The sequence below is a fragment of the Nonomuraea sp. NPDC049646 genome, assembly GCF_044465525.1.
GTDB lineage: Bacteria > Actinomycetota > Actinomycetes > Streptosporangiales > Streptosporangiaceae > Nonomuraea.
Genome location: NZ_JBITLU010000017.1, coordinates 108,818 through 209,238 on the forward strand (window position 1 = coordinate 108,818; position 100,421 = coordinate 209,238).

A 100,421-nucleotide genomic window follows, 5' to 3' on the forward strand; every position below is an offset into this window, starting at 1 on the left:
GCCAGGTCTGGGAGCTGACGTGATCGACCTGCCCCGCGTCGGCCTCGGCGGCGCCCCGCTCGGCAACCTCTACCAGGCGGTCTCCGGCGAGCAGGCGCGGGCCACGGTCGACGCGGCCTGGGACAGCGGCGTGCGGCTCTTCGACACCGCGCCCCACTACGGGCTGGGGCTGTCCGAACGCCGCCTGGGCGCCGCGCTCGCGGAGCGGTCGGGCTACGTCCTGTCCACGAAGGTGGGCCGGCTGGTGGTGCCCTCGCGGGTGCGCGACGACGACGAGATGTTCGACGTCCCGGTCGGGCTCGGCCGCGCCTGGGACTTCTCGGCCGACGGCGTGCGCGACTCCCTGGAGGACTCCCTGGCCCGGCTCGGCCTGCCGGAGATCGACATCGCGCTCATCCACGACCCCGACGATCACCTGGAGCAGGCGCTGGCCGAGGCGTACCCGGCCCTGGCCGAGCTGCGGGAGCAGGGCGTGGTCAAGGCGATCGGCGTCGGGATGAACCAGTGGCAGGCGCCGCTGCGCTTCGTCCGGGAGACCGGCGTCGACGTCGTCATGCTCGCCGGGCGCTACACGCTGCTCGACCAGTCGGGGCTGCCGCTGCTGGACGAATGCGCCGAGCGCGGCGTCCGGGTGCTGGCCGCCGGGGTCTTCAACAGCGGCCTCCTGGCCACGCCGGCCCCGTCGGGCACCTTCGACTACGCGCCCGCGCCGGCGCCGCTGCTGGACCGGGCCGCCCGGATCGCCGGCGTCTGCGAGCGCCACGGCGTCTCGCTGCCGCAGGCGGCCATGGCCTTCCCGCTGCGCCATCCGGCGGTCGCCTCGATCGTGCTGGGCGCCCGCGCGCCCGAGGAGGTCCTGGCCAACGCCGCCCTGTGGTCCCGCCCGGTCCCCGAGGAGCTGTGGCTGGAACTGGCCGGCGAGGGCCTGCTCGGGTGACCGCGGCCGGGCCCCCGCCCGGCCGCCGTCGTCGTCGTTCAGTGCACCTGTACGTACGCGCCGAAGGCCAGCGCCACGTCCCACACCCGGGAGAAGACGATCACCCGGCCGCCGTCCAGCCCGCCGCAGGAGACCGGTTTGCTGATGGCCGACGTGATGCCCTGGGCCGCGACGTCGTCGTACCAGTTGGTGTAGGAGTAGACCGGGCCGCCGCTGTCGCCATGGGCCACGGCGCAGCCGCCGACCACGCTCTTGGCCCTGACCATGTGCTTGACGTACTGCCCGTTCGAGTACGTGCCGCTCCACCCGGTCTCGGTCACCTTGATCAGGCAGTATTCGCCCAGCGACGCGCCCGAGTTGCACACGAAGTTGCCGACGTGCGCCTTCCACAGCGCGACCACCCGGTTGCTGGTGGCGGCCGCCGGACCGCCGTCGAAGACGTCGGCCGTGGCGTCGGCCAGGACGATCGCGGCGTCCCGCTTGGGCAGCCGCCACTGCAGGTCGCCCATGCGGTTCGCCGGGCTGCCCGAGCCGCCGCCGTCGTAGAAGGCGTCCCAGAACTCGCCGCAGTGGGCGGCGGTCAGGAAGCCGGGATTGCCGTTCTTGTCGTAGACGGCGAACCCCGAGGTGCAGCCGGAGCCGGTCCTGGCGTTCCAGGTCCGGCCGCCCGCGTAGTAGCTGGGGACGTCGTCCTGCCTGCTGTAGGCCGGGTCGAAGCGCTCGCCGCGCTCGAGCGTGACCGGCGCGGTGGCGCCGGCGGGCCGCTGGAGCTGGTCGGGGACGGTGTCCTCGTCCGGGACCGAGAGCCGCACGCCGCTTCCGTCGGCCTGCGGGGCGGCGCCCGTCACCTGTCCGGACTCGCTCCACTTGTCGGCCTCGGCGAGGAGGTCGGCGTAGGAGAAGGCGGACGGGAGCACCGAAACCGGGGCGGTCAGCCGTCCCTCGTCGATCACGGCCCGCACGGGCTCGGGCACCTGGCCCTTCCAGTACAGGCGCACCTCGTGGTTCTCGGGCGCGACGATCACGCCGCCGTACCCGTCGGAGGTCTCGGCCACGGCCGTGACGCGGTCGGCGACGGCGTTCAGCCGGGTCTGCTCGGCGAAGAGCGCGTCCCAGCTCGCGAAGCCGCCGGGGACCTGGCCGCGCGGGCCGGTCGAGTCCCTGGCCGGCGGCTTGCCCCCGGCGTCGGCGGCCTGCCGGGTGAGGCCGGGGCCGGAGTCGGTGACGGCCGAGGCGGCTCCGGCGCCCACGAAGGGCACGACGGCGCACGCCAGGATCAGCACCGTACGGCGTAAGCGGATGTTCTGCATGGATCCCCCCATGTCTGGATGAGGGGCCATCACAGCAGCGATCCGGCACGCCTACCGCGTCCAAGTACCGCTCCGCGCTGTGCTGTGCGGGCTTGCGGCCCTCAGGAGGGGATGAACAGCCAGGACGTGGACGTGCCGGACTCGTAGCGGGAGTCCAGGCGTTTGGCCAGCACGCCGGGCAGGCCCTGCTCGCGCGCCGCCTGCCGGACCGCGCCGGGCTCGCCGGGCCAGGAGGGCGCGGTCTGCCAGCGGGGACCGGCCAGCCCGAGCGACTCCAGGGCGGCCCGCCGGTCGGCGAACGGCTCGTCCACCAGGGAGCGGCCCTCGTCGTACAGCAGGTCCTGGACGACCAGGATCTCGGTGCCGGCCAGCGTGACCACCTCGCCGTCCAGCACCGCCGTCCGGCTGCCGAACGACTCGGCCAGCGGGCGCAGCCAGGGATGCTCGCGGGCGGCCGTCGTGCGCCCGCCGTCGACGGGGACCAGGAGCCGGCGTCCGCCCCAGGCGAACTCGAAGGCGTAGGCGGCGGCGTCCCTGGGCGGCCGGGCGCGCTCGGTGGGCAGCATGGGCTCCACGTCGGGGAACGGGTCGCGGACGGGGGCGTCCATGCGGTGGATCATCCAGTTCTTGCCCCGCGTCCGGAACAGCACGAACCGCCCGGAGGCCCGCCGGCCGTGCAGGACGAACTTGACCTCGCGCTCGGACCACTTCTCGGTCTCGTACGTGCCGGTGTCCCAGACGGTCATGGTGCCGCCGCCGTACTCGCCCTTGGGGATCTCGCCGTGGAAGGTGAGGTACTCCATCGGATGGTCCTCGGTGTGCACCGCCAGGTGGTTGGTGCCGGGGTCGGCGGGCAGGCCCTTGGGGACCGCCCAGGAGGCCAGCACGCCGTCGCGTTCCAGCCGCAGGTCCCAGTGCAGGGAGCGGGCGTGGTGCTCCTGGATGACGAACGCGGCGCCGCCACCGTCCTCGGGAGGGGTGGCGGGCACGGGCTCGGGGGTCCGGCTGGGGTCGCGTTTGCTGCGGTATCGCTCCAGTTTGTCGGCCACGACACGGTTACTACCCGGGGAACGGGCGCCGATCAGTCGAGGGCCTTGCGCAGCCACGCCTCCACGCCCGCCACGTGCACGGTGGCCCACGACCGCGCCACGTCCGGCTGGCGGGCGGCGATGGCCTCGTAGATCGCGGTGTGCTGCTCGCGGGTCTTCTCCATCGCGCCCTCCTGGGTGAGGCCGCGCCACACCCGGGCCCGAGTGGTCGGACCTGACAGGCTCTCGATGAACGAGCAGAGCACGCTGTTGCCCGACCCGCGCGCGATGCGCTGGTGGAACTCCAGGTCGTTGGCGACCAGTTCCTCGACCGTCGGCTGCGCGGGCAGCGAGTCGAGGATGAGCCGCAGCTCCTCGATGTCCTCGTCGCGCATCAGCTCGGTGGCCATGGCCGTCGCGGCCGGCTCAAGGATGCGCCGCACCTCGAAGAACTGGATCACCGTGTCGTCGCGGTGCAGGTCGAGCACGAACGACATGGTGTCGAGCAGCAGGTGCGGCTCCAGGCTGGTGACGTACGTGCCGTCGCCCTGGCGCACGTCGAGCACGTTGATCAGGGCGAGCGCGCGCACGGCCTCGCGCAGCGAGTTGCGCGACAGGCCGAGCCGCTCGGCGAGGTCGGCCTCCTTCGGCAGACGATCTCCGGGAGTCAGCTCCCCGGAGAGGATCATCTGCTTGATCTTGTCGATGGCCGCGTCGGTGACCGCCACACTCTTCTCCCTAGACATCGGATGTCTAGGAGTCTAGAGCCTGGAAGCGCACGGGATCGACGTCCGGGACGCGGCGGATCAGGCCCCGGGTCTCCAGGGTGCGCAGATGGGACGCGGCCTCGCCGGCCGCCATGCCGCGCAGCACGGGGGCCAGGTCGTCCCAGGGCCGGTTCCAGGTCATCATCGAGGCGACCTCCCAGATGGTCAGCGGTCGCGACCGCTCGGCCATGAGGGTGCGCAACCGGATCAGCTTCTCCTCGTGATGGTGGCGGATCTCGGCGGCGCGCGCGGCAACATCGGGAAATATCCACTCGTGTGCCGGCAGGGCGTCCAGGGGGCCCAGCTCGCCGACCCGGTCGAGCGAGTCCAGGAAGTCGCCCAGCGGGTCGATGTCGTCGCGGTCGTAGGGATAGATCCCGATGTGCGGGGTGATGTCGGGAAGAACGTGGTCGCCGGTGAACAGCCGGTCGGCGTCCTCCAGGTGCAGGCAGATGTGGCCCGGCGTGTGGCCGGGGGTGTGCACGGCGCGCAGCTTGCGGCCGGGCAGCTCCACCAGGTCGCCGTCGCGCAGCTCGCGGTCGGGCAGCGCGGGCGGCGTCGGCCGGGCGCCCATCGCCTCGCGCGCCTCGCCGGGGCCGGCGCCGGCCCGCCTGAGCATGTCGGACTGGAAGCTCGCGTGCTCCTCCGCGGCGAACCGGTGCATGAGCCGGACCAGCGCGGCGTCCTCCTCGTGCATGGCGATCCAGGCCCCGGACGCCTCCTTGACCTGCCCGGCCAGCCCGGCGTGGTCGGGGTGGAAGTGGGTGACGACCACGCCGCTCACGGTCGTGACGTCGAGCCCGAGCGCGGCCAGGCCGCCGCTGAGCGCCTGCCAGGCGTCGGGATGGTTCCATCCGGCGTCCACCAGCACCGGCCCGCGCGGCGACTCGACGGCGTAGACGAGCGTGTAACCGAGCGGGTTGCCCGGGATGGGCACCGGCACGCTCCACACCCCGCCGCCGAGCTCCTGCGGCCGCTGTTCCGCGTACGGCCTGCGCCTGGTCTTCCCCACCGGTTCCCCCGATCGAGCACGTGCGTGTGAATGGTGGATCAGGCCAGGCGTTCGAGGATCGTCGCCGTGGCCAGGGCGCCGCCCGCGCACATGGTGACCAGCGCGGTGGTGGTGTCGGAGCGTTCGAGCTCGTGCAGGGCGGTGGTGATGAGCCGGGCGCCGGTGGCCCCGACGGGATGGCCGAGCGCGATGGCCCCGCCGTTGACGTTGACCCGGTCGAGATCGGGCTCGTGCACCGCGGCCCACGAGAGCACCACGGACGCGAACGCCTCGTTCACCTCGAACCTGTCGATGTCGCCCATGGTCATCCCGGCCGCCGTCAGCACCTTCGCGGTCGCCTCCACGGGACCGTCGAGATGATAGTAGGGCTCGGCCCCGACGAGCGCCTGCGCCAGGATGCGGGCCCGCGGTCGCAGCCCCTGCCGGCGGGCCTCCTGCTCGCTCGTCACCAGCACGGCGGCCGCGCCGTCGGAGATCTGCGAGGACGTGCCGGCGGTGTGCAGGGCGCCCTCGGCGACCGGTTTGAGCCCGGCCAGGCTCTCGACCGTGGTCTCGCGCAACCCCTGGTCCCTGCGGACGGATCCGACGGGCACGATCTCCCGCTCGAACCGCCCGTCGGCCCACGCCTTGGCCGCCAGGCGCTGCGACCGCGCGCCGAACCAGTCGAGCCGCTCCCTGGTCAGCCCGCGCCGCCGGGCGATGCGTTCGGCCGCGGTGAACTGGTCGGGCAGGTCGATGCTCCAGTCGTCGGGACGCGGCCGCGCGGGGCGCACGTTGCTGCCGAGCGGCGCCCGGCTCATCATCTCGACCCCGCATCCGACGCCGGCCTCGATGACGCCTGCCCTGATCATCGCCGCCGCCAGGTGCACGGCCTGCTGCGAGGAGCCGCACTGGGCGTCGAGCGTGGTGACGCCGGTCTGGTAGGGGAGCCCGGCGTAGAGCCACGAGTGGCGGCCGACGTGGCCGCCCTGCTCGCCGGCCTGCGTGACGCACCCGGCGAACGTCTGGCCGATCGTGGCCGGATCGACGCCGGCGCGCTGGATCAGGCCGTTCAGCGCCGCGGCCAGCACCTGCTGCGGCTTGAGCTCCGACAGCCATCCCGCCCGCTTGCCGATGGGCGTGCGAACGGCCTCGACGATCACAGGTGTGCCCACAGTCGCCTCCAGAACGTTGCTCTGGCCGCGACTGTAACGCGTTCTACTTTCTGGTGGAAGCCTCGCTTCCGGCGGGGAACTCGGCCCGCAGCCCGAAAGTGTCGAAAAGCCGCAGGTCAAAGAACATGGCGACGTGGTTGATGCCTTCTTCGCGCATCGCCAGCACCATGATCGCGAAGCGGCGGTAGACGTCGTGCTCGCGGAAGTAGACGGCGAACGCGGGCTGGCCGTTGGCGGCCACGGGGAGCAGCCTGAGGTCGTGCGGCCGGCTGGCGGGGCACTGCGTGGAGACGAGCTCGCCGATCGCGTCGGGGCCTTCGTACCAGCCCACGTAGGGGGGCATCTCCCAGATCGCGTCTTTGGTGAACAGCGAGACCAGCTCGTCGACGTCGTAGTTCTCGAAGGCGGCGACGTAGCGGTCGAGCAGGTGGCGCTGCTCGGCGGACAGCGGCTCGACCTGGTCGTCGAGGCTCGGCGAGACCTCGCTGAGCTGCGCGCGGGCCCGCTGCAGGATGCTGTTGACGGCCGCCGTGGACAGGCCCACCGCCTCGGCGACCTCGGCCGCCCGCCACCTGAGCACGTCGCGCAGGATCAGCACGGCGCGCTGCCGGGGCGGCAGGTGCTGGAGCGCGGCGACGAGCGCGAGCCGGATGCTCTCGCGCGAGGTCACGATCGAGGCCGGGTCGCCGGCCGCCTCGACCCCGGCCAGCGTGTCGGGCACCGGCTCCAGCCAGGGCACCTCGCCGTCCTGGACCAGCGGCTCGGACGCCTCGGTGCTCGGCGCGCCGAGACCGGTCGGCAGCGGCCGCCGGCCGCGGCTGTCGAGCGCGGTCAGGCAGGCGGTGGTGGCGATGCGGTAGAGCCACGTGCGCAGCGACGACCGCCCCTCGAACCCGTCGTAGCCGCGCCAGGCCCGCAGATAGGTCTCCTGCACGAGATCCTCGGCGTCGTGCACCGACCCCAGCATGCGATAGCAGTGTGCGAACAGCTCGCGCCGCATCGGATCGGCCAGCCGGAGGAAGTCTTCGCTCGTCGGCTTGTCGCTCATGCCCCCTGTATAGCTTCCGCCACCGACAAAAAGCCGATTAGAGCATGACGGAGATGTCCGGAAGGGGCTAGATGTCGGCCAGGAGGCGGTTCGCGGCGGTCTCGATGCGCCGCTGGATCTGGTCGTACGTGCGCCGCCCGCGCAACATCTCCAGCAGCTCCTGCACCCACACGCTGGCCAGCGAGCCCGCGAGGTCGAGCTGCTCCTCGCCGGCCTGGTCGATCGTCAGCCCGTCGGCCGACACCCGCAGCAGCAGCCCCGTCATGCGGTCGCCGAACGGTGTCTGGACCTCGGCCATGATCAACGACCGGATCAGCGCGTCGGCCAGCTCCGGCTCGCGCATCAGCCCGCGCGTGGCCCGCATGAGCACGTCGACGGCCCGGCTGGCCGGCGTGGACGCCCCGGGCGGGCGGCGCTCGATGCTGCTCTCCAGCAGGTCGATCTCCTCGCCCACGACCGCCACCACCAGGTCCATCTTGGACGGGAAGTAGCGGTAGAGCGTGCCCAGCGCCACGCCCGCGCGCTCGGCGACCGTGCGCATCTGCATCGCCTCGACGCCGCCGCGCGAGGCCAGCGCGGCGGCGGCCTGGACGATGCGCTTGCGGCGTTGGTGCTGGCTGCGGGTGCGGACGCTGCGACCGCCCGCCGCGGCGCGGCCCTCGGCGGCCCCCTCGGTGTCGCTGGGGGGCGCGGAGAATGACCCGGGCGAGGTACGCATAAGAACACGTTATCTGATTTCTCGGCAACGCGGCTTGTTACTCGCGAGTCACAAACAGGCCGTATCGGCCCATGTCTACGGCGTTACAGGACTATGCCGGAACATGGCGAAGAAGGCCGGTACTGGACAGATATTAGAATCTGTTCTAGTTTGCCATTCGGCTTACCTAGCGCTTGCTGGAGGCTCGATGATCGCGCAGACGCTGGCGGCCCTGCTCCTCGACCGGGCGCAGGACGACCGACCTGGGCTGATGTTCGAGGGCGCGGTGTGGTCGTGGCGCGAGCACGTCGCCCGCTGCCGGGCGGCGGGGGCCTGGCTGAGCGGGCGCGGCACGGGCCTGCACGTGGGCGTGCTGGCGGAGAACGTCCCGGAGCTGCTTCTCGTGCTCGGCGGGGCGGCGCTCGACGGGCACGTGCTGGTCGCGCTGAACCCGACGCGCCCGGCTGAGGAGCTGGTGCGCGACGCCCGCGCCACCGACGTGGACCTCCTGCTCTGGGACGCCCCCTTCGCGGGCCCGGCCGCGTCGGTCGCCGAGGCGCTGGGCGTGGAGAGCATGCCGCTGTCCCTGGTGCCGTCCCTGGGGGCGGGCGGCGGGCGGGTGGGCGAGGCCGCGCCCGGGGACCTGGTGATGCTGATCTTCACGTCGGGGACCTCCGGCCGGCCCAGGGCCGTCCGGATCACGCAGCGCAAGCTGGCGCTGCCGGGGCTGAGCCTGGCCGCGCTGCTCACGCCCGAGGACGTCGTCTACTGCTCGATGCCGCTGTTCCACTCCGGCGCCCTGATGGCCGCCTACGCCCCGGCCGTGGCCTCGGGCGCGGCGCTGGCCGTGCGCAGGCGGTTCTCGGCCTCCGGCCTGCTGCCGGACGTGCGGCGGCACGGCTGCACCTACCTGCACTACGTCGGCAAGGCGCTCTCCTACGTCCTGGCCACCCCCGAACGCCCGGACGACGCCGACAACCCCCTCAGGATCGCCTTCGGCAACGAGGGCAGCGCGGTGGCGACCAGGCGGTTCGGCGAGCGGTTCGGCTGCCGGGTGATCGACGCCTTCGGCTCCACCGAGACGGCCATCTCCTTCAGCCCCGACCCCGGCGCCCCGCCCGGCAGCCTGGGCAGGCTGGGCGCGGGCGTGCAGATCCTCGACCCCGCCACCGGACGCCCGTGCCCGCCGGCCCGCATCGAGGGCGGCCGCCTGCTCAACCCGGACGAGGCCGTCGGCGAGCTGGTCAACACCGCCGGCCCCGGCCTGTTCGAGGGCTACTACAACGACCCGGACGCGGACGCCGAACGCCTCAGGAACGGCGCCTTCTGGTCCGGCGACCTGGCCTACGCCGACCCCGCCGGGCACGTCTTCTTCGCCGGACGCGGCACCGAACGCCTGCGCGTGGACGGCGAGAACCTGGCCGTCGCCCCCGTGGAGGCCGCCCTGCGGGAGTTCGGCGGCGTGGTGGAGGCGGCCGTCTATCCGGTGCCGGACGCGGCGGCCGGCGACCAGGTGATGGCGGCGCTGGTCCTGGACGGCCCCTTCGACGCCGACGCGTTCGCCGCGTTCGTGGCGGGACGCACCGATCTGGGCCCCAAATCCTTACCCCGCTATATCCGGATTTGTAGTGAACTTCCGCATACCCCCTCCCACAAGGTCATCAAGCGGATCCTGGCCAAGGAGGCGTGGCGGACCGGCGACCCCGTCTGGTGGCGCTCCCCGTCCGGATTGCGCCCCCTGACCGGCGTGGACGTCAAGGCGATCGAGGACGAGTTCGTCGAGCACGGCAGGCACCACCTCTTGGAGAGCTGATGGATTTCAACCTGGACGAGACCCAGCAGGACCTGAAGAAGCTGACCGCCGAAGTGCTGGCCAAGCAAGGAGAGGGCGGCCCGGCGGCCGAGCGGGGGGAGGGCGGCCCGGCGGGCGAGCGGGGTGACAGCGACTCGGCGGCCGAGGACGCGCTGTGGCGGGCCGGGCTCCTGGGCGTGTGCGCGTCCGAGGAGGCGGGCGGCGCCGGGCTCGGCCCCGTCGAGATGGCCGTGGTGCTGCGCGAGGTGGGTGCGCGGGCGGCGGCCGTACCGGCGTTGCCCGTCCTGGTGAGCACGCTGGCCCTGGCCCGGCACGGCAGCCCTGACCAGCGCGGGCGGGTCACGCGCGGCACCCTGGCCCGGCGCGAGCCCGGCCGGGCCCCGTCAGATCCGCCCGCCACGGCCGCCCGCCGCGAGGGCGACGGCTGGTCGCTGACCGGGCGCAAGGTCGCGGTGCCCTACCCGGCGGACGACGTCCTGGTCACCGCGGGCGAGGGGCTGTTCCTGGTGGCGTCGCCGCCCGCGAGCCCCGAGTTCACCTCGACCGGCGAGCCGGCCGCCACGATCCGGCTGGACGGCACGCCCGCCGAGGCGGTGGCCGGGCCCGAGGCGGCCGCCGACGCCGGACGCCTGTTCACGGTGGCCGTCGCCGCGCAGGCGAGCGGCGTCCTGGCCGGGGCGCTCGACCTGACCACTGCCTACATCAGGACGAGACGGCAGTTCGGCCGGGCGCTGGCCGAGTTCCAGGCCGTCACCATGCAGATCGCCGACGTCTACATCGCCGGACGGGCCCTCGACGTGGCCATGTGGTCGGCGGCCTGGCGGCTGGCCGAGGGCCTGCCCGCCGACGAGGACGTGGCGCTGGCCGCGTTCCACGTCTGCGAGGCCGTCAAGGCGCTCTACACCTGCCAGCACCTGCACGGCGGCCTCGGGCTTGACGTCACCTACCCGCTGCACCGGCACTTCGCGCAGGCCAAGCACCTGTCCCACCTGCTCGGCGGCGCCGACGCCCAGCTCGACCTGATCGGAGCCCTCGTCTGATGCTGATCGACCTGACCCGGGAGCAGCGCGCGCTCCGCGACGAGCTGCGCGAGTACTTCCGCGGCTGCCTGACCGCCGAGGACCGCGCGAAGATCGCCGACGACCCGTTCGGCGAGGCGTACATGGAGCACTGCCGCCGGCTCGGCCGCGACGGCAAGCTGGGGCTGGGCTGGCCCAAGGAGTACGGCGGGGGCGGGTACGGCCCCCTGGAGCAGCAGATCTTCGCCAACGAGATCGCCCGCGCCGGGGTGCCGTACCCGATCATCACCGTGCAGACGGTAGGGCCGACCCTGATGCAGTACGGCACCCAGGAGCAGAAGGACCGGTTCCTGCCGCGCATCCTGGCCGGCGAGTGCCACTTCGCGATCGGCTACAGCGAGCCCGAGGCCGGCACCGACCTGGCCTCCCTGCGCACCACGGCGGTGCTGGACGGCGACCACTACGTCGTCAACGGCCAGAAGATCTTCACCAGCGGCGCGCACTACGCCCAGTACATCTGGCTGGCCGCCCGGACGAACCCCGAGGCCAAGAAGCACAAGGGCATCACGATGATGATCGCCGCCACCGACGACCCCGGCTTCTCCTGGACGCCGATCGTCACCATGGACGGCCGCCACCACACGAACTCCACCTACTACTCCGACGTGCGCGTCCCGGTGGACATGGTGGTGGGCGAGGTGGACAAGGGCTGGGACCTGATCGTCAACCAGCTCAACCACGAACGCGTCACCCTCGGCCCGGCCGGAAACCTCGGCCAGACCTACGACCGCTTCCTCGCCTGGGCCAGGCACGCCGGGCTGACCGACAATCCGGACGTACGCCGCGCCCTCGCCCGGGTGTGGGCCGCCTTCCGTACGAACGAGCTGCTCAACTGGCAGGTGGCGGCGAACATGGACCTCGGCTGGCTGGGCGCGCCCGACGCCTCGGCCACCAAGATCTACGGCTCCGAGCGCATGCAGGAGATCGGCCGGCTGGTGTGCGACGTCGTGTCCCGCTACGGCGACCCCTCCGACCCGGAGACGGCCGAGCTGGCCGAGCGCATGGACCACGGCGTCAAGGGCGCGGTGGTGCTGACGTTCGGCGGCGGGGTCAACGAGGTGCAGCGCGAGCTGATCGCGATGCTCGGCCTGAGCCTGCCGAGGCCGCCGCGATGACCGACACGACCGGCACGACCGACACGACCGACACGACCGACACGACCGCCGCGACTACCGACACGGCGACCGGCACGACCGGCGCGATGACCGACGCGGAGCTGCACGAGCTGGCCGGCAAGCAGATGGCGATGGGGGAGCTGCGCGGCGCCCCCGCCGCCGACCCGGTGAACGCGCCCATGATCCGCCACTGGCTGGCGGCCATGGGCGACGCCAACCCGCGCTACCTGGAGGAGGGCGTGGCGCCGCCCGCGATGGCCCAGGTGTGGACCATGCAGGGGCCGGGCGCGCAGGCCAAGGACCGCTCGCCGGTGGACGACCTGCTGGCCGCGCTCGACGCCGCGGGCTTCACCGGGGTCGTGGCGACCAACTGCGAGCAGACCTACCACCGGTACGCCAGGATCGGCGAGCTGCTGACCCCCGCCACCCGCTTCACGTCGCTGGCCGGGCCGAAGCGCACCGCCCTGGGCGAGGGCTACTTCGCCACCTGGAACGTCACCTGGTACGGCGACGACGACCGTCCGGTCGCCGAGATGCTGTTCCGGGTGCTGAAGTTCCGGCCGAAGGCGCCTGCCCCGCGCGGGCGGGAGCCGTACCCGCTGCGGCCGGCGGTCAACGCGGACACCGCGTTCTTCTGGGAGGGGGCGCGGCACGGCGAGCTGCGCGTCCAGAGCTGCGCGGACTGCGGGGAGCTGCGCCATCCGCCCGGCCCGATGTGCCCGAACTGCCGCTCGGGGAACCGGTCGCACGTCGTCGCGAGCGGCCGCGGCACCCTCTACAGCTACGTCGTCCACCACCATCCGCCGGTGCCGGGGCGGGAGGTCCCGTTCGTGGTGGGCGTGGTGGAACTGCCGGAAGGAGTACGGATCGTGGGCAACGTCGTGGACTGCCCGGTCGAGAAGGTGGAGGTCGGGATGGCCCTGCGGGTGACGTACCGGTCGATGGACGACGAGCTCGTCCTGCCGATGTGGACGCCGGAGGAGCCGTGACCCCCGCCGCCGGAACGGCCCTGCCCGAGCTGGAGGTGGACCTGACCCCCACGACGGTGATCGCCACCGCCCTGGCCACCAGGGACTTCACCCCCGTGCACCACGACACCGCCAAGGCCCGCGCCCAGGGCTCGAAGGACATCTTCCTCAACATCCTCACCACCATGGGCCTGGTGGAACGCTACGTCACCGACTGGACGGGCCCGGAGGCGGTCATCACCAGCATCAACGTCAAACTGGGCGTCCCGGCGTACGCGGGGGACCGGCTGAGCTTCAGCGGCGTGATCGTCGAGCGCGACGGCGACCGGTACACCGCGCAGGTGCGCGGCAGGGTGAGCCTGGGCGACCACGCCACCGGCACCGTCACCTTCGTCCTGCCCGGGAGCGCGTGATGCCGGGCGGGCGGGCCGCGATCGCGGGCATCGGGGCCACCGAGTTCAGCAAGGACTCCGGCCGGTCGGAGCTGCGGCTGGCGGCCGAGGCCGTGCTCGCCGCCCTCGACGACGCCGGGGTGCCGCCGTCCGACGTGGACGGCATGGTCACCTACACCCAGGACGCCAACCAGGAGATCGCCGTCGCCCGGGAGACCGGCGTCGGCGACCTCACCTTCTTCTCCCGCGTCGAGTACGGCGGCGGCGCGGCCTGCGGCACGGTCGCGCACGCGGCGATGGCCGTGGCCACCGGCATGGCCAGGACGGTGGTCTGCTACCGGGCCTTCAACGAGCGCTCGGGCCGCCGCTTCGGCCAGCCGAACGCCCGGCTGACCGGGGAGCCCACCTCCCAGGGCCTGGAGATGAGCTGGCACGTGCCGTACGGGCTGATGACCCCGGCCGCGTGGGTCGCCATGTTCGCGCGGCGGTACATGCACGAGTTCGGGGCGACGTCGGAGGACTTCGGGCGGGTGGCGGTGGCCATGCGCCGGCACGCCGCCACCAACCCGGCCGCCTGGTTCCACGGGCGGCCGATCACGCTGGAGGAGCACCAGGCGTCCCGGTGGATCGTGGAGCCGCTGCACCTGCTCGACTGCTGCCAGGAGAGCGACGGCGCGGTGGCGCTGGTCGTGACGTCCGCCGAACGCGCCCACGACCTGCGCAGGTCGCCCGCGGTGATCACGGCGGCGGCGCAGGGGGCGGGCGCGGGCCAGATGATGATGACGAGCTACTACCGGAACGACATGAGCGGCCTTCCGGAGATGTCCGTCGTCGGCCGGCAACTGTGGAAGATGTCCGGGCTGTCCCCGGCGGACATCCAGACGGCCATCCTGTACGACCACTTCACCCCGTTCGTCCTCGCCCAGCTTGAGGAGCTGGGCTTCTGCGGACGCGGCGAGGCCCCCGACTACCTGCGGGACGGCGGCATCGAGCTGGACGGCCGCCTGCCCGTCAACCCGCACGGCGGCCAGCTCGGCGAGGCGTACATCCACGGCATGAACGGCATCGCCGAGGCCGTCCGGCAGATCAGGGGGACGGCCGCCAACCAGGTGGCCGGGGCGCGGAACGTCCTGGTCACGGCGGGGACCGGCGTGCCGACCAGCGGCTTGATCCTCTCAGCATCGTGACGAACAGTTAAATATCGGGACTCAGGGTAATCATCCCTGTATGAGTGGAATCTGGGGGATCCTGGCACAGCCGGAACTGAAGATCGACTGGACCAGGATGCCCACCTACAACACGATCATGGCGGTCGCCGCCGGCGTCGGGTTGCTGCTCGTGGTCTCCTTCGGCCGCCGGCTGCTCAGGGGCGACCCGCTGGAGCACGTGGACGGCTGGGCGCTGGCGTTCGGCGCGGTCGGGACGATCCTGGCGGTCACCGGGCTGCACATGACGCTCACCTGGCCGCTGGCCGGGCAGGGCTTCCCGTTCGACAACATCATCTTCGGGGAGCCCTCGCTGGCGTTCGGCGTGCTGCTGCTGGCCGCCGCTCTCTACCTGTGGAAACGCTGGGGCGTGATCACCGTGGCGCCCGACCGGCGCAAGCTGGTGGCGCGCACGGCCGGGCCGATCTCGCTGTTCGTCTTCGGCATGGGGCTGGCCTGCTTCGGCATCGCGGCGGCGGGCTGGACGTACACGCTGTTCGCCGCGCCGCCGCAGGAGCCGATCTCGGGGGCCTTCGCCGACCTGCCGCTGCTGGAGGCCACCTTCATCTCCGGCCTGTACGTGCTGGTCGGGGTGGGCGCGGTGCTGTTCCCGTTCGCGCTGCGGGCCAGGGGCGGCCCGGTCACGACCGTGACCGGGGTGTGCTGGGGGATCGCCGGGGCGGCGTTCCTGCTGTTCGGCGCGCTGAACTACTTCACCCACATCGGGCTGATCGTCAACACCATGTAGGCGCTCACGGGCCCATGAACATCGGCACGGAGAAGAACACGATCATCGCGATGGCCACGCAGACCAGGAACCCGATCAACTCCCAGGCCCAGTCGTAGTGCCGCTGCCTGCGTCGCTTGAGCGCCTTCTTCCTGGCCGCGGCCTTCTTCTTGCCCGCCGGCTGCTTGCGGGCGCCGGGCTTGGCGCCGCCCCTCCCCGGCGAGCGGGCCGGTTCGGCGCCGGCCTTGCGCCGGGACGGGCCCTGGAGGTCGCGCGCGGGGTCCGGGTAGCGCGCACGGTCGGCTTCCAGCTCGCGGGCGAGCTCGAAGGCGAAGTCCGCCGCGCGACTGCGCCCGGACGCCGCCGCATCCGCCACGGCCGCATCGGACAGGGCCGGGTCGGACTTCGCCGGGTCAGGGAGGGCCGGGTCGGGCAGGGCCGGGGCGGAGGCGGCCGGGGCGTGGGGTGGCTCGGGAGCGGGCATCCGGTAGACCGGTTCGGCGGCGGCCCTGGACCTCGGGGTGAACAGCGGCGCCGCCTCCTTGGCCGGCTGCTCCGCCGTCAAGGGGCGCAGGGAGGAGCGGGCCGGGTCCTGATGCGCCGGGACGTCCCTGATCGCGGGCATCTCCTGGGTGATGGGCTCGTCGTCCAGCACGTCCGCGGGGATGGGCGCGGCCAGGAAGAAGGGCCGCTCCCCGGGCGGCGGAACGGCGGCGCCCGTGGCCCGCCCCTCGGCCGGAGCGGCGGGCGGCGCGGTGAAGTCACCCGTGCTGAACGGCCGTACGGACGGGGCCGGGGGCTCGGGCAGCGGTTGCGGGGGCTGCGGGGGCCGCGGGGGCTTGGCCAGGAACGGCCGTACGGCCGCCGCCCGCGCGGCCGGGTCCCGCAGCGGCCCCATCGAGTCCAGCGCTCCGAGCGGGTCGCGCAGCTTGGGCATCGGCGCGGTCGTCGCCTCGTGCACGGACGGCCGTCCGGCGGGCGGCGGCGTGAGCAGGTCCGCCGGGAAGATGCCGGTGCTGGTCGCCGGGTCGGCCTCGGCGAGCGGCAGCGGCCACTGCGGCGGCGCGGGCCAGAGCGGCTTGACGAACAGCGGCCCAGGCTCGGCCGGCACCGATCCGGCGAAGTGCATCCGCAGGATCGCGGGCGGCTCCGGCCAGGGCAGACGTCCCAGGACGTCCCGCAGCGGCGCGACCGCGAGCGCGCCGTACACGTCGGCGACGGGCTTCGGCGCCCGGCCGCCGGCCAGCGCGGTCAGGGCCATGTCCAGGACCTCGCGGAAGCGGTGGCCCGCGCCGAAGGCGAGCTCGTCGGCGGTGTCGGGGGCGACGTCGAGCACCCAGGCCAGCTCGGCCCGGCTCAGCCCGCACACCGCGCACAGCACCAGCACCTCGCGCTGTTGCGGGCGAAGCTCGCGCAGCACGCGCTCGACCAGCGCCGAGGCCGGGTCGATGAGCGGGTCAACGACGGGCGGGGCGTAGACGACGTCCCGCCGGTGGATCTGGCGGCGGGCGTAGGCATACAGGGCGGCACGGGGCGGGGCGACGTCGGGCACGCCGGACAACACGGACGCCAGGACGTCGGACGCGGTGCCCGCATCGCCGAGCTGGTCGGCGCAGTACGCGAACAGCCCGGCGGCATGGCGGTCGTAGAGCTCTGCGATCAGTTCTGTGCGGGGGCGCTGACCGGTGAGCGGCTGGGACACGGGGCCGATCCTCTTGCTAAATGTGCGGACGCTGAGGTGAGGGGTACGCGTCTGGAGTTTGTGGAGGTAATCATGCCAACTCACCCAGGCCCGGCGCACCACTTGATCGGAAATTCCGGTAAATCTCCCTGGTCAGTGAAGCGTTTAAGCCGTCCCCCGTGGGGACACGGGGGTGAGGGTCGCCGTAGTCTTGTGGGCCACCGAGATCATGCGGCGGTCGTGGCAGGGGGGCCGCGGCCCTGCCATCGAGCGAGAGGTCACGCGTGATCACATTCGACGCTGTCACCAAACGCTATCCAGACGGCACCACCGCCGTGGACGCCCTCTCCCTTGAGGCGCCCACCGGCGAGATCACCGTGCTGGTGGGCCCTTCGGGCTGCGGGAAGACGACGTCCCTTCGGATGATCAATCGCATGATCGACGCTTCCGAGGGACAGATCCTCCTCGACGGGGTGCCCGTGAGCGGCATCGACCCGCCGACGCTGCGCCGCGGCATCGGGTACGTCATCCAGCAGGCGGGCCTCTTCCCGCACCGGAAGATCGTCGACAACATCGCGACGGTCCCGTACCTGCTGGGCTGGGACAAGAAGAAGGCCCGCGCGCGGGCGATGGAGCTGCTCGAACGCGTCGGCCTCGACCCGGCCTTCGCCGGCCGCTACCCGTTCCAGCTTTCGGGCGGGCAGCAGCAGCGCGTGGGCGTGGCCAGGGCGCTGGCCGCCGATCCGCCCGTGCTGCTCATGGACGAGCCGTTCAGCGCGGTCGACCCGATCGTCCGCACCAGCCTCCAGGACGAGCTGCTCAGGCTCCAGGCGGAGCTGAACAAGACCATCGTGTTCGTCACCCACGACATCGACGAGGCGATCAAGCTCGGCGACCGGGTGGCCGTGCTGCGCGTGGGCGGGCGGCTGGCCCAGCTCGCCGACCCCAAGACGCTGCTGTCGGAGCCGGCCGACGACTTCGTCCGCGAGTTCCTGGGCCACGACCGGGGGATCCGGCGGCTGCAGTTCATCTCCACGAAGGGGCTGCGGCTGCGTACCGACCTGACCGTGCGCGAACGGGCGGTCAGCGACGAGCCGTGGCTGCTGGTCGTGACCCCCGACGACCGGCCCGTGGGCTGGTTCGCCGGGTCGCGCCCCGACGAGCTGGAGCCGTACGGGACGTTCGTGCTCGGCCGCGACTCGATGCGCTCGGCCCTGGACGCGGCGCTGCTGTCGCCCTCCGGCTGCTCGGTCGCCGTGGACGAGGACGGCAGGGTCGTCGGCGTGGCCACCAGGGAGGCCCTGGACGAGGCGCTGGCGGAGGCCGCCGATGCGTGAGGGTCCGCCCAGCATCTGGGAGTGGATCGCGCGCAACTGGGACACCGGCCGCGCCGACAGCATCAGGAACCTGCTGACCGACCACCTGACCATGTCCCTGGTGCCGATCGTGGCCGCGCTGGTGCTGGCGCTGCCGCTCGGGCTGGCCTGCGTGCGCTGGCGCTGGCTCTACCAGCCCACCTCCGGCCTGATGAACGTCGTCTACGCGCTGCCGTCGCTGCCGGTGTTCATGCTGCTGATCTCGGTGACCGGGCTGTCGCAGACCACCGTGATCATCCCGCTGACCTTCTACGGCATGGCCGTGCTCATCCCGGCCGTGGTCGACGGGCTGAACTCGGTGCCCGACCACGTGCGCCAGTCGGCCGTCGCGATGGGGTTCACGCCCATGCGCCGCCTGCTGCAGGTCGAGCTGCCCATCGCCACGCCGGTGGTGCTGGCCGGGCTGCGCGTGGTCGCGGTATCCAGCATCAGCCTGGTCAGCGTGGGCGCGCTGATCGGCCAGGGCGGGCTCGGCGGGCTGTTCACCCGGGCCTACCAGAACCCGTTCATGCCGCCGGTGGTCACCGGCATCGTGCTGATCGTCGCGCTGGCGCTGGTCGCCGACGGCCTGCTGGTCCTGGCCCAGCGCCTGCTCACCCCCTGGGTGCGCGCGCGGAAGGGGACGTCGTGAGCTGGTTGGGCTCGTTCTTCGGCTGGCTGGCCGACTTCTTCGGCACCGGGGCGAACTGGGCCGGCCCCGACGGCATCCCGGCGCGGCTGCTGGAGCACCTGGAGTTCTCGGCCCTGGCGCTGGTGCTGGCGATGCTGATCGCGGTGCCGCTGGGGCTGGCCATCGGCCACACCGGCAGGGGCGAGGTCGTGGTCGTCATCTCGGCGAACCTGGCCAGGGCGCTGCCGACGCTCGGCCTGCTGGTGCTGTTCGTGCTGCTGCTCGGCACGTCCTCGATCTGGCCGGTGATCATCCCGCTGGTGCTGCTGTCGGTGCCGCCGATCCTGGTCAACACCTACGAGGGGATCAGGGGCGTCGATCCCGAGCTGCGCGACGCGGCGTACGGGATGGGGCTGCGCGGCGGGCAGGTGCTCGGCCGGGTGCTGGTCCCGGTGGCGCTGCCGCTGATCCTGCTCGGGCTCAGGCTGTCGGCGATCCAGGTGGTCTCCACCACGACGGTCGCGGCGTACACGGGGCTCGGCGGGCTCGGCCGGTTCGTGATCGACGGTTTCGCGACGAAGGATTATGCGAGCGTTGTGGGGGGTTCAGTACTGATTGTGCTGTTCGCGCTTGTCGTGCAGATCGTGTTCGCCCTCATCCAGAGGGTGACCGTTTCGCCGGGGGTGAGCCAGAGACTGAAGGTTCGATAGTCTCCGGTATTACCTGCCGCTTTAGAAGGGAAATAGACAGATGAGACGCATGATCGGCACCGCGGCGGTGCTCGTGTCGGCGACGCTGGCGCTGGCCGCCTGCGGCGGCGGGAGCGGCGGTGGGGGCAACCCGCTCGACACCACGAGCGCGGCGCCCAGCGGGTCGGCCGCGGCGGCCGGGGGCAAGGCCGTCATCGGCTCCTTCGACTTCGACGAGAGCGTGCTGCTCGCGTCGATCTACGCCCAGGCCCTTGAGGCCAAGGGCGTGCAGGTCGAGGAGAAGCCGCGCATCGGCAGCCGCGAGGCCGTCTACGACCAGGTCAAGAACGGCGGCCTGACCATCGTTCCGGAGTACAACGGCAACCTGCTGGCCTTCATCGACCTGAAGAACACCGCCTCGACGACCGACGAGGTCAACGCGGCGCTGAAGGAGAAGCTGCCGGCCGAGCTCGAAGTGCTCGACTCCTCCCCGGCCGAGGACAAGGACAGCCTCTCGGTCACCAAGGAGACCCAGACCAAGCAGTCGCTGAACTCCATCGAGGACCTGGCCAAGGTCTCCAAGAACATGGTCGTCGGCGGCCCGCCCGAGTTCAAGAAGCGGTGGGAGGCGCGCTTCAAGGAGGTCTACGGGCTTGAGTTCAAGCAGTGGGAGCCGAAGGGCCCGGCCACGGCCGACGCCCTGAAGGACGGCTCGATCCAGGTCGGCAACGTGTTCACCACGGACCCCAAGATGCTGGCCAACAACCTGGTGCCGCTCCAGGACACCAAGAACATCTTCCCCGCCCAGAACGTCACGCCGCTGCTGTTCAAGGCCGGCGCGAACGACACGATCCGCACCACGCTCAACGGCATCTCGGCCAAGCTGAGCACCCAGTCCCTGCTCGACATGATGCAGAAGATCTCCGTCAACAAGGACGAGCCCGCCACGGTGGCCAAGGAATGGCTGACCTCCAACGGCCTCGCCTGACGCCCGCGGCGGGGGCCTCCGGCCGGAGGTCTCCGCTGTGAGCGAGTTCACCGAGGCGATGGCGCAACTGGCCGCGGGCGTCGCGGTGATCACCGTCCGGGACGGGCGTGACGACCTGGGCGTGACCGTGTCGGCGCTGATGTCCGTCTCGGCCGAGCCGCCGCTCGTGCTGATCAGCCTGGCCTCCCGCGGCTACCTGTGCGAGGTGCTGCTCCGGCAGGACCGGTGGGCGGCCTCGCTGCTGTCCTCGGGCCAGGCCGCGATCGCCAGCCGGTTCGCCACCGCCGGCCGTCCCAGCGCCCGCCTCCTGCTGGCGGGCACCCCCCACCACCGGGGGGCGCACACCGAGGCGCTGGTGGTCGAGGGCGGTGTGGCGGCCCTGGAGGCCGAGACGACCCAGGTCGTCCCGGCCGGCGACCACACGCTCTTCGTCGCCCAGGTGCTCGCCGTCCCCTATGTCACCCCCGCGCTCCAGCCGCTGGTACGGCTGCGCGCCCGCTACCGGCCGATGGGATGCTGAATGCGCAGTTTCCTCTTCCTCCTGGGCGGCAACCGCCGTGACGGCAACACCGAGACCCTGGCCAGGCACGCCGCCGCCGCGCTCCCGCCGGAGGTCCGGCAGCGCTGGCTGCACCTCGACGACCACCCGCTGCCGCCCTTCCGGGACATCCGCCACACCGGCGACGGCCTCTACCCCGTGCCCGAGGGCGCGGAGAAGCTGCTCGCCGAGGCCACGCTCGACGCCACCGACCTGGTGATCGTCTCCCCGCTCTACTGGTACAGCGTCTCGGCCACCACCAAGCTCTACCTGGACCACTGGTCGGCCTGGATGCGCGTCCCCGGCTACGACTTCAGGGCGCGCATGGCGGGCAAGACCGTCTGGGCCGTCACCACGATCAGCGAGGAGGACGAGTCGGTGGCCGATCCGCTGATCGGCACGCTGCGCCTGTCGGCCGAGTACTTCGGGTCGTGGGGCGGCGCGCTGGTCGGCTACGCCAACCGCCCCGGCGACATCCTGCGCGACACCGGCGCCCTGGAGCGGGCCGCGGCCTTCTTCGGCCCCGGCGCTCGAAGTGCGGATGCAGGGCCGTCTTCCTGCCGGCCTTGACCAGCGTCTCGACGGCCCGGCCGGTGAGGTCGACGACGCCGTAAGGGCTGAGCCGGACCGGCCGGCCGGACAGCTCGGCCACCACGCGCGCGCCGCTGCCCGGCAGCGCGCCGATCCGAGGCTGCGCGGGCGCGGGGGCCAGGGCCGGCGCGACGGCGAGGGCGACGATCACGTGCGCTCCTTCGATCCCCGTGGATCACGGAGCATGCAAGATCGAATTACCTGATGACGTACCAACCGGGCAGAGAGAGCGGGCCGGTGGCGGGCAGGCCCAGCTCGGCCGACAGGCGGGCCAGCGGCCCCCAGGCGTCGAGCCGCATCCTGGCCAGGGCGGCGGACTTGTCCTCGCTGGACTCCGGGCCCCGCAGGCGCTCCAGCGGGTTGAGCCTGGGGTAGACCCGCACGGGCGCGTCGTCGGCCAGCCGGGCGCGCTCGCGGGCCAGGCCGAGGGCGTGCTCAAGGCCGCCCAGCTCGTCGACCAGGCCGTTGGCGTGGGCGTCCGCGCCGGTCCAGACCCGGCCTCTGGCCAGCTCGTGGACGCGCTCGCGGGTGAGGTCGCGGCTCTGGGCGACCTTCCCCACGAAGTCGTCGTAGATGCGGTCGAGCCAGGCGTTCACCCGGTCCCACTGCTCGGGGGAGAAGCCGCGGGCGGTGGAGAACATGCCGGCGTTCACCCCGTCGGCGACCAGTTCAGTATTTATCCCGATTTTTTGGAGCAAGTCAGTCATGACGGGCTTGCCGCCATAAACGCCGATCGAGCCGGTCAGCGTGCCGGGCTGGGCCACGATCACGTCGGCGCCCATGGACACGAAGTATCCGCCGGACGCGGCCAGGTCGCCCATGGAGACGATCACCGGCTTCACCCGGCGGGTCAGCGTCACCTCCCGCCACACCGTGTCGGAGGCCACGTACGAGCCGCCGGGGCTGTCCACGCGGAAGACCACGGCCTTGACGTGCTCGTCCCGGCGGGCCGCGCGCAGCGCCGCGCTGATCGTGTCGGAGCCCATCGCGCCGCCCCCGCCGAGCGGGCTGCGGCCGCTGCGGCCGCTCCTGATCTGCCCGCTGCCGTGCACGAGCGCGATGCCGTCGGCCATGGGGTGCGGCAGCTTCCGCACCGCCGCGCTCCTGGCGTACCGGGAGACGAACAGCAGGTGGGTCTCGCCGCCCGTGGCCCGCCTGACCTCGTCGTACACCTCGTCGCGGTAGGCGAGGCCGTCCACCAGGCCGGCCTCCTGCGCCTCGGCGGCGGTGAAGGGGCCGCGGCCGATCAGTTCGCGGACCTTGGCCGGGTCGAGCCTGCGGCCCTCGGCGATGCCGTGCACGAGCTGCTCGGCGACCGACTCCACGATGCGGGTCATCGACTCGCGGTGGGGGTCGGTCATGTGGTCCTGGGTGAAGGTGTTGACCGCGGTCTTGTACTCGTGCCGCTGCCCGGCCTCGACCGCCACGCCCAGCTTGGTCAGCGCGCCCTTGAGGAAACGCTGCTCCATCGCCACCCCGGTGAGCCCGACGTCGCCGCTGGGCTGGAGGTAGACCCGCTCGAAGGCGGTGGCCAGGTAGTAGGGCACCGTGCCGCCGCTGAACTCGCCGAACGTCTCGGCGTAGGCCACGGTCAGCTTGCCGGAGGCGCGGAAGCGGGTGACGGCCTCGCGCAGCTCCTGGACCATGGCCAGGCCCATGGGGTTGCCGCCGAGCTTGACCACCAGCGCCTTGACCCTGGAGTCCCGGCCGGCCCGCCGCAGGCCGGACAGCACGTCCGACAGACGGGTCTTGCGCATGGACAACACCGCGGCGACCGGGTCGGACGGCGGTCCTTCCGTGAGGCCCTCGGTGAGATCGAGCTCCAGGACCAGCGGGCCGGTGCGCCGCTGGCGAAGCTTGTCGACGGTTTCGAAGATCGCCCTGCCTGCGTCCATATAGCCACCCTAAGCGACACATTTCGCGTCGGGCCCTGAAGCGGTCCAGGCGGCCGCCCGGGTAGGGGCGTCCGCCTGGAAGCTGGCGCGATGCCGGGTCAGCGGCGGCTGTGCAGGGCGGCGTAAACGTCGATGCGCGGGGTGGTGAGCTGGGTGCCCGCGCTGGCGTACGCGATCGGCTTGCCGGTGCGCTTCAACGCGTCGAGGAGCTGGTCGGAGGTGGCGTGCGCGCGCTTCTGCCGCAGCAGCGCGAACGAGCCGGTGACGTGCGGGGCGGCCATCGACGTGCCGTTCAGCGTGGCGTAGGCGTTGCCGCTGATGGCGGCGGTGATCGAGACGCCGGGCGCGAACAGGTCGAGCAGGGCGCCCCGGTTGGAGAAGGAGGCCACGGCGTCCTGCTTGTCGGTGGCGCCCACGGTCACGACGTTGGAGACGCAGGCGGGCCAGGACACGGCGGCGTCGAAGCCGTTGTTGCCCGCGGCCACGACGGTGGCCACGCCCTTGGCCTGGAGCTGGTCCACCTCGGCCTTGAAGTCGGCGCCGTCGCCCGCGTCGCAGGAGGTGTCGTACTTGCCGCCGCCGAGGCTCAGGTTGACCGCGGCGATGTCGTACTGGTCGGCCAGCACGTTGGCGTACGCCATGCCGGTCAGGACCGAGGAGTCGTAGGCGAGCACGCAGGACGCCGCGGCGCCGCAGTAGGGGGAGTTGTCGAAGCGGCTGAAGACCTGGATCGCGATGATCTTGGCCTTGGGCGCGACGCCGGGGTTAGGGAACTCCTTGGTGGCCTGGCCCGCGGTGATGCCCGCGACGTGGGTGCCGTGGTAGCACAGGCCGTATTCGGGCCGGGGGGCGTTGCGCAGGCACGCCTCGGTCTCGGAGCTGGCCGCGCCATCGCCGATCTGGAACTGGCTGCCGTTGGGGCACAGCGGCGTCGAGCCGTCGGCCGGGTCGGTGGCGGAGAAGCACGCCTGGGCCGCGATGCGGCGGCCGAAGGCCGGGTGGTCGTTGTCGATGCCGGAGTCGATGATCGCGACGGCGGTGCCCTTGCCCGTGAAGCCCTGCCGGTGCGCCCGGTCGGCGCCGATCAGCGGCACGCTCTGCGCCAGCGTGGGCTCGTTGAGCCGGTCCTTGCGGATCGAGACGACGTCCGCCTGCTCGGCGACCTTCTCCAGCTCGGCGCGGGTGCCGCGGTAGACGAAGAAGTCGAGCTTGCCGGCCAGCTCGGCGGGCGGCGTGGCCACGACGTTCCGCCGGTCCTGCCTGACCCCTTCCGCGCCGGCCAGGGCCGACTGCACCTGGGCGGGCTGGCGGACGCGGACGATGACGCGGTGCTCGCCCGTCGAGGTGACGGCCGGGTCGATCTTGGACTCGGGGTCGGCCAGGGCGGGGGTGGCGACCAGCGACGCAGCGGTGGCGGCGAGGGTGATCGCACCGGCCAGCAGAGACATGAGTCTCAACTGATCCTCCGGGGGGTCGGGGGGCGTTTGTGTAAAGAAGTGTAGATATTGGACAAGAGATGTCAGAGGGGTACTTGTGTTCTGTTACCGCTTCTTGTTCTGGTACGCGAAAGGGCCGGATCGTCGCGTCCGGCCCTCTCGCGGGTGCTGGTCTCAGGCTTTGGGAGTGCTCGGAGCCGTGGCGCCGAACACGTCGATGCGGGCCGTGCGCGCCTGGGCGCCGCCGGCGGCGTAGCCGATGCTCCGGCCCGTGGCCTGCAATCGCTGCAGGCTCTGCGCGACCGTGAAGTTCGGATACGCCTGCCGCATCAGCGCGAACGCCCCCGCCACGTGCGGCGCGGCCATCGACGTGCCGCTCTTGTCGGCGTAGGCGTCGTCCGGCACCGACGACCTGATGCCCACGCCCGGCGCGAGCAGGTCGAGCAGCGGGCCCCGGTTGGAGAAGTCGGCCACCGCGTCCCGGTCGTCGGTGGCGCCCACCGCGACGGCGGAGGAGATGCAGGCGGGCGCCGAGACGCCGTCGGCGAAGCCGTTGTTGCCGGCCGCGACCACGGGCGCGACCCCGAGGGAGATCAGCGTGTCGAAGTCCGGCTTGAGGCCCGCCGCGCTCGGGTCGGCGTCGCAGTTCTCCCGGTACGGTCCCCCGCCGCCCAGGCTCAGGTTCGCCGCGGCGACGCGCCGGGCCGCGGCCACCCGCGCGACGTACTCCAGCGCCAGCTTCTGGTCGGAGGTGTAGCTGAGGAAGCAGGGCGCCTGGGTGCCGATGACCGCGCACGTCATCGCGCTGTCGATGCGGCTGAACACCTGGATCGGCAGGATGCCGGCGGCGGGCGCGACGCCGTCGGCGGGTGCGCCGGTCGTCATCCGGCCCGCGGCGATGCCCGCGACGTGCGTGCCGTGCGAGCAGGCGTTGACGCCGTTCACGACGCACTGGGCGGTCTCGGCGTCCGCGGACCCCGGGCCGGTCTGGCTCGGCTGGTTGTTCGGGCAGAGCGAGACCGAGCCGTCACTGGCGTCGGAGGAGGAGAAGCACGCCTCGTCCACGATCCGGCCGGCGAAGAACGGGTGGTCGCGGTCGATGCCCGTGTCCAGGACGGCCACCGTGTAGCCGCTGCCCGTCCAGCCGGCCGCGTGGGCCCGGTCGGCGCCGATGATCCGGGTGCTGGTGTCCAGGACGGCCGGGCGCAGCTCGTCCTTGTAGACCGCCTGGACGCGGTCGTCCTTCCTGAGCTGGGCCAGCGTCTTGCCGTCCAGCTCGGCGACGAAGAAGTGGGACGACTGCGCCCCCTCCAGCACCCGGCTGCCCTCGGAGGCCTGTTCGAGATCCTTGGCCACGGCCTGCACGTTCTGCCCCGGCTTGAGCTGGATGATCGACCGGACCTTGCTCTTGGCCTTGACCTCCGCGACCAGGGCGGGACTGATGACCGGGTCGCCGGTGTCGCGCGCGTCGGCGCTTCCCGGTGGCGCCGCGCAGAGCACGGCGGATGTCGCGGCCAGCGCGGCAGCGCCGGTGAGCAGGGACCATAGCCTCACTGAGTCCTCCGAGGGTCAGACCGTCCGGTGTGAGGTGTCCATCCCCTGGTGTGACAAGTGTGATGTCGGTGACCTGTGTGAAAGCAGTGAAAGCTGAGCGGCTCTTTGCCTTGTGCCGGGGAAAGCGGGAAGGGCCGGTCGGAGGCGGCCGGCCCTTCCCGTGAGAGGCGTTCAGAGCGACTTGAGCACGACCTTCGTCGCCTTCTTCAGGGCCGCCTTCGACGCCGCGCCGCTCAGCCGCACCTTCTCGGCGGCGGTCAGCACGGTGGTGCCGTTCCTGCCGTGCGCCCAGTTGAGCCAGGCCGTCAGCAGCGCGCTGTCCAGCTTGTCGCGGGACGTCTTCGTGCCCTTCAGCACCCGGTACGCCTTGCCCAGCGACGAGGCCTTGGTCAGCTCGGGGAACACCTTGCTGGCCTTGCCGATCAGCTTCAGGTAGCAGTTCAGCGTGCCGTCGGGGATCGCCCCGCTGCTGCGGTGGATCTCCACGGCCCACTTGCCGGCCGTCATCCTGGCGCCGGCCGTGCCGCGCGTGCAGACGGCGGCGGCCGACGGGGCGGGGGTCGGCGTGACGGTCACCGTCACCGTGACCGTGGGCAGCGGGACCGGCGTGACCGAGGACGTCGGGGCCGGCGCGGGCTGCCCGTCGTCCGTGGGGTCGGGGGCGGGCGTCGGGCCGCTGCCGTCCGTCGGGTCGGGCTCGGGGCCGCCGGTGGGGCCGGTCGTCGGCTGCTGCGTGATCGGCGGCTGGGTGCCGGTGCCGGCCAGGGCGGCGCCGACGTCCAGGCGGGGGGTGGTGACCTGGGCGCCGTTGGCCTCGTACTGGTAGGGGCGGCCCGTGGTCTTCAGCGTGTTGATCAGGTCGGCGACGGGCGTCTGCGGCGCGGCGGCCTTCATCAGCGCCAGCGCGCCGGCGACGTGCGGCGTCGCCATCGACGTGCCGCTGTGCGCGGCCATCTGGTTGTCCGGCACCGAGGACTGGATGTCCACGCCCGGGGCGAAGAAGTCGACCAGCGAGCCCCGGTTGGAGAAGTCGGCGATGGCATCGGCGCCGTCGTTCGCGCCGACCGCGACCGCCGAGGAGACGCAGGCGGGGTAGGAGGCGCCCTCGAAGAACTCGTTCCCGGCGGCGACCACGGTCGCGATGCCCTTGGCCAGCAGGGCGTCGATCTTCGGCTTGAAGACCGCGCCCTCCTCGGTGGCGTCGCAGTCGGTCTCCGACAGCGCGCCGCCGAGGCTCAGGTTCACCGCCGCGACGGGCTGGGTGAGCGTGGCCACGTAGTCCATGGCCAGCCGCAGCGACGACTCGAAGGCCAGCAGGCACGACGACTCGCCCATGCAGGTGTCCTCGTCGTTCACCCGGCTGAACACCTGCACCGCGATGATCCCGGCGCCCGGGGCCACGCCGCCGCTGCCGGCCGCGATGCCCGCGACGTGCGTGCCGTGCTCGCACAGGTTCACGCCGCCGGACAGGCACTTGGCGGTGGTGGCGTCGGCCGCGCCCTCGCCGATCTGCTGGGGCTGCCCGTTCGGGCACAGCGACTCCACGCCGCTCTCCACGGCCGAGAAGCACGCCTCGCCCGCGAGCCTGCCCCCGAAGTACGGGTGGTCGCGGTCGATCCCGGTGTCCAGGACGACGATGTTCTGCCCCGCGCCGGTGAAGTTCTTCTCGTGGGCCTTGTCCGCGCCGATCTGGGTGATGTTGGGCCCCACCTCGGCCGGCGCGTACGTCCGGTCGCGGTGGATGGAGGTGACGCGCGGGTCCTCGGCCAGCTTCGCCAGCTCCTCGGCGGTGCCCTCCACCACCATGAACGACTGGCTCTGCGGCTGCAGCAGCACGTCGACGCTCTGGGCCGCCGCCAGGCCGGCCACCGGCTCGTGCTGCGCGGCGTCGGTCAGCTCCACGATGGCACGGGTGGTGTCGCCGTCGAGCGCGAGGCCCTCCTCCAGCTTGCTCTGGGAGGGCGCGGGCGTCGGCGTCGCCGCGGGGTCGTCGGCGAACGCCGGGACGGAGGCCGATGACAGGGCCAGCACGATCGAGCACACGATCAGGGGGCGAAATCGCACGCGTCCTCCGAGGGGGATGATCTCGGAGTTTAGGGCGATTTATCCCGCCAGCACAGAGCCCGGCCCTGTTTCTCACCGAACTTTCAGCGCACGCACCTCAATCGTTCAGCGACCCTGAAGCCCCGGACGACCCTGAAGCCCCGGACGACGAAGCCCCGGACGACGCTGAAGCCCCGGACGACGCTGAAGCATCGGACGACGCCGAAGCCTCGGGCGACTCCGAAGGCGCCTCCTTGGTCAGCCACACCGCGCCGAGCGGCGGCACCCGCAACGTCGTGGAGAACGGCAGCCCGTGCCACGGCTCGGCCTCGGCCTCGACCCCGCCCATGTTGCCCACGCCGCTGCCCCAGTAGTCGTAGGCGTCGGTGTTGACGACCTCCGCCCAGTGGCCGCCGTAGGGCAGGCCGAGCCGGTAGTTCTCGTGCGCCCCGCCGCTGAAGTTGACCACGCAGGCCGCCGCCGACCCGTCAGCCGCGTACCGGACGAACGAGAACGTGTTCCCCGACGCGTCGTCGGCGTCGATCCAGCGGAACCCCTCCGGCCTGGCGTCCTGCTCCCACAGCGCCGGGGTCTCCTTGTAGAGCCTGTTGAGGTCGCGGACGAGCCGCTGCACGCCCTTGTGCCCGTCGAACTCCAGCACCCACCAGTCGAGCCCGCGCTCCTCCGACCACTCCGAGCCCTGGCCGAACTCGCCGCCCATGAACAGCAACTGCTTGCCCGGATGCGCCCACATGAACGCCAGCAACGCCCTGAGCTGGGCGAAGCGCTGCCATTCGTCCCCCGGCATCTTGCCGAGCAGCGAGCCCTTGCCGTGCACCACCTCGTCATGGGACAGCGGCAGCACGTAGTTCTCGGAATAGGCGTAGATGAGGGAGAACGTCATCTGGTGGTGGTGGTACTGGCGGAAGATCGGCTCGCGGCGCAGGTATTCGAGCGTGTCGTGCATCCAGCCCATGTTCCACTTGAACCCGAAGCCGAGCCCGCCCAGGTGCACCGGCCGCGAGACGCCCGGCCAGGCCGTCGACTCCTCGGCGATGGTCGAGATGCCCGGGGCCTCCCGGTAGCAGACGGAGTTCATCTCCTTGAGGAACTCGACCGCGTCGAGGTTCTCCCGGCCGCCGTAGACGTTGGGGGTCCACTCGCCCTCGCGGCGCGAGTAGTCGAGGTAGAGCATCGAGGCGACCGCGTCCACGCGCAGGCCGTCCACGTGGAACTCCTTCAGCCAGTAGAGCGCGTTCGCGACCAGGAAGTTCTTGACCTCCCGGCGGCCGAAGTCGAAGACGTAGGTGCCCCAGTCGGGGTGCTCGCCCCTGGCCGGGTCGGCGTGCTCGTACAGCGGGGTGCCGTCGAAGCGGGCCAGGGCCCACTCGTCCATGGGGAAGTGGGCCGGCACCCAGTCCAGCAGCACGCCGATGCCGCGCTGGTGCATGCGGTCCACGAAGTGCCGGAACTCGTCGGGCGTGCCGAACCTGGCCGTCGGCGCGTAGTAGGACGTCACCTGGTAGCCCCACGAGCCGCCGAACGGGTGCTCGGCCACCGGCAGCAGCTCGACGTGCGTGAACCCCATGTCGGCCGCGTAGTCGGAGAGCTGGTCGGCCAGCTCCAGGTACGACAGCCCCGGCCGCCACGAGCCCAGGTGCACCTCGTAGACGCTCATCGGCCCGAGCTGCGCCGGCCGGTCGCGCCGCGCGGCCATCCAGTCGTCGTCGGCCCAGGTGTAGGACGACTCGTCGATCACGGAGGCGGTCATCGGGGGCACCTCGGTGCGCCGGGCCATGGGGTCGGCCTTGTCGCGCCAGAGCCCGTCGGCCCCGAGGATCTGGAACTTGTACCGCTCACCGGCCTCCAGCCCCGGGACGAACAGCTCCCACACGCCCGACCGGCCGAGCGAGCGCATCGGGTAGGCGGTGCCGTCCCAGTGGTTGAAGTCGCCGACGACCCTGATGCCGCGCGCGTTCGGCGCCCAGACGGCGAACGCGGTGCCCTCCACGTCCTGGTGCTCCATCACCCGGGCGCCCAGGACCTCCCACAGGCGCTCGTGCCGCCCCTCGCCGATGAGGTGCAGGTCCACCTCGCCCAGCGTGGGCCAATGCCGGTACGGGTCCTTGACCTCGTACGGCTCCCCGCCGGCGTACCGGACGCGCAGGGTGTAGTCGGGCACCTTGTCCAGCCCGGCGACCGTGGCCTCGAACACGCCGTGGGCCTGGTGTCTCATGTCGTGGGCCGTGCCGTCGTCGAGCACCACCTGCACCCGCTCGGCCAGCGGGCGCAGCGCGCGGAACACCACGCCGCCCGGGACCGGGTGTGCTCCGAGCACGGAGTGCGGATCGTGGTGCGCCCCGCCAGCGAGGCGGTCGAGCTCTGTCCTCATGGGCATGCTCCCAACCCTGCCTTATGATGACCGTCCATCTCTGGCACTGCCCGCTTTCACGGTGACAATCACCGAATGTGCAAAATCCCGGGATGATCGCAGAAGTATGCGGGATCGTCATGGATGATCCTTGGCCGTGTCGTGGCCGGACACGCCCTATGCGTCGGGCACGAGGTCCTCCAGCGGCATGCCGGCCCCTTCGGCCAGGCCGGCCGCCAGCGCCGCCGCCCCCAGCCCCGCCGTCACGACCGCCGTGATCCGGTCCACGTCGCCCCGCTCGCCCGCCGGCAGCGGCGCGCCGACGGACGCCCTGAGCGCGGCGGCCTTCCCGAGCAGCCGCGCCGCCTCCGCGTACCGGCCGCCGAGCGCCCGCGCCCCCGCCACCCCCTCCAGCCCGAGGGCGGTCGCGCGCGGGTCGCCCACGTTGCGGGCGGCGGCCAGCCCGCGAAGCTGGAACTCCAGCGCGCCCGCCGCGTCCCCGCGCAGCTCGGCCACGAACCCCAGCTCCGCCAGGATCAGCGCCGCGCCCGGCTCGCCGGAGACGTCCAGCACCCAGTCCAGCCAGGACAGCAGCAGCCGTTCGGCCTCGTCGAGCCGTCCCTGACGGCGCGCGCCGAGCGCCAGCCCGATCTCGGCGAACTCCTCGGCCGGACGGTTCGACTGCGACACCGCCAGCCGCCTGGCCCGCTCGTGGTGGTCGTCGGCCGCCGCGTGGTCGCCCCGCAGCATGGCGATCCGGCCCAGGCGCGACAGCGCGTCGGAGACCGAGCTCCACAGGCCCAGCTCCTCGGCCATGCGCAGGCCCTCCGCGCGCAGCTCAGCGGCGCGGTCGTAGTCGCCGATGATCTCGGCGTGGCTGCCCAGGCACTCCGCCGCCCGCAGCTCGCCCCAGCGGTCGCCGGTCCGCCGGAACAGCGCGAGGCCGCGCTCGCCGTCGCGCCGCATGCCCTCCAGGTCGCCGCGCATCCCCGCCCACCTGGCCCGGACGGTCAGGGTGGCGGCCATGCCCCACTCGTCGTCCAGGTCGGCGAACTCCGACAACGCCGTCTCGATCATGCCGGCGCTGACCGACAGATCGTCGTACCCGAACAGGGCGAAGCCGACGAACCACCGCGCCATGGCTCGCTCCCGGGCGTCCTCGACCGCCGTGAACAGCTGCTTCACGTCCGGGCCCGGCGGCCGGCCCACCAGCAGCCGCATGCCGGCCAGCCACGCCCTGGCCCGCGGGGCGCCCGGATCGTCGTCGGCCGCGATCGCCAGGGCCGCCTCCAGCGCCCGCTTGCCCTCGCCCAGCCGGCCGCGCAGCACCCAGTACCAGGCCAGGGCGTTCACCAGCCGCAGCGCCTCGGCGGCCGCGCCGAGCCGCACCGCCGTCTCCAGAGCCGCGCGCAGGTTGCCGCCCTCGGCGTCGAGCCGGGCGAGCGCGCGCCGCTGCCCGTGCCCCCGCAGGTACGGCTCCACCCGCTCGGCCAGGCCCGTGTAGTGGCGCACGTGCCGGAGCCGCACCTCCGCCGGCTCGCCGGCCGCCTCCAGCCGCTCCACGCAGTACGCCGCCACCGACTCCAGCAGCCGGAACCGCGGCTCCCCGTCGCCCCACGCCCGCACCACCAGCGAGCGGTCCACCAGCCTGGCCACCGCCTCCAGGACGTCCACGCCCGGCTCGGCGCAGACCTCCTCGGCCGCCTCCAGCGTGCACCCGTCGGCGTGCACGGCCAGCCGCCGCAGCACGACGCGCTCGTCCTCGCCCAGCAGCTCCCAGCTCCAGTCGATCATCGCGCGCAACGTCTGCTGCCGGGCGGGCGCGCCGCGGCGGCCGGAGGCGAGCACCCGGAACCGGTCGTCCAGCCGTTCGGCGAGCTGGCGCGGGGTGAGCGTGCGCATCCGCGTCGCGGCCAGTTCCAGGGCCAGCGGGATGCCGTCCAGGCGGGCGCAGATCTCGGCGACGTCGGCGTCCGGCTCGATGCCCGCGCGCGCGGCGAACAGCTCCGCCGCCGCCCGCGGCCCCAGCGGCGGCACGCTCCACAGCGCCTCGCCCTCGATGCGCAGCGACTCCTGGCTGGTGGCCAGGACGCGCAGCCCGGGAGCGGCCCGCAGCAGCCGTCCGGCCAGCGCGGCGACCTGCTCGACGACGTGTTCGCAGTTGTCCAGGACGAGCAGCGTCCGCGTGCCCTCCAGGACGTCGGCCAGCCGGGCGGTCAGGTCCTGCGCCGCGCCGCCCACGTCGTCGCGCAGGCCGAGCACCCCCGCGACCGCCTCGGCCACCTCGACCGCCGGCGCCCCGGCGCGCAGCCCCGCCAGCTCCACCAGCCACACCCCGCCGCCGAAGCCGGGCGGCCCGGGGGAGTCGGCCGCGGCGAGCGCGAGGCGGGTCTTGCCGACCCCGCCGGGTCCCGTCAGCGTGACCAGCCGGTTGGCGCGCAGCAGGGCGCGCACCTCCGCCACCGCCTCCTCCCGGCCCACGAGGCCGGTGAGCGGCGCGGGCAGGTTCGTCCGCCGCCGCTCCGGCCCGTCGAGCGCCGGGTCCTGCTCAAGGATCGCCTGGTGCAGCGCGACCAGCTCGGGGCCGGGGTCGAGCCCGAGCTCGCCGGCCAGCCGCGCCCGCAGGTCGGCGTAGCTGGCCAGCGCCTCGCCCTGCCGCCCGGCCCGGTACAGGGCCCGTACGTGCGCGGCCCGCAGCCGCTCGCGGAACGGGTGCTCGGCCACCAGGTCGGCCAGCTCGGCCGCCAGCAGCCCGTGCTCGCCCAGCGCGAGCCGCGCCTCGGCCAGCTCCTCCAGCGCCACCAGCCGCTGCTCGTCGAGCCTGGCCACGGCGGCCCTGGCGAACTCCTCGTCGGCGAACTCCGCGTAGGCCGCCCCCCGCCACAGGTCGAGGGCCTGCCGCAGCAGCCCGGCGCGGGCGCGCGGGTCGGCGCTGCGCTGCGCCTGCCCGACGAGGGCGGCGAACCGCCCGGCGTCCACGTCCTCGGGCTCGATCCGCAGCACGTATCCCGGCGCCCGGTACGCCACCAGCTCCCGGTCGCCCAGCACCCGGCGCAGCTGCGACACCTTCACCCGGAGCGCGGCCAGGGCGTTCGCCGGCGGCCTGCCGCCCCACAGGTCCTCGATCAGCCGGTCGGCGGAGACCGGCCGCCCGGCGTGGATCAGCAGGTCGGCCAGCAACGCCCGGACCTTGACCTCCAGCACCTGGACGGGCTCGCCACCGGCCCCCCACACGGCGAGCGACCCCAGCACCCCGAACCGCACTCCGCCCCCCATAAGCAACTCCGAATCAGACCATAACCCCCTGCGGGCAGGGTGAAGGCATCGCTCAGAACCTAAGGAATCACGAAATGTCACAGGAAATTTCCATCATCGGTCTCGGCCTCATGGGCGCGGCGCTCGCCGGCAGCCTGCTGGACGCCGGACACCGCGTCACCGTCTGGAACCGTTCGGCGGACAAGGCCGAGCCCCTGGTCGCCAGGGGCGCCACCCGCGCCGCGACGGTCGGGGAGGCGGTCGCGGCGAGCCCGCTGGTGATCGTCTGCGTGCTCGACTACCCGGCCGTGTACGAGCTGCTGGCCGACGTCCCGCTGACAGGGCGCGTCGTGGCGAACCTGACCACCGGGCGGCCCGCCGAGGCCCGCCAGGCGGCCGAATGGGTGGCCGCCCGCGGCGGCGACTACGTGGACGGCGGCATCATGGCCGTGCCCCAGATGATCGGCCGGCCCGGCGCGCTCGTGCTCTACAGCGGCTCGCAGGCGGCGTTCGACCGCTTCGAGGATGCGTTCCGCGCGATGGCCGAGCCGCGTTTCGTCGGCTCCGACCCCGGGATGGCCCCGCTCCTCGACCTGGCCATGCTCACCGGCATGTACGGCCAGATCGCCGGCTTCCTGGAGGCGGTCGCGCTCGTCGACTCGGCCGGCTACTCGTTGACCGACTTCACGAGCACCCTCCTGGTCCCGTGGCTCAACGCGATGGCCGCCCTGCAACCTGAGTGGGTCAAGTCCGTCGAGTCGCGCGACTACACGACCTCGGTGTCGAACCTGGAGATCAACAGGTCCGGGCTGGAGAACCTGGTGCGCGCCTTCAGGGAGCAGCAGCTCAAGCCCGACCTCCTGCTGCCGCTGAAGGCGATCATCGACCAGCGCACCGCCCGCGGCCACGGCGCCGAGGGCCTGCCCGGCCTGGTCGAAGAGCTGCGCTGACCCCGGACCGCCCGCTCCCGCCGGTCAGGCGGGACGGGGGTGGAAGGCGGCGAGGGGGATGGAGACCCACGACGGGCGGTTGCGGGCCTCGTAGACCACCTCGTACACCGCCTTGGACAGCTCGAACGCCCGCAGCAGCGCCGCGTCCCCGACCGTGATCATGCCGCCGCCCTCGCGGTAGCCGTCCAGGAAGGCGGCGCGGTTGCGGTCGGCCCAGGCCTCGGCCCTGGGCTGGAGTTCGGCGGCCTGCGGGTGGTCGGCCAGCAGGTGCCTGGCCGCGTAGTCGAACGAGCGCAGCATCCCGGCCACGTCCCGCAGCGGCGACGACAGCGCCCGGCGCTCGGCCAGCGGCTGCCCCGGCTCGCCCTCGAAGTCGAGCACCACCCAGTCGGTGGGCGTGCGCATGACCTGGCCCAGGTGGTAATCCCCGTGAACACGCTGCACGGGCACTTCCCTGGTGAGCAGTTCCACCTGGTGGTAGGCGTCCTCCAGGGCCGCCACGTGCCTGCGCAGCTCGGGCACCTCGGCCATGGCCCGCCCGAGCTGCCGCCGGAAGCCCTCGGCCATGCGCTTGACCTCGGGAATCTCGACCACGTCCGTGGGGAACGCCGCGGCCAGCTCGTGGTGGACGCGGGCGGTGGCGACGCCCAGCCGTACGGACTCGGCGGCGAAGTCGCCGCCCGCCTCGGCGGCGGTGACCCCGGGCAGCGAGGCGTACAGGTCGCGGACGCTGGTCAGCGCGAGGTCCCAGCCGTCGTTGGCGTTGGACAGGTACTCCTGCATGAAGGCGAGCGTGGTGTCCGTGCCGTCCACGTCGGCCTCGATCCACCCGTACGGCTGGGCGATGTTCGGCGCGCTCCGGGCGGCCAGGGCGCTGATGATCTCCAGCTCCGGATTGACGCCCGGGATGAGCCTGCGGAACAGCTTGCAGATGTAGGAGTCGCCGTACACGAGCGAGGTGTTCGACTGCTCGGCCCCCAGCACCAGGCTGCGCTGGGAGGTGTCGATGACGACGCCGGGCGCGTGCCGCATGCGCAGGCCGCTGCGGGTCTCGTCGCCCGCCATGCCCTCCAGCAGCCAGCTCATGGCGTCGGCGTCATGGACGGCGTCGTAGAACCAGGTGTCGCCGAGGCTGCCGACGAGGGCGTGGCTGAGCCGGTCGGGCAGGTCGTGCCGCTCGCCCAGGAAGATCTGGTACCGGTCTCGCGCGCCCTCCTGCCAGACGGCCACGATCAGGTGCCGGAGCCCTGGCCTCAGCACGACGTCCGACTCGATCGACAGATCGTCAATCGGGCGCCCCTTGCCGCCGAACCATCGTTGGCGGCCGATCCATGCGGCAAGGAGCTCCTCTATCACGCCCTACTCCTCCTGGGTGTGTGCCGGTGGGAGTGTGAACCAATAGAACCCATGCCCGGGAAGCGTCAAAAGATACGGTAGTTCGCCAATTGCCGGGAATGGGACCCCTCCCATGGTTTCCACGGGGGAGACGCCGACGAATCTGCGCAGGTCAAGCTCGACCGGCTGCGGGAAGCGCGACAGGTTGTTGACGCACAACATCCGGTCGTCGCCCAGCTCCCGGACGAACGCGAGCACGCTGGGGTTGGAGGAGTTGAGCTCGGCGAACTCGCCGAGCCCGAAGACGGGGTGACGTTTGCGGATCTCGATCATCCGCTTGGTCCAGTGGAGCAGCGAGCCCGCGTTCTTCTGGTGGGCCTCGACGTTGATCGCCTGGTAGCCGTAGATCGGGTCCATGATCACGGGCAGGTAGAGCCGCCCGGGGTCGCAGTCGGAGAACCCGGCGTTGCGGTCGGGGTCCCACTGCATCGGGGTGCGGACGCCGTCGCGGTCGCCGAGCCAGATGTTGTCGCCCATGCCGATCTCGTCGCCGTAGTAGAGCACGGGGGAGCCCGGCAGCGACAGGAGCAGCGCGGTGAACAGCTCGATCTGGTTGCGGTCGTTCTCCAGCAGGGGAGCCAGCCGCCGGCGGATGCCGACATTCGCCCGCATACGCGGATCTTTGGCGTACTCCGTGTACATGTAGTCGCGTTCTTCGTCGGTCACCATTTCGAGCGTCAGCTCATCATGGTTCCGCAGGAAAATCCCCCATTGGCAATGTTCTGGAATTTTCGGCGTTTGTGCCAAAATTTCGGAAATCGGGTAGCGGGACTCCCGGCGGACCGCCATGAAAATGCGGGGCATGAGCGGGAAATGGAAGGCCATGTGGCATTCGTCCCCGCCGCCTACCGGATCGCCGAAATATTCCACGACGTCCGAAGGCCACTGATTCGCCTCGGCGAGCAGCACCCGGTCCGGGAAGAGCCGGTCGACCTCGCGCCTGATGCTCTTGAGGTATTCGTGCGTCCTGGGCAGGTTCTCGCAGTTGGTGCCCTCCTCCTCGAAGAGATAGGGCACCGCGTCCAGGCGGAAGCCGTCGATGCCGAGGTCCAGCCAGAACCGCAGCACCTCCAGCATGGCCTCCTGCACGTCCGGGTTCTCGTAGTTGAGGTCGGGCTGGTGGTGGAAGAAGCGGTGCCAGTAGTACTGGCCGCGCACCGGGTCGTAGGTCCAGTTGGACGTCTCGGTGTCGATGAAGATGATCCGGGCGTCCTGGTACTTCTCATCGGTGTCCGACCAGACGTAGAAGTCGCCGAACGGGCCTTCCGGGTCGTGCCTGGAGGCCTGGAACCAGGGATGGGCGTCGCTGGTGTGGTTCATGACGAGGTCGGCGATCACCCGCATGCCGCGTTTGTGCGCCTCGTCGACCAGCTTCACGAAGTCTCCCAGATCCCCGAACTCGGGCAGGATCTTCATGAAGTCGGCGATGTCGTAGCCGCCGTCACGCAGCGGCGACTCGTACAGGGGCAGCAGCCAGAGGCAGTCGACGCCCAGCCACTGCAGGTAGTCGAGCTTGCTGATCAGACCTCTGATGTCCCCGGTCCCGTCGCCGTTGGAGTCGGCGAATCCCCTGATCAGAACCTCGTAGAAGACGGCGCGCTTGTACCAGTAAGGATCGCGCGGCTTTTCCTCGTCAAAGGTGTTGGGAATGGGTGTGGAGCTCATGGGCTCCCCCAGAGGGGGCTCATGAGGAGGGCGCTTTCACACACGTTGAAGACTCCCCGCTGAATTCTGTTCTACCGTGGCGCGGCTCGTACGGTGAGAATGTGGGCAGGCTGGATGTGAGGGTCGAGACGCACATAGTTGCTCTGCCTCCAGCGGTAGGACTCGCCCGACAGCTCGTCGTCCACGACGAACTCGGCGTTCCAGTCGAGACCGATGGCGGGCAGGTCGAGATCTACCGTCGCCTCGTGGGTGTGGTGAGGATCCAGATTGACAACCGCCAGAACGACGTCGCCCAGCCCGTGCCTTCGTGTGGCCGTGTCATAGGCGCCCGGAAGCCGTTTGGAGAAGCAGACGATGTCCGGATGGTCGACCCTGTGGAACCGTAGGTTACGCAATTCCTGCAGCGCCGGATGCGCTCTTCGGAACAAATTCAGATGGGTGATGAGCGGGGCGAGGGTCCTTCCGTCGCGTTCGGCTGCCGCCCAGTCGCGTGGCTTGTACTGATATTTCTCACTATCTAGGTATTCCTCACTACCTGGGCGCACCGGAACGTTCTCGGCGAGCTCGTACCCGGAGTACACCCCCCAGGTCGGCGACGTGAGAGCGGCCAGCACGGCCCTGATCCGGAACGCCGGGACGCCGCCGTGCTGCAGGTACTCGTGGAGGATGTCCGGGGTGTTGACGAACAGGTTCGGCCGCAGGAACGCGGACGTCTCGTGCGCCAGCTCGGAGAGATAGGTCTCCACGTCGAACTTGGAGTTCTTCCACGTGTAATACGTGTACGACTGGTGGAACCCCGTCTTGGCGAGCGTCTGGAGCATCGCGGGCCGGGTGAACGCCTCGGCCAGGAACACCACGTCCGGGTCGGTCGCGTGGATGTCGGCCAGCAGGCGCTCCCAGAACGCCACCGGCTTGGTGTGCGGGTTGTCCACCCGGAAGATCCGCACGCCGTGGTCCATCCAGTGCCGCAGCACCCGCCGGACCTCGGCGAAGATGCCCTCGGGGTTCCGGTCGAAGTTGATCGGGTAGATGTCCTGGTACTTCTTCGGCGGGTTCTCGGCGTAGGCGATCGTCCCGTCCGCCCGGATGGTGAACCACTCCGGGTGCTCCTTGACCCACGGGTGGTCGGGCGAGCACTGCAGGGCGAAGTCGAGCGCGACCTCCATGCCCAGGGCGCGGGTGCGGCTGACGAACTCGTCGAAGTCCTCAAGGGTGCCCAGGTCGGGATGGACGGCGTCGTGGCCGCCGTCCTCCGAGCCGATGGCCCACGGCGAGCCGGGCTCGTCGGGCTCGGGGCTCAGCGTGTTGTTGCGTCCCTTGCGGAAGGTCTGGCCGATGGGATGGATCGGCGGCAGGTAGACGACGTCGAAGCCCATCTTGGCGATGGCCGGCAGCCGCTTGGCCGCGGTCTCGAAGGTGCCCGACCTGGAGACGCCGGACTCGGTGACGACCGCGCCCTCGGACCTGGGGAAGAACTCGTACCAGGAGCCGTAGAGCGCCCTGCGCCGGTCGACCCTGACCTTGTGCGGCTTGGCCCTGGTCACCAGCTCGCGGAACGGATGCGCCGCCAGCAGCGCGGCCGTCTCGGGGAGCTGGGCGATGGACAGCCGGGCGCGCGGGTCGAGCTCCTCGTCCCGCAGCGTGGCCGCCACCGACAGCAGCGCCGCCCGGTGGCCGCACGCGCTGTCGCCGTTGCCGTTGCCCTTGCTGTTGCCCATGCCGTTCCTGGAGTGCCCGTTGCCGGGGCCGCCCTGGCCGCCGGGCGCGGGGCACTCGGCCGTACGGACGGCCTTGGCGGCCCGCTCGAACAGCCGGGCCCCCTCCTCGCACATGAGGTCGGTGTCGAGCCCACGCGGGATCTTGATCTCGGCGTCGTGCAGCCACGTCGCGATCGGATCGCTCCACGCCTCCACGCGGAACATCCAGTCGCCCTCGGCCGGCAGGCACACGTCCACGCCCCAGCGGTCGGTGCCGGGGGCGAGCTCGCGCATGGGTTTCAGGCGGCCACGCTGTCCGTCGGGCGAGGTGAGCACCACGCCCGCGGCCACGGCGTCATGGCCCTCTCGGAAGACGGTCGCCGAGACCTGGAAGGTCTCGCCGGCGACAGCCTTGGCGGGCCACTGCCCGCAGTCGACGACGGGGGAGATGTCCGTGATGGGAATTCGTCCGATCATCGCATTCGCAGGGTTTGCGACGGCGCGCTCGGCGCCGCCGGAGGCTTTCCGTATGTGCAAGAGTTCGCAACCGCGTGGGACCGCTGGATACGGCCTACCCCGGCAGTAACGATCCTTGCACGTAAATACTGGACAGCAGCGGATAGACCTCCCGAGTGTGTTCCCGGGAGAGCCAACAAAGAGGAAAGTTGCCCCAATCGTCCGGCTTCATGCTTGTTCCGGGCTGGGGTTTGAAGGTGCTTCTTGGGGGTGAAGGACTGAGAGGTCCCTCCTAGCCCGTAGGGTGCAGAAACGTGAGAGCTATCCGCCGGTTTACCGTCCGCACCGTCCTGCCCGCGGAGCTGGCCGCCCTGGGCGAGCTCGTGCACAATCTCCGCTGGTCCTGGCACCCGGAGACGCTCGACCTCTTCGCCGAGGTCGACGCGGCGCTGTGGGAACAGGTCGGTCACGATCCCGTGGCCCTGCTCGGCGCCGTCACGCCGGCCCGGCTCAACGAGCTGGCCGCCGACCGCCGTTTCCTCCGCCGCCTGGCCGACGCAGCAGACGACCTGCGCGAATACATGACATCGCCGCGCTGGTACCAGACGCTGCCCGACGTCGCACGCGCCATCGCCTACTTCTCCCCCGAATACGGCATCGCCGCCGCGATGCCCCAGTACTCAGGCGGTCTCGGCATCCTCGCCGGCGACCACCTCAAGGCGGCCAGCGACCTGGGCGTGCCGATCCTCGCGGTCGGCCTGCTCTATCGCCACGGCTACTTCACCCAGTCGCTGTCGCCCGAGGGCTGGCAGCTTGAGCACTACCCGGCGCTCGACGCCGGCGGCCTGCCGCTGACCCTGCTGAAGGACGGCGACGAGCCCGTCAAGATCCGTCTCGGCCTGCCCGAGGGCCGCGTCCTGCACGCCCAGGTCTGGGTGGCGCAGGTGGGCCGGGTGCCGCTGCTGCTGCTCGACTCCGACGTGGCCGACAACGACACCGCCGCCCGCGACGTCACCGACCGCCTCTACGGCGGCGGCACCGACCACCGGCTCATGCAGGAGCTGCTGCTGGGCGTGGGCGGCGTACGCGCCATCAGGGCCTACTGCCGCATCACCGGCCACGCCGAGCCCGAGGTCTTCCACACCAACGAGGGCCACGCCGGCTTCCTCGGCCTGGAGCGCATCCGCGAGCTGACCGAGTCGCGCATGTCGTTCGACGAGGCCCTGGAGGCCGTCCGCGCGGGGACGGTGTTCACCACGCACACGCCGGTGCCCGCCGGCATCGACCGCTTCCCCTGCGACCTGATCGAACGCCACTTCGGCGGCGACTCCGCCTGGCCGACCGTGCCCGTCGAGCGCATCCTGGCCCTGGGCGCCGAGGCCGAGCCCGGCCGCTTCAACATGGCCGTCATGGGCATGCGCCTGGCCCAGCGCGTCAACGGCGTCTCCGAGCTGCACGGCGCGGTCAGCCGGGAGATGTTCAAGGACCTGTGGCCCGGCTTCGACCTCGACGAGGTGCCGATCGGCTCGATCACCAACGGCGTGCACGCGCCCACGTGGGTCGGGCGCGAGTTCATGGAGCTGGCCGGCCGCGAGCTGCCCTCGCTGATCGAGCGTGCCCGCGGCTGGGAGGGCATCCAGAAGATCTCCGACCGGGAGATCTGGGAGATCCGCGGCAAGCTGCGCAGGCGGCTGGTCGAGGGCGCGCGCGAGCGGCTGCGCAGGTCGTGGCGCGAGCGCGGCGCCTCGGTCGCCGAGCTCGGCTGGATCGACGACGCGCTCGACCCCGACGTGCTGACGATCGGCTTCGCCCGGCGGGTGCCGTCGTACAAGCGGCTCACGCTCATGCTGCGCGACCCCAAGCGGCTGGCCCGGCTGCTGCTCGACCCGGACAAGCCGGTGCAGATCGTGATCGCCGGCAAGGCGCACCCGGCCGACGAGGGCGGCAAGAAGCTGATCCAGCAGATCGTCAAGTTCGCCGACCAGCACAACGTGCGCCACCGCATCGTCTTCCTGCCCGACTACGACATGACGCTCGGCCAGCTCATGGTCCAGGGCTGCGATGTGTGGCTGAACAACCCGTTGCGGCCGCTGGAGGCGTCCGGCACCTCGGGCATGAAGTCGGCGCTGAACGGCGGGCTCAACCTGTCGATCCGCGACGGCTGGTGGGACGAGTGGTACGACGGCACCAACGGCTGGGCCATCCCCACCGCCGACGGCGTCAGCGACCCCGACCGGCGCGACGAGCTGGAGGCCGGCGCCCTGTACGACCTGATCGAGCACGAGGTGTCCGACCGCTTCTACGACCGGCCGTTCGACGAGCTGCCGCGCAGGTGGATGGAGATGGTCAAGCACACCCTGGCCTCGCTCGGGCCCAAGGTGCTGGCCGGACGCATGCTCCGCGACTACGTCGTCGACCTCTACACCCCGGCCGCCAAGTCGGCGCGTGCGCTGTCGGCCGACTCCTACGCCGCGGCCAGGGCGTTCGCGGCCTGGCGGGTGCGCGTCACGCGGGCCTGGCCGGGGGTGCGGGTCGAGCACGTCGAGGCGTCCGGCGTGGGCGACGCCCCGGAGGTGGGCGCCTCGGTCGAGCTGCGGGCCACGATCGCGCTCGGCGACCTGGAGCCGGGAGACGTGCTGGTCGAGGCCGCGTACGGCAAGGTCGGGCCGCACGACGAGCTGGTCCGCCCGCGGTACGCGCGGCTGGCCGTCGAGTCGCTGGAGGACGACGGTCACGCCCACTTCACGGGCCGGGTGCCGCTCGACCGTACGGGGGCCTTCGGATACACCGTCCGGGTTGTCCCGCATCACCCGTTCGCTGCCACTCCGGCGGAGTTGGGGCTGATCGCCGTCCCGGAGGAGCCGGTCGGAATGACGAACGGCACCTTGCGCTGATATATCCGGACGAGGTCGGCCCGGTGGTCGGGCGGTGCATAATCAGGACCGTGGACGACAGCGGGAACGGCCTGCGGGCCGACAATCTGGTGGCCACGGTCCGCGGTGTCCTGCCGTCCCTGACGCCTGCCGCGCAGACCGTCGCCCGGCTCATCCTGGAAGATCCGGCGACGGTCGCGCGCAGCACCATCACGGAGCTGTCGGCCGCCTCCGGCACCAGCGAGGCGACCATCGTGCGCACCGCGCGGCTGCTCGGCTTCGCCGGATATCCCCAGCTCAGGCTGGCTCTGGCGGCGGCGGCCGCGCAGCCCGACCGGCTCGTGCCCGGCGACCTGGCGCCCGACGACCCGCTGTCGGAGGTCATCCAGAAGGTGGCCAGGGCCGAGTCGGAGGCCATCAACGACACCGTCGCCCAGCTCACCAGCGAGCGCCTGGGCCTGGTCGTCGACGCGATCGTGGGGGCCAGGCGCATCGACGCCTACGGCGTGGGCGCCTCGGGATTAGTCGCCGAGGACGTCGCCCAGAAGCTGCTGCGCATCGGCCTGTCCAGCCACGCCTTCCAGGACGCCCACCTGGCCCTGACCAGCGCCGTCCTGCTGAAGGCGGGCGACGTGGCGATCGGCATCAGCACCTCGGGGGAGACCCCCGACGTGATCGAGCCGCTGCGCCGGGCGGGCGAGGCGGGGGCCACCACGGTGGCCGTCACCAACAACCCGCGCTCGACGATCGCGGAGCTGGCCGAGCACGTGCTGATCTCGGCCGGGCGCGAGACGGAGTTCCGTCCCGGCGCCCTGGCCAGCAGGATCAGCCAGCTCCTCGTCGTCGACTGCGTGTTCGTCGGCGTCGCCCAGCGCACGTTCGACTCCTCTCAGGAGGCGCTCGCGAGCACCAGGCGCGCCGTCAAGGAGTTCACCCGGAGAACGACACCTGCACGTCGTCAGCCTTGACGTACATCACGCGGTGGCCGAACTGGATCTCCAGGTACTTCGTCTTGCCCCTGACCACCTTGTGGTCCTCGAGGTTGAACGTGACCGCCCGGTAGTACTCGGTGGCGGCCGGCCCGGCCAGCGTGTACTTCTCGCCCGCCGAGAACGTGTACTGCAGCGGCGTCACCGCCTGGTACGGGATGCCGGCCGGGTACGCCTCCTGCTCCGGGTACGCCCGCCCGAACACCGGCACGGTCGCCCTGCCCGGCTTCGGCGTGACGACGAGCCCCATCGACGGGATCGCGGTCGGGGCGGCGGCCGGGTTGTGGAACCACGCCTTCTGGCCGAGGTACCAGATCGCCGTCCAGTCGCCCTGGCGGTCGGCGACGGCGAAGCGCTGGCCGGTGCTGGCCCTGGCGCTGTGGTCGTACACGCTGTAGAGCGAGCCGCCGGTCGGGTGCTTGCCGATGTCCTTGATCAGCGGGGCGTCGTCGCGCGGCTCGGTGCGCAGCCACACGGTGCCGGCGCTGAGCGGCGGGCAGGCCGCCTCGGGGTTCTTGCGGTCGCAGCCGTAGAAGTAGGGCTTGTTGGTGGCGAAGTCCGGCTTGATCATGACCGAGCCGGCCTGCGGGCCGCCGAACTGGTGCAGCGGCGCGCCCATGAGCTGGAAGTAGTGCGCCCAGTCCCAGAACGGCCCCGGGTCCTCGTGCATGCCGCGGACCGTGCTCGGGATCGTGCCGGGGACGTTGTCGTGGCCCAGGATGTGGGCGCGGTCGAGCGGCACGCCGTGCTTGAGCGCCAGGTAGCGGACGAGCCGGGCCGACGAGCGGTACATCGCCTCGGTGTACCAGGTGCTGCCCTCGGCCAGGAAGCCTTCGTGCTCGATGCCGATGGACTTGGCGTTGATGTACCAGTTGCCGGCCTGCCAGCCGACGTCCTTGGTCTTGATGTGCTGGGCGATGTGCCCGTCACTGGAGCGGACCGAGTAGTGCCAGCTCGCGCCGTAGTTCGGGTCCTGGTTGAGCTTGATCGACGGGAGGAAGTAGCCCTCCATGTCGTGGATGATGATGTAGTCGACCTTCTGGCTGACCGGCCGGTTCGCCAGGTCGTAGTGGCCGTAGTCGTCCGGCGGGAGCTCCTGGTAGGCCGAGGGGATCCACTCGCAGGAGATCGAGGCCGGGCACTCGACGCCGTCGCGCCGCGCGGGCCGCAGGCCGAGCTTCTCCAGCCACTTCTCGATCTTCTCCAGGTCCGGGACCTTGGGCAGGGTGATCTTCTGCCCGTCGTCCGTGGTGCGCTCGGCGCCCTCCTGGATGGTGGCGTAGACCTCGTCGGCGAAGAACTTGGCCGCGTCGGCCTCGTCGGCGCCGGAGTACTTGGCGACGGCTCCGTACCATTCGCCGGGGTTGGCGCTCAGGGGCGCGCCGAGGCTCTTCTGGTAGTCGGCGAGCAGCGCCGCGCCGCCGCGGATGTTGGCCGCGTCGTCGGTGCGCAGCCGCTCGTGGCTCTCGCCGGTGAGCTGCGCGGCGCGTTCCATCGTGCGCAGCGAGGCGGGGATCTCCGCCGGGGCGGGCGTCGCCGTGGGCGCGAGCGGCCTGCTCTCGTCGCCGCGGGCGTCCTCCTCGCCCTCTCCGTGGTGGTTCGAGCCGGTGTACGCGGCCGCGTCGGTCAGGTGCATCGGGCCGAACCCGGCGTCGCTCGACGGCTGGCCCGCGTGGGCGTCCCAGCGCGACTCCAGGTACGAGACGCCGAGCAGCACGCTCTGGGGGACCTTGAACTCGTCGGCCGCCGCGGCGAACGCCTGCTGCCGGTCGGCGGGCTCTTCGGCGTGGGCCGAGGGCACTTGGGTTAAGGGCAACAAGGCGACGACGGCGATCGCCAGCGCTCTGCGCATGAACCGCTCCTTGACTGGGGGGCGTGGTGCGCGTTCAGCGTCTCAACATTTTCCTTCTCTGGCGAGAACTTTGCGAAGATATTTTTCATCCCTTAACGGACTGTCGGACCGGCTCCGGCCGCCCGCCGCCCAGGACTACCAGGTGACGGGCTGGGTAGGCGGCCTGCGAGGAGAGGGGGAGCTGTCATGCCTCGACCCGGAAGTCACTCCTACGACAACGAGCGCCGCCGGCTGCGCAAGCAACTGGACCGGCAGGGGATGAGCGAGCAGGAGCTCAAGAAGCGGGTGGCCAGGAAACTCCAGTCGGACCCGGACAAGAGCCCGCGCAAGGTGGGCGGCGACCGCGCCGAAGGACCCAAGTCCGAACGGCCCCGCCGGGGGGAGCGCTGAGGCCCCGATGACCGCCATCATCGACCGCGTCGGCGTCCAGGACCTGCTCGCGACGCGCGACGCCCAGCTCGCCGAGGTGCTGCCCGAACGCGAGTACGCCTGGGCGCACCTGCCCGGCGCCGTGCATCTGCCGCTCGGCTCGCTCGACCGGCTGGCCGACGACCTGCTCGACCGGTCGCGTCCGGTCGTCGTCTACTGCCACGACTGGGTCTGCGACCTGAGCCCGCGCGCCGCCCACCGGCTGGCCCGGCTGGGCTTCGCCAACGTGCACGACTACGGTCCGGGCAAGATGGACTGGTTGTCGGCTGACCTGCCGTACGAGGGGGAGGCCGTCCTGGTGGGCTCCGGCGCCCGGCGCGACCCGGTCACGGCCGACCTGGAGGACCCGCTGGAGGAGCTCAGCGAGCGCATCGTCGCCGATCCGGCCGGGCTCGCCGTCGTGGTGGACCGGGACGAGGTGGTGCAGGGCGTCATCGGGTCGCGCGAGCTCAAGGGCGCCGACCTGACCGGCACCGCCGAGGCCGCCATGAACACCGGCGTCACCACCGTACGGCCCAGCGAGCAGCTCGACGCCCTGGCCACCCGCATGGAGGGCGCGAACGTCGACCACGTCGTCGTCACCCGCGCCGACGGCACCCTGGTCGGCCTCTACGGGCTCGGCGACCTGCGCGAACCCGGCTGGGAATCCGATCTCGGATAGCGGACGGGATTTGGAGCGGTCACCCGGCGTCTGCTAGCGTCAACAGCATGTCAGTGATCAGCCGATTTTGGCGCTATGTGGCGGCTCCGGGTGGAGCCGAAGGTCACATGCGCTGACTTACTGATCACCCGGAGCCCAAAGGCAGAGACGTCCCGTCTCTGCCTTTCGTCGTTCAGGCGGACGGCTCCGGGGGCCACGGATGTGGGCCGTACCGCCTTCGAACTTCCATCGAAAGCGGAGGACCAGCCCATGACCACGACCAGCGACCTGCGCATCACCTCGTTCGAACCCCTGCCCACGCCCCGCGAGCTCATCGGTGAACAGCCGCTCGGCCCGCAGCGCGAGGCGCTGGTGGCGGCGAGCAGGAACGCCGTGCGCGACGTGCTCGCCGGCGACGACGACCGCCTGCTGCTCATCGTCGGCCCGTGCTCGGTGCACGACCCGGAGGCCGCGCTCGACTACGCCCGCCGCCTGGCCGCCGCCACGCGCGACCTCGGCGACGCCCTGTGCGTGGTCATGCGGGTGTACTTCGAGAAGCCGCGGACCACCATCGGCTGGAAGGGCCTGATCAACGACCCGGACATCGACGGCGGCCACGACGTCCAGCGCGGGCTGCGCCTGGCCAGGACGGTGCTGCTCGACGTGCTCGACACCGGGCTGCCGGTGGGCTGCGAGTTCCTTGAGCCGACCAGCCCGCAGTACATCGCCGACGCCGTCACCTGGGGCGCGATCGGCGCGCGCACGCCCGAGAGCCAGGTGCACCGCCAGCTCACCTCCGGCCTGTCCATGCCGGTCGGCTTCAAGAACGCCACCGACGGCGACGTGCAGGTGGCCATCGACGGTGTGAAGGCCGCCGCGCACCCGCAGGTGTTCTTCGGCATCGACGACGAGGGCCGGGCCGCGGTCGTCTCGACCACCGGCAACCCCGACTGCCACGTCATCCTGCGCGGCGGGCGCACCGGTCCCAACTACGACCCCCAGTCCATCGGCGACGCGCTGGCGCTGCTGGCCAAGGCCGGGCTGCCGGAGCGGCTGATCATCGACGCCAGCCACGGCAACAGCGGCAAGGACCACGTACGGCAGGCGGCCGTGGTGCGCGAGGTGGCCGGACGCCTGGCGGCGGGCGAGAAGGGCGTCGCGGGGCTGATGGTGGAGAGCTTCCTGGTGCCGGGGCGGCAGGAGCCCGGCCCGGCCGAGGGCCTGACGTACGGGCAGAGCATCACCGACGCCTGCGTGGGCTGGGAGGAGACCGAGCGCCTGCTGGCCGAGCTGGCCGACGCCGTGCGCGCCGGCCGCGCCGCCCGCTGACGGCCTCCCGGCGGCCCTGAGGTGATCGGCGGGCCGCCGGAGGCCCGGCAGGGCCGGTCAGGTGCGGCGGTCCAGCCGGAACGTCGGGTGGCCCGGCGTGCCCGGCTGGGCGTCCAGCGACTTGTCGTCCAGGATGGGCGCCGCGTCCTCGGCCACGAAGACGCGCACGTCCCCCTGCTCGATGACCTGGTCCCCGGCGTACGGCGTGCTCGCCAGCGACACCTCCAAGGCGCCCGCCTCGTCCGGCTTGGCGGCGATCCGCAGGCCGGCGTGCGCGGGCACGTCCTCGCCGACCATCAGGTCACGGATCGCGACCACGGCGTTGTCAGTCAAAGTCAGCACGATGCGCTCCTTCTCGCTGGAGACCCCCCGCCTCCCCCGCGACCAGGGCGGCAAACGCGCCGGGCCGGGATGAGCGCCCGCCGTGGGGGTAGCGGAGCGTCATGGCTGACAAGGACGCCGACAAGGACGCCGACAAGAACAAGGGCGTGCTGGACGCCCTGCTCGAACAGTGCGGCCAGACGTTCGCCGCCGAGGCGGGCATCCGGCTCGCCGACCGGCCGCGGCCGCTGTACCAGCTCCTCGTGCTGGCCACGCTGCTCAGCGCGCGCATCTCGTCCGGGGTGGCGGTGGCGGCGGCGCGCGAGCTGTTCGCCGCCGGGTACCGCACGCCGCGGGACATGGCGCGGGCGAGCTGGCAGGACCGCGTGGACGCCCTCGGCCGCGGCCACTACCGGCGCTACGACGAACGCACCTCGACCATGCTCGGCAGGGGCGCCGAGCTGCTGCTCGACCGCTGGAAGGGCGACCTGCGCAGGTTGCGCGACGAGGCCGGGGGCGACCCCGGGCGCATCGGCGAGCTGCTGCGGGAGTTCCCCGGCATCGGCCCGACCGGCGCCGACATCTTCCTGCGCGAGGTCCAGGGCGTGTGGCCGCAGGTCGCGCCGCACCTGGACGGCCGGGTCCTGGACGGCGCGGCCCGGCTCGGGCTGCCGCGCCAGGAACGCGGCCTGGCCCGCCTGGCCGGCTCCGGCGACGAGCTCGCCCGCCTGTCGGCGGCGCTGGTGCGCGTGTCGACCAGTAAGAAGGCCGCAGACGAGGTGAGGTCGGCCGCGGCGGGGTGAGCGGGGAGGGCTCTGTTAGGTTCGGCTCATGGGTGAGTTTGTGAGCGTCGAGGTGGCCGACCAGATCGCCACGATCCGTCTTGACCGTCCGAAGATGAACGCGCTCAACGTTCAGACGCAGCGGGAGCTCGTCGAGGCGGCGCTTCAGGTCGATGCCGACGACCAGGTGCAGGCGGTGATCCTCTACGGCGGCGAGCGGGTCTTCGCCGCCGGCGTGGACGTCAAGGAGATGGCCGACATGTCCTATGCCGACATGTCCACCCACTCCCGCACGCTCCAGGCGTGCTTCACCACGGTCGCCCGCATCGGCAAGCCGGTCATCGCCGCCGTCACCGGCTACGCGCTGGGCGGCGGCTGCGAACTGGCCCTGTGCGCCGACTTCAGGGTGGCGGGCGAGTCGGCCCGGCTCGGCCAGCCGGAGATCCTGCTCGGGCTCATCCCGGGCGCGGGCGGCACGCAGCGTCTGCCCCGGCTCGTCGGCCCGTCCCGCGCCAAGGATCTGATCTTCACCGGCCGGCACGTCCCCGCCGCCGAGGCCCTGGCCATCGGGCTGGTCGACCGGGTGGTGCCGGACGAGCAGGTCTACACGGCGGCCCTGGAGTGGGCGGCCACCTTCGTCGGCGGCCCGGCCGTGGCGCTGCGCGCCGCCAAGCAGGCCGTCGACCAGGGGGCCGAAGTCGACCTCGACTCCGGCCTGGAGATCGAGCGCCTGCACTTCTCCGGCCTGTTCGCCACCGACGACGCCAGGATCGGCATGCGGGCCTTCGCGGAGAAGGCCAAGGCCAAGTTCACCGGACGGTGACCGCCCGGCCGCCATACGAATGCGACCCTTTGGAGTAGGCCGTCCGAGGGGAAGCGGGTTTGCCAGTATGGTGGCGTTTCATGATGCGCGTCCCGGTCCCCGCCCGGCTGCGTAAAGCCGTGCGTACGTGGTTCGACTCCCGTTACATCTCCGTCGCCGACCACCGGCAGGACATCCGGGACGCGCTCTGGGAGGTCCAGACCCTGCGCAGGGAGATGGCCACCCTCCAGGGCGAGGTCGAGCGGCTGCGGAACGCCCGTCCGCCGGCCGGGCCGGTGATCGACAAGGCCAGGGTCGACGACGCGTACCGGCTGGCGCAGGAGACCGCGCAGGCCCTCGACGGCGTGCTCCAGAACGAGGTGCTCGTCTGGCAGGCCATCGACGACCTGCGGGCCCGCGTCCCCGAGGGGGGCCGGCCGTGCGCGTGACCTGGTCCGGCACCGAGCTGACCTTCCGTCTCGACCCCGAGGACGAGATCACCGGCAGGGCGGCCGACGAGCATCCCGTCAAGCTGGCCACCAACTCCTGCTCGATCGGCGGCGTGCCCGCCGATGCCCACCCCGACCTGTTCGCCGTGGCCGCCTGGACGATCGTGGCGCCCTGGACCAGGCGGCGGATCACCTTCGACCGGGCCGTCTCCGCCGAGGTGGCCGCGGCGCTGCACGACGGCTGGGGCATCGAGGCCGGGCCGGTCGGGGCCGAGCCGCGCCGGGCCGGGGACCGGCTCGCCCTCTCCTACAGCGGCGGCGCCGACTCCGTGGCCGCGGCGGCCATCCACCCGTCGGCGCCGTTCGTGCACTTCCGGCGGGTGCCGCATCCGAGGGTGCCCAACCGGTGGCCGCACTACCGCTCCGACGTGCTGGCCAAGCTGGCCGAGCGGACCGGCCGCGAGCTGACCACCGTCACCTCCGACCTGGAGTTCACCCTCGCCGAGCCGCGTCCGGGCTATCCGGAGCACCACGCCGTCGCGGCGGGGGCGCTGCTGCTGGCCGACCGGATGAACCTCGGCGGCCTGGGCTTCGGCTATGAACTGGGTTCACGCTGGCTCGGCGGTGACCGTTACTTGTTGCGGTTCACGCCCGACAACCCCATGTGGGCGCCGCACGGCGCGTGGGGCCGGTTGTTCGCCGCCGCGGGCGTGCACATCGTCCTCCCGGTCGGCGGGGTGAGCGAGGCCGTCACCATGCGGCTGGCCCTGAACTCCGAGCTCAAGGACCAGGTGCGCTGGTGCCTGCGCGGCACCGACGGCCCCTGCCGCACCTGCGGCAAGTGCCTGTACAAGGAGCTCATCCAGGCCGCCGTCGAGCGCCGCCCGCTGGACACGCCCCTCACCGCCGACCGTCCCGTGGCCCGCAAGTGGCTGCGTCCGCCCCCCTTCGGGGGCCAGGAGATGGTCGAGTACGGCCTCGCCCGGATCCCCGGCGTCGAACGGTCGCTGTTCGCCAAGGCACTCGACCACTTCGAGGCCACCGAGGAGTCCACGAGCTGGCTCGACCACTGCTACCCGCCGGCGATCGAGGAGATCCCCGAGCCGTGGCGGGCGGAGGCGGCCGCCTTCCTGACCTCCCAGGTCGGCCTCATGACCGAGGCCGAGGTGCGGCGGGTGGAGACGTGGGGCGCGTGACCGTCCGCGGGACGGATCCGGCGAAGTGCGAGGAGTTGACTGCGTGAAGGTTTACCTGTCGGTGGACATGGAGGGCGTGACGGGGCTGACCGACCCCGAGGAGATGCACGCCGGCAAACGCGGCTACGACCGCGGCTGCGAGCTGATGACCGCCGACGCCAACGCCGCCGTCGAGGGGGCGTTCGCCGCGGGGGCGGGTTCGGTGCTGGTGAACGACGCCCACGGGTCCACCAAGAACCTGCGGATCGACCTCCTGGACCCGAGGGCGACGCTGATCCGGGGGCCGGGCAAGGCCCAGCGCATGGCCCAGGGGCTCGACGGCACGTTCCAGGCCGCGTGCTTCGTGGGCTACCACGCCAGGGCGGGCGTCCAGCACGGCGTGCTCAACCACACGTGGATGGGCAAGGAGATCCAGAACGTCTACCTCAACGGCGAGCTGTGCGGCGAGACCCGGCTGGTCGCGGCGTGCGCGGGCTTCCACGGCGTGCCCGTCGTGCTGGTGACCGGGGACGAGGCCGTCGGCGAGGAGGCGCGCGAGCTGCTCGGCGACGTCGAGACGGTCGCGGTGAAGAAGGGCATCGACAAGTTCTCGGCCGAGTTGCTGCCGCCGAGCGTCGCCCAGGCGCAGATCCGTGAGGCCGCCGCTCGCGGGCTCTCCCGGTTGAGCGACTTCACGCCTTATCGGGTGGAGGCGCCGTACACGCTGGGGGTGGAGTGGAACTCGACCGCCATCGCGGCGGCGGTGGCGCTGGTGCCCGGCGTGAAGACGGCCGGCTCCCGGCACACCGAGTTCACCACCGACGACTTCCGCCAGATCATGGCGCTGCTCGGGATCTTCGCCACCATCGGCGGCCAGGTGGCCTGCGGCAGCGGGCCGTACGGCTGAGATGTCGGTAACTGCTGACCTAGGGAGCGGGTGACGGTGGAAGGCGCGGCGCTGACCCGGCGGGGGCTGCTCGTCGGGATCGGAGCGGTGGGCGGCGCGGGCGCCATGTACGCCGCCATGGGCGCGCTCGGGCTCGCCCCCTCCGAGCAGGACAAGGAGTTCGCCGCGCCGCGCCCCGGCGACTTCTCCCTGCGCGGCAGGGGCGCGGCCAAGGTGGTGATCCTCGGCGCGGGCGTGGCCGGGCTGACGGCCGCGTACGAGCTGGGCAAGGCCGGCTACGACTGCACCCTGCTCGAAGCCAGGGGCAGGGCCGGCGGGCGGAACCTGACGCTGCGCGGCGGCGACCGCCTGACCGAGCTGAACGGCACGGCCCAGGACGTCAAGCTGGGCGAGGGCGTCTACTTCAACGCCGGGCCCGGCCGCATCGCCCCCTGGATGGTCACCCTCGACTACTGCAGGGAGCTGGGCGTCCCGATCGAGACGTTCGTCAACAACAACGCCGCGGCGTACGTCCACACCAACGGCAGGACGGTGCGGGCCCGCACCGCCCGAGCCGACATGTACGGATATGTCGCGGAATTGCTGGCCAAGGCCACAAATATCGGCGCGCTCGACAAGGCGATCACCGCCGACGACCGGCAGCGCCTGCTGGAGTTCCTCCGCCGGTTCGGCGACTTGGGCCCCAAGCTCGACTACGAGGGCTCGCCCCGGCGCGGCTTCACCAAGTACCCGGCGCTCGACGCCGGCACCCCCGTCCCGCCTCCCGGCACCCTGCACGACGTGCTGGCCGCCGCCACCGGCCGGGCCATCACCAACGACTTCGGCTACGACATGGCCACCCCCATGTTCCAGCCGGTCGGCGGAATGGACGCGATCGTCACCAAGCTCACCGAGGCCGTAGGGGCCGACCGGATCAGAACCGGCGCCAAGGTAACCAAGATCACGACCCTGGACGACGGCGTCGAGGTGACGTACGACGGCGGCAGCGTCAAGGCCGACTACTGCATCGCCACCCTCCCCCCGCACCTCCTCGCCAAGATCCCGCACAACCTCGGAGCGCAGATCACCAGCGCACTGAGCACCCCCATCCCGGTCGCCGCCGGCAAGATCGGCCTGGAGTACGGCAGGCGCTGGTGGGAGCTGGAGGACCGCATCTACGGCGGCGTCACCGAGACCGACCTGGACATCACCCACATCTGGTACCCCTCCCACGGCTACCACTCCGAACGCGGCCTGATCGTCGGCTACTACAACACCGAGCAGAACGCCGAGCTGTACGGCTCACTCACCCCCGAGGACAGAAGGCGCAAGGCCCTCACCCAGGGCAGGAAGATCCACGGCGACAAGTACCGCCAGGACCTGCTGTCCAGCGTCTCCATCGCCTGGCACCGCCAGGAGCACATCCAGGGAGGCTGGATGTACTGGCCGTCCTTTGATTCGTCCTTCACTCTTCTGCAACGCCCCGCCGGAAGGGTCTACTTCGCGGGTGACTGGCTCACCCACTTGATCGCCTGGCAGGCAGGCGCCATGGAGTCGGCCCGCAGCGCCGTCACCCTGCTGCACCGGCGGGTGCTGCAGTCCGCGTGACGTCGCACGCCACTTCCGAGACCGGCATAGGGTCGGTCAAGGAAGAGCGATCGAGGAGACGAGGATGACGTTGCACTGGGTGCCCGCGACCGAGCGCGCCGACCTGCTGGCCGATCCGGTGGCGTTCGCCGTGCCGGGCGTCGAGGGCGTCGAGGTGGCGGAGATCGACCCCGAGCTGGCCGACACGGCCGCGTTCTGCGAGCGCTACGGCGTACGGCTCGACGAGTCGGCCAACTGCGTGGTCGTGGCCGCCAAGCGCGGCGGCGAGACCAGTTACGCCGCCTGCATGGTGCTCGCGACGATGCGCGTCGACGTCAACGGCGTGGTGCGCAAACACCTCGACGCCCGCAAGGCGAGCTTCGCGCCGATGGCCGACGCGGTCGAGCTCACCGGCATGGAGTACGGCGGCATCACCCCGCTCGGGCTGCCCGGCGACTGGCCCGTCCTGGTCGACGTGCACGTCGCCGAGCATCCCAGAGTGGTGATCGGCAGCGGCGTGCGCGGGTCGAAGCTCGCCGTGCCGGGCGCCGCGCTGGCCGGGCTGAAGGGCGCCGAGGTCCTGTCCCTGACGACCTGAAGGCCCCGAGGCCGAACTGAAGCCAATTCGAGACCGTTGGATGGGAAACCGATGAGGCCGTATCGGACGTTGTACGAGTGGGAATGTGGCCTCATGGTTCATCTCGTGGGCGGGGATTAAGCCGATATGGTGCTTCATGCCATGAACGATGACCGACTAGGCCCTTACCGGCTGCTCAGGCGGCTCGGTGAAGGCGGGATGGGCGTTGTCCACCTCGCTGTCGACCCCCAGGGGCGACAGGTGGCGGTCAAGGTCCTGCGCGGAGAGGTCGCCGGTGACGAGGTCGCCAGGCGACGGCTTTCGCGTGAGGTCGAGACCATGCGCCGGGTCCGCAGCAAATTCATCGCAGAAGTGGTCGATGCGGATGTAACCGGTCATCGTCCGTACATCGTCACGCGTTACGTGCCCGGCCGTCCTCTCGACGAGATCGTCAAGGACGACGGGCCGCTCGACCTGCCCGCGCTGGTCCGGCTCGCCCACGGGGTGGCCTCCGCGCTGGCCGTGGTCCACTCCGTCGGCGTGATCCACCGCGACCTCAAGCCGGGCAACGTGCTGATCCTCGACGGCGAGCCCGTCCTGATCGACTTCGGCATCGCCCAGGCGGTCGACGCGACCAGGCTGACCCAGACCGGCATGTTCATCGGCACCCCCGGCTACCTCGCGCCCGAGATCATCGAGGGCCAGGAGGCCGGCCCCGAGGTCGACATCCACGCCTGGGCGGGCACGCTGCTCTACGCCGCCACCGGCCAGCCGCCCTTCGGCAAGGGCACGCTGGAGATGATCTTCTACAACATCACCGCCGGGAAGGCCGACATCAGCGGCGTCCCGGCCGAGCTGCAGCCGCTGCTCAAGGCGGGCTTCCAGCGCAACCCGGCCAAGCGGCCCAAGGCCGCCGACCTGGCCGAGCAGACGGCCCGCATGCTGCCGAGGCCGCCGCACGGCGGGCCCGACGAGATCTCCACCGTCCCCCGGCCCGACGCGCCCGACGACTTCCCGACCAGGCGGCCGCCGTTCGTGGGGGAGAAGCCGTCCTACGACGTCTCCACGCCGCCGATGACGCCGCGCCGGCTGATCGACGGCCAGGAGCAGCCGGTCGCGCCGCCCGCCGACCCGCACTTCGTCTCCCTGCTGCCCAACCAGGCGGCCGGGCTGCCCGGTGCCGGGTTGCCCAGTGCCGGGTTGCCCGGTGCCGGGCTGCCCGAGCAGGGCGTGGCGCTGCCGGACCAGGGCGCGGGCGACCCGTGGCCGACCCGCCGGGTCTCGCCGGAGGAGCTGCGCCAGATCCAGCGCGAGGCCGGGCCCAGCCAGCCCTGGCCGCAGCAGCAGCCCCCGCTCCAGCCCCAGCCTCACTCCCAGCCGCAGCCGCAGGTCAACCCGCACGAGGCCGACGTGCCCACCCGGCGGGTGCGCCCGGACTCGGCGGAGTTCGGCCGGCTCAGCTCCGGCCCCCAGCCGGTGGACCACGGCCGGCTCGGGTCCGGCGGCCAGCCGGTCGACCACGGCCGGTTCGGCTCCGGCCAGGAGGCGGCGAACTACGGCCCGGTGCCCGTGCAGCCGCCGCCCTACATCCCGGCGCAGCCGCAGTACCCGCCCCAGGACCAGCAGGCCGCTCACGAGCCGTACAACGCGGGCGGGCGTCCTGGGCAGGCGTTGCAGCGCTCGAAGGCGTACGGGGTGGCGAGCGCCATGCTGCTGATCCTCATGATCGTGGCGGCGGTGACGGCCCCCGTCCTGGTGGCGGTGGTGGCGATCCCGATCGCCGTGCTGCTGCGCGCCGCCGACCTCGCCCAGCCGGCGCTCAGCGGCCGCAGGCCCGCCGGGTCCGCCGCCCTCGACGTGCTCAGGGTCCTCGCCCAGCCGCGGGCGCTGGCCAAGTCCGTGGGCATCACGGTCGCGCTCGTCCTGTACGCCCTGATCCTCGGCCTGCCGGTGACGCTGCTGCTCAGCGTGGTGGTCAGCATGAACTCGGCCAACGCCCTCGCCTGGGGGGCCGCGGTCGCGCTCTGGACGCTCTGCGCGGGACCGGGCGTCGAGGGCCCGGGGCGGCAGATGCGCAGAACGCTCTCATCGCTCGTACCCTCTAGGACAGCGGCCATGGCGATGGCGGGAGTCCTGGCGGCGGGCGCCGCCCTCTCGCTGATCCTCGCCTACGGCACGTTCGGGGACACGCCAAGGGGGAGTGTATGGAGTCCACTGGACGTCACACCCGTGACAGAGCAACTCAGCAGCCTGAAGGGCGGCGGCTGAGCCGAGGAAGGTGGCGATGAGCATCCAAGCGCCGGAACGCCTCGGCCCCTACCGCATCGTCAGGAAGATCGGCGAGGGCGGCATGGGGGTCGTCCACCTGGGTCTCGACGGTGAGGGCCGCGAGGTCGCCATCAAGGTGCTCCACCCGCACGTGGCCGCCGACCTCAAGGCCCGCGACCGGCTCACGCGCGAGGTCGAGACCATGCGCCGGGTGCGCAGCCCGTACGTCGCCGAGGTCATCGACGCCGAGCTGGTGGGGGGCCAGCCCTACGTCGTGACCCGCTTCGCCCCGGGGCGCACGCTGGAGGAGACCGTGCTGACCGAGGGCGCCCTGGAGGCGCGGCAGGTCATCAGGCTGGCCCAGGGCCTGTGCCAGGCGCTGGTCGCCATCCACGCGGCCGACGTGATCCACCGCGACTTCAAGCCGTCCAACGTCATGCTGGTCGACGGCGAGCCGCTGGTCATCGACTTCGGCATCGCCCACCTGGTGAACGCGACCCGGCTGACCCAGACCGGCATGTTCGTCGGCACGCCCGGCTACCTGGCGCCCGAGATCATCCGCGACTCCGACATCACCCAGGCGGCCGACGTGCACGCGCTGGCCTCGACGGTGTTCTTCGCCGCCACGGGCGCGCCGCCGTTCGGCACCGGGACGTTCGAGGCGGTCTGCTTCAACATCATGGAGGGGCGGGCCCAGCTCGACCGGGCGCCCGCGTGGCTGCGCGGCTGGCTGTCGCGCGCGCTGCGGGTCGATCCCGCCGCCCGGCCGGGCGCGCATGAGCTGCTGCGGATGGCCAGGGAGCTCGACCCTTCGGTGACGTCGTTCAACGAGATCGAGGGGCCGACCGGCACCAAGCGCATCGGCAGCGGCACCCGCGCCATGGACACGTTCTCCGACCTGCTGCCGCCGGTCGAGTACCGCAAGGCCGCGCCGCCGCCCCCGCCCCCTCCGCCGCCCGCGCGGCGGGAGGAGCGGCCGCCGCCCTACGTGCCCGCGCCCACCTCGGCGCGCCCGGTGCCGCGCACCGACCAGCGGGTGGCCGGCTACCCGGCGCCGCCGCCGCAGCCGCGCCCCTACACGCCGCCGCCCCAGCCGCGCGGCCACGTGCCGCCGGCGGAGCGCAAGAGGTACCTGTTCGGCGCCCAGGTGACCGGGTTGCTGCTGCTGGTCACGCTGGTGGCGCTGACCGTCATGATGCCCGTCGTCATGGGGGCGGTGGCCGTCGCGCTCGCGGTGGTGCTGCGGGTGGGCGAATACCTGTTCGGCGACATGGTCAAGCGGCGCCAGATCCGCGGCAGCAGCTCGGCCGACCCGCTGCTCGCGCTGGTCGGCACGCCGTGGGCGCTGGTCAAGGCCGCGCTGGTGACGCTGGTGCACGTGCCGCTCGCGCTGCTGTTCGGCGCGTGCGTGTGGGGGGCGCTGCACTGGGCCGGCGGCATGGGCACCAACCAGGCCGCCGCCTACGCGGCCGGCGCGTTCGCCGGGGGCCTGTTCGTGCTCCCGGGCGGCGGCGCGCCGCGCAAGGCCGTGACCCGTACGCTCACCGGCGTGCTGCGCAGCCCCGGCGCCGCGCTGGTCGCGGTCGTCGCGGTGGGCACGGCGGCGCTGTTCGCGGCGATGTTCGCGCTCGGCCAGGACCCGGTCTGGACGCCCTGGCGGGCCCCGCAGAGCGTGATCGACGACCTGGCGAGCGAGGCCAGGCAGAGCACGATCGGGCTGATCACCGGACTGATCGAAAGTCTGCTCGACGGGCTGGGGTTGGGCTTCCTGACTCCGTGGTCGTGAGTGTCCCCCTCGGCCCGACGGGGGAGAGATGAGGTATGAGCGAGCGCCTCGGCCCTTATGAGCTTCTCTCCAGGCTCGGCGCGGGCGGCTTCGGCGAGGTCCATCTGGCGCTCGACGTCCAGGGGCGCACGGTCGCGGTCAAGGTGCTGCATCCGCACGTCGCGGCCGACGCCCTCGCGCTGAGCAGGCTCGACCGCGAGGTGGAGACGATGCGCCGGGTCGGCGGGCCGCACGTCGCCGAGGTGCTCGACGCCTCGCTGGAGGGCCCCAGACCCTACCTGGTGACCCGCTACGTCCAGGGCCGCCCGCTCAGCGCCGTGCCCGTGCCCGTCGCCGAGCTGGGCCCCCTGGCCTCGGGGCTGGCCGACGCGCTGCTGGCCATGCACGAGTCCGGGGTGGTCCACCGCGACCTCAAGCCGGCCAACGTGATGATGAGCGAGGACGGCCCGGTCGTCATCGACTTCGGCATCGCCAGCGCGCTCGACTCGCTGTCGGTCACCGCGTCCGGCGCGGTGGTCGGCACGCCCGGCTACCTGGCTCCGGAGATCTTGGAAGGCGGCGGCGCGGGCGTCGAGGCCGACGTGTTCTCCTTCGGCGCGACGCTCGCCTACGCCGCCACCGGGCGGCAGCCGTACGGGCAGGGGCCGGCCTCGGCGGTGGCCTACCGGGTCGTGCACCACCCGCCCGACCTGGAGGGCGTGCCGGACTGGCTGGCGCCGCTGTTACGCGAGTGCCTGTCCACCGACCCCGCCGCGCGGCCCACGGCCGCGCAGATCTGCGCCCGGCTGGGCGTCGCCCCCGTCCCGCACGTACGGCAGGCCGGCCCCCGTCCCTCGGCCCCGGTGGCGCGTCCGCGGCCGGCCGACGACATGAGCACGAGGGAGTGGCGGCCGGGCGACGGCCGTCGCGGGTCGGTCGAGGAGTCCAGGGCGCGGCACCGGGAGAAGGTGCGCAGGCGGTGGCTGATCGGCTCGGGCCTGTTCGTGTCGCTGCTGGCGGCGGCCGCCCGCGAGCCGCTGCCCGAGGTGGCGCTGTTCCTGCTGGCCGCCTACGTGCTGGCGGTGGTGAGCGACGCCGGGGTGGCGCTGCTCTCGCGCGGGCCCTACCGGCGCAGCCGGATGGTGGCCGACCTGGTGAGCGTGGCGGGCGCGGTGGGGGTGTGCTTCGGGCTCGCCGCGGTGTTCAGCACGTTCACACTGGCCCTGTTCGCGGGTACGGCCCTGGTGGTGGGCATCGTGTTCCTGTTGTCCGCCTGATTTCCCCACGGGGGCGATCGGAACGTACCGAATAAAGTTCGGTATGGTGGGAAGGGTAGGGGCTTCACGCGGGAACCGCTGGTTTGCGCGTAAGCTACCCACGGGTAACATGACCGCGGGAGCCAGGGCACGACTCTGACCCACCCCGTGTCAGGAGCCCGTCGGGAACCTGGCAGTCTGGTCAGCATTGCATTCGGCGCCTATCGCAGCGACGCGGTGGGCGCACGCGAACACGGGAGGTCGGCCACCGGCCATGAACATCGTCGTCTGCGTGAAGCAGGTCCCCGATACGGCGACCGAGCGCAAGCTGCGGTCCGATGACAACACGCTCGATCGTGACGCCGTCGACGGCGTGGTCAACGAGCTTGACGAGTACGCGGTCGAGGAGGCGCTGAAGCTCAAGGAGGCGCACGGTGGCGAGGTCACCGTGCTCACCATGGGCCCGGGCAAGGCCACCGAGACCATCCGCAAGGCCCTGGCGATGGGCGCCGACAAGGCGGTCCACCTGAGCGACGACGCGCTGCACGGCTCCGACGCGCTGTCCACCTCGTACGCGATGGCCCAGGTGCTCAAGAAGATCGGGTTCGACCTGGTCGTCCTGGGCTCGGAGTCGACCGACGCCCGCACCGGCGTGCTGGCCGCGATGCTGGCCGAGCGCCTGGGCACGGCTCAGCTCACGCTGGCCAACAAGGTCGAGATCGAGGGCTCCTCGATCAGCGTCCAGCGCATCACCGACTACGGCTTCGACAAGGTGCAGGCCTCGCTGCCGGCCGTCGTGTCCGTGGTCGAGAAGATCAACGAGCCGCGTTACCCGTCCTTCAAGGGCATCATGGCGGCCAAGAAGAAGCCGGTCGAGACGCTGGCCATCGCCGACGCCGAGATCGACGCCGCCCAGGTCGGCCTGGGCGCCGCCTGGTCGGAGGTGGTCGACTTCGCCGCCGCGCCGCCGCGCGCCGCCGGCACGATCGTCAAGGACGAGGGCGACGGGGGCTCGAAGGCCGCCGACTTCCTCGCCTCCAAGAAGTTCATCTGAGAACGGGGGTTTTACTGATATGTCGGAGATTCTCGTTCTGGTGGAGCAGGTCGACGGCGAGGTCAAGAAGGTCACGCTCGAACTGCTGACCCTGGCCCGCTCGCTCGGCACGCCCGCCGCCGTCTGGGCCGGCCCCGGCCTCGGCGACGCCGCCAAGGCCAGGCTGGCCGAGTACGGCGCCGAGACGATCTACAACGCCGGGTCCGCCGACATCGTCGACCACGTGGTGGCGCCCAAGGCCGAGCTGCTGGCCCAGCTCGTGGCCGAGAAGTCGCCCGCCGCGGTGCTCGTGGCCGCCACGGCCGAGGGCAAGGAGGTCGCCGGTCGCCTGGCCGTCAAGACCGACTCCGGCGTCATCACCGACGCCGTGGGCCTGTCCGAGGGCTTCGTGGCCGACCAGTCGATCTTCGGTGGCGGCGTCAACGTGCACTCCAAGGTGCGCAGGGGCACCCCGATCGTCGCCGTGCGTCCGAACTCGACGGCCCCGCAGGCCGCCGCGGGCGCCGGCGCGGTCGAGGAGGTGTCGGTCGCGCTGAGCGAGGCGGCGAAGGCCGCCCGCATCGTCGAGCGCGTCAAGCAGGAGAAGGGCGCCAGGCCCGAGCTGACCGAGGCCGCGATCGTGGTCTCCGGCGGCCGGGGCGTGGGCTCCGCCGAGAACTTCTCCGTCATCGAGGGCCTGGCCGACACGCTGGGCGCGGCCGTCGGCGCCTCGCGCGCCGCCACGGACGCCGGCTGGTACCCCCACCAGTTCCAGGTGGGCCAGACGGGCAAGACGGTCTCGCCGCAGCTCTACATCGCGGCCGGGATCTCCGGCGCCATCCAGCACCGGGCCGGCATGCAGACCGCGAAGACCATCGTCGCGATCAACAAGGACCCCGAGGCGCCGATCTTCGAGCTCGCCGACTACGGGGTCGTGGGCGACCTGCACCAGGTCGTCCCGCAGCTCACCGAAGAGATCAGCAAGCGCAAGTAGCGTCAGGGATCAGCGGGCGCGCACAGCGCCGATCGGAGGCGGCACCGCACGACGTGCGGCGCCGCCTCCGCCGTCTCAAGCCGACGCGGCGGGCGCGGTCCGGGCGCCGGCCGCCTTCAGCGCGCATCCCGCGAGGACGCCCGCCAGCAGGGCGAAGCCGTGCAGGTCCAGCAGCGCGCACAGGACGACGGCGGCCACCGCGGCGACCGCGGGGAACAGCGGGGCGGGGATCCGGTCGCGGTGCGCCACGAGCTGGAAGCCGGCCCCGGCCAGGACGACCATCAGCACGACGCCGGCCGTGCCGGACGCCGACAAGGCCCAGGCCCCCGAGAGGACCGCGTAGAACGTGCCCAGCGAGCGTTCCAGGGGGGCGGAGGCAGCCACGGCGAGGCCGCCGGCCAGGCCGCAGAGGGCGACCGAGTTGCCCGCGCCGGGGTCGTTCATGAGGTAGCCGGCGGCCTCGCCCGCGACCGCGCCCGCGGCGTACAGCAGGAGCCAGCGCCCGGGGCCGAGCGCGCGCTCGGCGACGTAGCCGAGCACCGCGAGGAACGCCAGGTTGAACAGGGTGCCGAACACGCCGCCGTCCTGGACGACGAGCGCCGTCCCCAGCCGCCACCATTCGCCGCCGGAGATCGCGGCCGGATCGCGCATCCACGCGGCCTCCAGCCCCGGGACGGCGAACTGCAGCAGGCTCGGAACCGCCGTGCCGACGAGGACGACCGCGGTGACATATGGCTTGAACACCGCCTAAGCCTCGCACTTCCTCCATGAATCGGACATGGACGGATGTACGAGGCTTGGCATGACAAATGTCCTACGCGGCGACCTTCACCGGCTCCCGCACGGCGACGGCTCCGAACACCGGCGCCTCCCGCCGGGGCAGGAACCGCGACGCCACGGCGATCAGCACGCCCAGGAGGACCGCGATGCCGAGCGCGCCGCGCAGCGAGGTGGCGTCCGACAGGAAGCCGATCACCACCGGGCCGAGCAGCAGGCCCGCGTAGCCCATGGCGCCCGCCTGGGCGATGGCCGGTCCGGGGGCGTCGGTCGCGGTGCCCGCCAGGGACAGCGTCAGCGGCGCGATCGTCGCCACGCCGAGCCCGACGAAGAACATCGCCAGCACCGCCACCAGGGCCGCCGGAGCCATCAGCACGACCGTGAAGAACCCGGCCGTGGCCACGCCGGACACGCCGAGCATGCCGCGCACCCCGAACCGGGAGCGCAGCCGGTCGCCGGTGAGCCTGGCCAGCAGCATGCCGGCCTCGAACACCGGGTAGCCGAGCGCGGCCAGCGCCTCGGGCGCCCCGAGCTCGTTGCGCATGTACAGGCCGTTCCAGTCGGCGACCACGCCCTCGACCATGAAGGCGAAGAACATGATCGCGCCGAGCAGGTAGACGATCGCCGGCATCTTGTGCCGGGCCGTGCGCGCCGCCTCCGCCACCGGGGCCTCGGGCAGGTACGTACGGCCGATCAGCAGCGCGACCGGCAGCGAGACCAGGGCGACCAGCGCCAGGTTGGCGGTGAACGACAGGCCGGCGGCGATCGACAGGCTGCCCAGGGCGCCCGCCGAGATGGCGCCCACGCACCAGCCGGCGTGCATGCCGTTCATCAGCGGGCGGCCGTACGCCTGCTCGACGGTGGAGCCCTGGGCGTTCATGGCGACGTCCACGGTGCCGAAGGCCATGCCGAAGAACGTGGCGGCCACGACCAGGAGGGGCAGGTTCGGGGCGAAGGCGACGGCCAGCAGGCCGACCGCGGTGAGTGGGGCGCCGATCCGCAGAACCGCCCTGCTGCCCGCGCGGGCCATGATCCGTCGCATGGACTGCATGGTCACGAGGGCCCCGAGGCCCCATGCGAGGAGCACCGCGCCGACCGTGGACTCGGACAGGCCGAGCTTGTCGGTCAGGGCGGGGATGCGCACGGTCATCGTGCCCACCATCAGGCCGCCGAGGACGAAGGTGAGGATCGCCCCGTAGCGGGCCGTCCTCAGGTCGCGGGTCATAAGGCACACCTCTCAGAAACTCGTTATTTCGCCACAAATCAGGCGCTCCCGTTGCGGGAGCGCCCAGAAAAGTCCGGGGGGATGAACACTCGAAGGGACAAAAAACCCAACCAACCCCCACGCCGCCGGCACGGCCCCAAGCGAGACCTGCACCTGGGCCAACCCGGCGGTCAGGTCCGGCTGGGGCGGGGGCAGAGCGGCTCGGCTGTTGACGGGCGGGCGGGTGTGGGCGTCGGCGGCCGACCGGCCTCGGTCCTTGGGTGGGTCGAGGCGGTTCGAGGGCCTTGGGTGGGTCGAGGCGCGGGTGGGCGCCGGGCAGGTTGGTGTCGGGGAGCGGGGGCCGGGCGGCGCTCGTCGGGGTCAGCTCGTGCTGCTGGGTGAGCGGCCCGGGCGCTCGATCGTGGCCCGCGTCATGGCCGGGCGGTCCGCCCTGCCGGGCTGACGGCCAGGCCGGTCGGTTCCCGCTCGGCCCGCGCCCTCCGGCCTACCGTCTGCCTGACGGGGGCCTGCGCGTCCGGCCTGCCCAGCCCGTACGGACCGGTCCGACGGGGACGGCAAGCGCCGCCGAGGCGCTCGGTCTGGACGGGAGGCGGGCGGGACAGGGGTCGTGGGAGCACGGGATCGTCATCGCGACACCACCCCCCATCCGTTCCGGTCCGTCACAGGCAACCGCGGAGACCCGCGGAAAGCTCCGTGATCGAAGCTCCGACACCTGAACCACGAGTGACCCTGGCACATTCCCGGGACCGCAGTGACTCCCGACACACCGGAGCCAGACGGTTCAGCCGGGTTTGAGCAGCGCTCTCAGCCGGGCTTCGAGGGCACGCAGGTCCGCCTCGGAGTTGAGCTGCGGGTCATGGCTGGCCACGTCCCACAACCCTTCGCACGCCAGCCGCACGATCTGCGAGGCCAGCGGGTCGGGCTCGTCGTCCAACGCCTCCCGGTGCCATCGCGACATCGCCTCACGCAGCGGCGCGAGCAGGAAGAGGTTGCCCGACGCGCCCGTCACGACCGCCCATCGTCGCAGCCGCCCCGAGCGCACGGCGATCAGCGTGGCGCCGAGGTAGCGCTCGGTGTACGTGCCGTCCGGCTGTGCGGTCATCAGGTCGTCGAACTCTTCGATCAGCCGTTCGACCATGCCCTTGATCAGGGCCTCTTTGGTGCCGAAGTGGTAAAGAAGGCCGCCCTTGCTCACCCCGGCCCGGTCGGCGACGGCGGAGAGCGTCAGCGCGGCCGACCCCTGATCGCACAGGAGGTCTTCCGCCGCGTCCAACAGCTCGTCCCTTCGCATGCGTCAACTGTACCGTCCGGACGGTACAGTGGCAAACGAGATACCCTGATCTGGTGACACGACCGTCGGCCTATCTTGATCATGCGGCGACCACGCCCATGCTGCCCGAAGCGATCGAGGCCATGACGGAGCAACTCAAACGCGTCGGCAACGCCTCATCGCTGCACGCCGCGGGCCGTCAGGTGCGCAGGGTCGTCGAGGAGTCCCGCGAGAGCATCGCCGACGCCCTGGGGGCCCGGCCGAGCGAGGTCGTGTTCACCTCGGGCGGCACCGAGGCCGACAACCTCGCCATCAAGGGCCTCTACTGGGCGCGCAGGCCCCGGCGGCGCATCCTGCTCAGCTCCGTCGAGCACCACGCCGCGCTCGACCCGGCCGCGTGGCTGGCCGAGAGCCAGGGCGCCGAGGTCGAGCTGCTCGACGTCGACGAACACGGCCGGGTCCATCCCGACACGCTGCGCGCCGCCATCGAGCGCGACCCCGACGACGTCGCCATGATCAGCGTCATGTGGGCCAACAACGAGGTGGGCACGGTCCAGCCGGTCCACGTGCTGGCGGCCGTCGCCCACGACCACGGCGTCCCGTTCCACACCGACGCGGTGCAGGCGATCGGGCAGCTCCCGGTGTCGTTCGCCGACTCCGGCGCCGACGCCCTCACGCTGACCGGCCACAAGGTCGGCGGCCCGATGGGCGTGGGCGCGCTGCTGCTGACCAGGGGGCTGACCCCGGTGTCGGTGCAGCACGGCGGAGGTCAGGAGCGCGACGTGCGCTCCGGCACGCTCGACGCGCCCGCCATCGCGGGCCTGGCCGCCGCCGTGCGGACCGCCGTGAAGGAGCAGGAGGCCCTGGGCCGCCGCCTGACGGCGCTGCGCGACGAGCTCATCCGGCGCGTCCGCCAGGCCGTCCCCGACGTCGTGCTCAACGGCGACCCGACCGGCCGGCTGCCCGGCAACGCCCACTTCTCCTTCCCCGGCTGCGAGGGCGACGCGCTGCTCATGCTGCTCGACGCCAAGGGCGTGGAGTGCTCGACCGGCTCGGCCTGCTCGGCGGGCGTGGCGCAGCCCTCGCACGTGCTGCTCGCGATGGGCGCCGACGCGGCGGCCGCGCGCGGCTCGCTCAGGTTCACCCTGGGCCACACCTCGACCGCCGCCGACGTCGACCGCCTGATCGAGGTGCTGCCCGCGGCCGTCGAGCGGGCCCGCAGGGCCGGGCTCAGCTGAGGAAGGGGGAGACCGCGGCCCAGGCGGGGTCGTGGCCCACGTCGACCCGCGGCTCTCCCTCCGCCCAGCCCGCGACCAGCTCCTCGACGCGGATCGCCGCGTCGGAGGCCGGGTCGGCGTAGACGTGGACGACCCGGTGGCCGGCGGCGCTCAGGTGCGCGGCCAGCAGGGCGTCGTCGCGCAGGTTGAGCAGGACGGCGGCCAGGCGCTCCTCGAAGTCGCGCAACGCCTTCAGCGAATCGCCGGCGGGCAGGCCGTCGTCGTCGCGGTGGGCGTACGGAAGCGTGATCTCGATGTGCTGGTCGAGCAGCGGGTGGTCGACGGGCCGCAGCGGGAAGCGCGCGGTGGCCGCCAGCGCCGCGCCCTCGCCGGTACGCCCTTCGAGCTGCAGCCACTCCTCGCCCTCGTAGCCCGAGGCCAGGTCGGCGACCACGGCGGGCAGGTGGACGGCGGCGACCGCGTCGATCGGCTGGAACGTGGCGGCCGTGATCTCGCCCACCCACCTGGCGACGTCGTCCTCGCCCAGCAGCCGGTCGAGGGCGAGCAGCGTCGCCTCCAGCCGGGCCTCCTCGTCGAGCTCGCTGAAGATCGGATGGTGGGCGGCCACGTCGACGCGCGGCTGGTCGCGCGGCACGCGCAGCCCGAAGACCAGCTTGTCGAGGGCGAACTCGAACCCGCCCACGTCGAGCGTCAGCTCCAGCGCCTGCGGGTTGGCCTGCCGGGACGGATGGAACTCCCACAGCAGGTCGGCCGGCGGCGCGGCCCTGGCCCAGCGGTGGGCCAGCGAGCGCAGCTCGGCGTCGCCGGCCGCGGTCACCACCAGGGCGTGCGCGGCGTTCCTGCCGGGCGCCACCTCCCAGACCAGGCCGGGGTCGATCGCGGCCACCGCGGGGGCGACCAGCTCCTCGACGCCGTCGGCCGTGCCCGCGGCCACCAGCGAGTCGAGCCGTGGCCTGGCCTCCTGCCACCACGCCCAGAACGCGGCCACGCCGTCGCCGGGCCGGCCGGCCTCTTCCTCTTCGTCCTTGCGCCCGAACAGTCGCATGCGCTGAATCCTCCCAGACGGAGCCGATGGCCGCGCACTCCCCGCCGGACAGTACGCTGGAACGGTCATGGGACTGCGTGTGCTTGCCGCCATGTCGGGCGGCGTCGATTCCGCCGTGGCCGCCGCCCGGATCGCCGAGGCCGGTCACGACGTCACTGGTGTGCATCTGGCCCTGTCGGCCAACCCTCAATCCCACCGCACGGGCGCGCGGGGCTGCTGCACGGTCGAGGACTCCCGCGACGCGCGGCGGGCCGCCGACGTGATCGGCATCCCGTTCTACATCTGGGACATGGCCGAGCGGTTCCAGCGCGACGTGGTGGAGGACTTCGTGGCCGAGTACGCCGCGGGCCGCACCCCCAACCCGTGCCTGCGGTGCAACGAGAAGATCAAGTTCGAGGCGGTGCTCGACCGGGCGCTGGCCCTCGGCTTCGACGCCGTCGCCACCGGCCACCACGCCAAGCTGTCCGACGGCGTGCTGTCCAGGAGCGTCGACCAGGGCAAGGACCAGTCGTACGTGCTGGGGGTGCTCACCCGTGAGCAGCTCAGCCACGCGATCTTCCCGCTCGGCGGCTCCACCAAGGCCGAGGTGCGCGAGGAGGCCGCCCGGCGCGGCCTGACCGTCGCCGACAAGCCCGACAGCCACGACATCTGCTTCATCGCCGACGGCGACACCCGCGGCTTCCTGGCCGGCCGGCTCGGCGCCGAGGAGGGCCCGATCGTCGACCAGGAGGGCGCGGTGGTGGGCACCCACCAGGGCGCCCACGGCTTCACCGTCGGCCAGCGCAAGGGCCTGCGCATCGACCGTCCGGCCGCCGACGGCAGGCCGCGCTACGTGTTGTCGATCGAGCCGGTCTCCAACACGGTCACGGTCGGCCCGCGCTCGGCGCTGGAGGTCACCTCGATCTCCTGCGTCCGCCCGGTCTGGAACGGCCCGTCCCGCCTCGACGACCTGACCGTGCAGCTCAGGGCCCACGGCGAGGTCTACGGCTGCCGCTTCGAGGAGGAGGCGGGCGGCGGGCTGCGCATCGACCTCGACCGCCCGGCCACCGGCGTCGCGGCGGGCCAGGCGGCCGTGCTCTACTCCGGCGACACGGTCATCGGCTCGGCCACCATCGTCTCGGCCGCCTAGGGGAGCGTCACCGACTCGCCGACCTTGAGCCGGCGCATGTCGGCGCCCTGCTTCTCCGACTCCAGCTCCAGATAGGTGTCCACCAGCGACAGGCCGATGTCGTTGAGCAGGCCGTCGTGCGTGGAGAACGCGCGGGCCGGGCGCATCGTGCGCAGGTACTCGACCATCTCGCTGAGCTTCATCCAGGGGGCGTTGGTCGGCGCGAGGAGGGTGGGCACCTCGACGCCGGGCAAGGTGAGCGCGTCGCCGGGGTAGAACACCTCGTCGTCGAGCATGAAACCGACATTCTGCACGATGGGCGCATCGGGGTGGTTCTTGCTGTGCCACTCGCCGAACGCCTTCACCCGGAAACCGGCCGCGTCGAAGGCGTCGCCGTGCCGGACCACCTGGACCTTGACCGGCACGTCGGTCAGCTGGGCCGCGACGCCCTCGCACGTCCAGACCTCGATCCCGGCGGGAGCGGCCTTCAGCTTCTCGATGTCGAAGTGGTCGAAGTGCTGATGGGTGATCAGGACCGCGTCGACCCCGTCGAGCACCGGCTCCTGCGAGAAGGTGCCCGGATCGATGACCAGGACCTTGCCGTTCTTCTCAAGGCGTACGCAGGCGTGCGTGAGTTTGGTGAGCTCCATTCGGCAGAGCCTACGCTTGTGCCCATGTCTACGTGGGAAGCCACCGGGGTCGGGTCACATCCGGGTGAGGATCATCTTGAGGCGATCCGTGTCGTGTTCGGCGAGGTGCCCGGCCTGCCGTATCTGCCAGAGCTGCCGGCCCGAGGGGTCGGCGCCGACATGATCGGCAGGACGGCCGGGCTGCTGATCGACCTGCCGGCCGAGGTGCAGCCGTCCGGGTGGCGGCTGGCCGACCGGCCGGGCCGCGACCACCGGCGGGCCGTCGATCATCTGCGCCGCGACCTCGACGGGCTGGAGGAGGTCGCCCACGACTACGCCGGGCCGCTCAAGCTGCAGGTGTGCGGGCCGTGGACGCTGGCCGCGGCCCTTGAGCTGAAGTTCGGCGACAAGATGCTCTCCGACGCGGGCGCCGTGCGCGACCTGGTCGCCTCGCTGGCCCAGGGGGTCGCCGACCACTGCGCCGAGGTGCGGCGGCGGCTGCCGGGGGTCACCGAGATCGTGCTGCAGCTCGACGAGCCGGGGCTGCCGGGCGTGCTGGCGGGCACGGTCCCGACCGCGTCCGGGTTCGGGCGGCTGGCGGCGGCCGAGGAGTGGCGCGTGGAGGAGTCGCTGCGGCTGTTCCCCGACGCGGTGGTCCACTGCTGCGCGCCCGGGGTGCCCTACGCGCTGCTGCGGCGGGCCGGGGCGCGCGCGGTGTCGGTCGACGCGTCGCTGCTGCGCCGCAGGGACGACGAGCGGCTCGGCGAGCTCTTCGAGGCCGGGGCGGGCCTGCTGCTCGGCGTCGTGCCGGGCCGGGACGTCGCGCTGCCCGACACCGGGGTGGTCGCCAGGCCCGCGGTGGAGCTGTGGCGGCGGCTCGGGTTCGCCCCCGACGGGCTGGCCGCCAAGGTCACGCTGACGCCCGCCTGCGGCCTGGCCGGAGCCTCGCCCCGCTACGCGCGGGCTGCCCTGGCGGCGTGCAGGAAGGCCGCCCAGGTGCTCAAGGACGATCCGGCAAGCGGGATGCAAGGCGGCTGAGTAGCGTCCTTGCCATGATTGCTCGCGTTCTGGCCGTCGGTGCCGCCATGCTGATCGCGTCCGCCTCGATCGCCGTCCCCGCCGGGGCCTCGGCCAACCCCGAGATCTGGAGCTGGGGGTCCATCTACTCCGCCGACCGGGCCGGGAAGGCGAAGGGCAAGGTCCTGCTCGACCGGCCGGGGTTCGTGGTCAGCGGCAGGCTGTACGACTTCCCCGGCCGTACTGGGTGCTCGTGGCTGCAACTGCGCTGGGTCAAGGACGGCGGCGGCGACGGGCACAAGACGTACCGCAACTGCTCGGGCACCAAGCCGCTGGAGTTCTCGCTCAAGACCGGCTACATGCTCTCCATCGAGGGCAGGGTCTGCCGGGGCACGGCAAGGAAGATCACCGGTAACTGCTCGGTCTGGGAAGGCGTCTGGGCCCAGGGCGGATGACCGGGGGAGTCGTTCCTGTCGGAGCCCGGCGGTAGCGTTTCCTCAGCGTGTCCGACGTGGAAGGAGACCCAGCGTGAGCGAGCGTGACACCGAGGTCGGGGGCGTGCCCGTGGCCGCGCTCAAGCGGCATGCGGAGCTGAGCGAGCTGGTCGACGACGCGCGCTGGCGCTACTACGTGCTCGACCAGCCCACGGTCAGCGACGCGCAGTTCGACGAGTGGTTTCGCGAGCTGCTGACGCTGGAGCAGGCCCATCCCGAGCTGCAGACGCCCGACTCGCCCACCCAGAAGGTGGGCGCGCCGGTCTCGGGCGACTTCGCCAAGGTCAGCCACCTCAACCGCATGGAGAGCCTCGACAACGCCTTCAACCAGGCCGACATGGCCGCCTGGATGGCCCGCGTCGAGCGGCTGGCCGAGCGCGACCCGGGTCCCTACCTGTGCGAGCTGAAGATCGACGGGCTGGCCATCGCGCTCGTCTACCGCGACGGCAAGCTGGAGCGCGGCGCGACCCGCGGCGACGGCCGGGTCGGCGACGACGTCACGGCCAACGTGCGCACGATCAAGGGGGTGCCCCACCGGCTCAAGGGCGAGGGCGTGCCGAGCCTGGTCGAGGTGCGCGGCGAGGTCTACATCCCGGTCGAGGGCTTCAAGCAGCTCAACGAGCAGCTCGTGGAGCAGGGCAAGCAGCCGTTCGCCAACCCGCGCAACTCGGCGGCGGGCACGCTGCGGCAGAAGGACGCGCGCGTCACCGCCCAGCGCCCGCTGCGCATGCTCGTCCACGGCATCGGCGTCTGGGAGGGCTCGGCCGTGCCGCGCGCCCAGTCGGAGGTCTACGAGCGGCTGCGGGAGTTCGGGCTGCCGGTCAGCGACCTGTTCAAGGTGGTGCCCGGCCTCACCGAGGTCGACGAGTTCATCGAGCACTACCGGGTGCACCGGCACGACCCGGCGTACGAGATCGACGGGGTCGTGGTCAAGGTCGACGACTTCCGCACGCAGCGGGAGCTCGGGTCCACCTCGCGGGCCCCGCGCTGGGCGATCGCCTACAAGTACCCGCCGGAGGAGGTCAACACCAAGCTGCTCGACATCCAGGTGGGGGTGGGCCGCACCGGCCGGGTCACGCCGTACGCGGTGATGGAGCCCATCGTGGTCGCGGGCTCGACCGTCGAGCGGGCCACCCTGCACAACGCGGCCACGGTGATCAAGAAGGGCGTGCTGGTCGGCGACACCGTGGTGCTGCGCAAGGCGGGCGACGTCATCCCCGAGATCGTCGGCCCGGTCACGGCGTTGCGCGACGGCTCCGAGCGGGAGTTCGTCATGCCGACCCACTGCCCGGAGTGCGGCACCGAGCTGGCCTACGAGAAGGAGGGCGACGCCGACCTGCGCTGCCCCAACGCCCGCAGCTGCCCCGCCCAGATCCGCGAGCGCCTCTACTTCGCGGCCGGCCGGCGCGCGCTCGACATCGACGGGCTGGGTTACGTGGCCGCGACCGCGCTCACCCAGCCGGTGCCGCCGCAGGAGCCCGTCCTGCGCACCGAGGCCGACCTGTTCGACCTGACGATCGAGCAGCTCATGCCCATCCGGTCGGTCGTCCGCGACCAGGACACCGGCCTGCCCAAGCTCGATCCCGAGACCGGCGAGCAGAAGGTCGTCTCCCTGTTCTCCAACCTCGACGGCGGGCCCAGCCAGGCCGCCCGCACGCTGGTCGACGAGCTCGCCCGCGCCAAGTCGGCGCCGCTCGCCCAGGTGCTGGTCGCGCTGTCGATCCGGCACGTCGGGCCGCCGACGGCGCGCGACCTCGCCGACTCCATGCGGTCGATCGACGCCATCATGAACGCCTCGGAGGAGGAGCTGGCCTCGGTCAAGGGCATCGGGCCGCGGGTGGCGGCGACGATCCGCGAGTGGTTCGAGGTCGACTGGCACCGGGAGATCGTCGAGCGGTGGCGGCGGGCCGGGGTGCGGATGGACGACGGCCCCGCCCCGGAGAAGACGGAGCCCCAGATCCTGGAGGGGCTGACGTTCGTGGTCACCGGGACGCTGGAGTCCTACACCCGCGACACCGCGTCCGAGGCGCTGACCAGCCGGGGCGGGAAGGTGGCCGGATCGGTGTCGAAGAAGACGTCGTTCCTGGTGGCGGGGGAGAACGCCGGGTCGAAGTATGACAAGGCGGTCAGCCTGAAGGTGCCGATCCTCGACGAGCAGGGGTTCGAGCTGCTGCTGAAGGAGGGCCCGGAGGCCGCGGCGCGCGTGGCGGTCGTCGAGGAGACATAGCCGGGCCCGGTCCGCCCTTGCGGCGGGGCTGGTGTTCGGTGGCCCCGCGGATGCGCACCGGGCGGGCTGGGGATCACAGTCGTGTACGGACTGTCGATGACCGCGCTACCCATAGTGGTTTTTGGGTATATGTCGGAAAGGAGAAGTGACGGAACGTACGCGCTTGGTTTCGCGAAGTGGGGTGAAGGTCGTACCCTCCCATAGTGACCTAATGGGGGTTCTGTTACCGATGACTGACCCAACCGACACCCGTGACACCGGTCCACGCGTCGGCACGCCGCTCTGGGCGTTCCTCGCGGGCATCACCGTGATCGGCTTCACCGCGCTGATCGTGGCCATGCTCAGGCTGGATCCGTCCGCGCTGGCCGAGCTCGCCCGCACCCCGCTGTTCTGGGTGCTGGCGGTGCTGGTGATGCTGGGCGAGCTGCGGCCCGTCATGGTGTCCTCGGCGACCGCGGTCGGCGGCACCTACCCGTCGACCATGTTCACCTTCGCGGTGCTGCTGCACTTCGGGCTGTCCACCGCCGTGCTCATGCAGGCCGTCGCGATCGCCATGAACGGCGTCGTGACGCGCAAGGCGTGGCACCGGGTCATGTTCAACGTCGCCCAGTCCACCCTCGCGCTCACCGCCGCTGCCGTGGTGCTCGGGCTGTTCGGCGTCGTGCCGGGCCCGGCCGTGCCGTGGACGCCCACCGGGGCCGACCTGCCGGCGATAGCGCTGGCCGGGGTCGCCTACTTCGCCACCAGGGCCGCGCTCGTGTCCGGGGCGGTCGCCCTGCACGAGCGGCGCTCGATCGTCCGCGTGCTGCGGGTCACCGCCGGGCCGCAGGGGCTCGTCTACGCGGCGCTGCTGGGCCTCGCACCGCTGGTCGTCGTGGTGATGGACCATTCGCCCGGCCTCGTGCCCCTCTTCGTCGCCCCCCTCGCCGCCGTCTACTTCACCGCCACGCTGTCCATGCGCCGCGACCACCAGGCCCTGCACGACGAGCTGACCGGCCTGCCCAACCGCAAGATGCTCATCGTCAGCACGGAGGAGGCGCTGGCCGAGTCCCGCCAGGACGAGCGGGTCGGGCTGTTCCTCCTCGACCTCGACCGGTTCAAGGAGGTCAACGACACGATGGGCCATCCGGTGGGCGACCGCCTGCTGCAGATGGTGGCCCACCGGCTGACCCACTCCGTGCGTCCGGGGGACGTGGTGGCCAGGCTCGGCGGCGACGAGTTCGCCGTGCTGCTGCCCTCGATCCGGGACGCCAACGCCGCCAGGGAGGTGGCCGCCAGGCTGCGGGCCGCCCTGACCGAGCCCGTACGCCTGGAGGGCATGAGCTTCGACCTCGACGGCTCGGTCGGCATCGCGCTCTTCCCCGACCACGCCCCCGACTTCGAGCTGCTGCTGCAACGCGCCGACGTGGCCATGTACCTGGCCAAGGAAGGGCGTACCGGGGTAGAGCTCTACCAGCCCGACAAAGACCGCAACTCGCCCGAACGGCTCAACCTGCTGGGCGACCTGCGCCGCGCCATCGACAACCGCGAGCTGCAACTGCACTACCAGCCCAAGGTCAGCCTGGCCGGCGGCGCGGTGACCGGGGTGGAGGCCCTGCTGCGCTGGTGCCATCCGGTGCACGGGCCGATCCCGCCGTCGGACTTCGTCCCGCTGGCCGAACAGACGTACCTGATGCGCCAGCTCACCGAGTACGTCATCGAGGCCGCGCTCGAACAGGCCGCCCGCTGGTGGCACACCGGCCTGCAGATGCAGATCTCGGTCAACATCTCCGCCCGCGACCTGCTCGACGCGGCGCTGCCCGAGCAGCTGGAGGTCGGCCTGACCCGGTACGGCCTGCCGCCCGCCGCCATCCAGCTGGAGGTCACCGAGCGCATCCTGACCGGCGACCAGGCCTACACCCAGGAGACCATCAAGGCGCTGGCCACGCTCGGCGTCCCGCTGTCCCTCGACGACTTCGGCACCGGCTACTCCTCGCTGATCAGGCTCCAGCGCCTGGCGGTCTCCGAGGTCAAGATCGACGCCTCGTTCGTCCGCCGCATCGCCGAGTCCGAGGACGACGACCGCATCGTCCGCTCGATCGTCGACCTGGTGCGCTCGCTCGGCCTGCGCTCGGTGGCCGAGGGCGTGGAGTCCGACGACGTCGCGCTGCGGCTGGCCGAGATGGGCTGCGACCTGGGCCAGGGCTGGCTGTTCTGCCAGCCCATGCCGGCCGCCGAGGCCACCGCCTGGCTCATGGGCCGCTGCGAGGTGGCGCCCGCGATCGAGGTCGGCTATCAGAGCGAGGTCACCCAGACGGCCTGAGTCGCTACAGAACTGTACTTCGCCGAAGTACACTTCGACGAAGTACAGTTCGATGTCTGCGGAGGCGCCTTGATCCCGAAGCCTGAACGGATCTTCGCGCGCGACTCCGAATGGGAGGCCCTGTCCGCCTTCGTCGAGCGTGTCGGGCCCCGGCTCGGCGTCGTCAGCGGCAGGCGCCGCCAGGGCAAGACGTTCCTGGTCGAGTCGCTCGCGCGCAAGACGGGCGGCTTCTATTTCGGCGCGACGGAGGGCACCCCGACCGAGTCGCTGAACCTGTTCGCCGCCGCTCTGGCCCGGTACGTGGGCGCTTCGGCACCGTTCCGCTTCACGACCTGGGACGAGGCGATCGGCCAGCTCTTCGCCGTCAGCGCCGAGCGCCGCGCGCTCATGGTGATCGACGAGTTCCCCTACCTCAGCAAGGCGTCGCCGGCCCTGCCCTCGATCATCCAGCAGGCCGTCGACCGGGCCGTCTTCGACGAAGTGCCGGCGTCCCTGCTGTTGTGCGGCTCGGCGATGTCCGTGATGGGCCGGCTCCTGGCGGGCAACGCGCCGTTGAGGGGGCGGGCTTCCATGGAACTCGCGATCCGGCCGTTCGACTACCGCCTCGCCGCGCGGTACTGGGGGATCACTGATCCGCAGTTGGCCGTGAAGGTGCACGCGGTCGCCGGCGGGACCCCCGCGTACCTGCCCCTGGCCAACGACGACAGGCCGGAGAGCCTGGAGGACTTCGACGACTGGGTGCGGCGCACGGTGCTCTCGCCCTCGACCGCGCTCTTCAAGGAGGCCCGCTACCTTCTCGAGGAGGAGGCGGAGGTGCGGGACTCCGCCATGTACAAGTCCGTGCTGGCGGCCGTGGCCACCGGGAACGGCACCCGGGGCGGCATCGCGAGCTACGTGGGGCGCAAGGCGTCCGACATCGGCCATCACCTCAACGTGCTGGAGGACAGCAACCTGCTCCGCAGGGAGGTGGACGTCTTCCGCTCCTCGCGATCGGTCTACCGCGTGTGTGAGCCGCTCATCCACTTCTACGAGGTCGTGATGCGACCCCAGTGGGGGCCGCTGGAGAGCGGCCGGGCCGAGTTCGTGTGGCAGGACGGCCGGGCCGGTTTCCGCGACCAGGTGCTCGGCCCGCACTTCGAGGAGATGTGCCGTCAGTTCCACCTGCTGGAACCCGAGGTGCTGGGAGACCCACCGGGCGAGATCGGCGCGGGGATCGTCGTCGATCCCGTACGGCACGAGCAGATCCAGATCGACGTCGCGGTCTTCGCGCCCGCCATGCGCGGCGAGCGCAAGCGGGTGTTGTCGCTGGGCGAGGTGAAGTGGGGCAAGGTCATGGGGCCCCGGCACGTCGCCCGGCTCAGGAGGGCACGGGACCTGCTCGACGCCAAGGGGTTCGACGTGCGGGACGCCAAACTGGTCTGCTACGGCGGAGCCGGATTCGAGGCATCACCGGCCCAGGAGAGCGACGTGCTGACGATCGGCCTGGACCAGCTCTACGGATGAGTGTGTTTCCAGCGGGTTAAGGGTTCGGGCCTGCGGCGTCAAGCCCCCTAGGATGGCAGTGTCCCAAACTCCATCCACGAAACGGGTTCAACGACTCATGTCCGCCATAACCCGCGACGAGGTCGCGCACCTGGCCCGGTTGTCCAGGCTGGCGCTCACCGACGACGAGCTCGACCACTACGCCACCCAGCTCGATGCCATCATCGAGTCGGTCGCGAAGGTGGCCGAGGTCGCCGCCGAGGACGTGCCGCCTTCGTCGCACGCGCTTCCGCTGACCAATGTCTTCCGTGCCGACGAGGTGCGACAGTCCCTGACGCCGGAGCAGGCCCTTTCCGGCGCTCCCGCCGTCGAGGACGACCGCTTCCGTGTGCCGCGCATCCTCGGGGAGGAGGCATGAGTCTGATCCGCAAGACCGCCGCCGAGCTGGGCGCGATGATCGCCGCGGGCGACGTGTCGGCCGCCGAGGTGGCCGAGGCGCACCTCGACCGCATGGCCGAGGTGGAGCCCAAGGTCCAGGCGTTCCTGCACGTCGACCGGGAGACCACCCTTGAGCAGGCGCGGGCGGTCGACGCCCGGCTGCGGGCGGGCGAGAAGCTCGGGCCGCTGGCCGGGGTGCCGGTCGCGCACAAGGACATCTTCGCCACCCGCGACATGCCGACCACGGCCGGGTCCAAGATCCTCGAAGGCTGGCGGCCGCCGTACGACGCGACCGTGACCGCGCGCCTGCGCCAGGCCGGGCTGGTCATCCTCGGCAAGACGAACCTCGACGAGTTCGCCATGGGCTCCTCCACGGAGAACTCCGCCTACCACCCCACCCGCAACCCGTGGGACCTGGACCGGATCCCGGGCGGCTCGTCCGGCGGGTCCAGCGCGGCCGTCGCCGCGTACGAGGCGCCGCTGTCCACGGGCACCGACACCGGCGGCTCGATCCGGCAGCCCGCCGCCGTCACCGGCATCGTGGGCATGAAGCCCACTTATGGCGGTTCGTCCCGGTACGGGCTGATCGCGTTCGCGAGCTCGCTCGACACGCCGGGGCCGTTCGCGCGGAACGTGCTCGACGCCGCGCTGCTGCAGGAGGCGTTCTCCGGGCACGACCCGATGGACTCCACCTCGGTCGACGCGCCGGTCCCGAGCGTCGTCGAGGCGGCCAGGAACCCCGACGTGTCCGGCATGCGCATCGGCGTGGTCAAGGAGTTCGCCGGCGAGGGCTACCAGCCGGGCGTGCTGGCCCGCTACCACGAGGTCGTCAAGCTGCTGGAGTCGCTGGGCGCCACGGTCGTCGAGGTGTCCTGCCCGTCGTTCACGACCGCGCTGCCGGCGTACTACCTGATCGCGCCGTCGGAGTGCTCGTCCAACCTGGCCCGTTTCGACGCCATGCGTTACGGCCTGCGCGTCGGCGACGACGGCACCCGCAGCGCTGAGGAGGTCATGGCGCTGACCAGGGCGGCCGGGTTCGGCCCCGAGGTCAAGCGGCGCATCATGCTGGGCACGTACGCGCTGTCCAGCGGCTACTACGACGCCTACTACGGCCAGGCGCAGAAGGTGCGCACGGTCATCTCGCGCGAGTTCGAGGCGGCCTACGAGCAGGTCGACGTGCTGGTCTCGCCGACCACGCCGACGACGGCGTTCCGGCTGGGCGAGCGCACCGACGACCCGATGGCGATGTACCTCGCCGACCTGTGCACCATCCCGTCCAACCTCGCGGGCAACGCGGCCATCTCGGTGCCGTGCGGCCTGGCCGACGAGGACAACCTGCCGGTCGGCCTGCAGATCATGGCCCCGGTTCTGGCCGACGACCGTTGTTACCGCGTCGGCGCCGCCGTCGAGAAGGCCCTGGAGAGCCGCTGGGGCGGCCCGCTGCTGAAGGAGGCCCCGTCGCTATGACCATGGTCTATGACGAAGCGCTCGACAGGTTCGAGCCGGTGCTCGGGCTGGAGACGCACGTCGAGCTCGGCACCAAGTCGAAGATGTTCTGCGGCTGCAAGACCGCCTTCGGCGCCCCGGCCAACACCCAGGTCTGCCCGACCTGCCTGGCGCTGCCGGGTTCGCTGCCGGTGGCCAACGCCATGGCCATCGAGTCGACGATCCGCATCGGCCTGGCGCTGAACTGCTCGATCGCCGAATGGTGCCGCTTCGCCCGGAAGAACTACTTCTATCCGGACATGCCGAAGAACTACCAGATCTCCCAGTACGACGAGCCGCTCTGCTTCGACGGCTACGTCGACGTCGAGGTCAACGGCGAGACCGTGCGCATCGAGATCGAGCGCGTGCACCTGGAGGAGGACACCGGCAAGTCCACCCACGTGGGCGGCGCGACCGGGCGCATCCACGGGGCCGACTACTCGATCGTCGACTACAACCGCGCGGGCATCCCGCTGGTGGAGATCGTCACCAAGCCCATCCCGGGCACCGACCGGCTCGCGCCGGAGGTGGCCAGGGCGTACGTCACCGAGCTGCGCGAGATCATGCGCTCGCTCGGCGTGTCCGACGTGCGCATGGAGGAGGGCTCGCTGCGCTGCGACGTCAACGTCTCGCTCATGCCGCGCGGGGCGTCGGAGTGGGGCACCCGCACCGAGACCAAGAACGTCAACTCGCTGCGCAGCGTCGAGCGGGCGGTGCGCAGCGAGATCGAGCGCCAGGCGGGGGTCCTCGCCGAGGGCGGCAAGATCATCCAGGAGACGCGGCACTTCCACGAGGACACCGGCACCACCACGTCCGGCCGGTCCAAGGAGGAGGCCCAGGACTACCGGTACTTCCCGGAGCCCGACCTGGTGCCGATCGAGCCCGACCCGGCGTGGGTGGCCGAGCTGAAGGCGGCGCTGCCCGAGCTGCCGTCGGTCAAGCGCAAGCGGCTGCAGGCCGAGTGGGGTCTGTCCGACCTCGACATGCAGGCCATGCACAACGCCGACGCGATCGACCTGGTCGAGGCCACGGTCGCGGCCGGCGCCCCGGCGGCCGACGCGCGCAAGTGGTGGATGGGCGAGCTGGCGCGGCGCGCCAACGAGAGCGGCGTCGCGCTGGCCGAGCTGCCCATCACGCCCGGCCAGATCGCCAGGGTCACCGAGCTGGTGGCCTCGGGCGCGCTCAACGACAAGCTCGCCCGGGAGGTGCTCGAAGGCGTGCTGGCCGGTGAGGGCACGCCCGACGAGGTGGTCGAGGCGCGCGGCCTGCAGATCGTCAACGACGAGGGCGAGCTGTCGGCGATCATCGACCAGGTGCTGGCCGACAACGCGGACGCGGCCGAGAAGGTGCGGTCCGGGAAGGTCGCCGCCGCCGGTGCGCTGGTGGGCGGCGTGATGAAGGCCAGCCGCGGCAAGGCCGACGCGGCCCGCGCCCGGCAGCTCATCCTGGAGAAGCTGGGCGTCTCGGAGTAGGCGCGGTTCATCCGCGGGGCCCCTGGCGGTCCCGCGGATCCGCGCACGTGCGGCGGAGCCCTGGTGGTCCCGCCGATCCGGACATATCGGCGGGGCCACCGAGGGGCCACCAAGGGGCCACCGAAGGGGCGCCGTGCCTTCCGCGTGTCGTGCCGACGGAAGGCGGGTCCCAAGAACCACCGGGCGACGTTCCCGGCGGGCGGGCCGGTCAGTCCTCGCGTGACACGGGTGTGACCGCATCGACGCCCCGGCGTGCCATCAGCCGCCGCAACACCGGCGTGAGCAGCGCGAGCAGGGCCAGGGCGAGGAGCACGGCGGCGATCGGGCTGCGGACCAGCACCCCCACGTCGCCCGCGCCGATGGCGAGCGCGCGACGGAGCTGGATCTCGGCCATCGGCCCGAGGATCATGCCGATCACCGCGGGCGCGACGGGCAGGCCGAAGCGGCGCATGGAGAACCCGAGCAGGCCGAGGACGTACAGGACGAACAGGTCCACGACGGTGCCGTTCAGGGCGTAGACGCCGAGCGCGGCGAACAGCACGATCCCGGCGTACAGGTACGGCCGGGGGATGCGCAGGACGCGGGCCCACAGCGGCGCCAGCGGCAGGTTCAGCACGAGCAGCATCGTGTTGCCGACGAACAGCGAGGCGATCATCGCCCACACCAGCGCCGGGTTGTGGTCGAAGAGCTGCGGGCCGGGCTGGAGGCCGTACTGCTGGAAGGCGGCCAGCAGGATGGCGGCCGTGGCCGACGTGGGCAGGCCCAGCGTGAGCAGCGGGACCAGGGTCCCGGCGGCCGAGGCGTTGTTGGCCGCCTCCGGGCCCGCGACGCCCTCGATGGCGCCCTTGCCGTACTCCTCCTTGGCGATGCCCTTGGCCAGGCGCTTCTCGGCCGCGTACGACAGGAACGTGGGGATCTCCGCACCTCCGCCGGGCAGCGCGCCGAACGGGAACCCGAGCGCGGTCCCGCGCAGCCACGGCAGCCAGGAGCGCCGCCAGTCGGCGCGGCCCATCCACGCCCGGCCCACGGGCACCACCTCGGGGGCGGCGTGCCGCAGCCGGGAGGCCACGTACAGGGCCTCGCCGACCGCGAACAGGCCGACCGCGACGATCACCACGTCGATGCCGTCGAGCAGTTGCGGGACGCCCAGCGTGAGCCGCGCCTGACCGGTCTGCTGGTCGATGCCGATCAGCCCGATCACCAGCCCCAGCCCCAGGGAGGCCAGCCCGCGCACGACCGAGCGGGACAGCACCGACGACACGGCGGTGAAGGCCAGGATCGCCAGCGCGAAGTAGTCCTCGGGACCGAACGAGATCGCGAAGCTCACCACGGCGGGCGCGGCCACCACCAGCAGCGCGGTGGCGATCGTGCCCGCCACGAACGACCCGACCGCCGCCGTGGCCAGGGCCTGCGCCGCCCGCCCGCGCCTGGCCATCTTGTTGCCCTCCAGGGCGGTGATCATGGAGGACGACTCGCCGGGCGTGTTGAGCAGGATGGAGGTGGTCGAGCCGCCGTACATGCCGCCGTAGTAGATGCCGGCGAACATGATGAACGCGCTGGCCGGCGGCACGGTGAAGGTGATCGGCAGCAGCAGCGCCACGGTCATCGCGGGCCCGATGCCGGGCAGCACGCCGACCAGGGTGCCGAGGGTGACGCCGATCAGGGCGTACAGGAGGTTGACGGGGGTGAGGGCGGCGGCGAAGCCGTCCATGAGGAGCTGGAACGAGCCCATCTCAGATCACCCCGCCCAGCGGGCCGGCCGGCAGCGAGACGCCGAGCCCCTTGACGAACAGCAGGTACGTCGTCACGCCGAGGACCACGGCCACCACGGCGGCCCGCAGCTTGTGCTCGGCCCCGAGCACGACCGACAGGCCGAAGAACAGCAGGCTCGCGCCGATGACCCAGCCCAGCACGTCGAGGAGCGCGGCGAAGGCCAGGAAGACGCCGCTGACCAGGCCGACGCTGCGCCAGTCGGTGGGCGCGTCCGCGTCCACGTCCTCGCTCTCCTCGGGGTCGCCGGCGCCGCCGCGCAGCACGTCGATCACGTAGAACAGGCCGATCAGCACCATGGCCGCGCCGACCAGCATGGGGAAGAAGCGCGGCCCGAGGCCGAGCTGGGAGGCCGCGGCCGAGACGTCGAGCGTGCCGACCATCACGAACACGCCCAGCCCGAGCACCACGACCGCCAGCCCGAGTTCGGGCCGCCACCGGCGAGCCATCAGGACACGAGCCCCATTTCGGCGATGATGCCCTTGACCTTGGTCTCCTCGGACTTCAGGTAGTCGGCGAACTGCTGCCCGGTCTGGAAGGAGTCGATCCAGCCGTTCTTGGCGACGGCGTCCTTCCAGGGCTGGGAGTCGTGCATCTTGGTGACCAGGTCGGTGAGGGACTTCCTGGCGGCGTCGTCCAGGCCGCCGGGGGCGACGAAGCCGCGCCAGTTGGCCAGCTCGACGTCCAGGCCGCCCTCCTTCAGCGTCGGCGCGTCGAGGCCGGCCACCCGCGAGCCGCTGCTGACGGCCAGCGCCCGCAGCTTGCCGGACTTCACGTGCTCGGCGAACTCGCCGACGCCCGAGATGCCCGCGCTGACCTTGCTGCCCAGCAGCGCGTTCAGCGCCTCGCCGCCGCCGGAGTGGGCGATGTAGTTGACCTGCTTGGGGTCCACGCCCGCGGCCTTGGCCATCAGCCCGGCCACGATGTGGTCGGTGCCGCCCGCCGAGCCGCCCGCGACGGAGACCTTCGCCGGGTCGGCCTTCCACGCGGCGACCAGGTCGGCCAGCGTCTTGAACGGGGAGTCGGCCGGGACCACGACAATCTCGTACTCCTCGGTCAGCTTGGCGATGGGGGTGGTCTCGGCCAGGGTGACCTTCGACTTGTTCTGCTCGATCGCGCCCACCATGACCAGGCCCATGGTCATCAGCAGGTTGCCATTGCCCTTCTCGCCGGCGAGCTGGGCCAGGCCGATCGTGCCGCCCGCGCCCGGCACGTTGTAGACCTCGACCTTGCGCTTGGGGTCGGCCGTCTTGAGCGCCTGCTCGGCCGTGCGGGCGGTCTGGTCCCAGCCGCCGCCGGCCGCCGCGGGGGCCATGATCCGCAGGGAGCCGTCGCCGCCGGAGGCGCCGGTCTCGCCGCAGCCGGACAGGGCGGCGACGGAGAGTGCCGCCAGGGCGGCGGCGAATACGCGCAAGCGCATGATCACTCCAAGGGGGATTCGCACAGTCGTTGGCCTGCGATGGTGATGCCCGTTCCCCGCCTGGTCGAGGCTTTGGGCGATTGCCGTCATAGTGGTCGTATTGGTCGCGACCTGGCCGTGACCTGGCTTTGTTTCCATGTGGGCGTGCGCAGGGTTACCGACGCCCCCCTCGGCACCCAGTTGTTCGTGCTCCAGATGGTGATCGTGCTGCTCGCCGTCGGCGGCACGGCAGGCGTGTGGGCGGGGCACACGAGGGAGCAGCTCGACGCGCTGCACCAGCAGCGCGCCCTGGCCATCGCCCAGTCGGTGGCCGCCCTTCCGCAGGTGCGCGACGCCTTCCGGCTGGAGAACCCGGAGTCGGTGCTGCAACCGCTGGCGCTCAGCGTCCAGCACGAGACCGGAGCCGACTACGTGGCCATCGCCAACGCCGAGCAGAAGCGCTACGCCCATCCCAACGCCGCGCTGATCGGCAAGCGGCTGTCCACCGACGGCACCGCGGTCCTGCGTACGGGCCGGAGCTGGGTCGGCACCGAGACGGGCACGATCGGCACCACGGTCCGGGGCAAGACCCCCATCCGCGACGAATACGGCAACGTCATCGGCCTGGTGTCGGTCGGGGTGCTCCAGACCACGGTCACCGGCCAGCTCGGGGGCGCGCTGCCGCCGCTGATCTGGACCGCGCTGGCCGTGCTGCTGGCCGGCCTGGCGCTGGCCGCGCTGATCACCGCCCGGGTGCGCAGGCAGACGTTCGGGCTGGAGCCGCGCGAGATCGCCGCGCTGCTGGAGCAGCGCGAGGGCGTGCTGCACGGCGTGAAGGAGGGCGTGCTCGCCCTCGACCTGGCCGGAGGGGTCACGCTGGTCAACGACGCGGCCCGCGACCTGCTCGGCGACCTCGGGACCGACCTGACGAGCATGCCGGTCTCCGAGCGCATGCGCGACGTGCTGACCGGCGCCGACCCGGGCGAGGACCGCGTGGTGCTGCACGGCGAGCGCGTGCTGGTGCTCAACAGGACCCCGGTCGCGGTACGCGGCCGGCACCGCGGCTGGGTCGTCACCCTGCGCGACCGCACCGAGCTGGTCCGCCTGGCCCGCGAGCTGGACGACACCAGCAGCGCCACCGAGGCCCTGCGCGCCCAGGCCCACGAGTTCGCCAACCGCATGCACACCGTCGTCGGCCTGCTGGAGCTCGGCGAGCACGAGGCCGCGATCGGCTTCATCACCCGCACCACGGCCGGCGCGTACGCCACCGGCCTGCGCGAACGCGTCCAGGACCCCACGCTGGCCGCGCTGCTGCTGGCCAAGTCGGCGGAGGCGGCCGAGCGCGGGGCGCGGCTGGTGCTGGCCGAGGACTCCGCCGTGCCGGAGGGCGCGCTCGGCGACCCGCAGGACGCCGTCCTGGTGGTCGGGAACCTGGTCGCCAACGCGATCGACGCGCTCGACGGCGCGGGCGGCACGATCGAGGTCTCGGTCGTGGCCGACGCCGAGGGCCTGCACGTCCGCGTCGGCGACTCGGGGCCCGGCATCACCCCCGAGCTGGTGGAGGAGGTCTTCAGGGAGGGGTTCACGACGAAGGCCGCCCTGTCGGGGCCGCGCGGCCTGGGCCTGGCGCTGACCCGGCAGGCGTGCCTGCGCCGCGGCGGCTGGGTCCGGGTGCGCAACGCCGGCGGCGCCGTCTTCACCGCCCTGCTGCCCGCCGAGGCCCGCGCGTGAACGACGTACGGGTCCTGGTGGTGGACGACGACTTCATGGTCGCCCGGATCCACAGCGGGTACGTCGCCCGCGTGCCCGGCTTCGAGGTCGTCGCCGTGGCGCACACCGGGGCCGACGCGCTCGCCGCCGTGGCCGAGCTCCGGCCCGACCTGGTGCTGCTCGACATCTACCTGCCCGACCTGTCCGGCCTGGAGGTGCTCAAGGCCATCGACGACGTGGACGTCCTGATGATCAGCGCCGCCCGCGACGTCGCCACGGTCAGGGAGGCCATGCGCGGCGGCGCGGTCAACTACCTGATCAAGCCGTTCACCGCCGCCGCGCTCACCGAACGCCTGCGCCAGTACGCCGACACCCGCAGGCGGCTCACCGCCATCGGCCCCCAGGCCCGCCAGGACGACGTGGACCGCCTGTTCGGCGCGCCCCAGCAGCCCGTCCCGGTGCCCAAGGGCCTGTCGCCGGCCACCTGCGCGCTGGTGGCGCAGGCTCTGCGCGAGGCCGGGCGCGACCTGTCGGCCGCCGAGACGGCCGAGCTCACGGGCCTGTCGAGGGTGAGCGCGCGGCGGTACCTGGAGCACCTGTGCGCGTCCGGCCGGGCCGAGCTCCACCCCAGGTACGGCACCGCCGGACGGCCGGAACATCGCTACCGGTGGCTAGGTTGACACACTTCCGTATTCGTTTCTGGTGACATAGTCGGATACTCGTGCCTTACTGTTGCCTGAGACTTGGCTGCGGACCGGGAGGAGATTGAGGCGTGCGAAACGCCGGACCGATCGAATCACCGACGGACCCGTTCGCCTCGGTGCCGATGCCCACGTCGGGTGTCTCCAAGAAGCCGCGGATCGAAGGATTACCTCCGGGCGTGTCCCGTGACATCTTCGGCCCGCAGGACCAGCAGGAGCCCCGGCCGGCCCCAGGACCGAGCGCGCCCGGCGGTCAGACCGGGGGCGCGCTGCCACCGAAGGCGCCGCCCGCGCAGCCGTGGCCGATGAAGGACAAGGACCCCGCCGGACCCGCCCCCGTGTTCGGGGGGAGCGGCGGCGACCGGTCGCCCGCCTTCGAGCCGGAGCCCGTCCGCCGGCGCCGCCTGCTGCCCGGGGTGCTGGTGCTGGTGCTCGTCCTGGCCACGCTGGCGTACGTGGTGCCGGCCGTGATGATGTCGGGAGCCGTGCTGCGCGGCACCCGGGTGGGCGGCGTGGAGATCGGCGGCCTGACCGTCACCCAGGCGGCCGACAAGCTGCGCACCGAGCTGGGCCCCAGGCTCAGCCGGCCGGTCACGGTGAACATCAACGGCAAGAAGGACACCGTCCAGCCCGACGAGGCCGGCCTCGAACTCGACGTGGTCGGCACCATCGGCCAGGCCCCCAGCGGCTTCCCCGGCCCGGTCGAGGTCTGGCGCGGCCTGACCGGCACGACCGACGTCCCGCCCAAGATCACCATCGACTCCTCCCAGCTCACCAGGACCGTCGAGGGCCTGGCGGAAGGCGTGGACAAGCAGGCCCGCGAGGGCAGGGTGACCTTCTCGGGGCTGGAGCCCAAGGCCCGCATGCCCGAGGAGGGCGTGCTCCTCGACCGCGACGACGCCGTGCGCCGGATCGGCGAGGCGTTCCTGCGCGGCGGCGGCGCCGTGGTGCTCTCCATGCGCCCGGCCAAGCCCGCCACCTCGGCCGAGAGCGTCGAGTCGGCCCTGGCCGCGGCCAGGAAGGCCGTCTCCGCGCCCGTCACGCTGACCCTTGCCGGCAAGCAGGCCCAGCTCACCCCCGCCATGATCGCCGCCCACCTGACCTACGTGCCGGACGGCGACGGCGGGCTCGTCCCCGAGTTCGACGCCGAGGCCGCGCTCGCCCCGGTGGAGAACAGCCTCGTGGACGCCACCCAGCAGCCGCGCGACGCGACGTACCAGATCGTCGGCGACAAGCCGGTGCTGGTGCCCGCGCGCAAGGGCCGCGGCGTGAACGCCAAGCTGCTGGCCCGCGACGTCGAGAAGCTGCTCGCCTCCACGGGCCCGCGGACCGTCGAGGTCAAGCTGGGCGTGGTCACCCCGGAGGTCACCACGAGCCAGATCCGCGGCCTCGGCATCAAGGAGAACGTCGGCACCTTCAGCACGACCTTCGACTGCTGCCCGCCGCGCGTCACCAACATCCGCCGCATGGCCCAGGAGCTCGACGGCAGGCTGGTCAAGCCGGGCGAGACGCTCTCGCTCAACGAGGCGACCGGCGAGCGCACGATCGAGGACGGCTACGTCCGGGCCGGCCAGATCGTCGGCGGCCGGATGGTGGACATCGTCGGCGGCGGCGTCTCCCAGTTCGCCACCACCATGTACAACGCGGCCTTCCTCGGCGGCTTCGACCTGGTCGAGCACGAGCCCATGGACTACTACGCGCCCTCCTACCCGGCCGGGCGCGACGTGGCGCTGCTCTACCCCGACCGCGACCTCAAGTGGCGCAACGACTCCGAGTACGGCGTGCTGATCAAGACCGCCACCACCGCCACGACGGTCAGCGTCACCCTGTGGAGCACCAAGCGGTACGACAAGGTCGAGGCGGTCGAGTCCGAGCGGCGCGACTTCAAGCCGTTCGGCCGGGCGACCAGCGCCGAGCCCGGCTGCGTGCCCGCCACCGGCCAGCAGGGCTTCACGATCGACGTCACCCGCGTGTTCCACAAGGACGGCGAGATCGTGAAGAAGGACAAGAAACTGGTCACCAAGTACCGGCCGCAGACCGCCCTCACCTGTGGCACGGCCGGCTAGGCCAGTACGCCCAGGCCGGCACGCCCAGGCCAGTGCGGCTAGGACGTGGCGACCGCCAGGATCCGGTCGTCGCCGGGGCGCGGTGAGCCGCGGCCGTCCTTGTTGCTGGTGCTCACCCACAGGCCGCCGCCGGGCGCCGCGGTGACCGCGCGCAGCCTGCCGTAGCGGCCGGCGTAGTGGGCCACGGGCGCGCCCGGCGAGCCGTCCCTGGCCAGCGGCACCTGCCACAGCCGCTGGCCGCGCAGCGTGCCCACCCACAGGGCGCCGTCCGCGTACGCCATGCCGGACGGGGACGCCTCGCCGGTGGACCAGGTGACGATGGGGTTGACGAACCTGGCGTCCTTCCCCTTGCCTTCGACCACCGGCCAGCCGTAGTTGGCGCCCGGCCGGACCAGGTTGATCTCGTCGTAGGTGTCGGCGCCGAACTCGGAGGCGTACAGGCGGCCCGCGGTGTCCCAGGCCAGGCCCTGGACGTTGCGGTGGCCGTAGCTGTAGACGAGCGTGCCGAACGGGTTGCCGGGGGCGGGGGCGCCGTCCACGGTCATGCGCAGGATCTTGCCGCCGAGCGAGTCGCGCCGCTGGGCCAGGCCGCGGTCGCCGGTCTCGCCGGTGGTGGCGTACAGGTAGCCGTCGGGGCCGACGGCGAGCCGGCCGCCGTTGTGGATGCCGCCCTTGGGGATGCCCTGCACGAGGAGCCGCTCGTCGGACAGACCGCCGGAGCCGTCGCCGCCGAGCCGGTAGCGGACGATCCGGTTGTCCTGCTCGGCGGTGTAGTACAGGAAGACCTGCCGGTCCTTGACCGCCACGCCCAGCAGGCCGCCCTCGCCGCCGGGCCGCGCGTCGGCGATCCGGGCGACCTCGGTGACCCTGCCCGCGGGGGTGACGCGCAGCAGCCTGGCGGTGTCCCGCTCGGTGACCAGGGCGTCCCCGCCGGGCAGGAACGCGATCGCCCACGGCACGGCCAGGCCGGTCGCCACGTCCTTGGGCGCGCGGGGCGACCTGGCCGTCGGTACCGAGGCCGTCGGGGCCGCCGGGGTGGAGGCCGCCGGGACGGGGGCCGTCGGGTCCGCGGCCGTCGGCGCCTGGCCGCCGGCCGAGCAGGCGGGGAGCACGGCCAGGAGCACGATCGTCCAGAGCTTCCTCATGTGTTCCATACTTCCCCGCGGGTCGTAAGGTTCTCGGCATGAAGATCTGGGTTCCGTCCGAAGCGGCGGCGGATGTCCTGTCTGACATTCCAGGCGTCGAATGCACTGTCTACGATGGCTCGGCCATGCCGGACGGCGTCGAGGACGTCGAGGTCTGGATCCCGCCGCTGGTCGTGGTGCCCGACGTGCCGGGGACGCTGGCGCGGATGCGCTCGCTGCGGCTGGTGCAGACCGTCACCGCGGGGGTGGAGCCGTACCGGCCGCACCTGCCCGCAGGGGTGGTGCTGTGCAACGCCCGCGGCGTGCACGACGCCGGCACCGCCGAGTGGGCGGTCGGCGCGATGATCGCGGTGCTCAGGGAGTTCCCCGGGTTCACCGACGCCCAGCGCCGCGGCGAGTGGACCTACCACCACACCGGCGTGCTGGCCGACTCCACCGTGCTCATCGTCGGCCACGGGTCCATCGGCGCGGCGGTCGAGCGGCGGCTGAGCGGCTTCGAGGTCGAGGTCGTCCGGGTGGCCAGGAGCGCGCGCGAGGGCGTGCACGCGATGGAGGAGCTGCCCGCGCTGCTGCCGTCGGCCGACGTCGTGGTCCTGCTCGTGCCCGCCACGCCCGACACCGCGGGCATGGTCGACGCCGCCTTCCTGGCCCGCATGAAGGACGGCGCCGTCCTGGTCAACGCGGCCAGGGGCGGCGTGGTCGACACCGAAGCCCTGATCGCCGAGCTCAAAACCGGTAGGCTACGCGCCGCGCTCGACGTCACCGCGCCCGAGCCGCTGCCGGAGGGCCACCCCCTTTGGAGCGCTCCGGGCGTGCTGATCACGCCGCACATCGCGGGCAGCACCCCCGCCTCCGTGCGGCGCACGCTCGGGCTGATCCGCGAGCAGCTCGGGCGCTACCTCGCAGGTGAAGAGTTGATCAACGTCATTACCGACTCGTATTGAGAGGATCCCGGAACGTGGCTGGTCCGTGACCTTTCGTGCGTACGGTGGCGTCTGCAGGGAGTTCCTGACTCGCTGTCAAGGAACTCTTGGCGGAAATTGGTCTGTGTGGTTATCAGATCGGTGACGACATCGGCGTTGTCACCACCCGCGCATCCGCGACCGCACACACTGGCGATGTGACCGCCGGGCTTCGGCGGTCACTGGTGCAGGGTTCAAGACAGGATGGGCAACGACTGTGATCCGCTGGCGTGATCCACGGGCGCCGCTGGCCGCCGCAGGGGCGGCCGGAGTGGTGGCGTTCGCCGCCGCGCTCCTCGCGGGCGGGCCGGCCGTGCTGACCGGTGCCGTGGCGGGCGGTGTGGCGGCCCTGGTCGCCGCCGCCTCGCTGCTGGTGGCCTCGGTCAGGTCGGCCGAACACCGCTCGACGGCGATGGCCGCGCGCTGGATGGGCGGCGGCGCCGTCGTGTGGCTCGCAGGCGTGGCGCTCCGCGCGGTCGCCACCAGCTTCGTCGTCAGCTTCGCCGACCTGTTCGTCCTGCTCGGCACCGTGATCATCGCGGGCGGCGCGCTGATCGCCGCCGACCGCAGGTTCCCGGCCAAGGTCGTGTTGAGGCATCTCACGGACGCGTACCTGTGCGCGGCCTCGCTCTTCCTCATCGGCTGGGTGGTGGCGCTGCGCCACTACTACGAGGACGCCGGCGACGCGCCCACGTTCACGTTCGCCATGGTGCCGCCGATGATCGCGCTGCTCGTCACCTGCGGGGTGATCCCCTCGGTGCTCACCAGCCGGGCCGGCTCCTGGCTGCTCGGCCTGGCCGGGGTGGGCGTGCTGGCCACCATGACCGTCGGCGGCCTGTCGGCCGCCATGGCCCGCCTGGCCGGCGACGCGCCGCCCATGTGGACCGTCATGCTCGTGCCCGTCGCGCTGCTGCTGCTGGCCGCCGTGCCGTGGGGGCCGCGGGCGCGGCCGGTCGGCGGTCCGGTCGTGCGCAACGTGGTCGCGATGATGCCGCTCGCGCTCGTCGCCGTGGCCGCCTGCACGCTGCTGGCCCACCTGGCGGGATCCCGGGCCGCGCAGCCGGTGACCGGCGTCGTGGTGGTCGCGGTCTCCGTGGTGCTGCTCCTGCTCGTACGCCTGTTCGTGCTCTCGGCGGCGTCCATCCGGCTGCGCGGCCTGGTCTCGCTGGGCGAGCGGCAGCTCAGGGAGCTGGCCGAGAGCACCGGCGACGTGGTGCTGCTGTGCGACTACGAGGGCGTCGTCCACGAGATCGGCGCCGGCGTCGAGGTCACGTACGGCTACCCGCCCGAGGAGCTGGTCGGCGGCTCGATCTTCGACTACATCCACCCCGAGGACGTCCCGGGCATCCAGGCCGCGATGCGGGCCATGACCACCGACGAGGAGGGCGCCGCGCCGGGCGCCTGCATGATCGCCTGCCGGGTGCGCGCCGCCGACGGCACCTGGCGGCCCACCGAGTCCGTCGCCACCCGCCACATCGGCGGCGACGACCTCATGCTCGTCACCACCCGCGACGTCAGCGACGAGGAGGCCCTGCGCAACCAGGTCGCCCACCTGACCTTCCACGACGGCGTCACCGGGCTGCCCAACCGCGCCTACTTCGAGGAGCGCACCCGCGAGGTGCTGTCCGGCCGCACGTCCGGCAACGTCGCGGTGATCTTCCTCGACCTCGACGGGTTCACCTCCGTCAACGACTCGGTGGGGCACGCCAGCGGCGACTACCTGCTCGGCCAGGCCGCCCGGCGGCTGCGCGGGGCCGTCCGCGCCGACGACACGCTGGCCCGGTGGGGCGGCGACGAGTTCGCCGTGCTCGTGGAGACCGGCGGCGACGCCCAGATGGCCGTGGACATGGCCGAGCGCCTGGTGCGCGCGGTCTCCCAGGAGCCGTTCCGGGTGGCCGACCGCGACGTGGCGCTGACCGCGAGCGTGGGCGTGGCCTTCACCGAGGACGGCCTGCCCGCCGGCGACCTCATGCGCAACGCCGATGTGGCGATGGCGCGTTCCAAGGAGCTGGGCGGGCGGCGGGTCGAGGTGTTCGCCGCCCAGATGCACGCCGACGTGGTGCGCCGCCTGGAGCTGGCCGCCGACCTGCAGCGGGCGCTCATCGAGCAGCAGTTCGCCATCGAGTACCAGCCCGTGGTCGACCTGGCCACGTCCCGGGTGACCGCGGTCGAGGCGCTGGTGCGGTGGTGGCGCGGCTCGGTGTTCGTGCCGCCCGAGCAGTTCCTCGGCCCGGCCGAGGACACCGGGCTGATCGTGCCGCTGAGCGAGTGGATCCTGCGCGAGGCGTGCCGCGAGGTGGCGTCCTGGCGGGCCTCGTCCTGGGACATCGGCCTGTCGCTCAACCTGTCGGCCCGGCAGATCACCGCGCCCCGCTTCGTCGAGACCGTCGAGCAGGCGCTGGCCGAGAGCGGCCTGCCCGCCTCCGCGCTCACCCTTGAGGTGATCGAGGAGATGCTCGTCGAGGACGCCGAGGAGACCATCAGGCGGCTGTCGGAGCTGCGCGCGCTGGGCGTGCGGCTGGCGATCGACGACTTCGGCACCGGCTACGCCTCGCTGGCCTTCCTCCGGCAGCTCCCGGTCGACATGATCAAGATCGACCCGTCGTTCGTGTCGGGGCTCGGCCGGGACGACACGCTGACCCTGCTCACCCGTACAATCGTGCGACTGGGCCACGACCTCGGGCTCACCGTGGTGGCCGAGGGCATCGAACGGCCCGAGCAGCTTGAGCTGCTGCGCGAGATGGGCTGCACCAGGGGGCAGGGTTTCCTGGTCGCGCGTCCCATGGCGGCCCGCGGAGTGGACAGTCTGATGCGGACGAGTCTCACCGTTTGAGACTCGCGTCCCGCCAAGTTGACATCGGGGCGTTCTGAGCGGCTATGGTGTAAGCCATGCTTCGCAGTGAGATTCTCGTAGTACTTCGCCGGCGCGCAGGCCGATAGCGAAGCACTCCGACCTGCGCGCCGCCCCAGACCCACCCCCGCCGGTGGGAAGGGGCATTTTTTATGTCCTTAAGTGAGTAGCCACGCAAGGAACGAGCCGATGACCGAACGGATGACAGGTGCACAGGCCCTGGTGAGGGCGCTGGAGCACGTGGGAGTCGACACCGTGTTCGGGATCCCGGGCGGCGCGATTCTGCCCGCCTACGATCCCCTCTACGACTCGACCAAGGTCCGGCACGTGCTTGTACGGCACGAGCAGGGCGCCGGCCACGCGGCCGAGGGTTACGCGCAGGCCACCGGCAAGGTCGGGGTCTGCATGGCGACCAGCGGCCCCGGGGCCACCAACCTGGTGACGCCGATCGCCGACGCCTTCATGGACTCGGTGCCGATCGTGGCGATCACCGGCCAGGTCGCCGCGCCGATGATCGGCACGGACGCGTTCCAGGAAGCCGACATCTCCGGCATCACCATGCCGATCACGAAGCACAACTTCCTGATCACCGATCCCGCGGACATCCCGCGCACGATCATGGAGGCGTTCCACATCGCCTCGACCGGCCGTCCGGGGCCGGTGCTGGTGGACATCTCCAAGGACGCGTTGCAGGCCCAGACCACCTTCAGCTGGCCGCCCGTCATGCAGCTGCCGGGCTACCGCCCGGTCACCAGGCCGCACTCCAAGCAGATCCGCGAGGCCGCCAAGCTGATCGCCGAGTCCCAGCGGCCCGTCCTGTACGTCGGCGGCGGCGTGCACAAGGCCGGCGCGTCGGCCGAGCTGCTGCAGCTCGCCGAGCTGACCGGCATCCCGGTCGTCACCACCCTGATGGCCCGTGGCACGTTCCCGGACAGCCACCCCCAGCACATGGGCATGCCGGGCATGCACGGTAGCGTCTCGGCCGTGGGCGCGCTGCAGAGATCCGACCTGATCATCGGGCTGGGCGTGCGCTTCGACGACCGGGTGACCGGCAACCTGGCCTCGTTCGCGCCGCACGCCAAGGTCGTGCACGCCGACATCGACCCCGCCGAGATCTCCAAGAACCGGCACGCCGACGTGCCCATCGTCGGCGACTGCAAGGAGGTCATCAGCGACCTCGTCGGCGCGATCCAGGCCGCCGGCCAGAAGGGCGACTACACCGACTGGTGGACCGTCCTGAACGGCTACAAGGAGACCTACCCGCTGGGCTACGAGACCTTCGAGGACGGCACGCTGGCCCCCCAGTACGTGATGGAGCGGCTGAGCGCCATCGCCGGGCCCGACGCCTACTACGTGTCCGGGGTCGGCCAGCACCAGATGTGGGCCGCGCAGTTCATCGACTACGAGAACCCCGGGACGTTCATCAACTCCGGCGGCCTCGGCACGATGGGCTTCGCCGTCCCGGCCGCCATGGGGGCGAAGATGGGCCGGCCGGAGGCCACGGTGTGGGCCATCGACGGCGACGGCTGCTTCCAGATGACCAACCAGGAGCTGGCCACCTGCGCCCTGGAGGGCGTGCCGGTCAAGATCGCCGTCATCAACAACGGCAACCTCGGCATGGTCCGCCAGTGGCAGACGCTCTTCTACGAGGAGCGGTACTCCAACACCGACCTGCAGACCGCGCGTCGCATCCCCGACTTCGTCAAGCTGGCGGAGGCCTATGGTTGTGTGGGCCTGAGGTGCGAGCGCGCCGAGGACGTCGACGCGACCATCAGGAAGGCCATGGAGATCAACGACGTGCCGGTCGTGATCGACTTCGTCGTCCACCAGGACGCCATGGTCTGGCCCATGGTCGCCGCCGGCACCAGCAACGACGACATCAAGATCGCCCGTGACATGGCGCCGAAGTGGGAGAACGAGGATGAGTAGACACACGTTGTCCGTGCTTGTCGAGAACAAGCCGGGTGTTCTCGCGCGTGTCTCCGCACTGTTCAGCAGGCGGGGGTTCAACATCGACTCGCTCGCCGTCGGGCCCACCGAGCACGACGACATCTCGCGCATCACGATCGTGGTGAGCGTCGAGGAACTGCCCCTTGAGCAGGTCACCAAGCAGCTCAACAAGCTGGTCAACGTCCTGAAGATCGTCGAACTGGACCCCACGCAGTCGGTTCAGCGCGAGCTCATGCTGATCAAGGTCAAGGCCGACGCCGAGAACCGGTCGCACGTTCTTGAACTGGTCAACCTCTTCCGCGCCCGCTGCGTGGACGTCGCGGCGGACGCGGTGACCATCGAGGTCACCGGCACTCCCGACAAGCTTGAGGCGTTCGTCAAGGTCCTTGAGCCGTTCGGGATCAAAGAACTCGTCCAGTCGGGCATGGTGGCCATCGGCCGCGGCGCCCGTTCCATCACAGACCGGTCCCTCAGGGCACTGGACCGTACCGCCTGAAAGGTTTTATTCAAGTGACCGAGATCTACTACGACGACCAGGCCGACCTGTCGATCATCCAGGGGCGTCACGTGGCCGTGCTGGGGTACGGCAGCCAGGGCCACGCCCACGCGCTCTCCCTGCGTGACTCCGGCGTCGACGTGCGCGTCGGCCTTCCCGAGGGCTCCAAGAGCCGCGAGAAGGCGGAGAACGACGGGCTGCGGGTCGTCACCCCGGCCGAGGCGGTGGAGGAGGCCAACCTCACCATGATCCTCGCGCCGGACCACATCCAGCGCCACCTGTACGCCGAGCACGTCGCCCCCAACCTCGTCGAGGGCGACGCGCTCTTCTTCGGCCACGGCCTCAACATCCGCTACGGCCTCATCGAGGCGCCCGAGGGCGTCGACGTCTGCATGGTCGCCCCGAAGGGCCCGGGCCACCTGGTCCGCCGCCAGTTCGAGGCCGGCCGCGGCGTCCCGTGTCTCGTCGCGGTCGAGAAGGACGCCTCCGGCAAGGCCCTCGACCTGGCGCTGTCGTACGCCAAGGGCATCGGCGGCACCCGCGCCGGCGCGCTGCGCACCACCTTCACCGAGGAGACCGAGACCGACCTGTTCGGCGAGCAGGCCGTGCTGTGCGGCGGCGTCTCCGAGCTGATCAAGGCGGGCTTCGAGACCCTCATCGAGGCCGGCTACCAGCCCGAGGTCGCCTACTTCGAGTGCCTCCACGAGATGAAGCTCATCGTCGACCTCATGTACGAGGGCGGCATCTCCAAGATGTACTGGTCGGTCTCCGACACCGCCGAGTACGGCGGCTACACCCGCGGCCCGCGCGTCATCACCGACGAGACCCGTCAGGAGATGCGCCGCATCCTCGGCGAGATCCAGGACGGCGCCTTCGCCCGTCAGCTCGTCGAGGAGTTCGACGGCGGCCAGAAGGAGTTCACGCGTCACCGCGAGGAGCTGGCCGAGAACCCGATCGAGAAGACGGGTGCCAAGCTGCGTCCGATGATGAGCTGGCTGAAGGGCTGACCTTTCGCCGTACGTCGCCCGTCCGCTGCACGGTCAGCGGGCGGGCGATGCTTTTCGCCCGTTTTCGGGGGTTCTCCGGCGAGACGATGGCATGATGCCGGGATGCCTTTCGATCACAACGATCACTACCACCCGGCGATGGCGCGGCTCGTGCCCGACGGGGCCCGGACGGCGCTCGACGTCGGCTGCGGCACCGGCCGGTTCGCGCGGCGGCTGGCGGGCCTCGGGATCGAGGTCGACGCGGTCGATCCGGCGCCCGAGGTGATCGAGGCCGCCTCGTCGGCGCCGGTGAGCGGGGTCCGGTTCCTGTGCGCCGACGTCACGCGCATGGAGCTGCCCGCGGGGCGCTACGACTACATCTCCTGCCTGGCCAGCCTGCACCACATGCCGTTCGGGACCGTGGCCGCCTTCCGGGACGCGCTGGCGCCCGGCGGGGTGCTGGCCGTCCTCGGCTGCTACGCCGAGCGGACGGCCGCCGACTTCGCGTGGAGCCTGGCCGCCATACCGGTGAACGCGGCGGCCCGGGTGGTGGTGGCGGCGGGGGAGCGCGCGGGCGGGGCGCGTGCCGGGTCCGTGCCCGCGCCGGTGCGGCCGCCGGACATGTCCTTCGAAGAGGTACGGCGGGAAGCGGCGTCCCTGCTGCCCGGCTTCTCCCTACGCAGGCTGCTCTTCTGGCGCTACCTCCTCACCTACCGCAAACCCACCGACCCATCGGGCTGACATGCCTGAAGGTGCGCCGCCTGGGGTTCCTGGGCTGAGCTGTCTCAAGGCGTGCCGTTCCTGGGCTGAGCTGCCGAGGCGTGCTGCCTGGGGGCTGACCTGTCGCAAGGCGCGCCCTGTCCGGGGTGCGGTGCTGGGTTGCCGCAGGAGGGCCGCCTCCCCGCTACCGGGGCGGCCCGCCGTTGGGGGGCGATTCTGTGCGGTGGGTCGTGGTGAGGGCCCAGGCGGCGGTGGCCGCCGCGACCGTGGCCGGGGCGATGAACGGGGTGACGGCGGCGTGCACGCGCAGCGCCGCGGCCGCGGCGACGGCGCCAGAGGCCACGCAGAGCACCACCCCCAGCGGGCGCAGCATCCCCGAGCGCGGGCCGACCGCCCGGCCCGCCAGGCTGGTCAGCGTGCCCGTGACGTAGGTCGTGGACAGCCCGGGACCGCCCGCCCAGCGCGTGACCGCGCTCTGCAGGCCCATCGCCGTTCCCGAGGCGGCGATCAGCGCCGGATGCGGCAGCACGCGCGCCGTCCATCCGGCCGCCACCACCACCAGCAGCGCCAACTCCGCCAGCAGCACCACCAGCGGACGCACAGGCACCCCCACCGGCGCCCCCACCGGCCCCGCCGCAGGATCCCGGCCCTGCGCCTCCGCGTGTTCCCCGTCGGGTCCCTCCGCGGGCTCGCGGGCCTGTGCCTCCGCGCGTCCCCGGTCCGGCCCTTCCGCCGGTTCCCTGCTCCGGGCCCTCGCGGGCTCCTCCGCCTGGTCGTTGTCCGGGGCCGTCGCGGGTTCCTGGGCCTGGGTCTGCGCCAGGTCCGGGGGCGGCGTGGGCTCGTGGGGCTGGGGGTTTGCCGGGGCGCGGGCGGGTGGGGTGGTGGTTTGTGGGGGTGGGGGAGCGCGGCCTGCGGGGGTGGTGCCGCGTAGCAGGATGAAGCCGATCGCCAGGCCGAGGCAGAACGTGGTCAGGGCGATTCCCGAGCGGATGACGTGCGAGGTGTCGCCGGTGCCGAGCGCCAGGCCGAGCAGGACGACGTTGCCGGTCATGTTCGCGGTGAACACCTGTCCGAGCGCGAGAAAGCTCAGCGCGTCGACGGCCCCAGCCGCGAGCGCCAGAGCGAGCATGGAGAACCGTCCGAAACGCATACTCTGAGCACTATAACGATTACTCTGGGTGATTAGTCAACCGGCCGGCGGGATGGCTGCGAGCTCCCGGGAAGCGTGATAATAATACCGGTATAGTTATCGCGCCGAAGGCTGGGAGGCCGCTGTGATCACGCTCAAGACCGCCGGGGAGATCGACGCCATGCGGGAGGCCGGCCGCGTCGTGGCCAACGTGCACGCCGCCGTCCGGGAGCGGGCCGCCGCCGGGGTGTCGCTGCTGCAGCTCGACGAGGTGGCCCGCGAGGTCATGCACGAGGCCGGGGCGCGGTCGTCGTTCCTCGGCTACCACCCGTCGTTCGGGGCGATGCCGTACCCGGGGGTGGTGTGCACGTCCGTGAACGGGGTCATGCTGCACGGGTTGCCGACGCCGTACCGGCTGCGCGAGGGCGACGTGCTGAGCGTGGACTTCGGCGCGCACATCGACGGCTGGCACGCCGACGGCGCGGTCACCTTCACCGTCGGTCCCGGCCGGGCCGACGACCTCAAGCTCATCCGGGTGGCCGAGGAGACGCTGGCGGCGGGCATCGCGGCCGCCGTGCCGGGGGGCCGGATGGGCGACATCGGCCACGCGATGTCGGTGGTCGGCCGCGGCGCCGGCTACGGCATGCAGAACGACTTCGGCGGTCACGGCATCGGCCGGGCCATGCACGAGTCGCCGTTCGTGCCCAACGAGGCCCGTCCCGGCCGCGGCCTGCGACTTCGCCCCGGACTGGTGATCGCCATCGAGCCGAGCCTGATGGCGGGCGGCGACGACGAGTACGTCATGGCCGAGGACGGCTGGTCGGTGTGCTCGGCCGACGGCAGCAGGAGCGCCCACGTCGAGCACACGGTGGCCATCACCGCTGACGGTCCGGTGGTTCTCACCCTTCCCTGACGCCTCCCGTCAGTGCGCGGTCACGGCTGGCCCGGATATTCCTCTGCCGCGTACACCGATCGGTCAAGAACGGCGCGCTGTGTCACCCCTTCGCTCAAGCGGCGTATTTTCGCTGGTAAAGACAGAAATACCGGCGTTTGTTGAAAGAGGGCCTAGGGCAAATCTCCTCCCGATAGCTACGGAGAGTAGTCGATAGGTATCAAGGAGAATCGATATGTTCAGACAAGGGCTCATCCTGGCCGGGCTCGTCGGCGGGATGGTCATGGTCGGCGGCTCCGCTCTAGCGGCGACCCCTCACATGGCCTTCGTCCCTCACTCCGACGAGGACCCGGGCCGGGTTCTCTTCGTCTGCGGTGACGAGAACATCTTCGCCCGTGGCGAGGTCGACAACAGCACCAGCGGCGTGCTCGTCCTCGAGACCGGCGACATCCTGAGCCAGATCCTCGGCATCAAGAGCAAAGACACGAAGTGCGCCGTCAGCTGAAGTCATTCCTCAGCGGCTGAACTGCGCGACTAAGGGGCCTGCCCACTGGGGCAGGCCCCTTTGTCGTGTCTTTTCGGGTCCCGCAAAAAAAAGGGGGGCGGGCCCGGCCGCGGTCCGGTGTGCGGGGGGACGTGCGGCGCGGGCCCGCCGGGAGGGGAGCGTGCCGGGCCTGTGGTGGGACGACCGGCTTGGGGGTGGGGCCGGCGACGGCCCGGCGCTCCCGGGATCAGGGTTTCGCCACGGCGTTGAATCCGAATTCTGGCGCGCCCATGTCGGCTATGTAGTGAAAATGCGAACTATATCTGGAGCTCCAGGTGATCGGATCGTGATGACCATCCTGTCGAGCCGGGTGAACCGCGGCGGGCCGCCCGGCGCCCCGGGGGGCCCCCCCCCGCGGGGGGGGGGGGGGGGCCCCGGGCCCCCCCCCCCCCCGGGGGGGGCCCCCCGCCCCCCCCCCCGGGGCGGGCTGCGGCCCCACCCC

General features: G+C 72.0%; 83 protein-coding genes (1 of these 83 cut by a window edge). 54 read left to right on the forward strand and 29 right to left on the reverse strand.

Annotated features, from left to right (window positions below):
- Together ACIBQ8_RS39685 and ACIBQ8_RS39690 are read left to right on the forward strand one after the other, a co-directional pair.
- Positions 1 to 23, forward strand: the end of a protein-coding gene (locus ACIBQ8_RS39685; protein WP_358288817.1) for an L-rhamnose mutarotase. The gene continues 283 nt to the left of window position 1, outside the view; 23 of the gene's 306 nt are visible here — the last part of the coding sequence; its start codon lies beyond the left edge, outside the window; its stop codon occupies positions 21 to 23.
- Positions 20 to 937, forward strand: a complete 918-nt coding sequence (locus ACIBQ8_RS39690; RefSeq protein ID WP_397194609.1) for an aldo/keto reductase — start codon at positions 20 to 22, stop codon at positions 935 to 937. The genes ACIBQ8_RS39685 and ACIBQ8_RS39690 overlap by 4 nt, the downstream gene beginning before the upstream one ends.
- A gap of 38 nt (positions 938 to 975) precedes the next feature.
- Here ACIBQ8_RS39690 and ACIBQ8_RS39695 read toward each other — a convergent pair whose 3' ends face one another.
- The 7 genes from ACIBQ8_RS39695 to ACIBQ8_RS39725 form a co-directional block, all read right to left on the reverse strand.
- Entirely contained in the window at positions 976 to 2,247 is a 1,272-nt protein-coding gene (locus ACIBQ8_RS39695; RefSeq protein WP_397194610.1) for a S1 family peptidase, read from the reverse strand.
- Positions 2,248 to 2,348: 101 nt separating this feature from the next.
- Positions 2,349 to 3,296, reverse strand: a complete 948-nt coding sequence (locus ACIBQ8_RS39700) for a DNA polymerase ligase N-terminal domain-containing protein (RefSeq protein WP_397179746.1) — start codon at positions 3,294 to 3,296, stop codon at positions 2,349 to 2,351.
- Between the two features lie 32 nt (positions 3,297 to 3,328).
- Entirely contained in the window at positions 3,329 to 4,003 is a 675-nt protein-coding gene (locus ACIBQ8_RS39705) for a FadR/GntR family transcriptional regulator (RefSeq protein ID WP_397179745.1), read from the reverse strand.
- A gap of 25 nt (positions 4,004 to 4,028) precedes the next feature.
- A complete protein-coding gene (locus ACIBQ8_RS39710) occupies positions 4,029 to 5,054 on the reverse strand; it encodes an MBL fold metallo-hydrolase (RefSeq protein WP_397194611.1) in 1,026 nt (341 codons plus the stop codon).
- Between the two features lie 38 nt (positions 5,055 to 5,092).
- Positions 5,093 to 6,208, reverse strand: coding sequence for a steroid 3-ketoacyl-CoA thiolase (locus ACIBQ8_RS39715; RefSeq protein WP_397194612.1), 1,116 nt, complete (start codon positions 6,206 to 6,208; stop codon positions 5,093 to 5,095).
- 43 nt (positions 6,209 to 6,251) lie between these two features.
- Positions 6,252 to 7,256: a sigma-70 family RNA polymerase sigma factor gene (locus ACIBQ8_RS39720; protein WP_397179742.1), complete on the reverse strand. Its 1,005-nt coding sequence runs from the start codon at positions 7,254 to 7,256 to the stop codon at positions 6,252 to 6,254.
- A gap of 67 nt (positions 7,257 to 7,323) precedes the next feature.
- Positions 7,324 to 7,974, reverse strand: coding sequence for a TetR family transcriptional regulator (locus ACIBQ8_RS39725; RefSeq protein WP_397179741.1), 651 nt, complete (start codon positions 7,972 to 7,974; stop codon positions 7,324 to 7,326).
- A 187-nt stretch (positions 7,975 to 8,161) separates the two neighbouring features.
- Between ACIBQ8_RS39725 and ACIBQ8_RS39730 the strand changes: the two genes are divergently transcribed.
- From ACIBQ8_RS39730 to ACIBQ8_RS39760, 7 genes are read left to right on the forward strand one after another with little or no spacing between them, the layout of a single operon-like run.
- The gene (locus ACIBQ8_RS39730; protein WP_397194613.1) at positions 8,162 to 9,766 is read left to right on the forward strand and encodes an AMP-binding protein; all 1,605 of its coding nucleotides are present in this window, start codon (positions 8,162 to 8,164) and stop codon (positions 9,764 to 9,766) included.
- Complete coding sequence (locus tag ACIBQ8_RS39735; RefSeq protein WP_397194614.1) at positions 9,766 to 10,806, forward strand: acyl-CoA dehydrogenase family protein; 1,041 nt, start codon at positions 9,766 to 9,768, stop codon at positions 10,804 to 10,806. The genes ACIBQ8_RS39730 and ACIBQ8_RS39735 overlap by 1 nt, the downstream gene beginning before the upstream one ends.
- Complete coding sequence (locus ACIBQ8_RS39740) at positions 10,806 to 11,960, forward strand: acyl-CoA dehydrogenase family protein (protein ID WP_397194615.1); 1,155 nt, start codon at positions 10,806 to 10,808, stop codon at positions 11,958 to 11,960. The genes ACIBQ8_RS39735 and ACIBQ8_RS39740 overlap by 1 nt, the downstream gene beginning before the upstream one ends.
- A complete protein-coding gene (locus tag ACIBQ8_RS39745; protein WP_397194616.1) occupies positions 11,957 to 12,949 on the forward strand; it encodes a bifunctional MaoC family dehydratase N-terminal/OB-fold nucleic acid binding domain-containing protein in 993 nt (330 codons plus the stop codon). Before ACIBQ8_RS39740 ends, ACIBQ8_RS39745 begins: the two co-directional genes overlap by 4 nt.
- Positions 12,946 to 13,341, forward strand: a complete 396-nt coding sequence (locus ACIBQ8_RS39750; RefSeq protein WP_358288785.1) for a MaoC/PaaZ C-terminal domain-containing protein — start codon at positions 12,946 to 12,948, stop codon at positions 13,339 to 13,341. The genes ACIBQ8_RS39745 and ACIBQ8_RS39750 overlap by 4 nt, the downstream gene beginning before the upstream one ends.
- The gene (locus ACIBQ8_RS39755; RefSeq protein WP_397194617.1) at positions 13,341 to 14,507 is read left to right on the forward strand and encodes a lipid-transfer protein; all 1,167 of its coding nucleotides are present in this window, start codon (positions 13,341 to 13,343) and stop codon (positions 14,505 to 14,507) included. Before ACIBQ8_RS39750 ends, ACIBQ8_RS39755 begins: the two co-directional genes overlap by 1 nt.
- 40 nt (positions 14,508 to 14,547) lie before the next feature.
- On the forward strand, positions 14,548 to 15,273 hold the full coding sequence (locus ACIBQ8_RS39760) for a DUF981 family protein (RefSeq protein WP_397179735.1): 726 nt from the start codon (positions 14,548 to 14,550) through the stop codon (positions 15,271 to 15,273).
- 4 nt (positions 15,274 to 15,277) lie between these two features.
- On the opposite strand, the gene ACIBQ8_RS39765 is transcribed toward ACIBQ8_RS39760, so the two are convergent.
- On the reverse strand, positions 15,278 to 16,954 hold the full coding sequence (locus ACIBQ8_RS39765; RefSeq protein WP_397194618.1) for an RNA polymerase sigma factor: 1,677 nt from the start codon (positions 16,952 to 16,954) through the stop codon (positions 15,278 to 15,280).
- 263 nt (positions 16,955 to 17,217) lie between these two features.
- Here ACIBQ8_RS39765 and ACIBQ8_RS39770 point away from each other — a divergent pair, with 263 nt between their 5' ends.
- Genes ACIBQ8_RS39770 through ACIBQ8_RS39795 form a run of 6 tightly spaced genes read left to right on the forward strand, consistent with a single transcriptional unit; the run spans position 17,218 to position 21,704 of the window.
- A complete protein-coding gene (locus ACIBQ8_RS39770; protein WP_397194619.1) occupies positions 17,218 to 18,270 on the forward strand; it encodes an ABC transporter ATP-binding protein in 1,053 nt (350 codons plus the stop codon).
- The gene (locus ACIBQ8_RS39775) at positions 18,263 to 18,940 is read left to right on the forward strand and encodes an ABC transporter permease (protein ID WP_397179732.1); all 678 of its coding nucleotides are present in this window, start codon (positions 18,263 to 18,265) and stop codon (positions 18,938 to 18,940) included. The genes ACIBQ8_RS39770 and ACIBQ8_RS39775 overlap by 8 nt, the downstream gene beginning before the upstream one ends.
- Positions 18,937 to 19,629: an ABC transporter permease gene (locus tag ACIBQ8_RS39780; RefSeq protein WP_397179731.1), complete on the forward strand. Its 693-nt coding sequence runs from the start codon at positions 18,937 to 18,939 to the stop codon at positions 19,627 to 19,629. The genes ACIBQ8_RS39775 and ACIBQ8_RS39780 overlap by 4 nt, the downstream gene beginning before the upstream one ends.
- A 40-nt stretch (positions 19,630 to 19,669) precedes the next feature.
- A complete protein-coding gene (locus ACIBQ8_RS39785; protein ID WP_397179730.1) occupies positions 19,670 to 20,596 on the forward strand; it encodes an ABC transporter substrate-binding protein in 927 nt (308 codons plus the stop codon).
- Between the two features lie 37 nt (positions 20,597 to 20,633).
- Positions 20,634 to 21,116 carry a flavin reductase family protein gene (locus ACIBQ8_RS39790; protein ID WP_352352263.1) on the forward strand — a complete coding sequence of 161 codons (483 nt, stop codon included), beginning with the start codon at positions 20,634 to 20,636 and terminating at the stop codon, positions 21,114 to 21,116.
- Complete coding sequence (locus ACIBQ8_RS39795; protein WP_397179729.1) at positions 21,117 to 21,704, forward strand: flavodoxin family protein; 588 nt, start codon at positions 21,117 to 21,119, stop codon at positions 21,702 to 21,704.
- Between the two features lie 218 nt (positions 21,705 to 21,922).
- Here ACIBQ8_RS39795 and sppA read toward each other — a convergent pair whose 3' ends face one another.
- The 6 genes from sppA to ACIBQ8_RS39825 form a co-directional block, all read right to left on the reverse strand.
- Positions 21,923 to 23,620, reverse strand: a complete 1,698-nt coding sequence (sppA, locus tag ACIBQ8_RS39800; protein ID WP_397194620.1) for a signal peptide peptidase SppA — start codon at positions 23,618 to 23,620, stop codon at positions 21,923 to 21,925.
- Positions 23,621 to 23,718: 98 nt separating this feature from the next.
- Entirely contained in the window at positions 23,719 to 25,068 is a 1,350-nt protein-coding gene (locus ACIBQ8_RS39805) for a S8 family peptidase (RefSeq protein ID WP_397179835.1), read from the reverse strand.
- 162 nt (positions 25,069 to 25,230) lie between these two features.
- Complete coding sequence (locus tag ACIBQ8_RS39810) at positions 25,231 to 26,610, reverse strand: S8 family peptidase (RefSeq protein ID WP_397179727.1); 1,380 nt, start codon at positions 26,608 to 26,610, stop codon at positions 25,231 to 25,233.
- A 171-nt stretch (positions 26,611 to 26,781) separates the two neighbouring features.
- Positions 26,782 to 28,674, reverse strand: coding sequence for a S8 family peptidase (locus ACIBQ8_RS39815; protein WP_397194621.1), 1,893 nt, complete (start codon positions 28,672 to 28,674; stop codon positions 26,782 to 26,784).
- A 97-nt stretch (positions 28,675 to 28,771) separates the two neighbouring features.
- On the reverse strand, positions 28,772 to 31,045 hold the full coding sequence (gene glgB / locus ACIBQ8_RS39820) for a 1,4-alpha-glucan branching protein GlgB (protein WP_397194622.1): 2,274 nt from the start codon (positions 31,043 to 31,045) through the stop codon (positions 28,772 to 28,774).
- A 156-nt stretch (positions 31,046 to 31,201) separates the two neighbouring features.
- Positions 31,202 to 34,300: a BTAD domain-containing putative transcriptional regulator gene (locus ACIBQ8_RS39825; RefSeq protein WP_397194623.1), complete on the reverse strand. Its 3,099-nt coding sequence runs from the start codon at positions 34,298 to 34,300 to the stop codon at positions 31,202 to 31,204.
- A 74-nt stretch (positions 34,301 to 34,374) separates the two neighbouring features.
- Here ACIBQ8_RS39825 and ACIBQ8_RS39830 point away from each other — a divergent pair, with 74 nt between their 5' ends.
- Positions 34,375 to 35,229: an NAD(P)-dependent oxidoreductase gene (locus ACIBQ8_RS39830; protein WP_397179723.1), complete on the forward strand. Its 855-nt coding sequence runs from the start codon at positions 34,375 to 34,377 to the stop codon at positions 35,227 to 35,229.
- Positions 35,230 to 35,253: 24 nt separating this feature from the next.
- On the opposite strand, the gene ACIBQ8_RS39835 is transcribed toward ACIBQ8_RS39830, so the two are convergent.
- The 3 genes from ACIBQ8_RS39835 to ACIBQ8_RS39845 form a co-directional block, all read right to left on the reverse strand.
- The gene (locus ACIBQ8_RS39835; RefSeq protein WP_397179722.1) at positions 35,254 to 36,585 is read right to left on the reverse strand and encodes an aminoglycoside phosphotransferase; all 1,332 of its coding nucleotides are present in this window, start codon (positions 36,583 to 36,585) and stop codon (positions 35,254 to 35,256) included.
- A gap of 3 nt (positions 36,586 to 36,588) precedes the next feature.
- A complete protein-coding gene (treS, locus tag ACIBQ8_RS39840) occupies positions 36,589 to 38,289 on the reverse strand; it encodes a maltose alpha-D-glucosyltransferase (RefSeq protein WP_352352254.1) in 1,701 nt (566 codons plus the stop codon).
- A gap of 71 nt (positions 38,290 to 38,360) precedes the next feature.
- Entirely contained in the window at positions 38,361 to 40,463 is a 2,103-nt protein-coding gene (locus ACIBQ8_RS39845) for an alpha-1,4-glucan--maltose-1-phosphate maltosyltransferase (RefSeq protein WP_397194624.1), read from the reverse strand.
- A gap of 293 nt (positions 40,464 to 40,756) precedes the next feature.
- Here ACIBQ8_RS39845 and glgP point away from each other — a divergent pair, with 293 nt between their 5' ends.
- Together glgP and ACIBQ8_RS39855 are read left to right on the forward strand one after the other, a co-directional pair.
- Positions 40,757 to 43,336: an alpha-glucan family phosphorylase gene (gene glgP, locus ACIBQ8_RS39850; RefSeq protein ID WP_397179720.1), complete on the forward strand. Its 2,580-nt coding sequence runs from the start codon at positions 40,757 to 40,759 to the stop codon at positions 43,334 to 43,336.
- Positions 43,337 to 43,386: 50 nt separating this feature from the next.
- A complete protein-coding gene (locus tag ACIBQ8_RS39855) occupies positions 43,387 to 44,283 on the forward strand; it encodes a MurR/RpiR family transcriptional regulator (protein ID WP_364330608.1) in 897 nt (298 codons plus the stop codon).
- Here ACIBQ8_RS39855 and ACIBQ8_RS39860 read toward each other — a convergent pair.
- The gene (locus ACIBQ8_RS39860) at positions 44,246 to 46,156 is read right to left on the reverse strand and encodes an N-acetylmuramoyl-L-alanine amidase (protein WP_397194625.1); all 1,911 of its coding nucleotides are present in this window, start codon (positions 46,154 to 46,156) and stop codon (positions 44,246 to 44,248) included. The genes ACIBQ8_RS39855 and ACIBQ8_RS39860 overlap by 38 nt on opposite strands.
- Positions 46,157 to 46,342: 186 nt before the next feature.
- Between ACIBQ8_RS39860 and ACIBQ8_RS39865 the strand changes: the two genes are divergently transcribed.
- The 3 genes from ACIBQ8_RS39865 (at position 46,343) to ACIBQ8_RS39875 (ending at position 48,554) form a co-directional block, all read left to right on the forward strand.
- On the forward strand, positions 46,343 to 46,546 hold the full coding sequence (locus tag ACIBQ8_RS39865) for a hypothetical protein (RefSeq protein WP_352322071.1): 204 nt from the start codon (positions 46,343 to 46,345) through the stop codon (positions 46,544 to 46,546).
- A gap of 7 nt (positions 46,547 to 46,553) precedes the next feature.
- Entirely contained in the window at positions 46,554 to 47,246 is a 693-nt protein-coding gene (locus tag ACIBQ8_RS39870) for a CBS domain-containing protein (protein WP_397194626.1), read from the forward strand.
- 249 nt (positions 47,247 to 47,495) lie between these two features.
- Positions 47,496 to 48,554: a 3-deoxy-7-phosphoheptulonate synthase gene (locus tag ACIBQ8_RS39875; protein WP_397194627.1), complete on the forward strand. Its 1,059-nt coding sequence runs from the start codon at positions 47,496 to 47,498 to the stop codon at positions 48,552 to 48,554.
- Positions 48,555 to 48,611: 57 nt separating this feature from the next.
- On the opposite strand, the gene ACIBQ8_RS39880 is transcribed toward ACIBQ8_RS39875, so the two are convergent.
- The gene (locus ACIBQ8_RS39880; protein WP_352328823.1) at positions 48,612 to 48,896 is read right to left on the reverse strand and encodes a Fe-S cluster assembly protein HesB; all 285 of its coding nucleotides are present in this window, start codon (positions 48,894 to 48,896) and stop codon (positions 48,612 to 48,614) included.
- Positions 48,897 to 48,997: 101 nt separating this feature from the next.
- On the opposite strand from ACIBQ8_RS39880, the gene ACIBQ8_RS39885 reads away from it, so the two are divergent.
- The 12 genes from ACIBQ8_RS39885 (at position 48,998) to ACIBQ8_RS39940 (ending at position 62,449) form a co-directional block, all read left to right on the forward strand.
- Entirely contained in the window at positions 48,998 to 49,678 is a 681-nt protein-coding gene (locus tag ACIBQ8_RS39885; RefSeq protein ID WP_397194628.1) for an endonuclease, read from the forward strand.
- 28 nt (positions 49,679 to 49,706) lie between these two features.
- Entirely contained in the window at positions 49,707 to 50,480 is a 774-nt protein-coding gene (locus ACIBQ8_RS39890) for an enoyl-CoA hydratase-related protein (RefSeq protein ID WP_358003064.1), read from the forward strand.
- A gap of 80 nt (positions 50,481 to 50,560) precedes the next feature.
- Positions 50,561 to 50,908, forward strand: a complete 348-nt coding sequence (locus ACIBQ8_RS39895) for a hypothetical protein (protein WP_397179715.1) — start codon at positions 50,561 to 50,563, stop codon at positions 50,906 to 50,908.
- Positions 50,899 to 52,104 carry a DUF6395 domain-containing protein gene (locus ACIBQ8_RS39900; protein WP_352352244.1) on the forward strand — a complete coding sequence of 402 codons (1,206 nt, stop codon included), beginning with the start codon at positions 50,899 to 50,901 and terminating at the stop codon, positions 52,102 to 52,104. Before ACIBQ8_RS39895 ends, ACIBQ8_RS39900 begins: the two co-directional genes overlap by 10 nt.
- Positions 52,105 to 52,147: 43 nt before the next feature.
- Positions 52,148 to 52,990 carry a M55 family metallopeptidase gene (locus tag ACIBQ8_RS39905; RefSeq protein WP_397179714.1) on the forward strand — a complete coding sequence of 281 codons (843 nt, stop codon included), beginning with the start codon at positions 52,148 to 52,150 and terminating at the stop codon, positions 52,988 to 52,990.
- 30 nt (positions 52,991 to 53,020) lie between these two features.
- Positions 53,021 to 54,577 (forward strand): flavin monoamine oxidase family protein, encoded by a 1,557-nt coding sequence (locus ACIBQ8_RS39910; protein WP_397194629.1) that lies wholly within the window; start codon positions 53,021 to 53,023, stop codon positions 54,575 to 54,577.
- A 64-nt stretch (positions 54,578 to 54,641) separates the two neighbouring features.
- Positions 54,642 to 55,154, forward strand: a complete 513-nt coding sequence (locus tag ACIBQ8_RS39915) for a YbaK/EbsC family protein (RefSeq protein WP_397194630.1) — start codon at positions 54,642 to 54,644, stop codon at positions 55,152 to 55,154.
- Between the two features lie 198 nt (positions 55,155 to 55,352).
- Positions 55,353 to 57,401: a serine/threonine-protein kinase gene (locus ACIBQ8_RS39920; protein ID WP_397194645.1), complete on the forward strand. Its 2,049-nt coding sequence runs from the start codon at positions 55,353 to 55,355 to the stop codon at positions 57,399 to 57,401.
- A 16-nt stretch (positions 57,402 to 57,417) separates the two neighbouring features.
- On the forward strand, positions 57,418 to 59,187 hold the full coding sequence (locus ACIBQ8_RS39925) for a serine/threonine-protein kinase (protein WP_397179710.1): 1,770 nt from the start codon (positions 57,418 to 57,420) through the stop codon (positions 59,185 to 59,187).
- 35 nt (positions 59,188 to 59,222) lie between these two features.
- Positions 59,223 to 60,443 carry a serine/threonine-protein kinase gene (locus ACIBQ8_RS39930; protein WP_397194631.1) on the forward strand — a complete coding sequence of 407 codons (1,221 nt, stop codon included), beginning with the start codon at positions 59,223 to 59,225 and terminating at the stop codon, positions 60,441 to 60,443.
- Positions 60,444 to 60,696: 253 nt separating this feature from the next.
- Positions 60,697 to 61,476, forward strand: a complete 780-nt coding sequence (locus ACIBQ8_RS39935; RefSeq protein ID WP_352329623.1) for an electron transfer flavoprotein subunit beta/FixA family protein — start codon at positions 60,697 to 60,699, stop codon at positions 61,474 to 61,476.
- Positions 61,477 to 61,495: 19 nt separating this feature from the next.
- On the forward strand, positions 61,496 to 62,449 hold the full coding sequence (locus ACIBQ8_RS39940) for an electron transfer flavoprotein subunit alpha/FixB family protein (RefSeq protein ID WP_397179708.1): 954 nt from the start codon (positions 61,496 to 61,498) through the stop codon (positions 62,447 to 62,449).
- Positions 62,450 to 62,524: 75 nt separating this feature from the next.
- On the opposite strand, the gene ACIBQ8_RS39945 is transcribed toward ACIBQ8_RS39940, so the two are convergent.
- From ACIBQ8_RS39945 to ACIBQ8_RS39955, 3 genes are all read right to left on the reverse strand, one after another.
- Positions 62,525 to 63,193 carry a rhomboid family intramembrane serine protease gene (locus ACIBQ8_RS39945; RefSeq protein WP_397194632.1) on the reverse strand — a complete coding sequence of 223 codons (669 nt, stop codon included), beginning with the start codon at positions 63,191 to 63,193 and terminating at the stop codon, positions 62,525 to 62,527.
- Between the two features lie 70 nt (positions 63,194 to 63,263).
- On the reverse strand, positions 63,264 to 64,451 hold the full coding sequence (locus ACIBQ8_RS39950; protein ID WP_397172571.1) for an MFS transporter: 1,188 nt from the start codon (positions 64,449 to 64,451) through the stop codon (positions 63,264 to 63,266).
- 781 nt (positions 64,452 to 65,232) lie between these two features.
- Entirely contained in the window at positions 65,233 to 65,742 is a 510-nt protein-coding gene (locus ACIBQ8_RS39955) for a TetR/AcrR family transcriptional regulator (RefSeq protein ID WP_397172569.1), read from the reverse strand.
- A gap of 53 nt (positions 65,743 to 65,795) precedes the next feature.
- Here ACIBQ8_RS39955 and ACIBQ8_RS39960 point away from each other — a divergent pair, with 53 nt between their 5' ends.
- Positions 65,796 to 66,959 (forward strand): cysteine desulfurase family protein, encoded by a 1,164-nt coding sequence (locus ACIBQ8_RS39960; protein WP_397172568.1) that lies wholly within the window; start codon positions 65,796 to 65,798, stop codon positions 66,957 to 66,959.
- Here the strand turns inward: ACIBQ8_RS39960 and ACIBQ8_RS39965 are convergent.
- Positions 66,952 to 68,004, reverse strand: a complete 1,053-nt coding sequence (locus ACIBQ8_RS39965; protein WP_397194633.1) for a DUF695 domain-containing protein — start codon at positions 68,002 to 68,004, stop codon at positions 66,952 to 66,954. The two genes, ACIBQ8_RS39960 and ACIBQ8_RS39965, sit on opposite strands and share 8 nt — an antisense overlap.
- Positions 68,005 to 68,071: 67 nt before the next feature.
- Between ACIBQ8_RS39965 and mnmA the strand changes: the two genes are divergently transcribed.
- Positions 68,072 to 69,133, forward strand: coding sequence for a tRNA 2-thiouridine(34) synthase MnmA (mnmA, locus tag ACIBQ8_RS39970; RefSeq protein ID WP_397172565.1), 1,062 nt, complete (start codon positions 68,072 to 68,074; stop codon positions 69,131 to 69,133).
- Here mnmA and ACIBQ8_RS39975 read toward each other — a convergent pair.
- Positions 69,130 to 69,762 (reverse strand): MBL fold metallo-hydrolase, encoded by a 633-nt coding sequence (locus ACIBQ8_RS39975; RefSeq protein ID WP_397172564.1) that lies wholly within the window; start codon positions 69,760 to 69,762, stop codon positions 69,130 to 69,132. The genes mnmA and ACIBQ8_RS39975 overlap by 4 nt on opposite strands.
- A gap of 24 nt (positions 69,763 to 69,786) precedes the next feature.
- Between ACIBQ8_RS39975 and ACIBQ8_RS39980 the strand changes: the two genes are divergently transcribed.
- The 8 genes from ACIBQ8_RS39980 to gatB all read left to right on the forward strand — a co-directional run bounded on the left by ACIBQ8_RS39980 (position 69,787) and on the right by gatB (position 80,658).
- Positions 69,787 to 70,779 (forward strand): methionine synthase, encoded by a 993-nt coding sequence (locus ACIBQ8_RS39980; protein ID WP_397194634.1) that lies wholly within the window; start codon positions 69,787 to 69,789, stop codon positions 70,777 to 70,779.
- A gap of 14 nt (positions 70,780 to 70,793) precedes the next feature.
- Complete coding sequence (locus ACIBQ8_RS39985) at positions 70,794 to 71,213, forward strand: hypothetical protein (protein WP_397172560.1); 420 nt, start codon at positions 70,794 to 70,796, stop codon at positions 71,211 to 71,213.
- A gap of 73 nt (positions 71,214 to 71,286) precedes the next feature.
- Positions 71,287 to 73,479: an NAD-dependent DNA ligase LigA gene (gene ligA / locus ACIBQ8_RS39990; protein WP_397194635.1), complete on the forward strand. Its 2,193-nt coding sequence runs from the start codon at positions 71,287 to 71,289 to the stop codon at positions 73,477 to 73,479.
- A 229-nt stretch (positions 73,480 to 73,708) separates the two neighbouring features.
- On the forward strand, positions 73,709 to 75,781 hold the full coding sequence (locus tag ACIBQ8_RS39995; protein WP_397172556.1) for a putative bifunctional diguanylate cyclase/phosphodiesterase: 2,073 nt from the start codon (positions 73,709 to 73,711) through the stop codon (positions 75,779 to 75,781).
- Positions 75,782 to 75,850: 69 nt separating this feature from the next.
- Entirely contained in the window at positions 75,851 to 77,284 is a 1,434-nt protein-coding gene (locus ACIBQ8_RS40000; RefSeq protein WP_397194636.1) for an ATP-binding protein, read from the forward strand.
- Between the two features lie 97 nt (positions 77,285 to 77,381).
- On the forward strand, positions 77,382 to 77,681 hold the full coding sequence (gene gatC, locus ACIBQ8_RS40005) for an Asp-tRNA(Asn)/Glu-tRNA(Gln) amidotransferase subunit GatC (RefSeq protein WP_101787882.1): 300 nt from the start codon (positions 77,382 to 77,384) through the stop codon (positions 77,679 to 77,681).
- Positions 77,678 to 79,168: an Asp-tRNA(Asn)/Glu-tRNA(Gln) amidotransferase subunit GatA gene (gene gatA, locus ACIBQ8_RS40010; RefSeq protein WP_397172552.1), complete on the forward strand. Its 1,491-nt coding sequence runs from the start codon at positions 77,678 to 77,680 to the stop codon at positions 79,166 to 79,168. The genes gatC and gatA overlap by 4 nt, the downstream gene beginning before the upstream one ends.
- Positions 79,169 to 79,170: 2 nt before the next feature.
- Positions 79,171 to 80,658: an Asp-tRNA(Asn)/Glu-tRNA(Gln) amidotransferase subunit GatB gene (gene gatB, locus ACIBQ8_RS40015; protein WP_397172594.1), complete on the forward strand. Its 1,488-nt coding sequence runs from the start codon at positions 79,171 to 79,173 to the stop codon at positions 80,656 to 80,658.
- 208 nt (positions 80,659 to 80,866) lie between these two features.
- On the opposite strand, the gene ACIBQ8_RS40020 is transcribed toward gatB, so the two are convergent.
- From ACIBQ8_RS40020 to ACIBQ8_RS40030, 3 genes are read right to left on the reverse strand one after another with little or no spacing between them, the layout of a single operon-like run.
- Positions 80,867 to 82,390, reverse strand: a complete 1,524-nt coding sequence (locus tag ACIBQ8_RS40020; protein WP_397172551.1) for a tripartite tricarboxylate transporter permease — start codon at positions 82,388 to 82,390, stop codon at positions 80,867 to 80,869.
- A gap of 1 nt (position 82,391) precedes the next feature.
- Positions 82,392 to 82,877: a tripartite tricarboxylate transporter TctB family protein gene (locus ACIBQ8_RS40025; RefSeq protein ID WP_397194637.1), complete on the reverse strand. Its 486-nt coding sequence runs from the start codon at positions 82,875 to 82,877 to the stop codon at positions 82,392 to 82,394.
- Positions 82,877 to 83,848, reverse strand: coding sequence for a tripartite tricarboxylate transporter substrate binding protein (locus ACIBQ8_RS40030; protein WP_397172548.1), 972 nt, complete (start codon positions 83,846 to 83,848; stop codon positions 82,877 to 82,879). Before ACIBQ8_RS40030 ends, ACIBQ8_RS40025 begins: the two co-directional genes overlap by 1 nt.
- 144 nt (positions 83,849 to 83,992) lie before the next feature.
- Between ACIBQ8_RS40030 and ACIBQ8_RS40035 the strand changes: the two genes are divergently transcribed.
- From ACIBQ8_RS40035 to ACIBQ8_RS40045, 3 genes are all read left to right on the forward strand, one after another.
- On the forward strand, positions 83,993 to 85,558 hold the full coding sequence (locus tag ACIBQ8_RS40035; RefSeq protein WP_397194638.1) for an ATP-binding protein: 1,566 nt from the start codon (positions 83,993 to 83,995) through the stop codon (positions 85,556 to 85,558).
- A complete protein-coding gene (locus ACIBQ8_RS40040) occupies positions 85,555 to 86,217 on the forward strand; it encodes a response regulator (protein ID WP_397172544.1) in 663 nt (220 codons plus the stop codon). Before ACIBQ8_RS40035 ends, ACIBQ8_RS40040 begins: the two co-directional genes overlap by 4 nt.
- A gap of 200 nt (positions 86,218 to 86,417) precedes the next feature.
- The gene (locus tag ACIBQ8_RS40045; RefSeq protein ID WP_397194639.1) at positions 86,418 to 88,304 is read left to right on the forward strand and encodes a VanW family protein; all 1,887 of its coding nucleotides are present in this window, start codon (positions 86,418 to 86,420) and stop codon (positions 88,302 to 88,304) included.
- A gap of 38 nt (positions 88,305 to 88,342) precedes the next feature.
- Here the strand turns inward: ACIBQ8_RS40045 and ACIBQ8_RS40050 are convergent, their stop codons facing one another.
- Positions 88,343 to 89,458: a PQQ-dependent sugar dehydrogenase gene (locus ACIBQ8_RS40050; protein WP_397194640.1), complete on the reverse strand. Its 1,116-nt coding sequence runs from the start codon at positions 89,456 to 89,458 to the stop codon at positions 88,343 to 88,345.
- 116 nt (positions 89,459 to 89,574) lie between these two features.
- Here ACIBQ8_RS40050 and ACIBQ8_RS40055 point away from each other — a divergent pair, with 116 nt between their 5' ends.
- The 6 genes from ACIBQ8_RS40055 (at position 89,575) to ACIBQ8_RS40080 (ending at position 97,435) form a co-directional block, all read left to right on the forward strand.
- Complete coding sequence (locus tag ACIBQ8_RS40055) at positions 89,575 to 90,393, forward strand: 2-hydroxyacid dehydrogenase (RefSeq protein WP_397194641.1); 819 nt, start codon at positions 89,575 to 89,577, stop codon at positions 90,391 to 90,393.
- Between the two features lie 235 nt (positions 90,394 to 90,628).
- On the forward strand, positions 90,629 to 93,244 hold the full coding sequence (locus tag ACIBQ8_RS40060; RefSeq protein WP_397172537.1) for a putative bifunctional diguanylate cyclase/phosphodiesterase: 2,616 nt from the start codon (positions 90,629 to 90,631) through the stop codon (positions 93,242 to 93,244).
- A gap of 207 nt (positions 93,245 to 93,451) precedes the next feature.
- A complete protein-coding gene (locus ACIBQ8_RS40065) occupies positions 93,452 to 95,191 on the forward strand; it encodes an acetolactate synthase large subunit (protein ID WP_397172536.1) in 1,740 nt (579 codons plus the stop codon).
- Positions 95,184 to 95,708, forward strand: a complete 525-nt coding sequence (gene ilvN / locus ACIBQ8_RS40070; RefSeq protein WP_397172534.1) for an acetolactate synthase small subunit — start codon at positions 95,184 to 95,186, stop codon at positions 95,706 to 95,708. Before ACIBQ8_RS40065 ends, ilvN begins: the two co-directional genes overlap by 8 nt.
- A gap of 23 nt (positions 95,709 to 95,731) precedes the next feature.
- Complete coding sequence (gene ilvC / locus ACIBQ8_RS40075) at positions 95,732 to 96,715, forward strand: ketol-acid reductoisomerase (RefSeq protein WP_397194646.1); 984 nt, start codon at positions 95,732 to 95,734, stop codon at positions 96,713 to 96,715.
- 102 nt (positions 96,716 to 96,817) lie between these two features.
- The gene (locus ACIBQ8_RS40080; protein WP_397172532.1) at positions 96,818 to 97,435 is read left to right on the forward strand and encodes a class I SAM-dependent methyltransferase; all 618 of its coding nucleotides are present in this window, start codon (positions 96,818 to 96,820) and stop codon (positions 97,433 to 97,435) included.
- Positions 97,436 to 97,598: 163 nt separating this feature from the next.
- Here the strand turns inward: ACIBQ8_RS40080 and ACIBQ8_RS40085 are convergent, their stop codons facing one another.
- Positions 97,599 to 98,564 carry a YoaK family protein gene (locus ACIBQ8_RS40085; RefSeq protein WP_397194642.1) on the reverse strand — a complete coding sequence of 322 codons (966 nt, stop codon included), beginning with the start codon at positions 98,562 to 98,564 and terminating at the stop codon, positions 97,599 to 97,601.
- A gap of 124 nt (positions 98,565 to 98,688) precedes the next feature.
- Between ACIBQ8_RS40085 and map the strand changes: the two genes are divergently transcribed.
- Both map and ACIBQ8_RS40095 read left to right on the forward strand, forming a co-directional pair.
- Positions 98,689 to 99,456, forward strand: coding sequence for a type I methionyl aminopeptidase (map, locus tag ACIBQ8_RS40090; RefSeq protein WP_397194643.1), 768 nt, complete (start codon positions 98,689 to 98,691; stop codon positions 99,454 to 99,456).
- 214 nt (positions 99,457 to 99,670) lie between these two features.
- On the forward strand, positions 99,671 to 99,940 hold the full coding sequence (locus ACIBQ8_RS40095) for a hypothetical protein (protein WP_352318980.1): 270 nt from the start codon (positions 99,671 to 99,673) through the stop codon (positions 99,938 to 99,940).
- The last annotated feature ends 481 nt before the right edge of the window (positions 99,941 to 100,421 follow it).

Excerpts from the sequence above, each read along its gene's own strand:
- ACIBQ8_RS39795 (WP_397179729.1), top strand. The coding sequence starts at position 21,117 with ATGCGCAGTTTCCTCTTCCTCCTGGGCGGCAACCGCCGTGACGGCAAC.
- ACIBQ8_RS39785 (WP_397179730.1), top strand. The coding sequence starts at position 19,670 with ATGAGACGCATGATCGGCACCGCGGCGGTGCTCGTGTCGGCGACGCTG.
- ACIBQ8_RS39955 (WP_397172569.1), bottom strand. The coding sequence starts at position 65,742 with ATGCGAAGGGACGAGCTGTTGGACGCGGCGGAAGACCTCCTGTGCGAT.
- ACIBQ8_RS39695 (WP_397194610.1), bottom strand. The coding sequence starts at position 2,247 with ATGCAGAACATCCGCTTACGCCGTACGGTGCTGATCCTGGCGTGCGCC.
- gatA (WP_397172552.1), top strand. The coding sequence starts at position 77,678 with ATGAGTCTGATCCGCAAGACCGCCGCCGAGCTGGGCGCGATGATCGCC.
- ACIBQ8_RS39930 (WP_397194631.1), top strand. The coding sequence starts at position 59,223 with ATGAGCGAGCGCCTCGGCCCTTATGAGCTTCTCTCCAGGCTCGGCGCG.
- gatB (WP_397172594.1), top strand. The coding sequence starts at position 79,171 with ATGGTCTATGACGAAGCGCTCGACAGGTTCGAGCCGGTGCTCGGGCTG.
- ACIBQ8_RS39755 (WP_397194617.1), top strand. The coding sequence starts at position 13,341 with ATGCCGGGCGGGCGGGCCGCGATCGCGGGCATCGGGGCCACCGAGTTC.
- ACIBQ8_RS39940 (WP_397179708.1), top strand. The coding sequence starts at position 61,496 with ATGTCGGAGATTCTCGTTCTGGTGGAGCAGGTCGACGGCGAGGTCAAG.
- ACIBQ8_RS39890 (WP_358003064.1), top strand. The coding sequence starts at position 49,707 with ATGGGTGAGTTTGTGAGCGTCGAGGTGGCCGACCAGATCGCCACGATC.
- ACIBQ8_RS39865 (WP_352322071.1), top strand. The coding sequence starts at position 46,343 with ATGCCTCGACCCGGAAGTCACTCCTACGACAACGAGCGCCGCCGGCTG.
- ACIBQ8_RS39920 (WP_397194645.1), top strand. The coding sequence starts at position 55,353 with ATGGGCGTTGTCCACCTCGCTGTCGACCCCCAGGGGCGACAGGTGGCG.
- ACIBQ8_RS39775 (WP_397179732.1), top strand. The coding sequence starts at position 18,263 with ATGCGTGAGGGTCCGCCCAGCATCTGGGAGTGGATCGCGCGCAACTGG.
- ACIBQ8_RS39975 (WP_397172564.1), bottom strand. The coding sequence starts at position 69,762 with ATGGAGCTCACCAAACTCACGCACGCCTGCGTACGCCTTGAGAAGAAC.
- ACIBQ8_RS40085 (WP_397194642.1), bottom strand. The coding sequence starts at position 98,564 with ATGCGTTTCGGACGGTTCTCCATGCTCGCTCTGGCGCTCGCGGCTGGG.
- ACIBQ8_RS40055 (WP_397194641.1), top strand. The coding sequence starts at position 89,575 with ATGCCGGACGGCGTCGAGGACGTCGAGGTCTGGATCCCGCCGCTGGTC.
- ACIBQ8_RS39830 (WP_397179723.1), top strand. The coding sequence starts at position 34,375 with ATGTCACAGGAAATTTCCATCATCGGTCTCGGCCTCATGGGCGCGGCG.
- mnmA (WP_397172565.1), top strand. The coding sequence starts at position 68,072 with ATGGGACTGCGTGTGCTTGCCGCCATGTCGGGCGGCGTCGATTCCGCC.
- ACIBQ8_RS40095 (WP_352318980.1), top strand. The coding sequence starts at position 99,671 with ATGTTCAGACAAGGGCTCATCCTGGCCGGGCTCGTCGGCGGGATGGTC.
- ACIBQ8_RS39845 (WP_397194624.1), bottom strand. The coding sequence starts at position 40,463 with ATGATCGGACGAATTCCCATCACGGACATCTCCCCCGTCGTCGACTGC.
- ACIBQ8_RS39885 (WP_397194628.1), top strand. The coding sequence starts at position 48,998 with ATGGCTGACAAGGACGCCGACAAGGACGCCGACAAGAACAAGGGCGTG.
- ACIBQ8_RS39995 (WP_397172556.1), top strand. The coding sequence starts at position 73,709 with ATGACTGACCCAACCGACACCCGTGACACCGGTCCACGCGTCGGCACG.
- ACIBQ8_RS39740 (WP_397194615.1), top strand. The coding sequence starts at position 10,806 with ATGCTGATCGACCTGACCCGGGAGCAGCGCGCGCTCCGCGACGAGCTG.
- ACIBQ8_RS40050 (WP_397194640.1), bottom strand. The coding sequence starts at position 89,458 with ATGGAACACATGAGGAAGCTCTGGACGATCGTGCTCCTGGCCGTGCTC.
- glgB (WP_397194622.1), bottom strand. The coding sequence starts at position 31,045 with ATGAGGACAGAGCTCGACCGCCTCGCTGGCGGGGCGCACCACGATCCG.
- ACIBQ8_RS40025 (WP_397194637.1), bottom strand. The coding sequence starts at position 82,877 with ATGGCTCGCCGGTGGCGGCCCGAACTCGGGCTGGCGGTCGTGGTGCTC.
- ACIBQ8_RS39860 (WP_397194625.1), bottom strand. The coding sequence starts at position 46,156 with ATGCGCAGAGCGCTGGCGATCGCCGTCGTCGCCTTGTTGCCCTTAACC.
- ACIBQ8_RS39805 (WP_397179835.1), bottom strand. The coding sequence starts at position 25,068 with ATGTCTCTGCTGGCCGGTGCGATCACCCTCGCCGCCACCGCTGCGTCG.
- ACIBQ8_RS39760 (WP_397179735.1), top strand. The coding sequence starts at position 14,548 with ATGAGTGGAATCTGGGGGATCCTGGCACAGCCGGAACTGAAGATCGAC.
- ACIBQ8_RS39925 (WP_397179710.1), top strand. The coding sequence starts at position 57,418 with ATGAGCATCCAAGCGCCGGAACGCCTCGGCCCCTACCGCATCGTCAGG.
- treS (WP_352352254.1), bottom strand. The coding sequence starts at position 38,289 with ATGAGCTCCACACCCATTCCCAACACCTTTGACGAGGAAAAGCCGCGC.
- ACIBQ8_RS39980 (WP_397194634.1), top strand. The coding sequence starts at position 69,787 with ATGTCTACGTGGGAAGCCACCGGGGTCGGGTCACATCCGGGTGAGGAT.
- ACIBQ8_RS39730 (WP_397194613.1), top strand. The coding sequence starts at position 8,162 with ATGATCGCGCAGACGCTGGCGGCCCTGCTCCTCGACCGGGCGCAGGAC.
- ACIBQ8_RS39745 (WP_397194616.1), top strand. The coding sequence starts at position 11,957 with ATGACCGACACGACCGGCACGACCGACACGACCGACACGACCGACACG.
- ACIBQ8_RS39895 (WP_397179715.1), top strand. The coding sequence starts at position 50,561 with ATGATGCGCGTCCCGGTCCCCGCCCGGCTGCGTAAAGCCGTGCGTACG.
- ACIBQ8_RS39965 (WP_397194633.1), bottom strand. The coding sequence starts at position 68,004 with ATGCGACTGTTCGGGCGCAAGGACGAAGAGGAAGAGGCCGGCCGGCCC.
- ACIBQ8_RS40030 (WP_397172548.1), bottom strand. The coding sequence starts at position 83,848 with ATGCGCTTGCGCGTATTCGCCGCCGCCCTGGCGGCACTCTCCGTCGCC.
- ACIBQ8_RS40020 (WP_397172551.1), bottom strand. The coding sequence starts at position 82,390 with ATGGGCTCGTTCCAGCTCCTCATGGACGGCTTCGCCGCCGCCCTCACC.
- ACIBQ8_RS39870 (WP_397194626.1), top strand. The coding sequence starts at position 46,554 with ATGACCGCCATCATCGACCGCGTCGGCGTCCAGGACCTGCTCGCGACG.
- ACIBQ8_RS39985 (WP_397172560.1), top strand. The coding sequence starts at position 70,794 with ATGATTGCTCGCGTTCTGGCCGTCGGTGCCGCCATGCTGATCGCGTCC.
- ilvN (WP_397172534.1), top strand. The coding sequence starts at position 95,184 with ATGAGTAGACACACGTTGTCCGTGCTTGTCGAGAACAAGCCGGGTGTT.
- ACIBQ8_RS39935 (WP_352329623.1), top strand. The coding sequence starts at position 60,697 with ATGAACATCGTCGTCTGCGTGAAGCAGGTCCCCGATACGGCGACCGAG.
- ACIBQ8_RS39735 (WP_397194614.1), top strand. The coding sequence starts at position 9,766 with ATGGATTTCAACCTGGACGAGACCCAGCAGGACCTGAAGAAGCTGACC.
- ACIBQ8_RS39825 (WP_397194623.1), bottom strand. The coding sequence starts at position 34,300 with ATGGGGGGCGGAGTGCGGTTCGGGGTGCTGGGGTCGCTCGCCGTGTGG.
- ACIBQ8_RS40065 (WP_397172536.1), top strand. The coding sequence starts at position 93,452 with ATGACCGAACGGATGACAGGTGCACAGGCCCTGGTGAGGGCGCTGGAG.
- ACIBQ8_RS40080 (WP_397172532.1), top strand. The coding sequence starts at position 96,818 with ATGCCTTTCGATCACAACGATCACTACCACCCGGCGATGGCGCGGCTC.
- ACIBQ8_RS39950 (WP_397172571.1), bottom strand. The coding sequence starts at position 64,451 with ATGACCCGCGACCTGAGGACGGCCCGCTACGGGGCGATCCTCACCTTC.
- sppA (WP_397194620.1), bottom strand. The coding sequence starts at position 23,620 with ATGGACGCAGGCAGGGCGATCTTCGAAACCGTCGACAAGCTTCGCCAG.
- ACIBQ8_RS39875 (WP_397194627.1), top strand. The coding sequence starts at position 47,496 with ATGACCACGACCAGCGACCTGCGCATCACCTCGTTCGAACCCCTGCCC.
- gatC (WP_101787882.1), top strand. The coding sequence starts at position 77,382 with ATGTCCGCCATAACCCGCGACGAGGTCGCGCACCTGGCCCGGTTGTCC.
- ACIBQ8_RS39725 (WP_397179741.1), bottom strand. The coding sequence starts at position 7,974 with ATGCGTACCTCGCCCGGGTCATTCTCCGCGCCCCCCAGCGACACCGAG.
- ACIBQ8_RS39720 (WP_397179742.1), bottom strand. The coding sequence starts at position 7,256 with ATGAGCGACAAGCCGACGAGCGAAGACTTCCTCCGGCTGGCCGATCCG.
- ACIBQ8_RS39915 (WP_397194630.1), top strand. The coding sequence starts at position 54,642 with ATGACGTTGCACTGGGTGCCCGCGACCGAGCGCGCCGACCTGCTGGCC.